General features: G+C 68.2%; 93 protein-coding genes, 3 tRNA genes and 11 pseudogenes (2 of these 107 running past the window's edge). 71 read left to right on the top strand and 36 right to left on the bottom strand.

The window, feature by feature from the left end; translation table 11 throughout:
* Window positions 1-2482, bottom strand: the 5' portion of a protein-coding gene (gene mfd / locus KHF85_RS13375) for a transcription-repair coupling factor (protein WP_284567031.1). 1196 nt of this gene lie to the left of the window's left edge; 2482 of the gene's 3678 nt are visible here — the first part of the coding sequence; its start codon is at window positions 2480-2482; its stop codon lies beyond the left edge, outside the window.
* Window positions 2483-2604: 122 nt separating this feature from the next.
* Entirely contained in the window at window positions 2605-3147 is a 543-nt protein-coding gene (locus tag KHF85_RS13370; RefSeq protein WP_237651947.1) for a GNAT family N-acetyltransferase, read from the bottom strand.
* Between the two features lie 115 nt (window positions 3148-3262).
* Here KHF85_RS13370 and KHF85_RS13365 point away from each other — a divergent pair, with 115 nt between their 5' ends.
* Together KHF85_RS13365 and KHF85_RS13360 are read left to right on the top strand one after the other, a co-directional pair.
* The gene (locus KHF85_RS13365; protein ID WP_284567030.1) at window positions 3263-4192 is read left to right on the top strand and encodes a cation diffusion facilitator family transporter; all 930 of its coding nucleotides are present in this window, start codon (window positions 3263-3265) and stop codon (window positions 4190-4192) included.
* Window positions 4193-4238: 46 nt separating this feature from the next.
* Complete coding sequence (locus KHF85_RS13360) at window positions 4239-5207, top strand: YwqG family protein (RefSeq protein WP_284567029.1); 969 nt, start codon at window positions 4239-4241, stop codon at window positions 5205-5207.
* Between the two features lie 51 nt (window positions 5208-5258).
* Here KHF85_RS13360 and KHF85_RS13355 read toward each other — a convergent pair whose 3' ends face one another.
* Window positions 5259-6167: a 23S rRNA (adenine(2030)-N(6))-methyltransferase RlmJ gene (locus KHF85_RS13355; protein ID WP_284567028.1), complete on the bottom strand. Its 909-nt coding sequence runs from the start codon at window positions 6165-6167 to the stop codon at window positions 5259-5261.
* Between the two features lie 34 nt (window positions 6168-6201).
* Between KHF85_RS13355 and creB the strand changes: the two genes are divergently transcribed.
* Window positions 6202-6915 (top strand): two-component system response regulator CreB, encoded by a 714-nt coding sequence (gene creB, locus KHF85_RS13350; RefSeq protein ID WP_284567027.1) that lies wholly within the window; start codon window positions 6202-6204, stop codon window positions 6913-6915.
* Between the two features lies 1 nt (window position 6916).
* Window positions 6917-8358: pseudogene (creC, locus tag KHF85_RS13345) on the top strand (two-component system sensor histidine kinase CreC).
* An 84-nt stretch (window positions 8359-8442) separates the two neighbouring features.
* Here the strand turns inward: creC and KHF85_RS13340 are convergent.
* Complete coding sequence (locus tag KHF85_RS13340) at window positions 8443-9264, bottom strand: C1 family peptidase (protein WP_284567026.1); 822 nt, start codon at window positions 9262-9264, stop codon at window positions 8443-8445.
* A gap of 368 nt (window positions 9265-9632) precedes the next feature.
* Between KHF85_RS13340 and creD the strand changes: the two genes are divergently transcribed.
* The 7 genes from creD to KHF85_RS13305 all read left to right on the top strand — a co-directional run bounded on the left by creD (window position 9633) and on the right by KHF85_RS13305 (window position 16379).
* Window positions 9633-10952 carry a cell envelope integrity protein CreD gene (gene creD / locus KHF85_RS13335; RefSeq protein WP_284567025.1) on the top strand — a complete coding sequence of 440 codons (1320 nt, stop codon included), beginning with the start codon at window positions 9633-9635 and terminating at the stop codon, window positions 10950-10952.
* Window positions 10953-10977: 25 nt separating this feature from the next.
* Entirely contained in the window at window positions 10978-11409 is a 432-nt protein-coding gene (locus KHF85_RS13330; RefSeq protein ID WP_284567024.1) for a hypothetical protein, read from the top strand.
* A gap of 171 nt (window positions 11410-11580) precedes the next feature.
* Window positions 11581-12186: a GNAT family N-acetyltransferase gene (locus KHF85_RS13325; protein ID WP_284567023.1), complete on the top strand. Its 606-nt coding sequence runs from the start codon at window positions 11581-11583 to the stop codon at window positions 12184-12186.
* The gene (locus KHF85_RS13320; RefSeq protein ID WP_284567022.1) at window positions 12183-13070 is read left to right on the top strand and encodes a carbon-nitrogen hydrolase family protein; all 888 of its coding nucleotides are present in this window, start codon (window positions 12183-12185) and stop codon (window positions 13068-13070) included. Before KHF85_RS13325 ends, KHF85_RS13320 begins: the two co-directional genes overlap by 4 nt.
* A gap of 79 nt (window positions 13071-13149) precedes the next feature.
* Window positions 13150-14277 carry a DUF3616 domain-containing protein gene (locus tag KHF85_RS13315; protein WP_284567021.1) on the top strand — a complete coding sequence of 376 codons (1128 nt, stop codon included), beginning with the start codon at window positions 13150-13152 and terminating at the stop codon, window positions 14275-14277.
* A gap of 190 nt (window positions 14278-14467) precedes the next feature.
* Complete coding sequence (gene gltX, locus KHF85_RS13310; RefSeq protein ID WP_284567020.1) at window positions 14468-15874, top strand: glutamate--tRNA ligase; 1407 nt, start codon at window positions 14468-14470, stop codon at window positions 15872-15874.
* Window positions 15875-15890: 16 nt separating this feature from the next.
* Window positions 15891-16379 (top strand): transcriptional repressor, encoded by a 489-nt coding sequence (locus tag KHF85_RS13305; RefSeq protein ID WP_003472952.1) that lies wholly within the window; start codon window positions 15891-15893, stop codon window positions 16377-16379.
* A gap of 212 nt (window positions 16380-16591) precedes the next feature.
* Here the strand turns inward: KHF85_RS13305 and KHF85_RS13300 are convergent.
* Window positions 16592-17683, bottom strand: a pseudogene (locus KHF85_RS13300) (sugar MFS transporter); the annotation flags it as partial.
* A gap of 432 nt (window positions 17684-18115) precedes the next feature.
* On the opposite strand from KHF85_RS13300, the gene KHF85_RS13295 reads away from it, so the two are divergent.
* Window positions 18116-18322 carry a hypothetical protein gene (locus KHF85_RS13295; protein ID WP_345782162.1) on the top strand — a complete coding sequence of 69 codons (207 nt, stop codon included), beginning with the start codon at window positions 18116-18118 and terminating at the stop codon, window positions 18320-18322.
* Between the two features lie 181 nt (window positions 18323-18503).
* Here KHF85_RS13295 and KHF85_RS13290 read toward each other — a convergent pair.
* The 3 genes and pseudogenes from KHF85_RS13290 to KHF85_RS13280 form a co-directional block, all read right to left on the bottom strand.
* Window positions 18504-19439 (bottom strand): annotated as a pseudogene (locus KHF85_RS13290) (LysR family transcriptional regulator).
* A 359-nt stretch (window positions 19440-19798) separates the two neighbouring features.
* Window positions 19799-20386 carry a hypothetical protein gene (locus KHF85_RS13285; protein ID WP_284567019.1) on the bottom strand — a complete coding sequence of 196 codons (588 nt, stop codon included), beginning with the start codon at window positions 20384-20386 and terminating at the stop codon, window positions 19799-19801.
* A 1-nt stretch (window position 20387) separates the two neighbouring features.
* Window positions 20388-22166 carry a S8 family serine peptidase gene (locus tag KHF85_RS13280; protein WP_284569554.1) on the bottom strand — a complete coding sequence of 593 codons (1779 nt, stop codon included), beginning with the start codon at window positions 22164-22166 and terminating at the stop codon, window positions 20388-20390.
* A 440-nt stretch (window positions 22167-22606) separates the two neighbouring features.
* Between KHF85_RS13280 and KHF85_RS13275 the strand changes: the two are divergent.
* Window positions 22607-23078 (top strand): annotated as a pseudogene (locus KHF85_RS13275) ((R)-mandelonitrile lyase).
* Between the two features lie 16 nt (window positions 23079-23094).
* Window positions 23095-23202 (top strand): annotated as a pseudogene (locus KHF85_RS13270) (porphobilinogen synthase); the annotation flags it as partial.
* Window positions 23203-23879: 677 nt separating this feature from the next.
* Here KHF85_RS13270 and KHF85_RS13265 read toward each other — a convergent pair.
* Both KHF85_RS13265 and KHF85_RS13260 read right to left on the bottom strand, forming a co-directional pair.
* The gene (locus tag KHF85_RS13265) at window positions 23880-24836 is read right to left on the bottom strand and encodes an IS1595 family transposase (RefSeq protein ID WP_284566649.1); all 957 of its coding nucleotides are present in this window, start codon (window positions 24834-24836) and stop codon (window positions 23880-23882) included.
* Window positions 24837-24932: 96 nt separating this feature from the next.
* A complete protein-coding gene (locus KHF85_RS13260; RefSeq protein ID WP_284567018.1) occupies window positions 24933-27011 on the bottom strand; it encodes a TonB-dependent receptor in 2079 nt (692 codons plus the stop codon).
* Between the two features lie 165 nt (window positions 27012-27176).
* On the opposite strand from KHF85_RS13260, the gene KHF85_RS13255 reads away from it, so the two are divergent.
* Window positions 27177-27590 (top strand): MerC domain-containing protein, encoded by a 414-nt coding sequence (locus KHF85_RS13255; RefSeq protein WP_284567017.1) that lies wholly within the window; start codon window positions 27177-27179, stop codon window positions 27588-27590.
* A 110-nt stretch (window positions 27591-27700) separates the two neighbouring features.
* A complete protein-coding gene (locus KHF85_RS13250; protein WP_053114474.1) occupies window positions 27701-27886 on the top strand; it encodes a 30S ribosomal protein THX in 186 nt (61 codons plus the stop codon).
* 114 nt (window positions 27887-28000) lie between these two features.
* Here the strand turns inward: KHF85_RS13250 and KHF85_RS13245 are convergent, their stop codons facing one another.
* From KHF85_RS13245 to KHF85_RS13225, 5 genes are all read right to left on the bottom strand, one after another.
* The gene (locus KHF85_RS13245) at window positions 28001-29041 is read right to left on the bottom strand and encodes a zinc-dependent alcohol dehydrogenase family protein (protein WP_284567016.1); all 1041 of its coding nucleotides are present in this window, start codon (window positions 29039-29041) and stop codon (window positions 28001-28003) included.
* Between the two features lie 72 nt (window positions 29042-29113).
* Entirely contained in the window at window positions 29114-30514 is a 1401-nt protein-coding gene (locus KHF85_RS13240; RefSeq protein ID WP_284567015.1) for a chloride channel protein, read from the bottom strand.
* A gap of 332 nt (window positions 30515-30846) precedes the next feature.
* Window positions 30847-32115 carry an alkaline phosphatase family protein gene (locus KHF85_RS13235; RefSeq protein ID WP_284567014.1) on the bottom strand — a complete coding sequence of 423 codons (1269 nt, stop codon included), beginning with the start codon at window positions 32113-32115 and terminating at the stop codon, window positions 30847-30849.
* Window positions 32116-32199: 84 nt separating this feature from the next.
* Window positions 32200-32724: a methylated-DNA--[protein]-cysteine S-methyltransferase gene (locus KHF85_RS13230; RefSeq protein ID WP_284567013.1), complete on the bottom strand. Its 525-nt coding sequence runs from the start codon at window positions 32722-32724 to the stop codon at window positions 32200-32202.
* Complete coding sequence (locus tag KHF85_RS13225; protein WP_284567012.1) at window positions 32717-34192, bottom strand: AlkA N-terminal domain-containing protein; 1476 nt, start codon at window positions 34190-34192, stop codon at window positions 32717-32719. Before KHF85_RS13225 ends, KHF85_RS13230 begins: the two co-directional genes overlap by 8 nt.
* 155 nt (window positions 34193-34347) lie before the next feature.
* Here KHF85_RS13225 and KHF85_RS13220 point away from each other — a divergent pair, with 155 nt between their 5' ends.
* The 3 genes from KHF85_RS13220 to KHF85_RS13210 all read left to right on the top strand — a co-directional run bounded on the left by KHF85_RS13220 (window position 34348) and on the right by KHF85_RS13210 (window position 36449).
* Window positions 34348-35463: a COG3904 family protein gene (locus KHF85_RS13220; RefSeq protein WP_345782161.1), complete on the top strand. Its 1116-nt coding sequence runs from the start codon at window positions 34348-34350 to the stop codon at window positions 35461-35463.
* An 87-nt stretch (window positions 35464-35550) separates the two neighbouring features.
* Window positions 35551-35811: a hypothetical protein gene (locus KHF85_RS13215; protein ID WP_039005385.1), complete on the top strand. Its 261-nt coding sequence runs from the start codon at window positions 35551-35553 to the stop codon at window positions 35809-35811.
* A gap of 104 nt (window positions 35812-35915) precedes the next feature.
* The gene (locus KHF85_RS13210; protein WP_409976705.1) at window positions 35916-36449 is read left to right on the top strand and encodes a DUF4019 domain-containing protein; all 534 of its coding nucleotides are present in this window, start codon (window positions 35916-35918) and stop codon (window positions 36447-36449) included.
* A 568-nt stretch (window positions 36450-37017) separates the two neighbouring features.
* Here KHF85_RS13210 and KHF85_RS13205 read toward each other — a convergent pair.
* Window positions 37018-37920, bottom strand: coding sequence for an SEL1-like repeat protein (locus KHF85_RS13205; RefSeq protein WP_284567009.1), 903 nt, complete (start codon window positions 37918-37920; stop codon window positions 37018-37020).
* 170 nt (window positions 37921-38090) lie between these two features.
* On the opposite strand from KHF85_RS13205, the gene KHF85_RS13200 reads away from it, so the two are divergent.
* The 3 genes and pseudogenes from KHF85_RS13200 (at window position 38091) to KHF85_RS13190 (ending at window position 41133) form a co-directional block, all read left to right on the top strand.
* Complete coding sequence (locus tag KHF85_RS13200; RefSeq protein ID WP_053837273.1) at window positions 38091-38486, top strand: MAPEG family protein; 396 nt, start codon at window positions 38091-38093, stop codon at window positions 38484-38486.
* 154 nt (window positions 38487-38640) lie between these two features.
* A pseudogene (ubiM, locus tag KHF85_RS13195) lies at window positions 38641-39824 on the top strand (5-demethoxyubiquinol-8 5-hydroxylase UbiM).
* Window positions 39825-40206: 382 nt separating this feature from the next.
* Window positions 40207-41133: an IS110 family RNA-guided transposase gene (locus KHF85_RS13190; protein WP_284566813.1), complete on the top strand. Its 927-nt coding sequence runs from the start codon at window positions 40207-40209 to the stop codon at window positions 41131-41133.
* A 418-nt stretch (window positions 41134-41551) separates the two neighbouring features.
* On the opposite strand, the gene KHF85_RS13185 is transcribed toward KHF85_RS13190, so the two are convergent.
* The 3 genes from KHF85_RS13185 to KHF85_RS13175 all read right to left on the bottom strand — a co-directional run bounded on the left by KHF85_RS13185 (window position 41552) and on the right by KHF85_RS13175 (window position 43081).
* Complete coding sequence (locus KHF85_RS13185; RefSeq protein ID WP_003478383.1) at window positions 41552-41773, bottom strand: RNA-binding S4 domain-containing protein; 222 nt, start codon at window positions 41771-41773, stop codon at window positions 41552-41554.
* Between the two features lie 125 nt (window positions 41774-41898).
* A complete protein-coding gene (locus tag KHF85_RS13180) occupies window positions 41899-42549 on the bottom strand; it encodes a serine/threonine protein kinase (protein ID WP_284567008.1) in 651 nt (216 codons plus the stop codon).
* 25 nt (window positions 42550-42574) lie between these two features.
* A complete protein-coding gene (locus KHF85_RS13175; RefSeq protein WP_284567007.1) occupies window positions 42575-43081 on the bottom strand; it encodes an RNA polymerase sigma factor in 507 nt (168 codons plus the stop codon).
* Window positions 43082-43240: 159 nt separating this feature from the next.
* Between KHF85_RS13175 and KHF85_RS13170 the strand changes: the two genes are divergently transcribed.
* The 3 genes from KHF85_RS13170 (at window position 43241) to KHF85_RS13160 (ending at window position 47263) form a co-directional block, all read left to right on the top strand.
* Window positions 43241-45238 (top strand): DEAD/DEAH box helicase, encoded by a 1998-nt coding sequence (locus KHF85_RS13170; RefSeq protein WP_284567006.1) that lies wholly within the window; start codon window positions 43241-43243, stop codon window positions 45236-45238.
* 155 nt (window positions 45239-45393) lie between these two features.
* Window positions 45394-46113: a pseudouridine synthase gene (locus KHF85_RS13165; RefSeq protein WP_284567005.1), complete on the top strand. Its 720-nt coding sequence runs from the start codon at window positions 45394-45396 to the stop codon at window positions 46111-46113.
* 82 nt (window positions 46114-46195) lie between these two features.
* On the top strand, window positions 46196-47263 hold the full coding sequence (locus tag KHF85_RS13160; protein WP_284567004.1) for a GGDEF domain-containing protein: 1068 nt from the start codon (window positions 46196-46198) through the stop codon (window positions 47261-47263).
* A gap of 18 nt (window positions 47264-47281) precedes the next feature.
* Here KHF85_RS13160 and KHF85_RS13155 read toward each other — a convergent pair whose 3' ends face one another.
* From KHF85_RS13155 to KHF85_RS13145, 3 genes and pseudogenes are all read right to left on the bottom strand, one after another.
* The gene (locus KHF85_RS13155; RefSeq protein WP_047325083.1) at window positions 47282-48229 is read right to left on the bottom strand and encodes a DMT family transporter; all 948 of its coding nucleotides are present in this window, start codon (window positions 48227-48229) and stop codon (window positions 47282-47284) included.
* 81 nt (window positions 48230-48310) lie between these two features.
* Entirely contained in the window at window positions 48311-49276 is a 966-nt protein-coding gene (gene kdgT / locus KHF85_RS13150) for a 2-keto-3-deoxygluconate transporter (RefSeq protein WP_053113795.1), read from the bottom strand.
* Window positions 49277-49530: 254 nt separating this feature from the next.
* Window positions 49531-49731 (bottom strand): annotated as a pseudogene (locus KHF85_RS13145) (DUF72 domain-containing protein); the annotation flags it as partial.
* 124 nt (window positions 49732-49855) lie between these two features.
* Between KHF85_RS13145 and rraA the strand changes: the two are divergent.
* The 3 genes and pseudogenes from rraA to KHF85_RS20665 all read left to right on the top strand — a co-directional run bounded on the left by rraA (window position 49856) and on the right by KHF85_RS20665 (window position 52395).
* Window positions 49856-50338 carry a ribonuclease E activity regulator RraA gene (gene rraA / locus KHF85_RS13140; RefSeq protein ID WP_284567003.1) on the top strand — a complete coding sequence of 161 codons (483 nt, stop codon included), beginning with the start codon at window positions 49856-49858 and terminating at the stop codon, window positions 50336-50338.
* Between the two features lie 125 nt (window positions 50339-50463).
* Window positions 50464-51988: pseudogene (locus tag KHF85_RS13135) on the top strand (serine hydrolase).
* Between the two features lie 221 nt (window positions 51989-52209).
* Entirely contained in the window at window positions 52210-52395 is a 186-nt protein-coding gene (locus tag KHF85_RS20665; RefSeq protein WP_409976617.1) for a VOC family protein, read from the top strand.
* A 203-nt stretch (window positions 52396-52598) separates the two neighbouring features.
* On the opposite strand, the gene KHF85_RS13125 is transcribed toward KHF85_RS20665, so the two are convergent.
* Window positions 52599-53501 (bottom strand): LysR family transcriptional regulator, encoded by a 903-nt coding sequence (locus KHF85_RS13125; RefSeq protein WP_284567002.1) that lies wholly within the window; start codon window positions 53499-53501, stop codon window positions 52599-52601.
* Between the two features lie 95 nt (window positions 53502-53596).
* Here KHF85_RS13125 and trpB point away from each other — a divergent pair, with 95 nt between their 5' ends.
* The 31 genes from trpB to pnp all read left to right on the top strand — a co-directional run bounded on the left by trpB (window position 53597) and on the right by pnp (window position 86375).
* Window positions 53597-54814 carry a tryptophan synthase subunit beta gene (gene trpB, locus KHF85_RS13120; RefSeq protein WP_284567001.1) on the top strand — a complete coding sequence of 406 codons (1218 nt, stop codon included), beginning with the start codon at window positions 53597-53599 and terminating at the stop codon, window positions 54812-54814.
* On the top strand, window positions 54811-54966 hold the full coding sequence (locus KHF85_RS13115; protein WP_284567000.1) for a hypothetical protein: 156 nt from the start codon (window positions 54811-54813) through the stop codon (window positions 54964-54966). Before trpB ends, KHF85_RS13115 begins: the two co-directional genes overlap by 4 nt.
* Complete coding sequence (gene trpA / locus KHF85_RS13110) at window positions 54963-55778, top strand: tryptophan synthase subunit alpha (protein WP_284566999.1); 816 nt, start codon at window positions 54963-54965, stop codon at window positions 55776-55778. Before KHF85_RS13115 ends, trpA begins: the two co-directional genes overlap by 4 nt.
* Before the next feature lie 343 nt (window positions 55779-56121).
* Entirely contained in the window at window positions 56122-57012 is an 891-nt protein-coding gene (gene accD / locus KHF85_RS13105; RefSeq protein WP_003467454.1) for an acetyl-CoA carboxylase, carboxyltransferase subunit beta, read from the top strand.
* A 181-nt stretch (window positions 57013-57193) separates the two neighbouring features.
* Window positions 57194-58543 carry a phosphoglucosamine mutase gene (glmM, locus tag KHF85_RS13100; protein WP_284566998.1) on the top strand — a complete coding sequence of 450 codons (1350 nt, stop codon included), beginning with the start codon at window positions 57194-57196 and terminating at the stop codon, window positions 58541-58543.
* A gap of 114 nt (window positions 58544-58657) precedes the next feature.
* Window positions 58658-59611 carry an isopenicillin N synthase family dioxygenase gene (locus KHF85_RS13095; RefSeq protein WP_284566997.1) on the top strand — a complete coding sequence of 318 codons (954 nt, stop codon included), beginning with the start codon at window positions 58658-58660 and terminating at the stop codon, window positions 59609-59611.
* Between the two features lie 216 nt (window positions 59612-59827).
* On the top strand, window positions 59828-60583 hold the full coding sequence (gene tpiA / locus KHF85_RS13090) for a triose-phosphate isomerase (RefSeq protein WP_284566996.1): 756 nt from the start codon (window positions 59828-59830) through the stop codon (window positions 60581-60583).
* A 64-nt stretch (window positions 60584-60647) separates the two neighbouring features.
* Window positions 60648-61085: a preprotein translocase subunit SecG gene (secG, locus tag KHF85_RS13085; RefSeq protein WP_284566995.1), complete on the top strand. Its 438-nt coding sequence runs from the start codon at window positions 60648-60650 to the stop codon at window positions 61083-61085.
* Between the two features lie 48 nt (window positions 61086-61133).
* A tRNA-Leu gene (locus KHF85_RS13080) sits at window positions 61134-61218 on the top strand.
* A 107-nt stretch (window positions 61219-61325) separates the two neighbouring features.
* Window positions 61326-61682 carry an NADH-quinone oxidoreductase subunit A gene (locus KHF85_RS13075; RefSeq protein WP_003467430.1) on the top strand — a complete coding sequence of 119 codons (357 nt, stop codon included), beginning with the start codon at window positions 61326-61328 and terminating at the stop codon, window positions 61680-61682.
* Window positions 61673-62227 carry a NuoB/complex I 20 kDa subunit family protein gene (locus KHF85_RS13070; protein ID WP_064539336.1) on the top strand — a complete coding sequence of 185 codons (555 nt, stop codon included), beginning with the start codon at window positions 61673-61675 and terminating at the stop codon, window positions 62225-62227. The genes KHF85_RS13075 and KHF85_RS13070 overlap by 10 nt, the downstream gene beginning before the upstream one ends.
* A gap of 34 nt (window positions 62228-62261) precedes the next feature.
* A complete protein-coding gene (locus tag KHF85_RS13065) occupies window positions 62262-63011 on the top strand; it encodes an NADH-quinone oxidoreductase subunit C (protein ID WP_284566994.1) in 750 nt (249 codons plus the stop codon).
* Window positions 63008-64315, top strand: a complete 1308-nt coding sequence (locus KHF85_RS13060; protein ID WP_009590625.1) for an NADH-quinone oxidoreductase subunit D — start codon at window positions 63008-63010, stop codon at window positions 64313-64315. The genes KHF85_RS13065 and KHF85_RS13060 overlap by 4 nt, the downstream gene beginning before the upstream one ends.
* A gap of 157 nt (window positions 64316-64472) precedes the next feature.
* On the top strand, window positions 64473-65000 hold the full coding sequence (gene nuoE, locus KHF85_RS13055) for an NADH-quinone oxidoreductase subunit NuoE (protein WP_003467422.1): 528 nt from the start codon (window positions 64473-64475) through the stop codon (window positions 64998-65000).
* Between the two features lie 5 nt (window positions 65001-65005).
* Complete coding sequence (nuoF, locus tag KHF85_RS13050; RefSeq protein WP_284566993.1) at window positions 65006-66343, top strand: NADH-quinone oxidoreductase subunit NuoF; 1338 nt, start codon at window positions 65006-65008, stop codon at window positions 66341-66343.
* Between the two features lie 166 nt (window positions 66344-66509).
* Window positions 66510-68747 (top strand): NADH-quinone oxidoreductase subunit NuoG, encoded by a 2238-nt coding sequence (nuoG, locus tag KHF85_RS13045; RefSeq protein ID WP_284566992.1) that lies wholly within the window; start codon window positions 66510-66512, stop codon window positions 68745-68747.
* Window positions 68744-69835 carry an NADH-quinone oxidoreductase subunit NuoH gene (nuoH, locus tag KHF85_RS13040; protein WP_284566991.1) on the top strand — a complete coding sequence of 364 codons (1092 nt, stop codon included), beginning with the start codon at window positions 68744-68746 and terminating at the stop codon, window positions 69833-69835. Before nuoG ends, nuoH begins: the two co-directional genes overlap by 4 nt.
* Before the next feature lie 3 nt (window positions 69836-69838).
* Complete coding sequence (gene nuoI / locus KHF85_RS13035; protein ID WP_003467418.1) at window positions 69839-70327, top strand: NADH-quinone oxidoreductase subunit NuoI; 489 nt, start codon at window positions 69839-69841, stop codon at window positions 70325-70327.
* A gap of 9 nt (window positions 70328-70336) precedes the next feature.
* Window positions 70337-70987, top strand: coding sequence for an NADH-quinone oxidoreductase subunit J (locus KHF85_RS13030; RefSeq protein WP_003467417.1), 651 nt, complete (start codon window positions 70337-70339; stop codon window positions 70985-70987).
* On the top strand, window positions 70984-71289 hold the full coding sequence (nuoK, locus tag KHF85_RS13025) for an NADH-quinone oxidoreductase subunit NuoK (RefSeq protein ID WP_003467416.1): 306 nt from the start codon (window positions 70984-70986) through the stop codon (window positions 71287-71289). Before KHF85_RS13030 ends, nuoK begins: the two co-directional genes overlap by 4 nt.
* Before the next feature lie 7 nt (window positions 71290-71296).
* Entirely contained in the window at window positions 71297-73456 is a 2160-nt protein-coding gene (gene nuoL / locus KHF85_RS13020) for an NADH-quinone oxidoreductase subunit L (RefSeq protein WP_284566990.1), read from the top strand.
* Between the two features lie 20 nt (window positions 73457-73476).
* Complete coding sequence (locus KHF85_RS13015) at window positions 73477-74979, top strand: NADH-quinone oxidoreductase subunit M (protein ID WP_284566989.1); 1503 nt, start codon at window positions 73477-73479, stop codon at window positions 74977-74979.
* Window positions 74980-75016: 37 nt separating this feature from the next.
* A complete protein-coding gene (nuoN, locus tag KHF85_RS13010) occupies window positions 75017-76492 on the top strand; it encodes an NADH-quinone oxidoreductase subunit NuoN (RefSeq protein ID WP_284566988.1) in 1476 nt (491 codons plus the stop codon).
* A gap of 210 nt (window positions 76493-76702) precedes the next feature.
* Window positions 76703-76779, top strand: a tRNA-Met gene (locus KHF85_RS13005).
* A 206-nt stretch (window positions 76780-76985) separates the two neighbouring features.
* Complete coding sequence (gene rimP / locus KHF85_RS13000; protein WP_284566987.1) at window positions 76986-77633, top strand: ribosome maturation factor RimP; 648 nt, start codon at window positions 76986-76988, stop codon at window positions 77631-77633.
* Window positions 77630-79141, top strand: coding sequence for a transcription termination factor NusA (nusA, locus tag KHF85_RS12995; RefSeq protein WP_284566986.1), 1512 nt, complete (start codon window positions 77630-77632; stop codon window positions 79139-79141). The genes rimP and nusA overlap by 4 nt, the downstream gene beginning before the upstream one ends.
* A 92-nt stretch (window positions 79142-79233) precedes the next feature.
* Window positions 79234-81948, top strand: a complete 2715-nt coding sequence (gene infB / locus KHF85_RS12990) for a translation initiation factor IF-2 (RefSeq protein WP_284566985.1) — start codon at window positions 79234-79236, stop codon at window positions 81946-81948.
* Window positions 81949-82063: 115 nt separating this feature from the next.
* The gene (gene rbfA / locus KHF85_RS12985; RefSeq protein ID WP_009590752.1) at window positions 82064-82465 is read left to right on the top strand and encodes a 30S ribosome-binding factor RbfA; all 402 of its coding nucleotides are present in this window, start codon (window positions 82064-82066) and stop codon (window positions 82463-82465) included.
* Between the two features lie 233 nt (window positions 82466-82698).
* Window positions 82699-83625: a tRNA pseudouridine(55) synthase TruB gene (truB, locus tag KHF85_RS12980; RefSeq protein ID WP_284566984.1), complete on the top strand. Its 927-nt coding sequence runs from the start codon at window positions 82699-82701 to the stop codon at window positions 83623-83625.
* A 216-nt stretch (window positions 83626-83841) separates the two neighbouring features.
* The gene (rpsO, locus tag KHF85_RS12975; protein WP_003467392.1) at window positions 83842-84102 is read left to right on the top strand and encodes a 30S ribosomal protein S15; all 261 of its coding nucleotides are present in this window, start codon (window positions 83842-83844) and stop codon (window positions 84100-84102) included.
* 164 nt (window positions 84103-84266) lie between these two features.
* Window positions 84267-86375 carry a polyribonucleotide nucleotidyltransferase gene (gene pnp / locus KHF85_RS12970; RefSeq protein WP_284566983.1) on the top strand — a complete coding sequence of 703 codons (2109 nt, stop codon included), beginning with the start codon at window positions 84267-84269 and terminating at the stop codon, window positions 86373-86375.
* Between the two features lie 224 nt (window positions 86376-86599).
* Here pnp and KHF85_RS12965 read toward each other — a convergent pair whose 3' ends face one another.
* Together KHF85_RS12965 and KHF85_RS12960 are read right to left on the bottom strand one after the other, a co-directional pair.
* The gene (locus tag KHF85_RS12965) at window positions 86600-87973 is read right to left on the bottom strand and encodes a sensor domain-containing phosphodiesterase (protein WP_284566982.1); all 1374 of its coding nucleotides are present in this window, start codon (window positions 87971-87973) and stop codon (window positions 86600-86602) included.
* 119 nt (window positions 87974-88092) lie between these two features.
* Entirely contained in the window at window positions 88093-88410 is a 318-nt protein-coding gene (locus tag KHF85_RS12960) for a DUF3175 domain-containing protein (RefSeq protein WP_284566981.1), read from the bottom strand.
* Between the two features lie 565 nt (window positions 88411-88975).
* Here KHF85_RS12960 and KHF85_RS12955 point away from each other — a divergent pair.
* The 6 genes and pseudogenes from KHF85_RS12955 to KHF85_RS12935 all read left to right on the top strand — a co-directional run bounded on the left by KHF85_RS12955 (window position 88976) and on the right by KHF85_RS12935 (window position 98033).
* Window positions 88976-93343, top strand: a pseudogene (locus tag KHF85_RS12955) (DEAD/DEAH box helicase).
* Between the two features lie 479 nt (window positions 93344-93822).
* A complete protein-coding gene (locus KHF85_RS12950) occupies window positions 93823-95490 on the top strand; it encodes a methyl-accepting chemotaxis protein (protein WP_284566980.1) in 1668 nt (555 codons plus the stop codon).
* A gap of 79 nt (window positions 95491-95569) precedes the next feature.
* Window positions 95570-96049, top strand: a pseudogene (locus KHF85_RS20500) (CHASE3 domain-containing protein); the annotation flags it as partial.
* A gap of 297 nt (window positions 96050-96346) precedes the next feature.
* Window positions 96347-97246, top strand: a pseudogene (locus KHF85_RS20495) (methyl-accepting chemotaxis protein); the annotation flags it as partial.
* 11 nt (window positions 97247-97257) lie between these two features.
* Window positions 97258-97779 (top strand): chemotaxis protein CheW, encoded by a 522-nt coding sequence (locus KHF85_RS12940; RefSeq protein ID WP_284566978.1) that lies wholly within the window; start codon window positions 97258-97260, stop codon window positions 97777-97779.
* Between the two features lie 92 nt (window positions 97780-97871).
* Entirely contained in the window at window positions 97872-98033 is a 162-nt protein-coding gene (locus tag KHF85_RS12935) for a hypothetical protein (RefSeq protein ID WP_284566977.1), read from the top strand.
* A 293-nt stretch (window positions 98034-98326) separates the two neighbouring features.
* Here KHF85_RS12935 and KHF85_RS12930 read toward each other — a convergent pair whose 3' ends face one another.
* The 3 genes from KHF85_RS12930 to KHF85_RS12920 all read right to left on the bottom strand — a co-directional run bounded on the left by KHF85_RS12930 (window position 98327) and on the right by KHF85_RS12920 (window position 100109).
* Window positions 98327-98560, bottom strand: a complete 234-nt coding sequence (locus tag KHF85_RS12930; RefSeq protein ID WP_284566976.1) for a helix-turn-helix transcriptional regulator — start codon at window positions 98558-98560, stop codon at window positions 98327-98329.
* Between the two features lie 206 nt (window positions 98561-98766).
* Window positions 98767-99678, bottom strand: coding sequence for a ParB/RepB/Spo0J family partition protein (locus KHF85_RS12925; protein WP_284566975.1), 912 nt, complete (start codon window positions 99676-99678; stop codon window positions 98767-98769).
* 197 nt (window positions 99679-99875) lie between these two features.
* Window positions 99876-100109, bottom strand: coding sequence for a helix-turn-helix domain-containing protein (locus tag KHF85_RS12920; protein ID WP_284566974.1), 234 nt, complete (start codon window positions 100107-100109; stop codon window positions 99876-99878).
* A 177-nt stretch (window positions 100110-100286) separates the two neighbouring features.
* Between KHF85_RS12920 and yecR the strand changes: the two genes are divergently transcribed.
* Together yecR and KHF85_RS12910 are read left to right on the top strand one after the other, a co-directional pair.
* Window positions 100287-100610, top strand: a complete 324-nt coding sequence (gene yecR, locus KHF85_RS12915) for a YecR family lipoprotein (protein ID WP_284566973.1) — start codon at window positions 100287-100289, stop codon at window positions 100608-100610.
* A gap of 95 nt (window positions 100611-100705) precedes the next feature.
* A complete protein-coding gene (locus tag KHF85_RS12910) occupies window positions 100706-101497 on the top strand; it encodes a hypothetical protein (RefSeq protein WP_284566972.1) in 792 nt (263 codons plus the stop codon).
* A 12-nt stretch (window positions 101498-101509) separates the two neighbouring features.
* On the opposite strand, the gene KHF85_RS12905 is transcribed toward KHF85_RS12910, so the two are convergent.
* From KHF85_RS12905 to KHF85_RS12895, 3 genes are all read right to left on the bottom strand, one after another.
* The gene (locus KHF85_RS12905) at window positions 101510-102724 is read right to left on the bottom strand and encodes a tyrosine-type recombinase/integrase (RefSeq protein WP_284566971.1); all 1215 of its coding nucleotides are present in this window, start codon (window positions 102722-102724) and stop codon (window positions 101510-101512) included.
* 73 nt (window positions 102725-102797) lie between these two features.
* Window positions 102798-103942 (bottom strand): IS3 family transposase gene (locus KHF85_RS12900; protein ID WP_284566970.1). Its coding sequence is split into 2 segments (ribosomal slippage): window positions 102798-103690 and window positions 103690-103942, totalling 1146 coding nucleotides; the frame shifts between segments, so codons are not numbered across the junction.
* 213 nt (window positions 103943-104155) lie between these two features.
* Window positions 104156-104231: transfer RNA gene (locus KHF85_RS12895), tRNA-Ala, on the bottom strand.
* A gap of 295 nt (window positions 104232-104526) precedes the next feature.
* Between KHF85_RS12895 and KHF85_RS12890 the strand changes: the two genes are divergently transcribed.
* Window positions 104527-104931 (top strand): H-NS histone family protein, encoded by a 405-nt coding sequence (locus KHF85_RS12890; RefSeq protein WP_053834409.1) that lies wholly within the window; start codon window positions 104527-104529, stop codon window positions 104929-104931.
* Window positions 104932-105808: 877 nt separating this feature from the next.
* Here KHF85_RS12890 and rnd read toward each other — a convergent pair.
* On the bottom strand, window positions 105809-106894 hold the full coding sequence (gene rnd / locus KHF85_RS12885) for a ribonuclease D (protein ID WP_284566969.1): 1086 nt from the start codon (window positions 106892-106894) through the stop codon (window positions 105809-105811).
* A gap of 103 nt (window positions 106895-106997) precedes the next feature.
* On the opposite strand from rnd, the gene KHF85_RS12880 reads away from it, so the two are divergent.
* The 3 genes from KHF85_RS12880 to KHF85_RS12870 all read left to right on the top strand — a co-directional run bounded on the left by KHF85_RS12880 (window position 106998) and on the right by KHF85_RS12870 (window position 110479).
* Window positions 106998-108905 carry a formylglycine-generating enzyme family protein gene (locus KHF85_RS12880; RefSeq protein ID WP_284566968.1) on the top strand — a complete coding sequence of 636 codons (1908 nt, stop codon included), beginning with the start codon at window positions 106998-107000 and terminating at the stop codon, window positions 108903-108905.
* 82 nt (window positions 108906-108987) lie between these two features.
* Window positions 108988-109899 carry a M48 family metallopeptidase gene (locus KHF85_RS12875; protein WP_284566967.1) on the top strand — a complete coding sequence of 304 codons (912 nt, stop codon included), beginning with the start codon at window positions 108988-108990 and terminating at the stop codon, window positions 109897-109899.
* Window positions 109900-110017: 118 nt separating this feature from the next.
* Window positions 110018-110479, top strand: coding sequence for a DUF6491 family protein (locus KHF85_RS12870; protein WP_284566966.1), 462 nt, complete (start codon window positions 110018-110020; stop codon window positions 110477-110479).
* Between the two features lie 133 nt (window positions 110480-110612).
* Here the strand turns inward: KHF85_RS12870 and KHF85_RS12865 are convergent, their stop codons facing one another.
* From KHF85_RS12865 to KHF85_RS12850, 4 genes are all read right to left on the bottom strand, one after another.
* Window positions 110613-110891 (bottom strand): oxidative damage protection protein, encoded by a 279-nt coding sequence (locus tag KHF85_RS12865; RefSeq protein ID WP_053834411.1) that lies wholly within the window; start codon window positions 110889-110891, stop codon window positions 110613-110615.
* A 32-nt stretch (window positions 110892-110923) separates the two neighbouring features.
* Window positions 110924-111985, bottom strand: a complete 1062-nt coding sequence (mutY, locus tag KHF85_RS12860) for an A/G-specific adenine glycosylase (protein ID WP_284566965.1) — start codon at window positions 111983-111985, stop codon at window positions 110924-110926.
* Between the two features lie 222 nt (window positions 111986-112207).
* Window positions 112208-113524: a signal recognition particle-docking protein FtsY gene (ftsY, locus tag KHF85_RS12855; protein WP_284566964.1), complete on the bottom strand. Its 1317-nt coding sequence runs from the start codon at window positions 113522-113524 to the stop codon at window positions 112208-112210.
* Between the two features lie 208 nt (window positions 113525-113732).
* A protein-coding gene (locus KHF85_RS12850; RefSeq protein WP_284566963.1) for an AraC family transcriptional regulator crosses the window boundary here: on the bottom strand, window positions 113733-114346 show its 3' portion. It continues 94 nt past the right edge of the window; 614 of the gene's 708 nt are visible here — the last part of the coding sequence; the start codon falls outside the window, past its right edge; its stop codon occupies window positions 113733-113735.

The following is a 114346-nucleotide window of genomic DNA, read 5'->3' as shown; positions in this document are numbered from 1 at the left end:
CGTTGGCGCGCAGCGCCTTCAGCGCTTCCTTCTGGCGCACGCCGAAGCGCTGTTCCTCGTCGACCACCACCAGGCCCAGGTCCTTGAACTTCACGTCCGGCTGCAGCAGGCGGTGGGTGCCGATGATCACGTCGATGCCGCCGTCGGCGACCTTCTCCAGCTCGGCCTTGATCTCCTTGGCGCTCTTGAAGCGCGACAGTACCTCCACCCGCAGCGGCCAGTCGGCGAAGCGGTCGCGGAAGTTGCGGTAGTGCTGTTCGGCCAGCAGCGTGGTCGGCACCAGCACCGCCACCTGCTTGCCGGCGCTGGCCGCGGCGAACGCGGCGCGCACCGCGACCTCGGTCTTGCCGAAGCCCACGTCGCCGCAGACCACGCGGTCCATCGGCTGGCTGCTGGCCAGGTCGCGCAGGGTGGACTCGATCGCGGCCAGCTGGTCGGTGGTTTCCTCGAACGGGAAGCCGGCCGCGAACGGCTCGTACATCGCCCGGTCCACCTGCAGCGCCAGGCCGGCGCGGGCGCGGCGCCGCGCCTGGATCTCCAGCAGTTCGGCGGCCACGTCGCGCACCTTCTCGGCGGCGCGGCGCTTGGCCTTGCTCCATTGCTCGCCGCCCAGCGAATGCAGCGGCGCGGTGTCGGCCGAGGCGCCGGAGTAGCGGCTGATCAGGTGCAGCTGCGCGACCGGCACGTACAGGCGGTCGCCCTTGGCGTATTCGATCTCCAGGAACTCGCCGGGCATGCCGCCGGCATCGAGCACGATCAGCCCGCGGTAGCGGCCGACGCCGTGGTCCTCGTGCACGATCGGCGCGCCTTCGGTCAGCTCGCCGAGGTCGCGGATGATCGCTTCCGGCTCGCGCCCGGCGCGGCGCGTGCGCCGTGGCTGGCCGGCGCGTTCGGGGAACAGCTGGCGCTCGGTGAGCACCGCGATGTGCGGGTCGTCCAGGGCGAAGCCGTCGTCCAGGGGCGCGACGGCGATGGCGAAGCGCGCAGGCGCCACGTCGGAGGCTAGCCCCTCTCCCTGCGGCAGAGGGGGTGGGGTGAAGCTACGGCCGCCAGTGACCTGTGCCTGCGCGGCGTTGGCAGACGCGGACGACGCAGCCGCCTTCTTCGCTGAGGATGGCGCGCGCGGCGTACCCGCATCCGGCGCTTCGCGCCACCTTGTCCCGGGGGGAGCAGCGAGGAATGTCGCGAAGTTCGGGATGACCTCCGGCTTCAGCCCCGCCGCGGCCAGCACTTCCAGCAGCGCTTCGCGGCGGCCCGGCGAATCGGCGGCGATCAGCACGCGGCCCGCATAGCTGCCGAGGAAGCGCTTCAGCGCCTCGGCCGGGGCGGCGTCCTTGGCCGCTACCGGCAGCGGCGGCAGCGGCTGGTCGCCCAGCGCCTGCGCGTCGTCGATGCGCGCGTGGTCGGCGGCCCACACCTCGATGCGCGGCAGGCCGTTGAGCTTCTCGCGCAGCGTGTCCGGCGCCTGGTACAGCTCCTCGGGCGCCAGCAGCGGGCGCTCCACGTCGTGGCGGCGCTGCTCGTAGCGGTTCTGGGTCTGCGCCCAGAACGCATCGGCGGCGGCGCCCACGCCCGGCGCGAGCAGCGGCAGCACCGTCGCGCCCAGATAGTCGAACAAGGTGGCGGTGGCATCGCGCGCCGGCGTGCCGGCGCTGCGGGCTTCCTGGAAGAACAGCGGCAGGTAGTATTCGATGCCCGACGGCGCCAGCCGCGCCTTCAGGTCCTGGTACAGCGCGCTGCGCCGGGTGTCCACGTCGAAGCGTTCGCGCAGCGTGGCCAGCACCCGCTCCACGCTGACATCGTCCATCGGCACTTCGCGGCCGGGCAGCATCTTCACTTCCTGCACGTGGTCCAGCGAGCGCTGCGATTCCGGGTCGAAGGCGCGGATCGAGTCGATGTCCTCGTCCAGCAGTTCGATCCGCAACGGCGTGTCCGCGCCCATCGGGTACACATCGAGCAGGCCGCCGCGCACCGCGAAATCGCCCGGGTCCATCACCTGCGGCACGTTGCGGTAGCCGGCGCTTTCCAGACGGCGCTTTTCCGCCTCCAGGTCCAGGCGCTGGCCCACGCGCAGGTCGAAGCTGCCGCCGACGATGTAGCGCAGCGGCGCCACCCGCTGCATCAGCGTCTGCACCGGCACCACCACGATGCCTTGCCGCAGCGTCGGCAGCCGGTGCAGCGCCGACAGGCGCTGGCTGATGATGTCCGGGTGCGGACTGAACTGGTCGTAGGGCAGGGTTTCCCAATCCGGGAACGGCACCACCGGCAGGCTGCCGTCGCCGGCCAGCAGCGTGTGCAGGTCGGCCTCGATCTGGTGCGCGCTCTGGTTGTCGCGCGCGACCACCAGCAACGGCCCGCGATGCGCCGCGGCGGCGCAGGCGATGTGCCAGGCCAGCGCGGTCGAGGACGCAGGGGCGCGCCAGAAGGCGCGGAGCTGGCCGGGTTTGGGCAGCGGCGGAACGGGGAAGGAAAGAGGCGCCATGGACCGACCAGTCTAGCAAGCTCGGGACCGGGGACTCGGGACTCGGAAAAGCAAGAGCGCCATATGCGGCTTTGGCTCCTGCTCTTCCGTGTCCCGGGTCCCGAGTCCCCGGTCCCGAGCTTTCAGTTGCCCAGTTCCAGCACTACCCGCACCAGGCCCGGGGTGTCCGGGTGCGGCATCGGCCGGAAACCCAGCGATTCGGCCAGTTGCAGCATCGGCAGATTGCTTTCGAGCACGTCGCCGTAGAGCCGGTCCAGGTATTTGCGCCGCGCCCACTTGACCAGCTTGCGCATCAGCTGCCGGCCCAGGCCCTGGCCGGCGACGAAGCTGCTGACCAGGATCGCGTATTCGGCCTCGCGGGTGCCGGGGGTGATCGCCGCGCGTGCCACCGCGCCGACCACCGCTTCGCCCGGCGGCAGCGGTTCGGCCGCGACCAGGGTCAGTTCCGTCTTCGGATTGGGATGGGTCAGGCGCTGCGCCATGTCTGTGGTCAGTTCCGGCACCGAATGCAGGAAGCGTTCGCGGATCTCTGTCGGCCCGAGCAGGCTGAAGGCGCCTTGCAGCGGTGCGCTGTCTTCCGGCCGGATCGGCCGGATCAGCAGCTCGCGGCCGCTGGGCAGGGTGAAGTTTTCATGCCACGGCGGCATGCGGTTGCGGGTAGCCATTGCCGGAGGATCCTCGACGAAGCCTGGATTCTCGCATTACCAAGGGCGGATCCCGTGAACGCAGCACTCACCGCGTTTGCCTACCCTATGCACGGATTTTCGATGAGGATAGGCCATGTCCGGTAGCGGCGATTCGCGGCGCGCCATTTTCTTCGCGCTCGGTGCCAATCTGGCCATTGCCCTGGCCAAGGGCGCGGCGGCGCTGGCCACCGGCTCCGGCGCGCTGCTGGCCGAGACCGTGCATTCGCTGGCCGATTGCGGCAACCAGCTGCTGTTGCTGCTGGGCATGCGCCAGGCCAAACGCCCGGCCAGCGCCGAATATCCGCTGGGCTACGGCCGCGCCATCTACTTCTGGTCGTTCCTGGTGGCGGTGATGCTGTTCTGCATTGGCGGCATGTTTTCGGTGTACGAGGGCGTGCACAAGCTGCTGCAGCCCGAGCCCTTGCGCAGTTGGGGCTGGGCGGTGGGCGTGCTGGGCTTTGCGCTCGTCGCCGAGGGCGTGTCGCTGCGCACCTGCTTGCAGGAGATCGCCAAGGTGCGCGGCGCGCGTTCGCTGTGGACCTGGTTCCGCGAAAGCCGCCAGGCCGAGCTGATCGTGATCTTCGGCGAGGATCTGGCGGCCTTGCTCGGCCTGGCGCTGGCGCTGGCCGCGGTGCTGCTGAGCGTGCTGACCGGCAATCCGCTGTGGGACGCGCTGGGCACCATCGCCATCGGCGCGCTGCTGATCGTGGTCGCGGTGCTGGTGGCGATCCAGATCAAGGCGATGCTGATCGGGCAGAGCGTGGACCCGGCGCTGCAGCGGCAATTGCATGCGTTCTTCCAGGCGCAGCCGCAGATCGAGCGGGTGATCCACCTGATCGCGGTGCAGCTCGGCGAGGACGTGCTGGTGTCGGTGCAGGCCACGCTGCGGCAGAAGCACGACGCGGCGGCGCTGCTGGCCGACATCACCTGCATCGAGCGCGGCTTGAAGCAGCAGTTCCCGATGGTGCGCTGGAGCTTCTTCGAACCGGAGTCCGGCGCCGCCGCGGTCGCTTCCGGCAGCTGAGCGGCATTGCTACAGTGGCCCCCGGTCCAGCGTGGGCGACAACGCAATGAAGACCTCGAATGCTGTGCTGCTGTCCACCGCGATCACCTTGGCGCTGGTCGCGGTGCTGGGTGGGCTGATGCTGGGCGGCTTCTGGTGGCTCAAGCGCACGATGCAGGGGACGCCGCCGCCGGTCGCGCCATCGTCCAGCACCGCGTCCGCGGCGAAGGTGCCGGTGCCGGCCGATGCGGTGCTGGCGCCGTACCGGCAACGCCTGGATGCCACGCGCAAGCCGGTGGCGCAGGTGCGCCTGCAGCCGATGGCGCAGGACGATCGCCTGGTCAGCAAGGTCGGCGGCCGCCCGTACTGGACCGCGGACAAGGCATACCCGCACGACGCCCATGCCCAGCCGCTGGCGCTGCTGGCACAGGTCGATCTGGCGGCACTGCCGCCGCTGCCGGGCTATCCCACCCACGGCATGCTGCAGTTCTTCATCGGCAGCGACGATTTCTATGGCGCCAACCTCGACGGCGCCACCGACCTTGCCGCATTGAGCGCGCAACGTAATTTCCGCGTGGTGTATTGGCCGCGGCCCGACGCGTCTGCGCGGCAGGCCGAGGTGCCGTTGCCGGCCGCCGACACGCTGCCGTTCGATCCGGCGCATCCGCGGGCGATGCATTTCGCTGTCGGCGCGGAAACCATCGGCCGCAGCGACGTGCACTTCGCGCAGGCGCTGGGCCGGCCGCTGGACGCGGTCGCCGCCGCCTACGCCGGCCGCCATGCGCTGCCGCAGGACGACGTGGACGAGGCGCTGTACGCCGCATTGAATCGCAGCGGGCACAAGCTCGGCGGCTACCCGGAGTTCACCCAGGAGGATCCGCGCAAGCCGCGCGATGCGCAGGTGCTGCTGCTGCAACTGGACAGCGACGACGCCATGATGTGGGGCGACAGCGGCATCGCCAACTTCTTCATCGATCCGGCCGACCTGCAGCGCGGCGATTTCAGCCGGGTCGCCTACAACTGGGATTGCGATTGACCCAGTGCCGTGCGCGCGCTTGCGACGTGCCGGGATGCCGCGCGCGCCGCCTCACTTCTCGCGCTTGAGCCACTCCAGGCGGGTCGATGCGCCCGCTTCGCCCAGTTGCGTCTTCAGCGCCGGCAACGCGCTCGTCAGCGCCTGCTCGAACTGCCACGGCGGATTGAGCAGCAGCATGCCGCTGCCGTTGAGCCGCAGCGGCGAATCGTCCGGGCGCACCTGCAGCTCGGCCAGCAGCACCGACTTGGCCGGCATCGCCGCGGCCTTGCGGAAAAACGGCTGCAGGCTGCGGCGCTGCTTGATCGGATACCACACCGCGCACATCGCCTGCGGCCAGCGGGTGAGGGTCTCGCGCAGCGCCGTGGCGATCAGCGGGTATTCGGCGTCCTGCGATTCGTAGGGCGGATCGATCAGCACCAGGCCGCGGCCGATCTTGGCCGCGCCGGCCTTCGGCGGCACGAACGCCTTGATCGCCGCATAGCCGTCGCCGGCATGCACCTGCACGCGACGGTCGTTGCCGAACAGGGCCTTCAGTTCGGCCGCTTCCTCGGGCTGCAGCTCGCAGGCGGTGAGCCGGTCCTGTTCGCGCATGGCCTGGGCGACCAGCAGCGGCGAGCCGGGGTAGTGCTTCAATTGAATCCCCGCACAGGGACGTGCGGGCTTTTGCGAGGGACTCGCATCCTTCACGCCCACCGGGTTGTCGGCCTGCACCGCGCGCAGGTAACGCTCCAGCACCTCGGGCAAGGTCGGCTGGCCCATCAGCTTCAGCACCCCGGCCGCGGCCTCGCCGGTCTTGCGCGCCTCGCTGCCGGCGAACAGGTAGCGGCCGCGCCCGGCGTGGGTGTCGAGCACGAAGAACGGGCTGTCCTTGCGCTTGAGCGCGTCGATCAGCGCGAGCAGCACGGTGTGCTTGAGCGCGTCGGCATGGTTGCCGGCGTGGTAGGCGTGGCGATAGTTCATCGCGGCAGTGTACGGGCGGGCGGGGGTTGCGGCTATGCTGCGCGCCATGTCCGCGCCCGCCGCCCCGTGCGTCCTCGTCGTCGAGGACGAATCCGCCATCGCCGATACGGTGCTGTACGCGTTGCGCAGCGAGGGCTACCAGGTGCGGCACTGCCTGCTCGGGCGCGAGGCGCTGGCGCAGGCGCGCGCCGGCGGCATCGACGTGGTGGTGCTGGATGTCGGCCTGCCGGACCTGGGCGGCTTCGAGGTGTGCCGCGAACTGCGCCGCTTCAGCCATGTGCCGGTGATCTTCCTGACCGCGCGCAACGACGAGATCGACCGCGTGCTCGGCCTGGAACTGGGCGCCGACGACTACATGGCCAAACCGTTCTCGCCGCGCGAACTGGTGGCGCGGGTGCGGGCGCGGTTGCGGCGGCCGGCGCCTGTGCCGAGCGCGGACGCGGAGCAGGGCTGGCAGCGGCACGGCGCGTTCGCGATCGACCGCGACGGCCGCCGCATCCACTACGGCGACGCCGCCCTGGACCTGACCCGCTACGAATACGCGTTGCTCGCCGCGCTGCTGCAGCGGCCGGGCGCCATCCTCAGCCGCGCGCAACTGATGGACCGCGGCTGGGACAGCAGCGCCGACAGCGCCGACCGCACCGTGGACACCCACATCAAGACGCTGCGCGCCAAACTGCGCGCGGCCGGCGCCGCGCACGACCCGATCCGCACCCATCGCGGCCTCGGCTACGCGCTGGAGCAGTGAGATGCGGCTGGGGCTGAAGCTGTTCCTGGGCTTCTTCCTGATCGTCGGCGTCGCCGCGTTCTTCGTGATGCGGGTGTTCGTCAACGAGGTCAAGCCGGGCGTGCGCCAGGCGATGGAATCGACCCTTGTGGACGCGGCCAACGTGCTGGCGCAGATGGCCGCCACTGACCTCAAGGCCGGGCGCATCGACAGCGGCGCCTTCGCCCGCGACCTCGGCGCGGCGCAGCGGCGCAATCCGCGCGCGATGGTGTGGCGGTTCCCCAAGCGCAGCGTCGATGACCGGGTCACCATCACCGACGCGGCCGGCGTGGTGGTGTTCGATTCGCGCGGCCAGGACCTGGGCCGCGACAATTCTCGCTGGAACGACGTCTACCGCACCTTGCGCGGCGACTACGGCGCGCGCTCCAGCGCCGAGGGCGACGGCGACCCCGAGCACACGGTGATGCACGTGGCCGCGCCGATCTACGACCCGGCCGATGCGCGGCGCCTGATCGGCGTGCTGACCCTGGCGCAGCCCAATCGCAGCATCGAGCCGTTCATCGTCGCCAGCCAGCGCAGCATCCTGTTGCGCGGCGCGTGGCTGATCGGCATTTCCGCGCTGATCGGGCTGTTGATGACCTGGGGCCTGTTGCGCGGCATCGGCCGCCTCAACCGCTACGCGCAGGCGGTCAGCGCCGGCGAGCCGGTGCCGCCGCCGCCGCCGCGCCGCGCCGCGACGAGATCGGCGACCTCGGCCGCGCGCTGGAGACGATGCGGCGCAAGCTCGAGGGCAAGGCCTATGTCGAGCAGTACGTGCAGTCGCTGACCCACGAGATGAAGAGCCCGCTGGCGGCGATCCGCGGCGCCGCCGAACTGCTGCAGGAACCGCTGCCGGAGGCGGAGCGGCAACGCTTCGTGCGCAACATCGCCGAGCAGCAGCAACGCCTCACCGAGACCATCGACAAGCTGCTGGCGCTGGCCGAGGTCGAGCAGCACGGCTGGCTGCAGCGCCGCGAGCGCATCGCACTGGCACCGCTGTTCGCGCAATTGGCCGAGGCGCTGGCGCCGCAGTTGCGCGCCAGCGGCGTGCAACTGCAGGTGCATACGCCGGACGCCGAGCTGGCGCTGGCCGGCGATCCGTATCTGCTGCGGCAGGCGCTGCACAATCTGCTCGACAACGCGATCGCGTTCTCGCCCGCCGGCGGCATGGTGGTGCTGCGCGCAGAGCGCGCCGCGGACGCGCGCATCGCCTTGCTGGTGGAGGATGCGGGTCCAGGCGTACCCGCTTACGCGCTGCAGCGGCTGTTCGAGCGCTTCTATTCGTTGCCGCGGCCGGCGACCGGGCAGCGCAGTTCCGGCCTGGGGCTGTCGTTCGTGCGCGAAGTGGCGCGGCTGCACGGCGGCGAGGCCAGTCTGCGCAACTGCGCCTGCGGCGGCGCGCTGGCGCGCCTGGTGCTTGGTTGAAGACAGCGCAGTGCCGGCGTGCCGGCACTGCGCTGTGCCTGTCCGAGGTCGCTGCGGCGAGGCGGGATCGCCGCAGACCAGCGGCTAGTAGGCGACCGCCGCCTCCTTCACGTCCTTGGCCACCACCGACCAGGAGAGCTTGGCGAAGCCCTTGTCGCCCCAGCCCTTGCCCCAGCTGTTCTCGATCAGCAGGCCTTCTTCGTCGTAACCGAGGGCGATGACCTCGTGACCTCCGACGATCGGGCTGCTGTCGTCGTAATCCACGTTGTTGGTGGCGGTAAGGGATTCGAAGCCCTGGCGCGGGAGGAAGCCGATGGCGACCGGCGTGGAATTGGCGAGCGCCGCCTTGATCTGCTGGATCAGCGGTCGGCCACCGCCCTCTTCGCTCCAGTCCGAGAAGATCACCTTATATTGGTAAGGTTGCCTGTACTTGGCGGCGTTTTCATGCTCCTCTTTGGTCGGCGGGGTCAGGTAATCGTAGCCGCCCTGGAAGTAATGGCGTTCCGTATCGATGCCCTGGGCCAGGGCGACGTCCAGCGGCGCTGCCAGGGTGGAACCGTTGTCGCCTCCGCCGTTGACCTGCGTGTACAGGTACATCGGCGCGAACTTGGTGACCTTCTGTCCCGTGAATTTCGCATACCAGCCAGCCAGCGTATGCGCGGTCGCCCACGATGCGCAGGAGCCAACCTCTTTCTGGTCGCCTGGTTCGATCGCCCACTGTTTCAGGGAGACGCGTTGCGGCAGCGGCTCGGCACGTTGCTCATCGGTGGCGAACAGCGGCAGCACCTGCTGTACCGTGGCGGAAGGCTTCAGACCCATGCCATGCGATTGCGCATGCGCGAGCGCAAATGCCGACAGCGCGAGCAGGCCGAAAAGGCCGGAAGTGATTGGGCGATGCAGAGCCATGGAGGTTTCCTGTGGGTGGATGGAAAGGAAGATCACGCGTTTCGTGGGCCGTGCCGCAGCAACCAGGCGGGCGGCGATCGGGTGCGCGAGGCAAACGATCGCGACCAGTCTGGAGAGGCCGGTGCAATCGCGGCCCGACCATCACCTGAATCGGAACGAAGCGCGACACTATGATTCGTCGGTGGACGCGTGCAGGCGAGGGCGGCGCGCGAAGTCATGAAAGCGCAACCGAAGTCGGGTACGGGCATTCATCCCAGATTCCCACTTTGTCGCGCCCACGCTCCGACTTCACACTCGCTTCAACTTCGCCTCAAACCCCGCACACGCAGCGGCGGCACCCTGGCGTCCTCCACCACCGAGGAACGCCGATGACATCCCTGAAGCTGGTCCTGCGATTCGCCACCATCGGCGGATTGATCCTGTTGCTGCTGATCCTGCTGCTGATGATCCGCGGCACCGTGCATGACCACCAGCGCTACCGCGACGAAGCGGTGCAGCGGGTGTCGCAGAGCAAGGCCGGCGAGCAGCGCCTGCTCGGTCCGTTGCGGGTGGTGCCATGGACCCAGGTGCGCGATGTCGCGGTGGTCGATGCCGAGGGCAAGCGCAGCGTCAAGCGCGAAACCGAATCCGGCTACGACCTGCAAACGCCGCGGCACCTGGCGATCAGCGGCGAGCTGAAGCCGTCGCAGCGCAGCATCGGTCTGTTCAAAGTGCAGGTGTATCGCTGGCATGCGCGGCTCAAGGCGCAGTTCGACGACCTCGCCTACGCCGCGGTCGAGGGCCGCCGCTATGGCCAGCCGTATCTGCTGGTGGGCATCCAGGACGTGCGCGGGCTGGTCGGTACGCCCACTCTGCGCACCGACGGCAAGGCGCTGGCGCTGCAGCCGGGGTCGCTGGCGCTGGCCGGCCACAGCCAGGGCGTGCATGCGCTGCTGCCGGCGCTGGCCGATGCGCGCCAGGGCAAGCTCACCGATCTGCACAGTGTGGAAATGGAGTTCGTGCTCGATGGCACGCAGGGCCTGTCGATCGTGCCGGTCGGCGACGACAACCAGATCGCGCTGAGCTTGCCGTGGCCGCATCCGCTGTTCGGCGGGCGCTTCCTGCCCAGCGAGCGGCGCATCACCGAACAGGGCTTCCAGGCCAACTGGGCGCTGTCGTCGCTGGCCAGCGGCGCGCAGGGACAACTGGCCTCCGGCAGCGAGGACCTCGATGCGCTGCGCGTGGACCTGGTCGATCCGGTCGATGTCTATACCCAGGCCGATCGCGCCAGCAAGTACGGCATCCTGTTCGTGGTGCTGACCTTCGTCTCCTTCGCCCTGTTCGAGTTGATCAAGCGCCTGCCGATCCATCCTCTGCACTACCTGCTGGTCGGCCTGGCGCTGGCGATCTTCTTCCTGCTGCTGCTCAGCCTGTCCGAGCACATCGCGTTCTGGCAGGCCTACCTGGTCTCGGCATTGGCCTGCATCGGCCTGCAGTTCTTCTACCTGCGCGGGGTATTGCGCAGCCGCGCCCGCGCCGCCGGCTTCGCCAGCATGCTCAGCGTGCTGTACGGCGCGCTGTACGCATTGCTGGCCTCGGAAGACAACGCCTTGCTGATGGGCTCGCTGCCGCTGTTCGGCATCCTCGCCGCGATCATGTGGATCACCCGCAAGATCGACTGGTACGAACTCGGCGCGGGGTTGCGCTGACCCGGCACGCGACCAGGACCGCGCCATGTCGGCACACACCCATCTGCATCGTCGCCTCCAGGCGCTGGTGCCGGCCGTGCTGGACACCCGCGGCCTGCATCGCGGCAATGCCGGCGCCGCGCTGGCGCGCAGCGCACAGGCGGCGCTGGTCACCACCGCCGACCGCGGCGGCGCGCTGTGGCTGTGCTTGAGCGAACGCAGCCGCGATGCGCTCGGCGCGCACGGCCTGACGTTCCTGGCGGCGGCGCTGCAGGCGCGCGCCGCCTTGCCCGGCGAGGCCGAACCGTGGCGCTACTGCGCATGGCGCGCCTTGCGCGGCGATTCGGCCTGGGCGCAGCCCGCGCAGGACCGCGCTACCGCGCACGGTCCGGGCTTCGTGACCTGGGAAGCGCAGGGACGCGCACAGCTGCTGCTGTTGCCGGCGCAGGCGGCGCTGCTGTGCCGCTGGTGGCGGTGACGAACCTGGCGACCCGGGCGCTACTGCACCGGTGTCGCAGCCGCGACAGCAGGGGAGACGGGCAGGACGCCTGCCAGGGATGGCGTGGCGAGGCCGGCGGCAAGACACCACGCGGAGCAGGGCAGCGCCAAGCCGGCAGCGCCACGCAAATGCCTGCGGTAGAGTTCACCGATGGACGCTCCGCCCCCCATCCAGCGCCTGCGCGGCGCGCAGATCGCCCCGTTCCTGGACGATGTCGCGCGGCTGCGCATCGCCGTGTTCCGCGACTGGCCGTATCTGTACGCCGGCGACCTGGACTACGAGCGCGACTACCTGTCCGCCTACGCCGCCTCGCCCGACAGCGTGTTCGTGCTGGCGCGCGACGGCGAGCGCGTGGTCGGCGCCTCCACCGGGCTGCCGCTGGGCGACGACACCGAGGCCTTCGGCGCGGCCTTCGCCGGCAGCGCCATCGCGGTAACGGACGTGTTCTATTTCGGCGAATCGGTGCTGTTGCCCGCGTATCGCGGCCGCGGCGTCGGCCATGCCTTCTTCGATCATCGCGAAGCGCATGCGCGCGCGCTCGGCCGCTTCGCGCTGACCGCGTTCTGCGCGGTGGAGCGCGATCCCGACGATCCGCGCCGCCCGCCGGGCTACCGCGGCAACGACGCGTTCTGGCACAAGCGCGGCTACGTGCGCCAGCCGTCGCTGCGCATGCAGCTGGCGTGGGACGAAATCGACCGCGGCGAGATCCTGCATACCTTGCGTTTCTGGACCCGCCCACTGGAGCCCGCCGCATGAAGATCGCCGTGGCCAAATATCCGATCGGCGCGCCGGTCGATTTCGCCGCCTTCGCCGACAAGCAGGCGGCCTTGATCGGCCAGGCCGCGCAGGCCGGCGCGCAGCTGGCGGTGCTGCCCGAATACCTGTCGCTGGAACTGGCCGCGACCTTCGCCGCGGCCGTGGCCGAGGACCTGCCGGCGTCGCTGGTGGCGATCCAGGCGCTGCATCCGCAGTACCTGGCGCTGTTCGCGCAGCTGGCGCAGCGGCATCGCCTGCATCTGCTCGCCGGCAGCTTCCTGCTGGCCAGCGGTGAGGGGCGTTACCGCAACCGCGCCTACTGGTTCGCGCCCGACGGCCGCCACGGCTGGCAGGACAAGCTGCAACTGACCGGCTTCGAGAAGGCCACCGGCCTGATCGACGGCGGCGACGCGCTGAAGGTGTTCGCGGCGGACGACGGTGTGCGCGCCGGGGTGGCGGTCTGCTACGACAGCGAGTTCCCGCTGCCGGTGCGCGCCCAGTACGAGGCCGGCGCGCGGCTGCTGGTGGTGCCCAGTTGCACCGACACCGAGGCCGGCGCCACCCGCGTGCGCATCGGCTGCCTGGCGCGTGCGCTGGAGAACCGCATCTTCGTCGCGCAGTCGGTGACCGCCGGGCTGGCCGAATGGAGCCCGGCGCTGGACGTGAACACCGGCGAGGCGGCGATCTATGCGCCGATGGACGCCGGCTTCCCGGCCGACGGCATCGTCGCGCAGACCCGGGGCGAGCAGGTCTGGGCGCTCGCCGAGCTGGACTTCGCCGCGTTCGAAGCCAGCCGCGCCCGCGCCCAGGTCGCCAACGACCGCGACTGGCGCGGTCAGCTGGCCCCGGCCATCGTGCGCGCGGAGCTGGCCGGCTTCGATTAGGGCTGCGGCGCGCCTGGTGCCGCCGCGAACACGCTGCGCACCGCCACCGCGGCCGCAGCACACGCGATCCGAACGCGCGATGCGCTTTGCTGCGTCTTCCATCCGCTCCCGGTGTAGCGCTTTGATCCCCAAGACCCTGCTGCCGCACGCCGTGCGCCTGGAATTCGCGCCCGGCGCGCTGGTCCACGCCAACCTGTCCGGCGCCGCCTTCACCGACGACTGGCTGTGGGTGGCCGGCGACGAAGCCTGCGCGGTCGATCGCCTGCATGCGCTGGCGCCGCTCGGCGAGGAGGCGCTGCGCTTCGGCGAGGGCCGCAGTTTCGCCCTCGGCGAATTGCTCGACCTGCCCGGCGACCACGACGAAGAGGCCGACCTGGAAGGCATGGCGCTGTCGCCCGGCTACCTGTGGGTGGTCGGCTCGCACGGCATGAAGCGCAAGAATGCCAAGCCGGATCGCGACGACGCCGCCAACGGCAAGCGCCTGGCCAGGCTCAAGCTCGACGCCAACCGCCGCCTGCTCGCCTGCCTGCCGATCGAACGCGCGGCCGACGGCGCGCCGCAGCTGGTGCGCGCAGCCGCCGACGGCCGCCGCGCGCTGCGGCTGAAGGGCGACGCCAGGCACAACCAGCTCACCGCACTGCTCGAAGACGATCCGCACTTCGGCGCCTACCTGAAGATTCCCGGCAAGGACAACGGCTTCGATATCGAAGGCATGGCAGTGGTCGGCCAGCGCCTGCTGCTGGGCCTGCGCGGCCCGGTGCTGCGCGGCTGGGCCGGGCTGCTGGAGATCGCGGTCCAAGCGCACCACGACCATTTGCGGCTGGTGCCGCTGGATGCAGAGGGGACCTTGCTGCGCAAGCATTTCCTGCAACTGGGCGGGCTGGGCGTGCGCGACCTGCATTTCCACGGCGAGGACCTGTACCTGCTGGCCGGCCCGACCATGGTGCTGAACGGCGAGATCCGCCTGTTCCGCTGGCCCGGCGCGCGCGCGGCGCTGGCCGCCAATCGCGAGCCGGTGCGGTTCCAGCGCGAGCTGGTCAAGTCGCTGGCGCTGCCGCACGGCGAGGACAGCGACCGCGCCGAAGCGCTGTGCAACCTGCCGCCGGCGCTGTCCGGCGGCGTGCCGAGCTGGCTGGTGCTGTACGACGCGCCGGGGCCGGCGCGCAGCGACGGCGAGTGCGTCGTGCACGGCGATCTGCTGCGTTAGCGCCTGTCCCAATCGTGGTGGCGGGCCCTGCCAGGGTCTTTTGTAGGAGCGGCTTCAGCCGCGACAGGTACTCTCCGGTAAGGTCATGTCGCGGCTGAAGCCGCTCCTACAATGGAAAAGCCCAGGCACGGCACCGCCGTCGGGCACGGCGGGGTAAAATCGCCCGATCCCCGTTTGCTCCGAGCGTTCCATGGCCTGCCGCACCCGTTTCGCCCCCAGTCCTACCGGTTATCTGCACATCGGCGGCGCACGCACCGCGCTGTACTGCTGGCTGGAGGCGCGCCACCGCGGCGGCGAGTTCGTGCTGCGCATCGAGGACACCGACCGCGAGCGCAGCACCCAGGCGGCGATCGACGCCATTCTCGAAGCGATGGACTGGCTCGGCCTGGACTACGACGAAGGCCCGGTCTATCAGACCCAGCGCATCGCCCGCTACCAGGAGGTGGCCGAACAGCTGCTCGCCGCCGGCAAGGCCTACTACGCCTACGAGACCCGCGAGGAACTCGACGCGATGCGCGAGGCGGCCATGGCCAAGCAGGAAAAGCCGCGCTACAACGGCGCCGCACGCGAGCAGAACCTGGCGTACCGCGACGACCCGAACCGGGTGATCCGCTTCAAGAACCCGGTCGGCGGCAGCGTGGTGTTCGACGACCTGATCAAGGGCCGCATCGAGATCGCCAACAGCGAACTCGACGACATGGTGATCTTCCGCCCCGACGGCTATCCCACCTACAACTTCGCGGTGGTGGTGGACGACTGGGACATGGGCATCACCGAAGTCATCCGCGGCGACGACCACATCAACAACACCCCGCGCCAGATCAACATCTACGAGGCGCTGGGCGCCCCGTTGCCGAAGTTCGCGCACATGCCGATGATCCTGGACGAGCAGGGCGCCAAGCTGTCCAAGCGCACCGGCGCGGCCGACGTGATGCAGTACAAGGACGCCGGCTACCTGCCGCACGCGCTGATCAACTACCTGGCACGGCTGGGCTGGTCGCACGGCGACCAGGAACTGTTCGGCCGCCAGGAGCTGATCGACCTGTTCGACGTCAAGGACGTCAACTCCAAGGCCGCGCGGCTGGACATGGCCAAGCTCGGCTGGGTCAACCAGCATTATCTCAAGACCGACGACCCGGCCACGATCGCGCCGCAGCTGGAGGACCAGCTGGCCAAGCTCGGCATCGACCCCGCCGCCGGCCCGGCCGCCACCGACGTGGTGGTGGCGCTGCGCGAGCGCGTGCAGACGCTGAAGGAAATGGCCGAGAAGGCGGTGGTCTGGTACCGGCCGCTGGAAGCCTACGATGAGGCCGCAGTGGCCAAGCACCTGAAGCCGGGCGCGGAACTGGCGCTGGGCAAGGCGCGCGAGCTGCTGGCCGCGCTGGGGCAGTGGAGCGTGGACGGCGTGTCCGCCGCGCTGCACGACGCCGCCGCGGCGCTGGAGATCGGCATGGGCAAGGTGGCGCAGCCGCTGCGCGTGGCCATCACCGGCACCCAGGTCAGCCCGGACATTTCGTACACGGTGTACCTGGCCGGGCGCGAGCAGGCCTTGAAACGCATCGATGCCGCGCTCATCAAGATCCCAGCGGGAAGCTGATTCCCGGGAGAAGCCCATGTCCAGCAAGAAGACCGCCTGCACCGAGCCGCACCACCACGTCCACGACGCCGACGACTTCGTCAAGGTGGTGGAGCGGGTGAGCCGCGAACGCGGGCTGCGGCTGACCCCGATCCGCGCCAACGTGCTGCGCCTGATCGCCGAGGCGGGACGCCCGGTGAAGGCCTACGACCTGCTGGAATGGGTGCGCGAGGGCAAGAGCGTGGGCGCCGATGCGCCGCCCACCGTGTACCGCGCGCTGGACTTCTTGATGGCCAACGGCTTCGTGCACAAGCTCGAGTCGGTCAACGCCTTCGTCGCCTGCCACCACCCCAGCAGCGCCCAGCATTCCGTCCCGTTCCTGATCTGCGACCGCTGCCACAGCGCGGTCGAGCTCGAAGACCGCGACGTGGTCGCGCAACTGGAACAGCGCGCCAAGGCGCTGGGCTTCCAGCCGCAGGCGCAGACCCTGGAAGTGCACGGGCTGTGCGCGCGCTGCGCGGGGTAGGGCGGCGCTTGCGCAAGGCCGCATGCGCCGGCTGCCAAGCCTGCCGGCGCCGAATGGTACAGCGCCACAACAGCGCCACACGATCGCCTGCGTGCGGCTGGCCTGCGTGCGGCTAGGCGGTGGGCAGGCGGCGTCTTCGCGCCCCATAGCGCATAGAACAGCACGTACAGCTCGCACGCGGCGGTGAGCAGGAAGGCGCGCTGCAGGCCGACATGGTCGGCCAGCCAGCCCTGCACCACCACCAGCGCGCCGCCGGCGATGGCCATGATCAGCAGGCCGGAGCCTTCCTCGGTGAGCGGACCCAGGCCCTTGATGCCGAGGGTGAAGATGGTCGGGAACATGATCGAGTGGAACAGGCCCACCGCGATCAGCGACCACATCGCGACGTGGCCGGTGGTGAGCACCGTCAGCAGCACCACCACGAACGCGCCGACCGAGAACAGCGCCAGCACGGTCTCCGGCGCGATGCGGCGCATCAGCACGCTGCCGGCGAAGCGCCCCACCATCATTCCGCCCCACAGCAGGAACAGGTAGTGCGAGGCCTGCTCATGGGTGAGGTTGCCGATCTGCGGCTGCGACACGAAATTGATGAACAGGTTGGACACGCCGATCTCGGCGATCAGGTAGATGAAGATGGCCGGGATGCCGAGCACCAGGTTGCGATGCCGCCACAGCGAATGGCTGGCGCGTTCCTGGCCGGTGGCGCGCCGGGTGGCCTGGCCCAGCGCCGGCAGCTTGAAGCGGGCGATGACGATGGCCAGCACCACCAGCACCCCGGCGACGATCAGGTAGGGCAGCTGCACCGACTGCGCGTCGGCCAGGCGTTCGGCCTGGCTCAGCACGGCGTCGCCCTTGGCGGTGCCGGAGGCCGAGCGGCCGAGGATCAGATAACCGCCGAACAGCGGCGCCAGAGTGGTGCCGACCGAGTTGAACGCCTGCACCAGGTTGAGCCGCGCCGAGGCGGTGTCCGCGCTGCCGATCACGGCGACGTAGGGATTGGCCGCGACCTGCAGCAAGGTGATGCCGCTGGCGATCACGAACAGCGAGCCGAGGGTGATGCCGTACGAGACCAGGCGCGCGGCCGCGATCATGCCCAGCGCGCCCAGCGCCATGATGCCCAGGCCGATCACCAGCGCGCGCTGGTAGCCGATCCGTTCGATCAGCTTGGCCGACGGCAGCGAGGCGAAGAAGTAGGCGATGAACCAGACCGACTCGATCAGCGTGGCCTGGGTGTAGCTCAGCTCGAACACGCTGCGCAGGTGCGGCAGCAAGGTGTTGTTGATGACGGTGATGAAGCCCCACATGAAGAACAGCGAGGCCAGCAGCGACAGCGCGGCGCGGTAGGAGGGCGCGTTGTCGGCGAGCGGAGCGGAGGGGGAGAGCGGAGCCGTCGGCCCCATTGGTCCTGCCATCGTGCGGGTGTCCTCTACGCTGTTGCGGGGGGTGTCGTTGCGCATGCAACGGGGGCGTCCGCGCGCGCCACGGCGGCGCGAATGCAGGGCCGAGGATAGGCGGCACCGGCGGCACGCGACCAATGATTTAAATCGCAGCGGCCATACGATTATGGCAATGCTGCACTGCAGCGATGGGTCGCATTGGCCGCGCTGTGCGAGCGCGTATCCGCTCGCCTACAAGCCGCCGTCGCTGGCGCCGATGCGCGTCGCCATGCGCAGCGCCACCGGCATCGCGTCGTCGTTGCGCGCGCCTCCCGTTTCATGATCGCGGTTCATAGGCGCATGCGCCGCAGGGGCTCCGATCCCGGCGCCGCCGCGCACTATCGTGTCCCGGGCACGACCAACTTGCATCGGCTGGAGGAGAACCTGGGCGCGGTCGAACTGCAGCTCGATGCGTCCGACCTGGCGCGGATCCAGGACACGCTGGATGCGGCGGCCATCGTCGGCGATCGCTACAGCCCGGAACGGCAGCAGCTGGTCGGCCGCTGAGGCTGGGGTGTGTCGCGCAGCGCTGCCTTGCGCTGGTGGCACAGGTGGCGACGCGCGCGGTGCTTTATGCGCTGTGCGTCGCCAGCAACGGCGAACGTCAGGCCGCGTGCCGGGACCTGTCGTCCGACGCACTGCGGCATGCACGCGCGGCGCGCAGCATGCGGCGCCTGCGCTCGCGCGCTCAGCCGCGCGTGGCGACCCCCGCGCGATCGTCCTGCGGATGCCGCAACGCGTCGATCACCAGCTTCAACGCGCTCGACGACTGGCGTCGGCTCGGGTAGTAGGCGTAGTAGCCTTCGAAGGTATCGCGCCAGGCGTCGAGCACGCGGCGCAACCGGCCTGCTGCGATGGGCTCCGGCACCATCGTCTCCGGCAGGAACGCCATGCCCGCGCCGGCCAGTGCCGCGCGCAGGATCGGCGTGCTGGCGTTGAAGGTCCATTGCCCGTCCACGCACACTTTCACCTCGCGGCCGTCCTTGGCGAAATCCCAGGGTAGCAATCCGCCATGGGTGGGCAGGCGCAGGCCGATGCAGTCGTGCTGCGCCAGCTCGGCCGGCGCCAGCGGCGCGGCACGGTGCGCGAAGTAGTCCGGCACCGCCACCACCACCGCCACCACCGCCATGCGCTGCGGCGGGCTGATCGGCACCGCGATCATGTCCTTGGCGATCTGGTCGCCGAAGCGGATGCCGATGTTGTAACGCTACGCGACGATGTCGGCCAGGCCGTCGTCCACGGTCAGCTCCACCTTCAGCTCCGGGTAGCGCGGCAGCACCTGCGCCAGCTTCGGCCACACGTAGGCGTCGGCGGCGTGGCCGGCGGTGGTGATGCGGATGGTGCCGGCGGGGCGGTTGCGGAAGTCGGCGATTGCCGCCAGTTCGGCGTCGATCTCTTCCAGCCGCGGCGCCAGCGTGTCGAACAGGCGTTCGCCGGCCTCGTTCATCGCCACACTGCGCGTGGTGCGGGTCAGCAGGCGCACGCCCAGCCGCGTTTCCAGCCCGCGCATGCTGTGGCTGAGCGCCGACTGCGACAGGCCCAGCTGCGCGGCGGCGCGGGTGAAGCTGGCTTCGCGCGCGACGGTGACGAAGGCCAGCAGGTCGTTGAGGGTTTCGCGGGCCATGGTCGCGGACGCCGGAGCAGGGCATGCCATTCATGCGCGGCCATCATCGGTCCCTCCCACAAGAGGCCTCGTAGCTCTATGGTGCCGCTGGAATCCTTGTGGGAGCGACGTCAGTCGCGACGAGCGCAGCGGTGGGCGTTCCGGCTTCGGGAGTTGTCGCGGCTGAAGTTGCTCCTACAGTGGCACTCGGCCCCGAAGACCAACTGCCGCGCGTGCCGTGGCATCTCGCGCAGGTCCGCCTGCAATCGGTTCTTCAGCACTGCGAACAGTCACGCTGCGAACAGGCACGGCAGCAGCGTTTCCGCTGCGAGCAGCGCGGCCAGCCAGTGCCGCGCTGGCACCCGCTGGCACGCGTCGCGTCACAGTGTCTGGTTGACGCCCTGGATCATGTCCATCGCGACCTCGCGCGTGCCGGGCGCGCCCCGCAGTTGCTGCCATGCGCGCAGCGCGGCATCGGCCGAGCCGTAGTCGAGCATGGCGCTGCCGTCGATGTCGGAGGCGTAGACGACGCTGCCTGCGCTGCGGCGGGCCAGTGCCTGCGCGACGTCCGGCGTGGTGCCCAACAGTTTGAGCCTGCCGGTGAGCAGTACCGGCTGGCCGCTGCGTTCGTTGATCGCCACCCGCATGCCGCTGGTACCGGCCGCGCCTGCGTCGGTCGCGCTCGCGATGCGCCCGCTGCCGTTGAGCACCACGGCATACGGCCCGATGCGCGCGGCAACGACGCCATCGCCCGCGGTGGGCTCGGTGTGCTGCCAGGTGGTTTGCGCCATGGCCGAGGTCGATCGCACTACGGCGTCCGGCAGCACGCGGAAGCTGGCGCGGCCGGCCTGGAAGCGCGCGCCGGTCGCCGCCTGGTGCAGGGCCTTGGCGTCGGCGTATTGCGCCGATGCCGGCGCCGCGGCGGTGATGGCGAGGAGGGCGAAAAGTGCGAGAGCGGTCGTGTTCATGTCAGTGTCCCACCATGCGGATTTCGAATTTCTGGAGCTTTTCCTGGCCATTGTCGGCGAGCATGTCGGTCACCTCCAGCGTCCATGGCCCGGCCGAGTCTTCGTCCAGGAATGCGTTGCTGGCGGTGAGCGAGATCTCGGTGCCTCCGGCGAACGCCGCCTTGTTCAGTGTGGAGAACGGCGTCAGCACATGGCTGCGGGTGCCGTGCGGGGAAATCAGGACCACGCGCAGTGCGCTCGGATCCTTGTGCGTGGTGTCGAAGTACAGCTGCACCGCTTCGATCTTGAATGTCTGTTTGATGTCGATGCTGAGCGTGGCCGGCGCGGCGACGCCGCCGATCTTGCTCGCCGGCCCGTGGTAAGCCTTGTAGCCGGTGTCCTGCATCGGCGGCAGCGAAACGAAATGGGCCGAGGTATGGACCGCGGCGGCGGCGTCCACCAGGCCGAAGCCATACCAGTTGCTGAAGGCATGGCCGGCGGCATTGCTGATCCAGCCCGGATCGATCACGCTACCGTTGTAGACCGCCTTGGGCTGTCCGGGATCGATCTGCTGCGCCGTCGTGGCCAGGATGTACTTCACATCGCGCCAGGTCAGCTGCGGGTTGACGCTCAGCATCAGCGCCGCCACGCCGGCGACGGTGGGTGTGGCGGCAGAGGTGCCGTTCATGCTTGCGGTGTAGTTGCACGAGGCGTCGATCGGCGATTTGCTGGTGTCCAGCGCGTTGTGCATGGTGCCGCTGCCATCGCGGTTCATGCCGTCCGCACAGCCGCTCAGGTCGGTGCTCACGAGCGCGGGATCGAACCTGGGATTCGTGTCGAAGTCGGCACGTGCCAGCTTCGATTTTTGCGGATTCGAATCGTAGCGCTTCTGGTAGCCGTACTCGCCGCCAAGACCGGCGACCCATACCGCCGAGCCGGGCGAGGAATACGAACTGCGTACGCCTCGCGCGTTGACGCCGCTGACCACGATGGTAGTGATCAGGTCGTTCCGCGGATCCACATTGGCCAGCCCGCAGCCGACGTTGTAACGCCGCGCGTTGTCGGAGCACTGGTCCACCGGTTGGCCCTGCGCATCGAGGACCAGGAAATCGGAGAACTGGTTGCCGGCCGCCTTGACGTAGATGCCGCCTTTGCCGTTGCGCATGCTGCGCATCAGCTTCTCCCACGAATACTGGTCCTCGACGGAATAGCCGGGGTAGAAGTTCGACAACATGCCCCAACTGTTGTTGAACACGTCGGCGCGTTTGGCCTCGGCGCCGTTGCCCCATGCGTAACGTATGGCGCTCAGTCCGTCAAAGGCAGCATTCCTTTCAGCAGCGATGAAGTTGAAGCCGGCCAGTGCCGCTTCCGGCGCCACGCCGCGGCCGCCTTTGCCGTTCCAGCCGACGGCGGCGATGATGCCGGCCACAGCGGTCCCGTGAGAGTCGTCGGCATCGATCGGCTTGGGATCGTGCGAGCCGTCGATGAAGTTGTGCGATCCGTTCGGCACCACGTTGGCGGCCAGATCCTCATGGCCGATCTCCAGGCCGCCATCGACCACGGCGACCTCGACCCCGGCACCGCGGATGCCTAGCTGATGCAGGATGTCCACGTCCAGGTCGATGCCGGGCGTCGGCAATGTGTCGCCGATGACGGCCTGGCCCTGGTTGGAGAGGTACCACTGGTAACGGAACAGCGGGTCGCCGGCATCGGCCGGATTCGCCGGGGCGGCGGCGCTGCAAACACCGAGCGCGAGTGTCGAGAGCAGCGCTGCTGCGTGCCTGGTGCGGGAAAGCGTCATCTGCAGGATCCATGGGGGGAGGGAGGTCGATCGCGCAGCTGCGACCGCGTGTAGATTTTCCGGCGCGGATGCCGCCGATACGCTGCGCCAAGCGCCTTCCGCGCCGCGCGTGCTGCATGCATGGTTGCAGCAACGCCGTACTTTATGGGGAGAGCTGTTTTTGCTGCAATCGCAGCCGCAGCGACAAAGCATGACGTGGGTTGCAGCAGTGCCGGGAGTGTGCCGATTGCCGCGCCATTGCATGGGATTTTCACCGGTGTGCGGACCGGCTGCACACGGATCGTCTACGAATTAATCCCGGAAAATGCAGTGATCATTCGCTTCAGCGCGCACGCTGGGTTTTTGGCGGCGTTTGTAGCGGCATGCGCCTGGCGTGCGCTAGTGTCGCTGGCGCGGCGCGACTACAGTTGCGACCGCTCCCCCATGCAAAGGACATCCCGATGAACCTGTTTGCCAACGCCATGCCGCTGTCGACGCTGACCGCTGCGGTGACCGACGAAGACGCCAAGATGATCCGGCTCACCCGTGCCGGCACGGCCGCTTCGGCGGTTGCCGCTGAGGCGTATTTCACTGGCGCGGTACGCATCGATTCGCCGTTCCAGGGCGCTGCGCCGGCGCGTTTCGGCGGCGCCACGGTCAGTTTCGAACCTGGCGCACGCACCGTCTGGCACACCCATCCGTTGAGCCAGACCCTGATCGTCACCGCCGGTGTCGGCCGCGTGCAGGAATGGGGCAAGCCACTGCAGGAGATCCACCCCGGCGACGTCGTGTGGATTCCACCGGGGGTCAAGCACTGGCACGGCGCCAGCGGCGCAGGTGGCGATGACCCATATCGCCATTACCGAAGCGCTGGACGGTACGCTGGTGACCTGGCTGGAGCCGGTGTCGGATAGCCAGTACCGGGGAGAGTGAGCGGCGCAGCTGGGGGCTGGATGCCGACGACCAGCTGCACGTGCGCATCATGGCCTGCGCGGCCAGGTACGCCACGGCGTTCCATGGCCGGTTCCGCGCTGCGGTCGGCAGCGGCGGCAACCTCCTGTTGTAGGAGCAACTTCAGCGGCGACGAGCGTAGCGGTGGCCTTCCGGCTTCGGCAGTTGTCGCGGCCGAAGCCGCTCCTGCAGTGCACCCCCCAGCCGGCGATCCGCACGCCATTGTAGGAGCGGCTTCAGCCGCGACATAGTGTTGCCGGTAGAGCCGCTGTCGCGGCTGATGGGCCGAGGCCACCCGGAGCCGCCTACAACAGCGTGCCGATCGCACATGTCGGCGCTGGCAACGCGCAGGCGCTACCAGCGATACGCCAGCGACACCTGTTACTGGCGGCCGGCGATCGGGCGGCCCATGAACGTGCAATGCACGTCGCTGCAGGATCGGCCGGCACCGCGCGACGCCCTTTGTTAACGCCGTTGCGCGGTCAGCGCGTTGTGCAGCGCGGTAGAGGCGCCGTTTGCGTGATGGGGGGGCAGGCCACTGGCCAGCGCCGCGTGGCGTGCGGCGTGCCATGGGCAGCGCGACGCCGCGTTGTGGGAGCGACGCTGGGTGGCCTTTGGACCATCGGGCGCGACCTGTCTCGCCGGTGCCGCATCGCGCCACCGGTCGCGTCACTGCGCATCGGTGGCATGCCTTCGATGCGTGGCGGCGATCGCGATGGCGTGTTCCGGCGCCGGCAAAAAAAGGCCGCCCGAAGGCGGCCTTCCCCTGACGCGTGGGCCTGATTAGCGCTGTGTCTCAGCTGTCGTACGCAGTTGCTGCTCTGTGAGCCTTCCCGCGCCGGCCAGGGCACTGGCCAGGCGCGGCACCATGGCGGCCAGGTTGAAGCGGCGATTGAAGCGGTAGGCATGCGCATGCAGGTAGCGCGCGCCGTATTTGGGGAAGTCCACCGCATGGTGGGTGCCGCTAAGCGCCGTTTTGAGATTGCCCAGGATCGTATTGACCCAACGCAGACGAGGCTGCTGGACGCCTTTGCGGCCGCTTCCGGTCACGATGGCATCGTGGGTCAGGCCTGCCCAGCCCACACCGGTGAACGCTGTCAGCCCATCACTGACGACATGGGTGCCCGGTGCCAGTGCCTGCTGAGCCCACGTGTGCACGACGCTTCTTCGGAAGCTGGAGACCACATCCAGGCGGAGATAGCGCGGGCGCCCTTGATGCAGGGAAACCGCTGCAATAAACGGCACTTTATTGCGCCACTGCGGTTGGCCTGGACCACCGGCGCGTTCGCCGCCCAGATAGGCATCATCGATCTGGACCTCTCCGTCGAGCCGGCGTGACTGCTCACGATCGGCCATCGCCGACATCACTTTGTGCTTGATCCGCCATGCAGTGCGATAGCACACGCCCAGTTGCCGAGCCAGTTCCAGCGCAGCAATTCCGTTCTTGGCTTGGCTCACCAGATAGATGGCCAGCCACCACACCCGCAAGGGAAGCTTGGTGTCTGCCATGGGCGTGCCGGCGGTCAAGCTGGTCTGTACCCGGCAGCGCGCGCACTGCCACAGGTGCTGGCGTCCCCGCTCAAAGCCACTGGCATGCGTGTGTCCGCACTGCGGACACACGAAGCCATTGGGCCACCTGGCCTGAACCAAGGCCTCGACACATTGCGCCTCGGAGCCGTAGCGGCTCAGAAAAGCCGGAATCGAAAGCCCCTTTTGGAACTGGATCCGATTGAGCGTCATCGCCGTATCTCACTGAAGAACCTGCATTTCTAAACCAAGGCAGCATCACCAGCTGAGACACAGCGCTAATCAGGACGCGTGGGGAGGGGAGCCGCGTCAGAAGAACAGGCGCACGCCGAAGGACGCGTTGCGACCGGGCAGCATCACGTCGTCCTTCAGGAACGAGGTGTGCACGCGCGCGTCCTGGTCGGTCAGGTTGTTGCCGTCCAGGAACACTTCCCAGGCGGTGGCGCCGGCATCGACGTGGTAGGCCAGGTGCGCATCGACCAGGGTGTAGCCGGCGGTCGGGGTCTCGTTGACCGCCACCTTGTCCTGCTGCTGGTAGCGGGTGGCGCCGAGCGAGGCGCGCCAGTGGCTGGCGTCCCAGCGCAGCTGCGCGCCGTAGCGTGCCGGAGCGATGCGCGGCAGGTTGCCGCCGTCCTTCAGCCGCGCGCGCACGGTGTCGCCGAACACGCGCAGGTCCCAGGCGCCGCTGTCGTTGTCGGCCAGGTGCAAGGTGGCCTCGCCCTCGAAACCGTGGAAGATCGCGTCGGCCTGGGTCCACTGGCGGATCGGCAGGACGTCGTTGTCTTCCTCGTGGAACCACTGCGCGCCGGTATCGACGATGGAGATGAAATCGTCGTAGCGGTTGTAGTACGCCGCCACCTTGGCATCCACCCAGGTGTTCTTGAAATTCAGTCCCAGCTCGGCCTGGTTGGCCTTCTCCGGCTTGAGCTCGGCGTCGCCGATCTCGTAGGCGAGGGTGGCGATGTGCGGGCCGTCGGCGAACAGTTCTTCCTCGGCCGGCGCGCGCTCGGCATGGTCGAGGTTGGCGGTCAGGCGCCACTGCTCGTTGAAGCGGAAGCCGCCGCTGAGCGAGACGCTCTTCGGGGTGAAGTCGCGGTCCAGGCCGCTGTCGGTCTCGTACTTGACCTTGTCCACGCGCGCGCCGACCTCGGCGGTGACGCGTTCCCAGGTGTTGCGGGCCACGGCGAACACGCCGATGGTGCGGGTGTCGGTCTTGGGCACGAACGCCTCTTCGCCGATCGCCTGGAAGGTGGAGTCGCTGCCCTGCACGCCGAACGCGGTCTGCCAGCCGCCGCCGACGCTGAAGGAGGCTTCGACGCGGCCTTCGTTGGAGCGCTTGTCGAACACCGTGCCCACTTCCTCGCCCTCGAACTCGGTGTGGGTGTAGGCGGTGTGGCCGACGCTGTAGCGCAGCGCGCTGCCGTCGCCCCACGGATCGGTCAGCCCGCCCTTGAGCTCGTAGCGGTCCTGGTGCATGCGCAGCGATACGCCGCGCTCGCCGGCGACCAGGTCGCCGGGCTCGCCCGGGTTGCCGTAGGTATCGCGCAAGCGCGAGGCCGACACGCCGACGAAGCCCCAGTCGCCGGCCAGCGAGGCGCCGACCGAGCCGGTCTTGGTGTCGAGGAAGGAATTGGCCTGGCGGCCCTGCGGGGTGTCGTAGTCCTTCTGGTTGCGGTACACGCCGTCGGCATGGATCGACAGGCCGCCGCCGTTGCCGGCATCGACCCGGAACATGTCGGTGTTGCCGTCCTTGTCGCCGCCGTCGAAGCGCACTTCGGCGCGGCCGTGCACGCCGTCCACCGGTGTCTCGGCGATGCGCCCGTCGACCACGTTGACCACGCCGCCGATCGCGCCGGAACCGTACAGCAGCGTGGACGGCCCCTTCAGCACTTCGATCTGGTCGGCCAGGAACGCTTCCACCGCCGGCGAATGGTCCTGGCTGACGGTGGACACGTCCTGGGTGGACAGGCCGTCGCTGAGCACCGCCACGCGCAGGCCGTCCAGGCCGCGGATGATCGGCCGGCCCACGCCGGGGCCGAAGTTGGAACTCTGCACGCCGGGCAGGCTGGCCACGGTCTCGCCGACGCTGGCGCCGCGGTTCTCGTCCAGGCGCTCGCCGGCCAACACCTCCACCGGCTGGCTCAGGTCGCCGGCGGCATCGCGCAGCGGGCTGGCCGTGACCACCACCGCGTCCATGTCCTTCACGTGGCGGTCCTGCTTGCGACCGTCGGCATGGCGGCTGTCGCTGGCCGGCGGCGTGGCGTCGCTGCCGGCGTCGTCGGCGCCGGCGGGCGCAGCGGCGGCCAGCGCCAGGGCGGGACTCAGCAGGGTGGCCACGGCCAGGGCCAGGACGGTGCGGCAGAGCGAGCGGGAGCGGGATGAAGTCATCGGCATACCGAGTAGGAGGAAAAAGGCGCCGCCAGGCGAGCGCGGGCGCTCGCGTGCGCCGCGCGCAGGCGGCGGCAGGCATGGCATGGGGCGTGGCGACCCCCTGGTCGCCGCCCGAGTAATGTTATATTATTCTATAACGCAATCACCACTGTGCTGGACGTCATGTCGCCTACCTCCGATCTGCGCGCGTTGCTCGACCGCCTTGGCGCCACCGGTTCGCTGCTGTGCGCGGCGCATTGCGCGCTGCTGCCGCTGGCGCTGGCGATACTGCCCTCGCTGGGCCTGTCGGTGTGGCTGGGCGATGGCGTGGAACGCACGCTGGTGCTGTTCGTGACCTGCCTGGGGCTGTTCAGCCTGGTCCTGGGCTACCGCCGGCACCGCGCCTGGCAGGCGTTGGGCCTGTTGCTGCTGGGCCTGCTGTCGCTGTGGGCCGGCATGCTGGTGCCGGCGCTGCACCAGGCGGTGGCGGCGCACGCGGCGATCATGACCTTCGGCGGCACCCTGGTCGGGCTGGCGCACCTGCTCAACCTGCGGCTGAACCATGGCCACGTGCACGACGCCAGCTGCGCCCACTGAGCGCACGTGGTAGGCTTGCCGCCCTTGCGCGAGGGCGCTGATCCGCGTTGGCCTCGCCAAACCCGTGCACCGCGCGGGGATTTCGCACACACATTCAGGAGTCGATGAGCATGGGTAAGGGTGACCGCAAGACCGCCAAGGGCAAGCGCTACAACGCCAGCTACGGTAATTCGCGTTTGCATAGCGAGAGCAAGGTAGCCGTGGACGCCGCTTCGCCGGTCGCCAAGAAGTCGGTGCTCAAGGCCCCGGCGGTGAAGAAGGCCGTGGCCAAGAAGACGGTCGCCAAGGCCGGCTGAAGCCAGTCCGCTTCGCTGCAGACGACGCGGCGCTTGCGCCGCGTTTTTTTTTTGCAGCCCGCAGGACGGCAAGTCCGCGCCATCGGCGAGCATCGACGCCGGCCGTGACGCGCTCTAGAAGCGATCGATGACGCTGATGCCGATGTCGCGCGTCGCGTCCATGGAGGTCAGGACCGCAATGGCCTCATCGAGCGTCACCCTTTTGCCGATCAGCTTTTGCGGTGCGATCTTCCCGGCTTCCATCATCGACAGCATGGCGTCGTACCGCCAAGCCTGCATCCCATGGCTGCCGTAGATTTCCAGCTCGTGGCCGATCACCTGCGCCATCGGGATGCTGGGCGTGGCGTGTTCGCCCAACATCAGTCCAACCTGGACATGACGACCGCGCCGCCGCAAGTTCCTGATGGAGTTGAAACAGGTCGCAGGACTGCCGAGCGCATCGATGGAAACGTGCGCGCCGCCCTTGGTGATCTCGCGAATCGCCTCGACAGTGTCGGCCACTTTCGACGCATTGACCGTTGCGACCGCGCCGCATTCAACGGCGAACGCCAGTTTGTCGTCGAAGATGTCCACGGCGACCACGTGCGCACCCAGGGCGGCTGCGATCATCACCGCTGAAAGTCCAACGCCGCCGCAGCCATGCACCACCACCCATTCGCCGGGGCCGGTTCTGGCCTGGTCGACGATGGCCCGAAAGGACGTGGCGAACCGGCACCCCAGGCTTGCCGCCGTGGCATCGTCGACGCTTTCCGGCAGTCTGACCAGATTCGTCTCGGCAAAGTCGATTGCGACATACTCGGCGAACGCGCCCCAATGGGTGAAGCCCGGCTGGAACTGGTTCGGGCAGACCTGCTGATTGCCGCCATGGCACTCGGCGCAGCGCCCGCACCCCGACACAAACGGCACGGTGACCCGAGTGCCGATCTGCAAGCGCGAAATGCGCTTTCCCGCGGCGACCACTTCGCCGGCGAATTCGTGCCCGGGCACGTGCGGCAATGCGATGTCCGGATCATGCCCCATCCATCCGTGCCAATCGCTCCGGCATACGCCGCTCGCCGCCACTTTGATCACGACGCCGTCCGCGGTCGGAGTCGGGTCGGCGACATGCACTATCTCAGGAGACTTTCCAAAGCGCTCGAAGTGCATTGCTCGCATACATAACCTCATGAAGACCGGACGATGATGCGCCTCTGCCGACGCTACGCCGCTCGCGGGCGGCTGCACGGCTTATGTGCGCGGGGGTGCATCGTCTTCGCCGCTGTCGCCTGCCAACTCAACGACCAGCGGCGTCGGCGCTTCCTCGGGAACGGGCGGCGGCGCCACCAGCAACTGCTCGGCCAGGCCGCGATAGATCGGCGTGCGGCAGACCAGCGCCGAGGCGCCGCGCGCGATCAGCACCGTGGCCAGGATCGGCAGCAGCATGTCGCTGCTGTCGGTGAGTTCCAGCGAGATCACCGCCGAGGTCAGCGGCGCCTGGGTGACGCCGGTCAGATAGGCGCACATGCCGAGCAGCACGAAGGTGCGCGGATCCACGTCCGGCATCAGCACCGCCAGGTTGTGGCCGACCCCGGCGCCGACCGCCAGCGCCGGCGAGAACAGCCCGCCGGGGATGCCGGCCACGTACGACACCAGGTTCGCCAGCAGCTTCATCAACCCGAATTCGTGGCCGACGCTGGCATGGCCCTGCACCAGGCTGCGTGCCTGCTCGTAGCCGGTGCCGAACGCACCGTTGCCGAACACCAACCCCAGCGCGACCAGTGCCAGGCCGCAGGCCGCGGCCAGCAACACCGGATGGCGGCGGCGCAGCGCGCCCAGCCAGCGCGGCTTGCCGGCCACGGTAGCCAGCACCATGCGGCTGAACGCGCCGCCGAGCAGGCCGGCGACCACCCCGCACAGCACGATCGCCAGCCACGCCCGGCCCAGCGGCAGCGCCGCGGACACCTTGCCGAAGTAGGTGTAGTTGCCGAGCAGGCCCAGCGAGATCACGCCGCCGACGATCACCGCGGTCAGCAGCGTGCCGGAGAAGCGGTGTTCGAAACGCCCGCTCAGTTCCTCGATCGCGAACACCACCCCGGCCAGCGGCGTATTGAATGCCGCGGCGATGCCGGCGGCGCCGCCGGCGAGCAGGAAATGCGAGGCCTGGCGCGGATCGCGGAAGCCGAACCAGCGCCCGAGCACGTACATCAGGCTGGCGCCGACATGCACGGTCGGCCCTTCGCGCCCGACCGAGGCGCCGCCGAGCAAGGCCAGCGTGGTCAGCAGCAGCTTGCCGGCGGACACGCGCAGCGACAGGTTGGTCTGGCGGAAGGCGTCGTCGGGCTGCTCCAGCGCGGCGATCACCTGCGGGATACCGCTGCCGCGGGTGGGCCGCAACACGCCGTTGGTCAGCCAGGCGAGCAGCGCGAACACGCTCGGCGTGAGCAGCAATGACCACCATGGCGAGTGCGCGATGATGCGCTGGAACAGGTGGAAGGCGGCGTCGCTGGCCTTGGCGAACACGATCGCGACCAGCGCCACCGCGACCGCGCCGCCCCACAGCACCGCGCGCTGTTTCCAGCTCTCGTGCGAGAGCAAGGGACGCAAGCGATGGCGCATGCGCGGCGGCGGCACGGGATCGGGCGACTGCATGCGCGGATTGTCGCATGCGCGCCATCGCCTGGGCCTGTCGCCTCGTCCACACATTCATGTCCGGCGCGGTGTGTGGCGCTGCATCGCTGGGCAGATCGCCGCGCCGAACGCGGGCGGCCGCGCCGGGTCTCTGCAGTCTGCACTGTGGTCCAGGAGCGACGCGGGCATCGGGCGCGACACGCTTCACCGGCAGGCGGCGGCAGGGCGGCAGCGCGATCGCGCCGCCATGGTATGCGGCGATGCGGCAACCGATGACCAGGTGCCGCAGGCGGGGCAATGCCGCGCCCGGCTAGCGGCGCTTCAATGCGCAGCGCGGCTTGGCGCCGTGGCGCTCAGCGCAGCGCCGGCAGCAGCGCCTGCGGATCGCCGTCGTTGGGCGCGGCGGGAATGCCGAGCAACCGCGCCAGCAGCGGATACACATCGACATTGTCGAACGGCGCCAGCGTGGCGCCCTGGCGGAACGCCGGGCCGCGCGCGATGAACACCGCGCGCATCGACGGCAGCGCCGGATCGTAGCCGTGCGAACCGCGCAGGCCGGTATGCGGCTTCTCCGCGGCGCGCTCGGCCGGCAACGCGTCCCAGCCCTCGTGCATCTGGCACACGATCGGCGGGATGCGCGGGTTGCTGCCGTAGTGCCAGCGCGCCGGCAGTGCGGCCTTGCGCCAGCAGTCGTACTGTGGATGCGCGCCGAGCAGTCTGGCTTCGACCCTGGCCTCCTGGCCAGGCCGCGGCGCGATGCCGAGCGACTGGCCGTAGCTGACCACCTCGGCCTCCTGCATCGACACCATGTCCTCGACGATGAGCACCTGCTGCGTCGGCACCGTGGCCATGCCGTGGTCGGAGACCACGATCAGATTGGTGCGATCCAGCTGCCCGCGCCGGGCCAGCCCGTCGAGCAGATGGCCGATCGCCGCATCGACCTGTTCGACCGCGCGCGCGTACTGCGCCGATTGCGGGCCGAAGTCGTGGCCGGCCTCGTCGACCTGCTCGAAATACAGGGTCAGCAGCTGCGGGTGCGGCGCGGCGCGGTCGTCGAGCCAGCCCAGCGCCTGGTCGACCCGCGCGTTCGGCGCGATATGTTCGTCGAAGGCCTGGTGGCGGCTCGGGCGCAGGCCCTGGATCGCCGCCTCGCTGCCCGGCCAGGCCCAGGTCGCCGCGTGCAGGCCGGCCTTCTCGGCGCCGACCCAGATCGGCTCGCCGCCCCACCAGCGGCCGTCGCCGACCGCGTCGCGGTCGCTGAGCCGGAACGTGTCCAGCGCCGGATCGGTCATGCTGTTGTGGACGATGCCATGGTGGTCCGGACGCAGCCCGGTGACCAGGGTGTAGTGGTTGGGAAAGGTCAGCGACGGATACGACGGCGACATCCATTGCGCACGCACGCCTTCGCGCGCCAGCCGGCTCAGGTTCGGCGCGATGCCGCGATCGAGCATGTCCGCACGCAGGCCGTCGATGGAGATCAGCAGCAGCAACGGCCGTTGCGCCGCGCTGGACGCGGCCTGCGGCGCGATGGTCGCGGTGCTCAAAGAAGCGGGCGTGGAGGCGCAGGCGCCGAGCAGCAGCGCCGCGCAGGCGCCTGCCAATCGTAAGGCGATGGACGTCATCGGCGCATGATAAGACGCGTCCGGTGACCTGGCGAAGACATGGTGAGGCGCGCCGGGCGTCTGGCGCAGTTGGGACACCGCCGCTCAGTCGAACAACGTTGCCGGCGTGCCGTGCGCGGGGTCGGCGCCGCGCCGCTCCAGCGCCAGCAGCGCGGCCTTGGTCGGCAGGCCGCCGCCGAAGCCGGTCAGCGCGCCGTTGGCGCCGATCACCCGGTGGCAGGGCAGCACGATCGGCAGCGGGTTGCGGCCGTTGGCGGCGCCGACCGCGCGCACCGCACGCGGCTGGCCGATGTGCTGCGCCAGCTGCGCGTAGCTCCAGGTCGCGCCGAACGGGATGTCGGCCAGCGCCTGCCAGACCCGGCACTGGAACGCGGTGCCGCGCGGCGACAGCGGCAGCTCGAAGCGGGTGCGTTCGCCTGCGAAATACGCCAGCAACTGCTCGCGTGCCGCGCGCACCGGCGCCGCGTCGCGGATCCAGTCGGCACGGCCACGCGCGTCGTAGCGGTTCTCCGCAAACAGGATGTGGCGCACGCCGTCGTCGCCGACGGCCACGGTCAGTTCGCCGATCGGGGTGGCGAAGGCGTCGTAGTACAGGCGTTGCTCAGTCATGGGGACTCTCCTCGGGTGGATCGCCGGCCATGTGCCACAGGTGCAGCACGGCATAGGCGCGCCATGGCCGCCAGGCCTGCGCGCGGGCGTCGCTGGCGCGTTCGCTCAGGCGCGCGCCGTCGGCGCCGAGCATGCGTTGCAGGACCAGGTCGCCGGCCGGGAACGCATCGGGTTGGCCGAGTGCGCGCAGCGCGATGTAGTGCGCGGTCCAGGCGCCGATGCCGGGCAGGGCGGTGGCGCGCTCGACGAACTCGGACAGGCGCTGGCCGGCGCGAAACTGCAGGCGTCCATCGGCCACCGCCGCGGCCAGCGCGCGGAGCGTGGCGGCGCGCGAGCGCGGCAGGCCGATCGCTTCCAGCGGCGCGTCCAGCAGGTCCTGCGGCGCCGGGAACGCGCGGTCCAGGCCGGGCGGCTGGCCGGGCCGCTGCGCGCCGTGGCGCTCGACCAGACGTGCGGCCAGGGTCGCCGCGCCGGCCACGCTGACCTGCTGGCCGAGCACCGCACGCACCGCCACTTCGAAGCCGTCCCAGCCGCCGGGCACGCGCAGTCCCGGGCGCCGCGCGATCGCGCGCGCCAGCAGCGGCTCGGCGGCTAGCGTGGCGTGCACCGCGCGCAGGTCGGCGTCCAGGTCGAAGATGCGGCGCACCCGGCGCACGATGTCGGGGATCGCGCGCGGATCGGCCGCGGCGATGCGCAGGCGCAGTTCGTGGCGCTGCGGATCGGCTTCGACGCGGATCCTGGTGGAGGCGTCGAGCGGGCCGAGCACGCGCGCGTAGCTGGCCTCGCCGATGCGCTCGATGCCGGGGATCGCGCGCTTGCGCAGGAACGCCAGCATCGCCGCGAAGTCCAGCGGCGGGCGATAGCCCAGGCGCAGCAGCAGATCGCCGCCGGGCACCTCGGCGCGTTGCTTGCGGATCGCCGACGGCGGCATGCCGCAGCCTTCCAGGAATGCGGCGTTGAAGCGGCGCAGGCTGTTGAAGCCGGCCGCCAGCGCGACCTGGGTGATCGGCAGCGCGGTCTCGGTCAGCAATTGCTTGGCCAGCAGCAGGCGCCGCGTCGCATGCACCGCCGCCGGGGTGGCGCCGAGCTGGCCGACGAACACGCGCTGCAGCTGCCGCGCGCTGAGTCCGACCTCGGCGGCGAGCCGTTCGACGCTGGCGTCCTGCAGCGCGCCGTCGGCGATCAGCGCCAGTGCGCGCCGCACCGATTCCTCGCCCAGATGCTGCTGCGCGTCCGGCGACAGCTCCGGCCGGCAGCGCAGGCACGGGCGGTAGCCGGCCGCCGCCGCGGCCGCGGCGCTGGGGTAGTAACGCACGTTGCTGCGCTTGGGCACCGGCGCCGGGCACACCGGCCGGCAATAGATGCCGGTGCTGCGCACGGCGGTGAAGAACACCCCGTCGAAGCGCGCATCGCGGGCCAGGCGGGCGCGGTCGTAGCGGGCGTGGTCGTCGAGGGTGGGCTGGGACATGGCGCCAGTCTAGTCCGCGCCGGCGCGGCGGACTCGCCGTTTTCGGACATGGTTGCGGCAGCCCCGGCGCGGCCGCTGGCGGCGCGCTGCCGGCGGTTTAGGCGCAGTTGGGAAGTACATGCGGATCGGCACTAGACTAGCGCTGCGCATCGCCCATGCGCCGCCTCTCCGCTGCGGATTTCCCTGTCTTGTCTTTCCCCTGCAAAACCTGGTGGCTGGCGTTGTGCTGTGCGGGCCTGGTGTCGTGCCAGCCGGGCGAGCCGTCCGCCGGCAGGACCATGGCCGATAGCCCGCCCGGCGATGGCGAGCACATGGTCTCGGTGGGGACGCCGCCGCCGCCAGCGCCGCCGCCTGCGGCCAAGCCGAAACCGGCCAATGACGCCGACACCGACCTGTGGGACGCGGCCGCGCTGGAGAACGGCGAGGCGTTCGTCAGCTGCGCCACCGACTACGCGGCCGCGGCCGGCGACGGCGAGGCGCTGGCCGGGCTGGACCGGCCGACCATCGAGGCGGCGCTGGCGCCATGCCGCGAGCGCGGCCTGCTGCGGGTGCGCTACGAAGGCAAGATCAACGCCGGTTTCGCCGCGATGGTGCGGCGCCTGGCCGAGGTCGCCGCGCACGCCGGCATCGGCAAGCGCGTGCTGGACCTGGATTCCAGCGGCGGCCAGGTCGAGGCGGCGATCCGCGCCGGCGATGCGATCGGCGAGTCCGGCTGGACCATCTGGGTGCGCGAGGGTTCGATCTGCCACAGCGCCTGCGTGTTCGTGCTCGCCGCCGGCGACAACCGGCTGATCTCCGGCAAGGTCGGCATCCACCGCATGATGCGGATCAGCTCCACGGCGACCTCGCGCGGCGAACTCAACCGCGAGCTGCAGGAGGTCTACGGCAACGTCAAGGACTACCTGGAGCGCAACGGCGTGGCGGTGGCGGTGGCCGACCTGATGATGACCGTACCCAATCGCAGCCTGCGCCTGCTCAGCAACGACGAACTCAAGCAGTACGGGCTGGACGGCACCAACGCGGTGCAGGACGACCTGGAGCGGATCAAGCAGCTGCGCAAGTGCGGCGACGATTTCGTGCGGCGCAAGGACGCATTCCTGATCGCCTTCGACCAAGAGTGCAAGGCCAAGGGCGTGGACCTGGAGACGCTCACCGCCTGCGGCCAGGCGCTGAAGCAGCGCTTCGGTTTCCCCGACCAGGCCTGCCCGGCGGAAAGCCCGCTGTCGGAAATCGACGTGGCCACGCTGCCGCTGGCCTCGCCCGGAGCCTGAACGCCGGCTGCGCGCTGCGCCCGGCGTTCACGTGCCAGGCACCGGGGCGGCGCTAGCGTCCGCGCCATCCACTTCGGGAGCAGGCGCATGGCGATCGGAACCAGGCTGATGGTGCGGCTGTACCTGCCGCCGGCGTTGCTGGTGCTGGGCGGCTTCCTGGTCGCCGAACTGCTGCTGCACTTCGCCAGCGGCACGCATGCGCAGATCATCGCGCGGATGGCCTCGCTGCTGAGCCTGGCCGGGCTGCTGGGCGGCACCGCCTGGGCCTTGGGGGTCAGCTGGCATGCCTGGCACCGGCAGCGCTACGCGGTGCCGGTGGCCGCGGCCGCGCCGGGCGAGGAGCCGTGAGCGGCGCTGCGCAGGCGCGCATGGCCGGCGTAGACTGCGGCCCCCGCCGTCACCGCGCTGCCTGAGCGATGCCCATGCCGTTGTTTCTTCGCCTGTTGCCCGCGTTGCTGGCCGCTGCCGCGTTCGCGGCAGCGGCGCAGACCGCACCGACTGCACCGACGCAGAGCGTCCCTGCGGCGTCCGCGCCGGCCCAGCCTGCGGCGCCCAAGCCCGCCGCCGCCAAGCCCGCCGCGGCCAGGCATGCCGATCCTGCCGCGCCGGGGCCGCTGTCCAAGCAGGACGCGCAGATGGCGCAGGCCGGCTTGCGCGCCGCGCAGCTGGTCGATGCCGGACACAGCGGCGAGCTGTGGGATGGCGCATCGGCGGTGGCGAAGAAGGCGGTCGCGCGCGAGGCGTTCGTGCGCCAGGTCGATGCCGACCGTGCACGCCTGGGCGCGCTGCTCGGCCGCGGCGTCGCCAGCGTGGCGCGGGTGCAGTACACGGCGGGGTCGCAGGTGCCGCCGGGGGTCTACGTCAACGTCAGTTTCCCCAGCCGGTTCGCCAACGCGCCGCAGCCGGTCCGCGAGCTGGTCTCGCTGCGCCTGGATGAGGACAAGACCTGGCGCCTGGTCGGTTACCACGTCGGTCCGCCGACCTGACGCGCGCACGCGTCGCGCCCTAGACCCATCACGAGGGCCGCCCTCAGGCGGCCCATCCAATGGGAGCGCGCAGCGCCCCCGCCAGCCGCTTTGAGCGGCTCATACATCTAAAGCCCCCGGCTTTGCCGTGGGATACTTACCTCCCGCCTACGGTGACAGTGCCATTGCAATGTCCTATACAGCCGCCCGGTAAGTTCACACCGCCGCTACTGCCCCCGCCACCACCACCACCGCCGTTACTGCTAGTGGTACTTGGTACCGCTGTGTTGCCGAGCCAGCGGTTGCTGTCGGTTTTCGTATAGGTGACACATGCATTTGCATTACATACTACGATCTTATCGCCTACATCAACATCTGTTGGAAAAATTTTTCTCGATTTCCGAAAATTTTTTATTAATGTAATTCTTGGTATTGGAATCAGCCATCGGGGTGTCGGCCGTACATGTTGAGCAGGCATGTGACCCATACATCTTGGACTCATCGGCGTAAGCATAAATTCCTGCTAGCCCCAATGCGATAAACCCTGCCGATAAAAAAATTACTTTTAAACGTTCCGTTCGACATAATTTCATTCCTGGTTTGCGCAGCAGGATTGGTATATCGCGTTTGCTCTATTGATTGCTGCCTGCTGCTGATCGGCTCTCACTGAATTTTGATAACGTTTCATGTTTTCGCTTGAAACGGAATTCGGGTATGCTCTCTGAGCGGCTAGATAATATGCGTAGGCGGTCGCTTTATCTTCTTTTGCGAGTATTCCGTCCTCATAAGCGCCAGCCAGTCTTATGATTGCATCAATGCTACCCTTGGATGCAGCATTTTCGAGAAAGCCCATGGCGTTGGCTTTCCATTTAATCACTTTATCGGGATTCTTGATGAAAGTGTCCGAAGGCCCAATGGCTGAGTTGGTATCTATGGAATACAGAATCATTGCCTCAATAGAGCCCTGTTGCGCAGCTGTGATGAGCCATTCCCCCTGCATGATCTCGTCATTTCCAACTAAGCTTGAGCATTCGCTAAGTCTCCGCTCGGCATCTTTTAGGAAATTTTTACCGGCACCAGCTTCGTTCATGGCATTGAAGCTGTTTAGATCATCCGTAGAATACGCGCCTTTACAGTCGAGAACTGCCAGGTAGATATTGAACGTGGCGAGAGCGTTTCCTTTTTTGGACGAATCCAATAGGGAGTTGACGTAATCCAGAGCATTTCCATGGGGTCGAAAGGCGCCATTTCGATTTATGACAAACGCCTTTGGTCCTACCATCTGAGTGAACTTCGCTGGCACCTTATCCGTGGTTATAAGTGCATTTAAAGTGTTTTGACTTTTGAATGCTGGTGACTCAGGTCGATCACTAGCTGCAGTGCTGTCAATTACATTGCTATTATTCTTGGATTTAAAATAATAGAAAAATAGCGCGGTTATAAAGGCGGCGCCAAGCAAAATGACAACGATGGTGAGCTGCTTTTTCTTCATAATCATGACTTCCGTGTTGATTTTGCGAAGCGTATCGAAATGTGTTTTACATGGCAATGGCTTGATAAGCCATGCCCGAGACCTCTGCCGAGGCTTCTCGCTCTAGACCAATCGCGAGAGTCCGCCCCCGGCTTTGCCGTGGGATACTTGCCTTTCCGCAACTGTCCGAGGTGTCCATGACGATCGAAATCCGCATGCTGGCCTGGGCGATCCTGCTCGGAATCGTGCAACTGCTGCTGGCCGCCGCGTTCGTCACCGCGCAGCGCGGGCTGAAATGGAATGCCGGCGCGCGCGACGCGCCGCAGGCGCCGCCCGCCGGCGTGGCCGGGCGCCTGGAGCGCGCGCTGCGCAATTTCCTGGAGACCTTCCCGATGTTCGCCGCCGCGGCGCTGGCGGTGGTGGCGATGGGCAAGGGCAGTGCGCATACCGCACTGGCCGCGCAGCTGTATTTCTGGGCACGGCTGGCCTACGTGCCGTTGTACGCGGCCGGCGTGCCGTATCTGCGCAGCCTGGTGTGGGCGGTGTCGCTGTGGTCGATCCTGCAGTTGGTGTGGGCATTGTTCTGAAGCCGCGCCCGCGGCCTTGCGCGCTGTGCGGGGCGCGGCCGCAGCGGGGGCCTGACCCACTGCGCTGCGACCGTTTGCCGCAGCGCTGATCCAGATCAATGCCGCGTCGCGCCGCGGGTTTATGCTGGCCGCGTCTATCACCGGAAGCGCCGCCATGCAGGTGGATATCGCCATCGTCGGTGCCGGCCCGGCGGGCCTGTGCCTGGCGCGTTCGCTGGCCGGCAGCGGGCTGTCGCTGTCGCTGATCGAACCGCAGCCGCGCGCGGCCCTGGCCGCCGCCGCCTTCGACGGCCGCGAGATCGCGTTGACGCACGCCTCGCGCACGCTGCTGGAACAGCTCGACCTGTGGTCGCGGATCGATCCGGATGCGATCGCGCCGCTGCGCGATGCGCAGGTGATGAACGGCTCCTCGCCGTTCGCGCTGACCTTCGCCGCCAGTCAGGACCGCCACGGCGACCTGGGCTGGCTGGTGCCCAACCACCTGATCCGTCGCGCCGCGTTCGCGGCGGTGCAGGCGCAACCGGGACTGCGCCTGCTCGACGGCGTGTCGGTGCAGGCGCTGCGTTGCGACGACACGCAGGCGCAGCTGACCCTGTCCAATGGCCAGGCGCTGAGCGCGTGCCTGGTGGTGGCGGCCGACAGCCGCTTCTCCAGCACCCGGCGCATGTGCGGCGTCGGCGCGCAGATGCGCGATTTCGGCCGCAGCATGCTGGTGTGCCGGGTGCGTCACGAGCGCCGGCACCACCACACCGCCTGGGAGTGGTTCGGTTGCGGCCAGACCCTGGCGCTGCTGCCGCTGCACGGCAACCAGGCTTCGGCGGTGTTGACCCTGCCGCCGCAGCGCGCGCAGGCGCTGCTGGAGATGGACGCCGCCGCACTGGGCGCGGAGATCGGCGCCCGCTTCGAACACCGGCTGGGCGCGATGACGCCGAGCGTGCGGCCGCAGGTGTATCCGCTGGTCGCGGTGTACGCGCAGCGCTTCGTCGGCAGGCGCTACGCGCTGATCGGCGACGCGGTGGGCATGCATCCGGTGACCGCGCACGGGTTCAACTTCGGCCTGCAGAGCCAGGCGCGGCTGGCGCGTGCGCTGCATGCGGCAGCGGCGCAGGCCGCGACATCGCCGCGCCGGCCTTGCTGGCCGGCTACGAACGCGGCCACCGCCTGGCCACGCGCCCGCTGTACGAGGCGACCAATGCGATCGCCGCGTTGTACACCGGCGACCGCCTGCCGGCGCGCGCGCTGCGCAACGCGGCGCTGCGCGTGGCCGACCGGGTGGCGCCGTTCAAGCGCGCGATCGCCGCGCACCTAACCCAGCGCGGTACGGCGCGTGCGCGCTGAGGCGCACGCGCGCGGGATGCTGGGGAGGCCTGTGCCGTTGCTCGGCCAGTCACAGCGAAAGCCGAGCCGCCAGGCTACCGCGCACCGGTTCTGTTGCGCAGTTGCACCCTGTAGGAGCGGCTTCAGCCGCGACCGGGCGTTACCAGGAAAGTTCCGGTCGCGTCTGAAGCCGCTTGTGTCTGGAGATTGCTCTACAGTTTGAGTGGAGAGCGATGTGCGGCACGCCGACAGGCCGTAGTGTTCAAGCACGTGTAGGAGCCAGGGCGGCCGCACATCGACCTCGTTGCCTAGCCCGAACAGTTGAACGAGCGTTCGCTCGAACTTCACAAGCGTGGGCAGCGACGAGGTGGCTCTCTCCTGTCCCCCAGTCTACCTAACGCTTATGCCTCTTTGGATCGGTATCGATGTGGCCAAGGACACCTTGGCCGTCCACGTGCTTCCCCTGGACCAGTTGCTGTCCTTTCCCAATACCGCCCAGGGCCACCAGCGCCTGTGCGACCACCTTGCCGGGCACTGCGTCGGCAACGCGCTGCTGGAGGCCACCGGCGGCTACGAACGGGCGGTGATGACGGCACTGGCCACGGCAGGGATCCCGGTGACCCGGATCAATCCGCGCCGGGCACGCGCTTTCGCCACGGCCTTGGGCACAACCGCCAAGACCGATCCGCTGGATGCGGCCTTGCTGGCGCGCATGGCTCACCTGGTGCAAGCGCCCGCGCCGGCTCCCGATCCCTTGCGTGAGCAACTGCGCATGCTGGTCCAGCGCCGCGAGCAACTGGTCCAGCAACGTGACGACGAGCGCCGTCGCTTGCATCAGGCGACCCTGGCCATGGTGCGCGCGTGCCTGATCGAGCAGATCGGCGACGTGCGCCGCCGTATCCAGCGGATGAACCAGGCGATCAAGCAGGTGCGGTGCCAGCTCGACGATGCGCTGGCGCACGCCCTGGGCACGGTCCCGGGCATCGGCGAGGTCACCACCGCCAGCCTGATGGCCTATCTGCCCGAACTGGGGACGCTGGATCGTCGCCAGATCGCGGCCCTGGTCGGCCTGGCTCCCTACAACGTGGACAGCGGGCAGCACTGCGGCAAACGCCGCATCCGCGGCGGGCGTGCCACGATCCGACGAGTGCTGTACATGGCCTGTTGGAGCGTTGTGCGCACTCAAGCCTCCTTCAAGGAGCGTTATCAACAGTTACGGGCACGCGGCAAGCCCGCCAAGGTCGCCATCACCGCATGCATGCGCGTGCTGCTTATCCGACTCAACGCCATGGCACGAGATCGCACACCATGGCGTGAGGTTATCGGATGAGAAGACAGTTGCTCCTACAAAAGCCAGCGCCACCTGGTATTGGCTGCATGGCCTGAAGATCGGCACGCGGATGCCGGCTGTCCTATTCGCTTGGCGAAGCAATTGTGGGAGCGACTGCGGTCGCTCCCACAAAAAAATCGTTGCCCGGCACCGATGCCAGAAAGCGCCTGGCGTTGTGGCGCGCCGCCGAGGCGGCGTTCATCCGCCCCGGCAATGAACTGGGCGAGGCCGCGTTGCACATCGCCCGCGCGTTGCGCCGCTTCGATCGGGGCGATGGCCCAGGCGCAGCCGGTGTGGCGCAGATGCAGTCGCCGCGCCGGCTATCCAGTGCGTGCAGGCGCAGGAAGACGGCGCCGCTGCCTTCGGCATGTCCGCCGCGGATGGAGCGCGACAGGCACAACGGCCGCGCCGCCTGCGCTCATGCCTTGCCGATCACCCGGATCTGCACGTCGTGCAGTGCGACCACCTGGCCCGCGTGGATCTTGCAGGCCTTGCGCAGCTCTACTTCGCCGTCCACGCGCACCTGGCCTTCGCTGATGACGGTCTTGGCCGCGCCGCCGCTGTCGCATACGCCGGTCAGTTTCAACAGGTGCTTGAGTTCGACGTAGTCGCTTTCTAACTGAAGATCGATGGTCTGCATGGGGGACGCTGTTCGGAAATCGGCGCTCATTGTCGGTCATTCGCGGGCGAAACGCTCGGACTTCGCGCCGTCATGCGCGGCGATGGACAAACGCGGCCCACATCGCGGCGCCGCGGCCGCCGCACTCAGTCGCGGCCGAAGCGCTCGGCCTCCTCGAGCAGGCGGCTGGCCTGGCGCAAGCTGGAACCACCGAGCAGGTCGTCGACGATCCGCGTCAGCCGCGGCCGGCCGGGGCGGCGCGACCAGCGGTACAGCCAGACGCTGGCGGCGATGCCGGCCACCCCCACGCCGAGTCCGGTCCACACCAGGCCGGCCGCCCGCGCCTGCAGATCGATGCCGGCCAGCGCGCCAAGCAGCATCAGCAGCGGCACCCACAGCAGCCACCACGACAGCCCGCACAGCACAGCGCTGCGCACGTAGCAGCGGCGGGTATGCGCGATCTGGCGCTGGATCTGCAGCACCGGCGCGCTGTAGTCCAGATGCAGCAGCCGGCCCAGGACGATGCCGGCCAGCGCCACGGCGATCACGCCATAGGCATGCACCGCCACCCCGGCGGCGATCAGGTGCGCCGGCAGCGGGCCGCCCCGGCTCCACAGCAGGCCGGCCAGGGCGATGCAGCCCAGGCCGAACGGCAGTTGAAGGAGTTGGCCCCACAACAGCGGGCGCAGGCTGCCGCGCATGCGCCGATCGAGCAGGTGCTGCAGGTGCAGGTCGTCGTGGGGCTGCAGGCGCCGCTCCAGCGCCTGCCAGGCGTGTTTCAGTTCGTCGGGATGCATGGTGGGTTCCTGTGTGTAGGGGGTTTTAGAGTTCGTCGCGGAGGCGTTGCTTGAGGCGGCCGATCCTGGTGGAAACGTTGCTTTCGCCGATGCCCAGGATCTCGGCGATCTCGCGCTGCGGGCGCTCGTCCAGGTACAGCAGCGCCAGCGCCCGTTCCAGCGCCGGCAGTTGCGCGATGAAGCGGTACAGCGCCTGTACCTGCCGCTCGCGCTCCGGGTCGGCGGCGTGCGGGTCGGCGATGTCCAGGTCCTGCAGCGGCAGGGTCTGGCGGTGCGCGCGGGTGCGCCCGCGCAACGCGCCGATCGCCACGTTCAGCGCGATCCGGTACAGCCAGGTGGAGAACGGCCGCTGCCGGTCGTAGCGCGGGAACGCCCGCCAGGCCTGGGCGGCGATCTCCTGGATCAGGTCGGCGCGGTCGTCCGGGTGCCGGCAATAGCTGCCTGCCACTTTCGCGGCGATGCCGCGGTGCGCCTGGAACAGCGTGGCGAAGTCGGCCGGGGGCGGTGCGGCGGGGGTGGGAGCGTCGGGCATGGGGCGGGTCGCGGAAAGGTCTGCAAGGTGGTTCGCGGCAGGCCGAGGTTTCTCACGCCTGAACGGCATCGTTCACCTGGTTTAGACATGCGGCCCGCCAAGGCGCACAATGTGCTTCTTTGCGCCTGCCGGTTCGCTGCGGCGCCTCCGGAGTCTCCCATGTCCCAAGATACCCCCGCGCCGCTGCTGTTTGCAGATCTCGGCCTCTCGCCTGCTGTGATGAAGGCCGTCGCCGATGTCGGCTACGAGTCGCCGTCGCCGATCCAGGCCGCCACCATTCCCGCGCTGCTGACCGGCCGCGACCTGCTCGGCCAGGCCCAGACCGGCACCGGCAAGACCGCCGCGTTCGCGCTGCCGATCCTGTCGCGGCTGGACTTCAACCAGCGCAAGCCGCAGGCGCTGGTGCTGGCGCCGACCCGCGAGCTGGCGATCCAGGTCGCCGAGGCGTTCCATCGCTACGCCGGCGCGATCCCCGGCTTCCAGGTGCTGCCCGTGTACGGCGGCCAGCCCTACGTGCAGCAGCTGTCGGCGCTCAAGCGCGGCGTGCACGTGGTGGTGGGCACCCCGGGGCGGGTCATCGACCACCTGGAGCGCGGCACCCTGGACCTGTCGGAGCTGAAGACGCTGGTGCTCGACGAGGCCGACGAGATGCTGCGCATGGGCTTCATCGACGACGTCGAGGCGGTGCTGAAGAAGCTGCCGGCCTCGCGCCAGGTGGCGCTGTTCTCGGCGACCATGCCGACCGCGATCAAGCGCATCGCGCAGACCTATCTGAACGATCCGGCCGAAGTCATCATCGCCTCCAAGACCACCACGTCGGCGAATGTCCGCCAGCGTTACTGGGCGGTCAGCGGCCTGCACAAGCTCGATGCGCTGACCCGCATCCTGGAAGTGGAGCCGTTCGACGCGATGATCGTGTTCGCGCGCACCAAGGCCGCCACCGACGAGCTGGCGCAGAAGCTGCAGGCGCGCGGCCTGGCCGCGGCGGCGATCAACGGCGACATCCAGCAGTCGCAGCGCGAGCGGGTGATCCAGCAGCTCAAGGATGGCAAGCTCGACATCCTGGTCGCCACCGACGTGGCCGCGCGCGGCCTGGACGTGGAGCGGATCAGCCACGTGCTGAACTACGACATCCCGTACGACACCGAAAGCTACGTGCACCGCATCGGCCGCACCGGCCGCGCCGGCCGCAGCGGCGAGGCGATCCTGTTCGTCAGCCCGCGCGAGAAGGGCATGCTGCGCGCGATCGAGCGCGCCACCCGGCAGCCGATCGAAGAGATGCAGCTGCCGAGCGTGGATGCGGTCAACGACCAGCGCGTGACCCGTTTCATGGAGAAGATCAGCGAGACCATCGCCAGCGGCGGCATCGACACCTACCGCGATCTGCTGCAGCGTTTCGAGACCGAGAAGAACGTGCCGATGGTCGAGGTGGCCGCGGCGCTGGCACGCCTGCTGCAGGGCGACACGCCGCTGCTGCTGGCGCCGGAGCGCGCGCGTGCGCCGCAGGGCGAGCGCTTCGAGCGGCCAACTGCCGAGCGCCGCGAGCGCGCCGACCGCGGCGAGCGCAGCGAACGTCCCAAGTTCGAGCCCAAGTTCGACCGCGAAGCGCGCCCGCCGCGCCGCGACGAAGGCGAGCGTGCGCCGCGTCCCGCGCCGGCCGGACACGGCCCCGACTACGATTACCAGCGCGACGTCGGCAGTTTCGAGGCCCCGCGCCGCGACAAGGCGCCCAAGGCGCCGCGCGGCGAGCCGGAAGTGGGTATGGAGACCTACCGCATCGAGGTCGGCCACCAGCACGGGGTCAAGCCGGCCAACATCGTCGGCGCGATCGCCAACGAGGCCGGCCTGGAGAGCAAGTACATCGGCCGCATCGACATCCACGACGACCATTCGGTGCTGGACCTGCCGGCGGACATGCCGAACGAGCTGCTGACCCACCTGAAGAAGGTCTGGGTGTCCGGCCAGCAACTGCAGATGCGCAAGCTCGACGACGCCGCGGCCGGCGCCAGCGCGCCGTTCAAGCCGAAGTTCGCGCGTGCCGCCGGCAAGCCCGGCGGCCGCCCGAACGCGGCCGGTCCGCGTCCGGCCGGCGCCGCCACGCGCATGGCCGACAAGGCCGGCGATCGCCCCCCGCGTAAGGGTCCGCCCAAGCGCTGAGCGGCTGCAGCGGGGAGCGTTGCTCTCCCCGCGGACCTGGCCGCGCGCAGCGGCGGCGGCACGCAGCTGCCGCCGTCGTCTCGCCCATCGCGGCCGCCGCCAGCGAATCGCCGGCTTTGCCGAGTCCCGAGTCCCCAGTCCCGAGTCCCGGCCCCATGACCACCCGCCTCAACAAGCACATCGCCGAAACCGGCTACTGTTCGCGCCGCGAGGCCGACCGGCTGATCGCTGCGCGCCGCGTGACCGTCAATGGCCGGCCCGGCGGGGTCGGCGCGGTGGTGGGCGATGGCGACGAGGTGCAGGTCGATGGCCAGCCGCTGCGCGCGCGCGCCAAGCAGAAATCCGGCCGCCGCCACGTCTATATCGCGCTGAACAAGCCGGTCGGGGTGACCTGCACGACGGAGAGCGAGGTCAAGGGCAACATCGTCGATTTCGTCGGCCACGAGCAGCGCATCTTTCCGATCGGGCGCCTGGACAAGGAGTCCGAGGGCCTGATCCTGATGACCAGCAACGGCGACATCGTCAACGAGATCCTGCGCGCCGAGAACCGCCACCAGAAGGAATATCTGGTGGCGGTGAACAAGCCGGTCAGCGACGAGTTCCTGCGCGGCATGGCGCGCGGGGTGCGCGTGCACAACGAGACCACGCTGCCGTGCCGCACCGCGCGCATCGCCAAGTTCGGTTTCCGCATCGTGCTCGAGCAGGGCCTGAACCGGCAGATCCGGCTGATGGCTGCCGCGTTCGACTACCGCGTCACCCAGTTGCGCCGCGTGCGCATCGACAACATCAAGCTTGGCGCGCTGAAGCCGGGGCAGTGGCGCAACCTCACCGAGCAGGAGTTGCGCGGCCTGCTGCCGCAACGCCAGGACTGGTAATCCGGACCGCGCGGCCTTCACTGGCAGCGGCGGCGATGTTGGCGATACTCGCCACGCAATCCGCCACCGGCCGCCCGCTCCCGTGATCAAGCCACGCAAGCCCGACAACGAAGCCGAACGCCTGCGCGCCTTGCATGCGCTGCAGATCCTGGACACCGCGCCGGAGGCCGCCTACGACGACCTGGTCGGCATCGCCGCCAGCCTGTGCGATACGCCATCGGCGCTGATCTCGCTGGTCGACGAGGAGCGGCAGTGGCTGAAGTCGCAGCGCAACGTCACCCTGCTCAGCACCGCGCGCGACGACTCGTTCTGCGGCCACACCATCCTTGCGCCGCAGGAGGTCATGGTGGTCGCCGACGCGGCCGCGGATCCGCGTTTCGCGTTCAACCCGCTGGTCACCGAGGCCGGCGTGCGCTTCTATGCGGGTGCGCCGCTGTTGAACAGCGAGGGGCTGGCGGTGGGCGCGTTGTGCGTGCTCGACCGCCGCCCGCGCACGCTGGAGCCGGAGCAGGTGGTGGCGCTGCAGGCGCTGTCGCGGCAGGTGATGCAGTTGATCGAGTTGCGCCGCACCAGCCACGCGCTGGCGCAGCAACTGCGCGAACGCGAGCGCTACGAGCAGCAACTGGCCGGATACCAGGCGTCGCTGGAGTCGCTCAACGCCGATCTGCTCGAGCAATTGCGCACCGATCCGTTGACCGGGCTGCTCAACCGCCGCGCCTTCGTCACCGCGCTGATGGTCAATGCGCAGGCCGCGCAGTTCAGCCCCGCGCCGCTCAGCGTGGCCTTGCTGGACCTGGACTATTTCAAGCACATCAACGACCTGCATGGGCACGACAAGGGCGACGCGGTCCTGCTGGCGCTGGCCGAGATGCTGCGCGCGCAGGCGCCGCCGGGCAGCCTGGTGGCGCGCTACGGCGGCGAGGAATTCGCGATCCTGCTGCCGGGGCTGGACGCGCGCCAGGCCATGCACGAATGCGAGACGCTGCGCCAGGAAACCGCCCTGCTGCAGCTGGGCGTGGCGCTGACCGCCAGCGTCGGCGTGGCCACCTTGCAGCCGGGCGAGAGCGCCGAGCAGGTACTCAAGCGCGCCGATCTGGCGCTGTACCGGGCCAAGCGCGCCGGCCGCGATTGCGTCTCGCTGGCGGAATGAACCGCGCCGCCGGCGCGCTCACTCCAGCGCGTTCTTCGCTTCGCAGGTCGCCAGCAGTTCCGGGTGCCGCACGCGCCTGGCGCGGGTCAGCAGCGGATGCAGGAACACCGCGCCCAGGATCACCGCCACGCCCAGGTAGAACAGCGCGGTGAGTTGTTTCTGCTCGTCCAGCAGCACGATCGCGAACACGATCGCGTAGACCGGCTCCAGGTTGGTCACCAGTTGCACCGCATAGGCGCTGAGCCGGCGCAGCGCGACCAGCGCCAGGGCGAACGGCAGCAGCGTGCATAGCAGCGCCAGGGCCAGCAACAGCAGGGTGTCGTGCAGGCTCGGCAGCACCAGCAGCGGGCCGCTCAGCGCCGGCAGCACGAACGGCAGCAGCGGCGCCAGCACGGTCAGGGTCAGGGTGCCGGCGCCCAGTTCCACGGCGGTCACGGTCAGCGGGTCGGCGTGATCGACCAGGCGCTTGTTGAGCGAACCGAACGCGGCGACGAACAGCGCCGACACCGCGCCGACCACAACCCCGGCGCGCATTCCGTCGGGTACCCCGCCGACCACCAGCGCCACGCCCGGCAGCACCGCCAGGCCGAACACCAGTTCGCTGGGACGGAACGGGCGCTTGGCCACCCACGGTTCGATCACCGCGGTGAACACCGGCGCCAGCGCGATGCAGGTCGCCGCCACCGAGGCGTTGGCCAGCTTGATCGCGCCATAGAAGGTCAGCCAGTGCAGGCCGACCAGGGCGCCGACCACGGTGTAGCCGAGCAGCAGTTTCGGGGTCAGCGCGGCCAGTCCGCGCCACACCCGCGGCAGCAGCGCCAGCGCCGCCACCACCATCAGCATCCGCCACCACACCAGCGGCAGCGCCGGCAGCGTGATCAGCTTGCCCAGGATCGCGGTGATGCCCCACAGCAGCACGCAGAAGTGGATTTGCAGCTGGGCTTTGCTGGTGGGGTGCAGGGGCATGGCGCCTATTGTCGCGTAAACCGGCGACGCGGCGGACGGCGTGTCCGCCGCGGATTCCGCAATCGCCTCGCCAGCCGCGCGTCAGCTGCCGGGCGGGGCGCGCCTGGCGCATGCACGCGCGTGCAGTGCGGTCAGCACCGGCACCAGCAGCGAAGTCACGATCACCGAGGTCGCCACCAGTGCGGTGGCGGCCGGGGCCGCCGCACGGAACTGCGGCGCCATCGCCGCGATCAGCGCCGGCGTCGCCACCGCGGCGCCGGCAGTGCTGGAAGCGGCGATGCCGGCGCTGCCGCTGCCGCCGCCGAGCAGCCGATCGGCGAACAGCAACGGGATCCCGGTGACCACGACGACCAGCAGACCGAGCAGCACGCCGGGCACCCCGGCGCTGGCGATCACATGCAGATCCAGCGTATTGCCCAGCGCGAAGGCGAAGAACGGGATCAGCGCCGGCACCGCCGCGGCGAACAGCGCGCGCAGCTGCGGATCCAGATTGCCGAGCGCAAAGCCTACCAGCAGCGGCAGCACTGCGCCGAGGAACAGGCGTGGCTCGAACACCGCGACGCCGGCGCTGCCGAGGATGAGCATCGTCATCAACGGCCCCGATTCCACCGACATCAGCACCACCGCACCGGCTTCGCCGGGCTTGCCGTACTGCTGCATGAGCGAGGCGAACAGCCCGCCGTTGGTCATGTCCATCGCCGCGACCAGGGCCAGCACCGAGATGCCTTTCCAGCAGCCTTCCGCGATCCCCGCCGGCGGCAGCACCCGCGCCGCGAGCACCGCCACCAGCCACGCCACGCCGAGTTTGGTCAGCAGCAGCACGCCCGACTGGCGCAGGATCCGGCCGCTGGCGCGCAGCTGGATCGAGGCGCCCATGCACAGGAACCACACCGCCAGGATCGGCACCACGCCGCCGATCAGGCCCTGGCTGAACGAGCCGAGGAAGGCGCCGGCCTGCGGCCATGCGCTATGGCAGGCGGCGCCAAGGAACAACGGCACCAACATCATGCCGCCTGGAACGCGTTCGAGTGTTTGCTTGATCTGCATCGGGGTTGGACGTCCTCTTGAAAAAAGTCGCATCCGGCGCCGGCATGCGCCGGTGTCGTTCTGCGCTCCCGCTTTTACTGCAATTGCATGACGCGAAGGGGCGCGCGGCGGCGCGCTGTGTGTGCTGGGTTCAGTCGCGCGTCGCAGCGGCACTGTGCCGCCGGTCGCTGTTGCGCCGCTGCTCGCCCGCGCCGCTGCCGTGCGCTCAGCGCGTACCGAGTTTGGCCAGCAGCGCCATTGCCGCGGCCGGATTGCGTGTCCGGTTTCTGCGTGCCGTAGTAGGTGCCGTTGATCTCGATGCTGCTGACGTGGCGGCTGGCGTATTCCAGCTCGCGGCGCTGCACCAGCCCTTGCGGGTAGAACAGGCCGCCGCGCCACGGCGCATAGGTCCAGCCGCCGATGCCGACGCGGATGCCGTCCGGCGCGGCCGGGGCGGAGTCGAAGAGATCGTTCATGGCATGCGCGCCGACGCGGACAGGGGAGGCGCAGTGTGCCGCAGTCCGCGCCGTTGCCGTATGCATGGCCGCTGCCGCATGCGTCGCGCTACCATCCAGGCAACGCCGACTGCCCCGACCGACCATGACCTGGACCACGCCCGATCTGTGCGACGCCCATCCCGAGGTGCAGGTCGCCGAACCGCTGTTCCGCAGTTACGGCGGCCACGCCGCGTTCTGCGGGCAGATCGTCACCGTCAGCTGCTTCGAGGACAACGCGCGGGTGCGCGAACTGGCGGCCACGCCCGGTGCCGGCCGCGTCATCGTCGTCGACGGGCAGGGCTCGCTGCGCCGCTCCCTGCTCGGCGACCAGATCGCCGAGAACGCGGTGCGCAACGGTTGGGCCGGGCTGTTGCTGCACGGCTGCGTGCGCGACGTGGAGGCCTTGGCGGCGTTGCCGCTGGGCGTGCAGGCGCTGGCCGCGTGCCCGCGCAAGACCGAAAGACGCGGCCTCGGCGAGGTCGACGTGCCGCTGCAGTTCGCCGGTGTGGCGTTCGTACCCGGGCACTGGTTGTACGCCGATCGCAACGGCGTGCTGCTCGCCGCGCAGGCGCTGCTGCCGGCGTGAGCGTGCCGGCGCCTGTTCCTTTCCCTGCTGGAGATACCGATTTGAAGACGCTGTCGATGGGCTGCCTGTTGCTGGCGATGACCGCCACCGCGCAGGCGCAAGCGCCCGCCCCGGTGGACGCCGCAATGCCGCCTGCGCTGCAGGATCTGGATGCGCGGGTGGAGCGGGTGCGCAAGCAGTTCGACGTGCCCGGCATCGCCATCGCCATCGTCAAGGACGGGCAGGTGGTGCTGGAGCGCGGCTACGGCGTGCGCGAGCTGGGCAAGCCGGAGCCGGTGGACGCCCAGACGCTGTTCGCGATCGCCTCCAACACCAAGGCGTTTACCGCCGCCTCGCTGTCGATCCTGGCCGACGAAGGCAAGCTCAAGCTCGACGACCGGGTGATCGAACACCTGCCCTGGTTCCAGATGGCCGATCCCTACGTGACCCGCGAGATGCGCGTGCGCGACCTGCTCAGCCACCGCAGCGGACTGAGCCTGGGTGCCGGCGACCTGCTGTTCTGGCCGGCCACCAGCTACAGCAACGAGGACGTGGTGCGGCGCCTGGCGCAGGTGCCTCTGAAGGGCGGTTTCCGCGACCGCTATGCCTACGACAACATCCTCTACGCGGTGGCGCAGAAGCTGATCGAGCGGGTCTCCGGGCAGTCCTACGCCGCGTTCGTGCGCCAGCGCATTTTCGTACCGGTGGGCATGAGCGGCGCGCGCATCAACAGCGACTACCTGCAGCCCGGCGACCGCGCGGCGGTCGGCCATGCCAAGTTCGACTTCCGCGAGCTGCGCCCGGTGCCGCCGCTGACCTGGTCGAACAATGCCGGCGCCGGCGGCATCTACGCCAGCGTGCACGACATGGCCAAATGGATGCAGGTGCAGCTCGACGGCGGTCGCCTGCTGTCGGCCGATGGTCAGGAGCGGCGTCTGTTCAGCGCGCAGCGCCAGCAGGAGATGTGGCAGATGATCACCCCGATCGCCATCGCCGAGCCGAGCGTGCCGCAACTGCTGCCGGCCAGGCCGAACTTCGCCGGCTATGGCGAGGGCTGGAGCCTGAGCGACTACCGCAGGCACAAGCTGGTCTGGCATACCGGCGGCTGGCCGGGCATGGTGTCGCGGCTGACCCTGCTGCCGGAACAGAAATTGGGCGTGATCGTGCTGACCAACCAGGAAGTGGGCGCGGCGTTCAACGCGCTGACCCTGCAGGTGCTCGACGCCTACCTGGGCGCGCCGCCGACCGACTGGACCGCCGCCTATGCCGCCGCGGTGGCCAAGGCCGACGCGAAGGCCGACGAGGACTGGCATAAGCACCAGGCCGCGCGCGATGCCAGCTCCAAACCGTCGCTGCCGCTGGCCGCTTACGCAGGCACGTATCGCGATCCGTGGTACGGCGAGGTGGCGATCGTGCAGCGCGGCAAGCAACTGGAACTGCGCTTCAGCAAGACCGCGCAGCTGGTCGGCACGCTGCAGCACTGGCAGCACGACACCTTCATCGTGCGCTGGCGCGACCGTTCGCTCAATCAATGCCGATGCCTTCGTCAACTTCGCGCTGACCCCGGACGGCAAGGTGCGCGAGGTGCGCATGGAGGCGATCTCGCCGCTGACCGATTTCAGCTTCGATTTCCAGGACCTGCTGCTGACCCCGGTGGCTGCCGCCTTGTGAGTGAGGCCCTGCCGATGCTCTCGCACGTGCATCTGGGGGTGAACGATTTCCCGGCCGCGTTCGCGTTCCACGCGCCGTTGCTGCAAGCACTGGGATTGCAGTTGAAGTGACGCGACGACGCACGCGGCTGGGCCGGCTGGACCGCGCCGCATGCGCCGCGGCCGCTGCTGCTGATCGGCCGTGCCTTTGACGGCCAGCCGGCGACGCCGGGCAACGGCCAGATGCTCGCGCTGCAGGCGGCGAGCCGTGCGCAGGTGGACCGCTGCCACGCGCTGGCACTGTCCCGGGGCGGGCGCTGCGAAGGTGCGCCTGGGCTGCGCGCGCACTATCATCCGGACTACTACGGCGCGTATTTCCGCGACCTTGACGGCAATAAGTTGTGCGTGTGCTTCCATGGCGCGGAATGAGCGCGGTGGTTGTTGCGATGCTGTTGGCCGCTGTCGCGGTTCGCGATGCACCGCATCGGAAACAAGCGTCGATCGCCAGGCCAGTTGGGTGTAGGAGCGGCTTCAGCCGCGACAGGCGTCCGACAACGCATCGCACGCGAGAGCCGCCTGCTCGATGGCGTTGCCGTAGCGCTGGTCGCCAGCAAACAAGCGAAACAAGACGCTCAACCGCCGCCTTGCCGCAACTCGCCAGCCAGCCAACGCGCCAGCGCCTGCACCCGCGGGTCCTGCTGTTCCCGGCGCGCGCACAGCGCCCACTGCCCGCCGGTCTCGGCGAAGCCCCACGGCGCCAGCAGGCGGCCGTTGCCCAGGTCGTCGGCGACCAGCGGCTGCGGCGCGATCGCCACGCCGATGCCGGCCAGCGCGGCTTCGAGCAGGTAGTACAGGTGTTCGAAGCCGGTGCCGTAGCGCAGCGCCGCCGGATCCAGGCCATGCGCCTGCGCCCAGGACGGCCACGCCTGCGGGCGCGAGGCGGTATGCAGCAGCGGTTGTTGCAGCAGCGCCGAGGGCGGGCCGGCCGCCAGCGCCTGCGCCTGCGGCAGCGCCTGGCTGAGCACCGGGCCGATCCGCTCCGGCGCCAGCACGTGCACCTGCCAGCCATCCGGCCATGGCGCCTGGCCGAGCAGCAGCGCGGCATCCAGCCCGTCCAGGTCGGCGCCGAACTCGCCTTCGTGCGCGGACAGGTGCAGGGTCAGCGCGGGCAGGTCGCGCTGCAGCGCCTGCAGCCGCGGAATCATCCAGCGCGCCAGGATGCTGCCCGGGCAACCCAGCACCAGGGCGCTGGCGCGTGCCGGGCGGCGCAGTGCCGCCACCGCGTCCTGCAACTGCGCCAAGGCGCCGCCGGCCGCGTCGCGCAGCCGCTCGCCGGCCGCGGTGGGACGGATGCCGCGGCCCTCGCGCTGCAGCAGCGCCAGCCCCAGGTCCTCTTCCAGCAGCCGGATCTGGCGGCTGACCGCGCCGTGGGTGACGTGCAGCTCGGCCGCCGCGCCGCCGACGCTGCGCAGCCGCGCAGCGGCCTCGAACGCGCGCAGGGCATTCAGCGAGGGCAGGCGGCGCAGATTGGACACGTGAGATTTCCTGACGGATATGCGCAGACTTTATCGGTTTTTGCCGGGCGACGCGTGCGCTAAAGTGCAGGCCTGTCCTGCTGACCGTGAGCGCCATGTTCTCCGTGCCTATTCGCGATTTCCACGCCTATCCCGACGCCAACGGCCACTTCGGCCGCTACGGCGGCCGCTTCGTCGCCGAGACCCTGATCGGGCCGCTGCAGGAGCTGGCCGCGGCCTACGACCAGGCGCGCCAGGATCCGGCCTTCATCGCCGAGTACGATAAGGACCTCAAGCACTACGTCGGCCGGCCCAGCCCGATCTACCACGCCGAGCGGCTCAGCCGCGAGGTCGGCGGCGCGCAGATCCTGCTCAAGCGCGAGGACCTGAACCATACCGGCGCGCACAAGATCAACAACACCATCGGCCAGGCGCTGCTGGCCAGCCGCATGGGCAAGACCCGCATCATCGCCGAGACCGGCGCCGGCCAGCACGGCGTGGCCAGCGCCACGGTGGCCGCGCGGCTGGGCCTGGAATGCGTGGTGTACATGGGCGCCACCGACATCGAGCGGCAGAAGATCAACGTCTACCGGATGCAGCTGCTCGGCGCCCGGGTGGTGCCGGTGACCTCCGGCTCGGCCACGCTCAAGGACGCGCTGAACGAGGCGATGCGCGACTGGGTGACCAATGTGCAGGACACCTTCTACATCATAGGCACCGTCGCCGGCCCGGATCCGTATCCACGCATGGTGCGCGACTTCAACGCCATCGTCGGCCGCGAGGCGCGCGCGCAGATGCTGGAGGACTACGGCCGCCTGCCGGACGCGATCAGCGCCTGCGTCGGCGGCGGCAGCAACGCCATCGGCCTGTTCCATGCCTTCCTCAACGATCCCGGGGTGAAGATCTACGGCGCCGAAGCCGCCGGCGAGGGCGTTGCCACCGGCCGCCACGCCGCCTCGATCGCCGCCGGCCGCCCCGGCGTGCTGCACGGCAACCGCACCTACGTGATCTGCGACGACGACGGCCAGATCATCGAGACCCATTCGGTGTCCGCCGGCCTGGATTACCCCGGCGTCGGCCCCGAGCACGCGTTCCTGTCCGACAGCGGCCGCGCGGTCTACCAGGGCATCACCGACGACGAGGCGCTGGCCGCGTTCCACCTGCTGGCGCATACCGAGGGCATCCTCGCCGCGCTGGAATCCAGCCACGCGGTGGCGCAGTCGATCAAGCTGGCGCGCGAGCTGCCCAAGGACGCGCTGGTGCTGTGCAACCTGTCCGGCCGCGGCGACAAGGACGTGCACACCATCGCCGCGCGTGAAGGCATGGTGCTGTGAGCGAACGTGGCGACGACGGCAACGATCTTTATCTGACTTGGCGCGACCCGCAACACGGGTTCGCGGTCCGCTACGACACCGGAGAAGGCAACGTGACATCGATGTACTGGGGAAGCTGGGACGCCGTGCAACGGCTGGAGGGCTGCGCATGAGCCGCGCCGCGAACCGTATCGCCGCACGTTTCGACGCGCTGCGCCAGGCCGGGCGCAAGGCGCTGATCCCGTTCGTCACCGCCGGCGATCCGTCGCTGCAGGCCACCGTGCCGGCGATGCACGCGCTGGTCGAGGCCGGCGCCGACGTGATCGAGCTGGGCGTGGCGTTCTCCGATCCCATGGCCGACGGCCCCACCATCCAGCGCAGCTCCGAGCGTGCGCTGGCGCGCGGCGCCGGCCTGGCCTATGTGCTGGAAACGGTCAGCGCGTTCCGCCGCGACGACGCAACCACGCCGGTGGTGCTGATGGGCTACCTCAACCCGGTCGAGATCCACGGCACCGCGCGCTTCGCCGAAGAGGCGGTGGCCGCCGGCGTGGACGGCGTGCTGCTGGTCGATCTGCCGCCGGAAGAATCGGCCGACACCCTGGCGATCTTCACTGCCGCCGGCCTGGACCTGATCGTGCTGGCCTCGCCGACCACCAGCGACGCCCGCATCGGCCTGTTGTGCGATACCGCGCGCGGTTACCTGTATTACGTCAGCTTCGCCGGCGTCACCGGCGCCGACCACCTCGATACCCGCGCCGCCGGCGACCGCCTGCGCCAGCTGCGCGCGCGCTCCGCGGTGCCGGTGGTGGCCGGGTTCGGGATCAAGGACGCCGCCAGCGCCAAGGCCATGGCGGTGGACGCCGACGGCGTGGTGGTCGGCAGCGCGCTGGTCGCGGCGCTGGCCGAGGCGACCACCCCGGATGCGGTGCGCGAACGCGCGCTGGCCTTCCTGGCGCCGCTGCGGCAGGCGCTGGACCAGGGGTGAGGGCGGTGCCCGCCGGCGCCTGGCGCTGTGCGGCGGCAATGCGCCGCACGCGCGCGCCGCAGCGGCGTGACCGCAGGACCCTGGTTTGACCTGAGGGCGCCGGCGCGCGCGGTCCCGCCCGGGCCTGCGCATCCGCCGCTGTGCCGCCGGCACAGGGCAAGCATCGGCTGCGCTTGCTGCGCGATGCGGTTGCGCGTCGGCAACGGGAGCGCGATTGCTGCGCTGCGGCGAGACGCGTTGCGCGATCGCCGGTTGGGCTGCGTTGCGGCGCGATTTCCAGCATCACGCTAGACTGTCGCCCCTTGGCGGCCCGGTGGGCCGCGCAACTGGATCGTCATTCCGCATGAGTTGGCTCAGCAAATTGATGCCCTCCGGCATCCGCACAGATAGCACGCCCAGCAAGAAGCGCAGCGTTCCCGAAGGCCTGTGGGAGAAATGCCCCAACTGCAGCGCCGTGCTGTACCGGCCGGAACTGGAGGAGAACCTGGAGGTGTGCCCGAAGTGCGGCCACCACATGGCGATCCGCGCGCGCGCGCGCCTGGCCTCGCTGTTCGACCCGGACACCACGCCGACCGAGATCGGCGCGCGCCTGGGGCCGACCGACGCGCTGAAGTTCAAGGACCAGAAGAAGTACAGCGAACGCATCAAGATCTCGCAGAAGAGCACTGGCGAGTACGACGCGCTGATCGCGATGCAGGGCCTGCTCAAGGCGCAGCCGCTGGTCGCCGCCTCGTTCGATTTCGCCTTCATGGGCGGCTCGATGGGCTCGGTGGTCGGCGAGCGTTTTGCGCTGGCCGCGGAGACCGCGCTGCAGATCGGCGCGCCATTCGTGTGCTTCTCCGCCAGCGGCGGGGCGCGCATGCAGGAAGGCCTGTTGTCGCTGATGCAGATGGCCAAGACCTCGGCCGCGCTCGGGCGCCTGCGCGAGGCCGGCCTGCCGTACGTGTCGGTGCTGACCCATCCCACCACCGGCGGCGTCTCGGCCAGCTTCGCCATGCTCGGCGACATCAACATCGCCGAGCCGCACGCGCTGATCGGCTTCGCCGGCCCGCGGGTGATCGAGCAGACCGTGCGCGAGACCCTGCCGGAAGGCTTCCAGCGCTCGGAATTCCTGCTCGAGCACGGCGCCATCGACCAGATCTGCGACCGCCGCGAACTGCGCGACCGCCTGTCCGAACTGCTGGCGATGATGATGCGTCAGCCGGCCCCTGCGAAGACTGAGGTGGTGGCGTGATTTCTGTCGGGACCCGGGACCCGGGACCCGGGACTCGTGGTCCCGTGCGGCGGATACTTTGCGCGACGAGAGGGCGTTTCTCGGGGGTGCTGGATTTCCCAGCTTTTGACCGAGTCCCGAGTCCCGAGTCCCCAGTCCCGGCACTTCGAGTCCCGAGTCCCGAGTCCCGAGTCCCGGCTCCATGAACTCGCGCAAATACTTCGGCACCGACGGCATCCGCGGCCGGGTCGGGCAGGGTGCGATTTCCGCCGATTTCGTGATGCGCCTGGGCAATGCGCTGGGCCGCGTGCTCGGCGCCGGCAGCGCGGGCAATGCGCGGCCGACGGTGGTGATCGGCAAGGACACGCGCATTTCCGGCTACATGTTCGAGTCGGCGCTGGAGGCCGGGCTGGTCGCCGCCGGGGCCGATGTGCAACTGCTCGGGCCGATGCCGACCCCGGCGGTGGCGTTTCTGACCCGCACGCTCGGCGCCGACGCCGGCATCGTCATCAGCGCCTCGCACAATCCGCACTACGACAACGGCATCAAGTTCTTCTCCGCCGAGGGCGAGAAGCTCGACGACGCCACCGAGAGCGCGATCGAAGCCGCGCTCGACGCGCCGTTCGCCACGGTGGAATCCGAGCGCCTGGGCAAGGCGATGCGCGCGCGCGATGCGATCGGCCGCTACATCGAATTCTGCAAGGCCAGCGTGCCGCGCGGTTTCGACCTGCGCGGGCTGAAGGTGGTGCTGGACTGCGCGCACGGCGCGACCTACCACATCGCGCCGCTGCTGTTCCGCGAGCTGGGCGCCGAGGTGATCGCGATCGGCGCCGCGCCGGACGGGCTCAACATCAATGCCGGGGTCGGTTCGATGCACATCGACAACCTCGCCAGCAACGTGCGCCAGCATGGCGCGCAGCTGGGCATCGCCTTCGACGGCGACGGCGACCGCGTGCTGATGGCCGACGACCAGGGCAACCCGGTCGATGGCGACGACCTGCTGTACGTGCTGGCGTGCGGCTGGCAGGCCAGCGGCCGCCTGCGCGGGCCGGTGGTCGGCACGCTGATGACCAACTATGGGCTGGAACAGGCCCTGGCTGCGCTGCAGTTGCCGTTCCTGCGGGTCAAGGTCGGCGACCGCTACGTGCACCAGGCGCTGGTCGAGCACGGCGGCGTGCTCGGCGGCGAGACTTCCGGGCACATGCTGTGCCTGGACCGCGCCACCACCGGCGATGCCATCGTCAGCGCGCTGCAGGTGCTGGAGGTGCTCAAGCGCTCGCGGCAGAGCCTGCGCCAGGCGTTGCAGGGCCTGCGCAAGGTGCCGCAGCAGACCGTCAACGTGCGCCTGCAGCAGGGCGCACGCCCGGCCGAGGCGGCCAGCGTGCAGGCGGCGCTGGCCGCGGCGCAGGCGGCGGTGCAGGGGCGCGGGCGGGCCTTCCTGCGTCCGTCCGGGACCGAGCCGGTGCTGCGGGTCACGGTCGAAGCCGACGACGCCGCGCTGATGCGCGATACCCTGGAAAAACTCGCCGAGGCGGTCCGTGACGCGGCGTGAGTCGATCGCCATCGGCATCGTGGTGGTCATCGCCAAGGCGGCCACCTTCTACCTGCTGTATCGCCTGCTGATCTGATCGCAGCGTTTCTTTCTTTTGCCATTACGGTTCCCGCCATGACCGCGCGCATTCCGACCCTGGACATCACCCGCTTCAGCAATCCCGTCAGTGCGGGCGATCGCGACGCCTTCATCGCCGAACTGGGTGCGGCCTACCGCGAGTGGGGCTTCGCCGGCATCCGCAACCACGGCATCGCGCAGGCGCAGATCGATGCGGCCTATGGCGTGTTCAAGGCGTTCTTCGCCTTGCCGGAGGAGGTGAAGCGCAAGTACCACGTGCCCGGCAGCGGCGGCGCGCGCGGCTATACCGCGTTCGGCGTGGAAACCGCCAAGGACTCCAGACATTTCGACCTGAAGGAGTTCTGGCATATCGGCCGCGAGATCGCCGGCGATTCCAGATACCGCGACGTGATGCCGCCGAATCTGTGGCCGAGCGAAGTGCCGGGCTTCCGCGAGCACGGCTACGGCCTGTATCAGGCGCTGGACCAGCTCGGCGCGCGCGTGCTGGCGGCGCTGGCACTGCATATCGGCCTGCCCGAGCACTATTTCGCCGACAAGACCGAGTCGGGCAACGCGATCCTGCGCCCGATCCACTACCCGCCGATCACCGCCGACGACATCCCCAACGTGCGCGCCGGCGCGCACGAGGACATCAACCTGATCACCCTGCTGGTCGGCGCCAGCGCCGCCGGCCTGGAAGTGAAGTCCAAGCAGGGCGAGTGGGTGCCGTTCACCTCCGACGCCGACACCATCGTGGTCAACATCGGCGACATGCTGCAGCGCCTGACCAATCACGTGTATCCCTCGACCACCCACCGCGTGGTCAACCCGCCGGGCGAACAGGCGCGGCAGCCGCGCTACTCGGTGCCGTTCTTCCTGCACCCGAACCCGGATTTCGTCATCGACGTGCTGCCCTCGTGCATCAGCGCCGACAACCCCAGCCGCTACCCCGAGCCGATCACCGCGCAGGGGTATCTGGAGGAGCGGTTGCGGGAGATCAAGTTGAAGTAGTCGGGACTGGGATCGGGACCAGGGACCGGGGACCGGGGACCCGGAAAAGCCAAGGTCTTCGCAGTCGGTTTGTTTCAGGTCGATTGACCCCGGGTCCCCGGTCCCCGGTCCCGAAGCGGGCAGGGCGGTGCAGGCGCGGCCGCATGGGATGGCGGTAGCGGTTCCTCACCGCGCATCGGCTATCCTTTTGGCACTTTTTCGCCGGAGAACGCGCCGATGCGACGCAAGATCGTAGCCGGAAACTGGAAGCTGTACGGCAACCGCCAGTTCGCTACCGCCCTGGTGCGGGAGGTGGCCGCAGGCCTGCCCGCCGACGGGGTGGAGGTGGTGATCCTGCCGCCGCTGCCGTACCTGGGCGACCTGATCGACGATTTCGAGGGCCATGCGCTGCGCTTCGGCGCGCAGGACGTGAGTAGTAACGAGAAGGGCGCCTACACCGGCGAGGTGTCGGCGGCGATGCTGGTCGATGTCGGCGCCGAGTACGGCCTGGTCGGGCATTCGGAGCGGCGCCAGTACCACGCCGAGAGCAGTGAGCTGGTCGCGCGCAAGTTCGCCGCGGCGCTGCATGCCGGGCTGATCCCGATCCTGTGCGTGGGCGAGACCCTGGAGCAGCGCGAGGCCGGCCAGACTGAGTCGGTCATCGCTGCGCAGCTGGCGCCGGTGCTGGCGCTGGCCGGTGCGCCGGGCTTCGCCAAGGCCGTGGTCGCCTACGAGCCGGTATGGGCGATCGGCACCGGGCGCACCGCCAGCCCGGCCCAGGTGCAGGCGGTGCACGCCTTCATCCGTGGCGAAGTCGCCGCCCACGATGCTAGAATCGCCGATTCGCTGCCGCTCCTGTATGGGGGCAGCGTCAAGCCCGACAACGCCGCCGAGCTGTTCGCACAGCCGGATGTCGATGGCGGGCTGGTCGGCGGCGCTTCGCTGGTCGCCGAGGACTTCCTGGCCATCGCGCGAGCGGCGGCCGCCCGTTAACCGAACGGTCGCCGCGCTGGCGGCCGCTCGCTACTTCAGTCGTACTGTCCGGACGGATTTCGAAATGCTGATGGTCATCCTCAATGTGGTCTATGTGCTGGTGGCGATCTCGATGATCGCGCTGATCCTGATGCAGCGCGGTTCCGGCGCGGCGGCGGGTTCGGGGTTCGGCGCGGGCGCGTCCGGCACCGTGTTCGGATCGCGCGGCGCGTCCAACTTCCTGTCCAAGTCGACCAAATGGCTGGCGGTGGTGTTCTTCGGCATCAGCCTGTTCATGGCCTGGTATGCCGGCCACAGCGCGCGCCCGGCCGCCGACGCCAACCTCGGCGTGATGTCGCAGGCCGCGTCCCCGGCGACCCCGGCGCCGGCTGGCGAGCTGCAGATCCCGCAGGCGCCGGCCTCGACCGCGCCGCCGGCCGCCGCGCCTGCCGCTGCGGTGCCCGCACAGCAGGCGCCGGAAAATGCACAACAAAAGTCGCCTGCCCCGTCGCAGAAACACTGAAGACGGTTACAATATGTTGCGCGGCGGGATGCCGCGCACGATACGCAAGCCCAGGTGGCGGAATTGGTAGACGCACTACCTTGAGGTGGTAGCGACTTAGGTCGTAGGGGTTCGAGTCCCCTCTTGGGCACCATTGTTTGGCTACGGTTTCTAGGCAGGAGCATCACGTCCCTCGCCTGAAGATCGTCTACCCCATGCCTGCGCCGCGCGCGCGCGGGCACAGGCAAGAGAGAATTGCGAGTGCTGGCCGAATATTTGCCGACCCTGCTGTTTCTGATCGTGGCCACCGCAATCGGCGTTGCGCTGATGCTGGTGGGGCGGTTCCTCGGTCCCCGGCGTCCCGATGCCAAGAAGCTCTCGCCCTACGAGTGCGGCTTCGAGGCCTTCGAGGACGCGCGCATGAAGTTCGATGTGCGCTACTACCTGATCGCGATCCAGTTCATCGTCTTCGATCTGGAAATCATCTTCATCGTGCCGTGGACGCAGGTGTTCATGGACCTGGGCGCTCGCTCCCTGGTCACCATGGGCCTGTTCGTCGGCATGCTGTTCCTCGGTTTTATCTACGTGTGGAAGAAGGGAGCGCTGGAATGGGAGTGATTCAGACCCTGGATCGCCTGATGACCAACCCGATCCCGGAAGGGCGGGTCGACGACATCCTGCGTCCCGAAGGCGAGAACCCGTTGCTCGACAAGGGCTACGTGACCACCAGCGTCGATGCGTTGCTGAACTGGGCGCGCACCGGCTCGATGTGGCCGATGACCTTCGGCCTGGCCTGCTGCGCGGTGGAGATGATGCATGCCGGCGCCGCGCGCCTGGACCTGGACCGCTATGGCGTGGTGTTCCGCCCGTCGCCGCGCCAGTCCGACGTGATGATCGTCGCCGGCACCCTGGTCAACAAGATGGCCCCGGCGCTGCGCAAGGTCTACGACCAGATGCCCGACCCGAAGTGGGTGATCTCGATGGGCAGCTGCGCCAACGGCGGCGGCTACTACCATTACTCGTACTCGGTGGTGCGCGGTTGCGACCGCATCGTGCCGGTGGACATCTACGTCCCGGGCTGCCCGCCGACCGCCGAAGCGCTGGTCTACGGCATCTTGCAGCTGCAGAAGAAGATCTGGCGAACCCAGACCATCGCGCGCTGATCCCTCGTACTTCCTAAGAGCACGCCAAGCCCCCATGGCAGAGCAAGCATCTTCCTTTAGCGACCGACTCGGCGCCCGTTTTCCCGGCAGCCAGGTGTTCGTGGTCCTCCCGCGTGGCGAAGTCACGCTGGAAGTGCCGGCCGACGCGTGGCACGCCACCTGTCTGGCGCTGCGCGACGAATTCGGTTTCGAGCAATTGTCCGACCTGTGCGGCGTGGACTACCTGGGCTACGGCAGCGACGAGTGGGATACCGCCGACGTGTCGTCGCAGGGCTTCAGTCGCGGCGTCGAAGGCAAGGGCATGGGCCGTTTCGGCTGGGGCGAATTCCCCAGCGGCGAGACCGCCGGCGACATCCAGCCGTTGCCGGTGCCGCTGCAACGCTACGCGGTGCTCGCACAGCTGATCTCCTATCGCCACAACCAGCGCCTGCGCGTGCGCTGCTATGCGCCGAACGAAGACCTGCCGGTGGTGGCCTCGGTCACCGACATCTGGCCGGGCGCGAACTGGTTCGAGCGCGAGGCGTTCGACCTGTTCGGCGTGGTCTTCGCCGGCCACCCGGACCTGCGCCGCATCCTCACCGACTACGGCTTCGTCGGCCATCCGTTCCGCAAGGACTTCCCGCTGATCGGCAACGTCGAAGTGCGTTACGACGAAGAGAAGCAGCGCGTGGTCTACGAGCCGGTGACCTCGGTCGAGCCGCGCGTCGGCGTGCCGCGCGTGATCCGCGACGATGCGCGCTACCAGATCGCCGCGGGCGAAGCATTCAAGGAGCCCGCCAAGTGAGCGAGTACCAGCAGGCGCACGACGCCTTCGCCAGCAATCCTGCCGAGAGCAAGCAGGAGATCCGCAACTACACCATGAACTTCGGCCCGCAGCATCCGGCCGCGCATGGCGTGCTGCGCCTGATCCTGGAAATGGACGGCGAGACCGTGGTCCGCGCCGATCCGCATATCGGCCTGCTGCACCGTGGCACCGAGAAGCTGGCCGAGTCCAAGCCGTTCAACCAGTCGATCGGCTACATGGACCGCCTCGACTACGTGTCGATGATGTGCAACGAGCACGCCTACGTGCGCGCGATCGAGACCCTGATGGGGATCGAGGCGCCGGAGCGCGCGCAGTACATCCGCACCATGTTCGACGAGATCACCCGCATCCTCAACCACCTGATGTGGGTCGGCTCCAACGGCCTGGATCTGGGCGCGATGGCGGTCATGCTGTACGCGTTCCGCGAGCGCGAGGAGCTGATGGACTGCTACGAAGCGGTCTCCGGCGCGCGCATGCATGCGACCTACTACCGGCCCGGCGGCGTCTACCGCGACCTGCCGGACCGCATGCCAAAATACAAGGAATCGCGCTGGCACAAGGGCAACGCGCTGAAGCGGCTCAACGCCGCGCGCGAAGGCTCGATGCTCGACTTCCTGGAAGACTTCACCAACAGCTTCCCGGGCCGGGTCGACGAGTACGAGACCCTGCTCACCGACAACCGCATCTGGAAGCAGCGCACCGTGGGCATCGGCGTAGTCACGCCGGAACAGGCCTATGGCTGGAGCATGACCGGGGTGATGCTGCGCGGCTCGGGCATCGAGTGGGACCTGCGCAAGAAGCAGCCCTACGCCAAGTACGACGCGGTGGATTTCGACATCCCGGTCGGCACCAACGGCGATTGCTACGACCGCTATCTGGTGCGCGTGGCCGAGATGCGCGAATCCAACCGCATCATCCAGCAATGCGTGAAGTGGCTGCGGGCCAATCCCGGCCCGGTGATGGTCGAGAACTTCAAGGTCGCCCCGCCCAAGCGCGCGGAGATGAAGGACGACATGGAAGCCTTGATCCATCACTTCAAGCTGTTCAGCGAAGGCTATTGCGTGCCGGCCGGCGAGACCTATTGCGCGGTCGAGGCGCCGAAGGGCGAGTTCGGCTGCTACCTGGCGTCCGACGGCGCCAACAAGCCGTTCCGCGTGCACCTGCGCGCGCCGGGCTTCGCCCATCTGTCGTCGATGGACGCGATCGTGCGCGGCCACATGCTGGCCGACGTGGTGGCGATGATCGGTACTTATGATCTGGTGTTTGGCGAGGTGGATCGATGAAGCCGGGACTCGGGACTCGGGACTCGGGACTCGGTAAAAGCCGGCCTGCAGGTTTCCTTTTTGTAAAAGCGGTTGTTCTTTCTCATGGTTCGGATACTGGCGGATACGGGCTCTTGCGAGTCCCGAGTCCCCAGTCCCGAGTCCCGGAGCTCCACGCATGAAAGCAACAGGTAATTTCGAAACGGCGCGCGACGTCGATCCGATGGTGGTGCTGAGCGACAAGACGCGCGCGCACATCGATCACTGGCTGGCCAAGTTCCCGCCGGACCGCAAGCGTTCGGCGGTGCTGCAGGGCCTGCACGCCGCGCAGGAGCAGAACCAGGGCTGGCTGACCGACGAGCTGATCGTCGGCGTGGCCAAGTATCTGGAACTGCCGCCGGTGTGGGCCTACGAGGTCGCCAGCTTCTACTCGATGTTCGAGACCGAGAAGGTCGGCCGCAACAACGTCGCATTCTGCACCAACATCAGTTGCTGGCTCAACGGCGCCGAGGACCTGGTCGCGCATGCGGAGAAGAAGCTCGGCTGCAAGCTGGGCCAGTCCACCGCCGATGGCCGGGTCTATCTCAAGCGCGAAGAAGAATGCCTGGCCGGCTGCGCCGGCGCGCCGATGATGGTGATCAACGGCCACTATCACGAGCACTTGACCAAGGACAAGGTCGACGCGCTGCTGGACGGGTTGGAGTAACGGCAATGGCACAGCATCCCCACGCTCCCACCGGCCCGGTCGGCCCGGCCCCACTGCCGCACCAGGTCGTGCTGACCACGCTGCACTACGACACCCCGTGGTCGTACGAGAGCTACCTGAAGACCGGTGGCTACGCCGCGCTGCGCAAGATCCTCGAAGAGAAGATCGCGCCGGAGCAGGTGATCGAGATGGTCAAGCAATCGTACCTGCGCGGCCGCGGCGGCGCAGGCTTCCCGACCGGCCTGAAGTGGTCGTTCATGCCCAAGGGCGCGCCGCAGAAGTACATCCTGTGCAACTCGGACGAATCCGAGCCTGGCACCTGCAAGGACCGCGACATCCTGCGCTACAACCCGCATTCGGTGGTGGAGGGCATGGCCATCGCCTGCTACGCCACCGGCAGCACGGTCGGCTACAACTACCTGCGCGGCGAGTTCCACCACGAGCCGTTCGAGCACTTCGAGCAGGCCCTGGCCGATGCCTACAGCAACGGCTGGCTGGGCAAGAACGTGCTCGGCAGCGGTGTGGACATCGACATCTACGGCGCGCTGGGCGCCGGCGCCTACATCTGCGGCGAAGAGACCGCGCTGATGGAGTCGCTGGAAGGCAAGAAGGGCCAGCCGCGCTACAAGCCGCCGTTCCCGGCCAACTTCGGCCTGTACGGCAAGCCGTCGACGATCAACAACACCGAGACCTACGCCTCGGTGCCGGCGATCATCCGCAACGGGCCGGAATGGTTCCTGGGCCTGAGCAAGACCAAGAACGGCGGGCCGAAGGTCTTCTCGGTGTCCGGCTGCGTGCAGAAGGGCGGCAACTTCGAGGTGCCGCTGGGCACCACCTTCGACGAACTGCTGGAGATGGCCGGCGGCCTCAAGCCGGGCCGCACGCTGAAGGGCGCAGTCCCCGGCGGCGTGTCGATGCCGGTGCTCAAGGCCGAGCAGCTCAAGGGCCTGCAGATGGACTACGACACCCTGCGCGCGCTGGGCACCGGCCTGGGCTCGGGCGCGATCGTGGTGCTCGACGACAGCGTGTGCTGCGTCAAGTTCGCCTGCCGCATCTCGCAGTTCTTCCACAAGGAATCCTGCGGCCAGTGCACTCCGTGCCGCGAGGGTACCGGCTGGATGCACCGCGTGCTGGAGCGCATCGTCGCCGGCAAGGCCACGATGGAAGACCTGCACCAGTTGAGGACGGTGGCCGGCCAGATCGAAGGCCACACCATCTGCGCGTTCGGCGAAGCGGCGGCATGGCCCATCCAGGGCTTCCTGCGCCAGTTCTGGGACGAATTCGAGTACTACATCGTGAATGGGCGATCCATGGTCGATGCCCGGTTGGGAGTGGCGGCATGAAGGTGTTTAGTGCGGGACTCGGGACTCGGGACTCGGGACTCGGAAAGCCGGTTTTGCCGCGGACGGCGATCTTCGCTGTTTATTCCATCATCAACACGGGATGTGTGCGTTCCTTTGTCGCACGAGTCCCGCGTCCCGCGTCCCGCGTCCCAACGGGAGCAGCCGCATGAGCGCCCAACCCGCCAATCCCAACGTCCCGCCGGACCATGTGACCGTCGAGATCGACGGCCAGTCCCTGGTCGTGCCCAAGGGCTCGATGATCATCCAGGCCGCCGACAACGCCGGCATTGCGATCCCGCGCTTCTGCTACCACGAGAAGCTGCCGATCGCGGCCAACTGCCGCATGTGCCTGGTCGATGTGGAGAAGTCGCCGAAGCCGTCGCCTGCGTGCGCGACGCCGGTGATGGACGGCATGAAGGTCGCCACGCGCAGCGAGAAGGCGCTGAAGTACCAGCGCAGCGTGATGGAATTCCTGCTGATCAACCACCCGCTGGATTGCCCGATCTGCGATCAGGGCGGCGAGTGCGAACTGCAGGACGTGTCGCTGGGCTACGGCCGTTCGGTCAGCCGCTTCAACGAGCGCAAGCGCGTGGTCGCGGACGAGGACATCGGCCCGCTGGTCGCCACCGAGATGACCCGCTGCATCCAGTGCACGCGCTGCGTGCGCTTCACCGCGGACATCGCCGGCACCTACGAGCTGGGCGGCATGTACCGCGGCGAGAACCTGCAGATCGGCACCTACGACGGCAAGCCGCTGACCACCGAGCTGTCGGGCAATGTCATCGACGTATGCCCGGTCGGCGCGCTGACCAACAAGGTGTTCCAGTTCCGTGCGCGTCCGTGGGAATTGACCGCGCGCGAATCGCTCGGTTACCACGACGCGATGGGCTCCAACCTGTTCCTGCACGTGCGCCGCGGCGAAGTGCTGCGCACCGTGCCGCGCGACAACGAGGCGGTCAACGAGTGCTGGCTGTCCGATCGCGACCGCTATTCGCACCAGGGCCTGTATGCCGCCGACCGCGCCACGCGGCCGCTGCGCAAGATCGATGGCCAGTGGCAGGAAGTGTCCTGGGCCGATGGCCTGGCCGCCGCCGCCGACATCCTCAACAGCAACCGCGGCGATGCGCTGGGCGTGCTCGCGCACCCGGCCACCTCCAACGAGGAAGGCGCCTTGCTGGCGCGCCTGGCCGATGGCCTGGGCAGCGGCAACCTGGACCACCGCATCGGCAACCGCGATTTCTCCGACGCCGCCGTGGCCGAGCCGTTCGCGGTGCCGCTGGCGCAGATCGAGCAGGCCGACGTGATCGTGGTGCTGGGCAGCAACCTGCGCCACGAACTGCCGCTGCTGCATGCCCGCATCCGCAAGGCGCGGATGCAGCGCCAGGCGCGCGTTTACTCGATCAATCCGGTCGATTTCGATTTCGCCTTCGACCAGGCCGGCAAGCAGATCGTGGCGCCGTCCGGCTTCGCCGCCGCGCTCGCCGATGCGGCGTTGCGCGAGGCGGTGCAGGGCGCCGCCGGGCGTGCGGTGCTGATCGTCGGCGCGCTGGTCGAGAACCATCCGCAGGCCGCCGCGCTGCGCGCCGCCGCGCGCGACTTCGCTGCCGCCACCGGCGCGGCGCTGTGCCGCGTGCCGCAGGGCGCCAATGCGGTCGGCCTGGCCAGGCTGGGCGTGCTGCCGAGCGCGCGCGACGTGGCCGGCATGTTCGCCGAGCCGCGCAGCGCCTATGTGCTGTACGGCATCGAGCCGGGCCTGGACTTCGCCGATGCCGGCGCCGCGCGCGCCGCGCTGGGCGCGGCCAAGGTGGTGGCATTCAGCCAATTCGCCTGCGCCTCCACCCGCGATGTGGCCGACGTGATCCTGCCGATCGGCGCGCTGCCGGAAATCGACGCGACGCTGACCAACCTGGACGGCGTCGAGCAGTTGGCGCGTGCCGCCGGCAAGCTGCCGGACCAGGCGCGCGAAGGCTGGCGGGTGCTGCGTGCGCTCGGCGGCGAGCTGCAGCTGGCCGGCTTCGACTTCACCGACCTGGCCGGCCTGCGTGCCGGCGTGCAGCCGCGCAGCGTGAGCCTGCGCGGTTCGGCGCAGAGCGCGGCGGCGGGCGAGGGCATCGAAGTGGCGGCGACGCCGGCGATCTACCGCACCGATGCGGTGGTGCGCCGTGCGCCCGCACTGCAGGCGCATCCGCTCAACGACGCGCCGGCGATCCGCCTGCATCCCGAGCATGCCGCGCAACTGGGCGTGGCCGCCGGGCAGGTGGTCAAGGTCGGCAATGCCGTCGGCAACGCGACGCTGCCGGTGGTGCTGGATCCGCGCGTCGCGGCAGGGGTGGCCTGGATCGAATCCGGCCATGGGGCGACGGCGCCGATCGGTGCCGGCCGGGTAACGGTGGTGGCTGCATGAACGAGATGCTGTTGAACGTGGTCGATCCGCTGCACCAGTGGTTCGTCGGGCTGGGCGCGATCGGCGTGGTCCTGTGGATCGTGCTGAAGATCCTGCTGATCACCATGCCGGTGATCATCTCGGTGGCGTTCTACGTGGTCTGGGAGCGCAAGCTGATCGGCTGGATGCACGTGCGCCACGGGCCGATGTACGTGGGCATGGGCATCTTCCAGGCCTTCGCCGACGTGTTCAAGCTGCTGTTCAAGGAAATCATCCAGCCCAGCAGTTCGCACAAGGCGATGTTCGTGATCGCGCCGCTGATCACCCTGGCGCCGGCGTTCGCGGCCTGGGCGGTGGTGCCGTTCGACGCCAAGCTGGTGCTGTCCAACGCCAACGCCGGCCTGCTGTACCTGCTGGCGATGACCTCGCTGGGCGTGTACGGCATCATCCTGGCCGGCTGGGCGTCCAACTCCAAGTACGCGTTCCTGGGCGCGATGCGCTCGGCCGCGCAGGTGGTCAGCTACGAGATCGCGATGGGCTTCACCCTGGTCGGGGTGATGATCGCCGCCGGTAGCCTCAACCTGAGCACGATCGTGGCCGCGCAGGCCGGCAACTCCGGCTTCTTCGACTGGTTCCTGGTGCCGCTGTTCCCGCTGTTCATCGTGTACTGGGTGTCCGGCGTGGCCGAGACCAACCGCGCGCCGTTCGACGTGGTCGAGGGCGAGTCGGAAATCGTCGCCGGGCACATGGTCGAGTATTCGGGCGGCGCGTTCGCGCTGTTCTTCCTGGCCGAATACGCCAACATGATCCTGGTCAGCTTCCTGGTCTCGATCTTCTTTCTGGGCGGCTGGCTGAGCCCGCTCCAGGGCTGGGTCACGGCGGACATCTCGCCGTGGATCAACTGGATCTGGACCGGCGGCTGGCCGTGGCTGCTGATGAAGGTGTTGTTCTTCGCCAGCGCGTACATCTGGTTCCGCGCCAGCTTCCCGCGCTACCGCTACGACCAGATCATGCGTCTGGGCTGGAAGGTGTTCATCCCGCTGACGATCGTGTGGATCGCGGTGACGGCATTGATGGTGTTCTACGGCGTGATCCACAAAGGCGTGTAAGCGATGAATAAAGTCACCCATTACTTCAAGAGCCTGCTGCTGCTCGAGCTGCTCGGCGGCCTGTGGCTGACCCTGAAGTACACGTTCCGTCCCAAGTACACCGTGCTGTACCCGATGGAGAAGTTCCCGCAGTCGGTGCGCTTCCGCGGCCTGCACGCGCTGCGCCGCTATCCCAACGGCGAGGAACGCTGCATCGCCTGCAAGCTGTGCGAGGCGGTGTGCCCGGCGTTGGCGATCACCATCGATTCGGCCAAGCGCGAGGACGGCACCCGCCGCACCACGCGCTACGACATCGACCTGTTCAAGTGCATCTACTGCGGTTTCTGCGAGGAAAGCTGTCCGGTGGACTCGATCGTGGAAACCCACGTGCTCGAGTACCACTTCGAGAACCGCGGCGAGAACATCGTCACCAAGCCGCAGCTGCTGGCGATCGGAGACCGGCTCGAAGCCGAGATCGCCGAGCGCCGCGCCGCCGACGCCGCCTTCCGCTGAGGTCCTGAAATGGATTGGGTAAATATCGCGTTCTGGATCTTCGCCACCATCGCCGCGGTCTCCGCCGGCGCGGTGATCAGCGTGCGCAACTCCGTGTATGCGGTGCTGTGCCTGATCCTGACCTTCTTCTCCATCGCCTGCGTGTGGCTGCTGGTGGGCGCCGAGTTCCTCGGCGTGACCCTGGTGCTGGTCTACGTTGGCGCGGTGATGGTGCTGTTCCTGTTCGTGGTGATGATGCTCGACATCGATACCGCGCGGCTGCGCCAGGGCTGGGTGCGCTACCTGCCGGTCGGCTTGCTGGTGGCGGTGGCGATGCTGGTGCAGATGGTCACCCTGATCGGGGTCAAGGCGCGCACCGCCGCGCCGTTCCCGGCCGACAACGCCGCCGCGCAGGCGGCCGACAGCTCCAACATCACCTGGCTGGCCAAGGCGCTGTTCACCCAGTTCCTGCTGCCGTTCGAATTCGCCGCGATCATCCTGACCGTGGCGGTGGTGGCGGCGGTGATGCTGACCCTGCGCAAGCGCACCGGCATCAAGACCCAGAATCCCGGCGAGCAGGCGCGGGTCAAGGCCGGCGACCGGCTGCGCATGGTCAAGATGGAGGCCGAAACGCCCACGCTGCACACCCCGGCGCCGGCACCGCAGGAGGGCCAGCCATGATCTCCCTAGGCCATATGCTGGCGCTCGGCGCGGTGCTGTTCTGCATCAGCCTGGCCGGCATCTTCCTCAACCGCAAGAACGTCATCGTGCTGCTGATGTCGATCGAGTTGATGCTGCTGTCGGTCAACATCAACTTCGTGGCGTTCTCGCGCCAGCTCGGCGACCCCGCCGGTCAGCTGTTCGTGTTCTTCATCCTCACCGTGGCCGCGGCCGAGGCCGCCATCGGTCTCGCGATCCTGGTGACGCTGTTCCGTACCCGCCACACGATCAACGTGGCCGAAGTCGATTCGCTGAAGGGCTGACCCGTAGATGGAAATCACTCTCTCCAAGAGTCTGCTGATCGCCGTGGTGCTCGCACCGCTGCTCGGCAGCATCATCGCCGGCCTGTTCGGCCGCCAGGTCGGCCGCAAGGGCGCCCAGCTGGTCACCATCCTCGGTGTGGCGGTCAGCTGCGCGCTGTCGTGCTGGACCCTGTACCAGCTGGTCGGGCAGGGCGCGGCGCCGTTCAACCAGAACCTGTACACCTTCTTCGAGGTCGGCCATTACGCGGCGCACGCCGGCTTCATGGTCGATCGGCTGACTGCGATGATGATGGTGGTGGTGACCTTCGTGTCGCTGCTGGTGCACATCTACACCATCGGCTACATGGCCGACGATCCGGGCTACCAGCGCTTCTTCAGCTACATCTCGCTGTTCACCTTCTCGATGCTGAGCCTGGTGATGAGCAACAACTTCCTGCAGCTGTTCTTCGGCTGGGAAGCGGTGGGCCTGGTGTCGTACCTGCTGATCGGCTTCTGGTTCAAGCGCCCGAGCGCGGTGTTCGCCAACATGAAGGCGTTCCTGGTCAACCGCGTCGGCGACTTCGGCTTCATCCTCGGCATCGCCGGGGTGCTGCTGTGGTTCGGCACGCTCGACTATGCCACCGTGTTCGCCAACGCCACCGCCGTGCTCGGCAGCGAGGCGGCCGGCGGCCTGGCCCAGGTGCAGCTGTTCCAGGGCCACCCGTGGAACGTGGCGACGATCATCTGCATCTGCCTGTTCATCGGCGCGATGGGCAAGTCGGCGCAGGTGCCGCTGCACGTGTGGCTGCCCGACTCGATGGAAGGCCCGACCCCGATCTCGGCGCTGATCCACGCCGCGACCATGGTCACCGCCGGTATCTTCATGGTGGCGCGCATGTCGCCGCTGTTCGAACTGTCGCAGACCGCGCTGAACTTCGTGCTGTTCATCGGCGCCACCACCGCGTTCTTCACCGGCCTGATCGGCATCGTGCAGAACGACATCAAGCGCGTGGTCGCCTATTCGACGCTGTCGCAGCTGGGCTACATGACCGTGGCGCTGGGCGTGTCGGCCTACTCGGCGGCGGTGTTCCATCTGATGACCCACGCCTTCTTCAAGGCGCTGTTGTTCCTGGCCGCCGGCTCGGTGATCATCGGCATGCACCATGAGCAGGACATGCGCAAGATGGGCGGCCTGCGCAAGTACATGCCGGTCACCTACTGGACCAGCGTGATCGGCACCCTGGCCCTGGTCGGCACCCCGTTCTTCGCCGGCTTCTATTCCAAGGACACGATCATCGAGGCGGCCGCGCACCATGCGCACGAATCGCACAACTGGATCGCGACCTACGGCTACTGGGCGGTGCTCGGCGGCGTGCTGATCACCAGCTTCTACAGCTTCCGTCTGCTGTTCCTGACCTTCCACGGCAAGGAACGCTTTCGCGACGCGCATATGCACGACGCGCACGCGCACCACGACAGCGCGCATGCCGACGCGCACGCCACGCCTGCGCATGACGACCACGCGCACGACGACCATGGTCACGGCCACGGCGCGCACGAGCCGCACGAGTCGCCGTGGGTGGTGACGGTGCCGCTGGTGCTGCTGGCGATCCCGTCGATCGCGATCGGCTTCTTCACCATCGGCCCGATGCTGTTCGGCACCGATTGGGCGGGGCACCACGCCGCGGTGGCGATCAAGGGCCAGGCGGTCGGTTTCTTCAGCGGCATCATCGACTTCTACAACCCGGCGCGCGACAGCGTCGGCGCGTTGGCCGAAGAATTCCACGGGCCGGTCGCGTTCGCGCTGCACGGCCTGACCCAGCCGCCGTTCTTCCTGACCCTGGCCGGCTTCGCCCTGGCCTGGATCCTGTACCTGTGGAAGCCCGAGCTGGCGGCGAAGGCGCGCAAGACGTTCTCGCTGCCGGTATGGATCCTCGAGAACAAGTACGGTTTCGACAAGCTCTGGATCAACGGCTTCGCCGGCGCCGGTCTCGGTCTCGGCAAGGTGTCGCGTGCGGTGGATACGCATGTCGTGGACGGCGTCATGGTCAACGGCACCGCGCGCGTGATCGACCTGGCGGCCAATCTGCTGCGTCGCACGCAATCCGGTTTCCTCTATCACTACGCCTTCGCGATGATCATCGGTCTCATTGCCCTGTTGGGCGTGCTGATGCATTTCTGGCGTTGACCTGTACGGACTAAGAACACGTGTCGAACTGGCCCCTGCTTACTCTCCTGATCTGGCTGCCGATCCTCGGTGGCGTGCTGATCCTCGCGCTGCGCGACGCCAAGGCGGCGCGCTGGGCGTCGCTGCTGGTCGCGTTGCTGACCTTCGCGTTGAGCATTCCGCTGCTCACCGGCTTCGACTACGCCAGCGACGCGCTGCAGTTCGTCGAGACCCATGCGTGGATCCCGGCCTACGACATCGGCTACAACCTCGGCGCCGACGGCATCGCGGTGGCGCTGATCGTGCTGACCACGCTGGTCACGGTGCTGGCGCTGATCGGCGCCTGGACCTCGATCGAGAAGCGGGTCAACCAGTACGTGGCCGCGTTCCTGATCCTGGAAGGCGTCACCGTCGGCATCTTCGCCGCCACCGACGCGATGCTGTTCTACGTGTTCTTCGAGGCGATGCTGATCCCGATGTTCCTGATCATCGGCATCTGGGGCGGCCCGCGCCGCATCTACGCCGCGGTCAAGTTCTTCCTGTACACCTTCCTCGGCTCGGTGCTGATGCTGGTCGGGTTGATCTACCTGTACCTGAAGGGCGGCAGCTTCCAGCTCGCCGACCTGTACCAGCTGTCGCTGACCTCCAAGGAACAGACCTGGCTGTTCTTCGCGTTCCTGATCGCGTTCGCGGTCAAGGTGCCGATGTTCCCGGTGCACACCTGGCTGCCGGACGCGCACGTCGAGGCGCCGACCGCCGGTTCGGTGATCCTGGCCGCGATCGCGCTGAAGATCGGCGGCTACGGCTTCCTGCGCTTCAACCTGCCGATCCTGCCCGACGCCAGCAACGAGTGGGCCTGGCTGGTGATCGCGCTGTCGCTGATCGCGGTGATCTACGTCGGCCTGGTCGCCCTGGTGCAGGACGACATGAAGAAGCTGATCGCGTATTCGTCGATCGCGCACATGGGCTTCGTCACCCTGGGGATGTTCGTCGCCTTCGCCCTGGTCGGCTTCGGCAGCACCGATGCGGCGCGCCTGGGCCTGCAGGGCGCGATGGTGCAGATGATCTCGCACGGCTTCGTGTCCGGTGCGATGTTCTCCTGCGTCGGCGTGCTCTACGACCGCATGCATACCCGCCGCATCGCCGACTACGGCGGCGTGGCCAACGTGATGCCGTGGTTCGCCGCGTTCGCGATGCTGTTCTTCATGGCCAATGCCGGGCTGCCGGGCACCAGCGGTTTCGTCGGCGAGTTCATGGTGATCATGGCCAGCTTCCAGGCACACCCGCTGCTCGCGGTCGGCGCCTGCACCACCCTGGTGATCACCGCCGCCTATACCCTGTGGCTCTACCGGCGCGTGTTCTTCGGCGAAGTGGCCAACGCGCACGTGGCCGCGCTGAAGGACATCAACGGCCGCGAGGCGCTGGTGCTGGGCGTGTTCGCGGTGGGCGTACTGGTCCTGGGCCTGTATCCGAAGCCGCTGACCGACCTGATGGAACCCTCGATCGCAAAGCTGGCGGCGCAGATCGCCACCAGCAAGCTGTAATCGGGCCGTCGAGCGAAATGATTCCAGAGAGTTGATGATGACCACCCCTGCGCTACTGCCCCTGACCGCCGTCGACCTGCCGCCCCTGCTCCCCGAGCTGGTGCTGACCGCCGGCGCCTTCGCCCTGCTGATGCTCGATCTGTTCGTCGGCGAGCGCAACAAGGTCTGGACCCACATCGTCTCGGTGGCGATCCTGATCGCGGTGTTCGCGATGCTGCTGGCCGGCGTGGGCGGGCAGGGCGACGTGTTCAACGGCATGTTCGTGCGCGACGCCGCCGCCGACGTGATGAAGACCGTGATCGTCGGGCTCAGCGCGCTGACCCTGATCTACGGCTGGAGCTACCTGCGCGAGCGCAAGCTGTATCAGGGCGAGATCCCGGTGCTGGTGCTGTTCGCCACGGTCGGCATGATGATCCTGGTTTCGGCCGGCAGCCTGCTGATGGTGTACCTGGGCCTGGAACTGCTGGCGCTGTGCTCGTACGCGCTGGTCGCGTCGAACCGCGACAACGGCATGGCCACCGAAGCGGCGATGAAGTACATCGTGCTCGGCTCGCTGGCCTCCGGCCTGCTGCTGTACGGCATGTCGCTGATCTACGGCGCCACCGGCACGCTGAGCCTGGCCGGCATCCACGAGGCGATCGGGTCCACCCAGGAGCGCACGCTGCTGCTGACCGGCACCATCTTCATGATCGCCGGCGTGGCCTTCAAGCTCGGCGCCGCGCCGTTCCACATGTGGCTGCCCGACGTCTACCAGGGCGCGCCGGCGCCGGTCGCGCTGTTCATCAGCTCGGCCTCCAAGCTGGCCGCGTTCGGTATGGCCTATCGGCTGCTGGAAGTGGGCGTCGGCCCGCTGGCCGAGCAGTGGCATTGGGTGATCGGCGGGCTGGCGGCGCTGTCGCTGCTGGTCGGCAACCTGATGGCGCTGGCGCAGAGCAACCTCAAGCGCATGCTGGCGTACTCGACCGTCTCGCACATCGGCTTCCTGCTGCTGGGCGTGGCCGGCGGCGGCGAGCGCGGCTATGCGGCGGCGCTGTTCTATGCGATCTGCTATGCGGTCATGTCCACCGCCTCGTTCGGCGCGATCATCGCGATGTCGCGCAAGGGCTTCGAGGCCGAGCACATCGACGACTTCAAGGGCCTGAACGCGCGCAACCCGTGGATGGCGCTGCTGGTGCTGTGCATCATGGCGTCGCTGGCCGGCGTGCCGCCGTTCCTGGGCTTCTGGGCCAAGCTGGCAGTGCTCGGCGCGGTGCTCGCGGTGCCGACCGACAATCTGTGGTGGACCGGCCTGGCGATCCTGTCGGTGCTGTGCGCGGTGATCGGCGCGTTCTACTACCTGCGCGTGATCAAGGTGATGTATTTCGACGAGCCGGTCGGCGAGCCGTTGCCGGCCAACGACGACCGCGTGCTCGGCGTGGTGCTCGGGGTCAATGCGATCGGTCTGTTGGCGCTGGGCGTGGCCTGGAGTCCGCTGATGGCGTGGTGCCAGCGCGCCTTCGCGCATCTGGCCTGAGCGCGCGCGAAAGCGCGGTTTTCATGCTGTTTGCAACAACGCCGCCAGCTTGGCGGCGTTGTCGTTTGTGCATCGATGGATGCTATCGGTCTTCCGCTTTCGGTCGCTTGCGGTTATCATGTCGCTCGAAGACCGGCGGCATCGCCACCGGGTCGGATGAAAATCAGGGCTTGCAATCATCGCGCTGATTCTTCATAATTCCGCTTCTGCTGCGGGGTGGAGCAGTCTGGCAGCTCGTCGGGCTCATAACCCGAAGGTCGCAGGTTCAAATCCTGCCCCCGCTACCATATTTTTCTACGGCGGCAACCAGTTCACCGGTTGCCTGCGGTAGGAGAAGCTGGGCTTCGCGAAGATGCATGTTCCCGTCTTTGCAACCGGAATCCAGCGTGACCGGAGTCGTACCGGACAAGGGGCCCAACGGGCCCTTCGTCGTTTCCGGGGTCCGGAAAAACCGCCAGGACCGAATTTTCTTCATTCAAATGCAAGGCAGGCTGTGAGCGACAAGGCAAACGAAATCGCGAATCTGCTGGGCCCGACCGTGGACGCGTTGGGCCTGGAACTGCTGGGGGCGGAATACCTGCCGGCCCCGGGCGGCGCCACGCTGCGCCTGTATATCGACGTGCCGCTGGCCGAACAGCCAGAGCGCATCGTCAACGTCGACGATTGCGAGCGGGTCAGCCGCGAAGTGTCGGCACAGCTGGACGTGGAAGATCCGATCAGCGGCAACTACACGCTGGAAGTGTCCTCGCCCGGCGTGGACCGTCCACTGTTCACCGCCGCGCAGTTCGCGCGCCACCAGGGCGAGTCGGCCAAGGTGGTATTGAAGCTGCCGCAGCAGGGTCGTCGGCGCCTGCAGGGGCGCATCGCCCAGGTCGACGTGGACGCCGGCCTCATCGTGTTCGAGGTCGACGGCGCCGAACTGGCGGTGGACTTCGACAATATCGACAAGGCGCGGATCCTGCCCGACTGGGCGGCGCTGGGCCTGGCCCCGACCAAGCCGGGCAAGACGCCCAAGCAGCCGGGTAGCACTCCCAAGCTGCCGGCCAAGCGCCCCAAGCCGGCCGGCAAGACCGCAAAACCCAATAAGAAACCATCCAACGAACCGGCAGCCGACAAGGCTGCGCGCGGAGCGAAAGAATGAGCAAGGAACTGTTGCTGGTAGTCGACGCGGTGGCCAACGAAAAAGGCGTGCCGCGCGAAGTGATCTTCGACGCGATCGAGGCCGCCCTGGCCTCGGCGGCGAAGAAGCGCTACCCCGATCAGGACGTGCTGACGCGCGTCACCATCGATCACAAGGACGGCAATTACGAAACCTACCGCCGCTGGGAAGTGGTGGCCGACGACGTGGTGATGGAATCGCCGGACCGGCAGATCCGCCTGATGGACGCGATCGACGAAGCCGAAGGCGTGGACGTCGGCGACTACATCGAAGAACAGATCGAGAACCCGGATTTCGGGCGCATCGCCGCGCAGGCCGCCAAGCAGGTGATCGTGCAGCGCGTGCGCGAGGCCGAGCGCCAGCAGGTGGTGGACGCGTGGAAGGACCGCATCGGCGAGCTGGTCACCGGCGTGGTCAAGCGCGCCGAGCGCGGCAACATCTATGTCGATCTGGGCGGCAACGCCGAGGCCTTCATTCCCAAGGACAAGGGCATCCCGCGCGACGTGCTGCGCGCCGGCGACCGCGTGCGCGGCTACCTGGCCGAAGTGCGCTCGGAGCCGCGCGGCCCGCAGCTGTTCATCAGCCGCGCCGCGCCGGAATTCATGATCGAGTTGTTCAAGCTGGAAGTGCCGGAAGTGGGCCAGGGCCTGGTCGAGATCAAGGCCTGCGCGCGCGATCCGGGCGACCGCGCCAAGATCGCGGTGCTGGCGCACGACACCCGCACCGATCCGATCGGCGCCTGCATCGGCATGCGCGGTTCGCGCGTGCAGGCGGTGTCCAACGAGCTCAACGGCGAGCGCGTGGACATCGTGTTGTGGAACGACAACCCGGCCAATTTCGTCATCAACGCGATGGCGCCGGCCGAGGTGCAGTCGATCATCGTCGATGAGGAAAAGCACTCGATGGACCTGGCGGTGGCCGAAGACCGGCTGGCGCAGGCGATCGGCAAGGGCGGGCAGAACGTACGCCTGGCGAGCCGCCTGACCGGGTGGCAGCTCAACGTGATGACCGCCGAGCAGGTCGCGGCCAAGTCCGAGGCCGAGCAGACCGTCGCCCGCCAGCTGTTCATGGAAAAGCTGGAAGTGGACGAGGAAATTGCCGCGATCCTGGTCGCCGAGGGTTTCAACTCGGTCGAGGAAATCGCCTACGTGCCGGTCGGCGAGTTGCTGGCGGTGGAAGGCTTCGACGAAGACATCGTCGAAGAGCTGCGGGCTCGCGCGCGCGATGCGTTGCTCAACGAGGCGCTGGCCGCCGAGGAAAGCGACGACAGCGGCGTGCCGGCGGCGGATTTGCTGTCGCTGGAAGGCATGGACGAGGCCACCGCCTACGCGCTGGCCAGCCATGGCGTGCGGACCAGCGAGGACCTGTCGGATCTGGCTGCGGACGAAATCCTCGAATTCGGCATCGAGGATGTGGACCAGGAGCGCGCCGCTGCGCTCATCCTGGCAGCCCGTGCCGAGGAGATCGCCCGATTGGAACGCGGCGAATGAGTCAGCGATGAATGCCGCCCTGAACCGATCAGGGCTTAGAATCCGCGCTACCTTCGCACGCGAGGGGGCGCCAACCAGATCATAGGATCCGAATGTCGCAGCAAACCACCATCCGCAAGCTGGCCGAACTGGTGAATACGCCGGTCGATAAACTGCTGGTTCAACTGGCCGAGGCCGGAATGAAGTTCAGCGGTCCCGACCAGGTCGTGACCAGTACCGAAAAGATGAAGCTGCTCGGCTTCCTGCGCCGTACCCACGGCAAGACCGACAAGCCGGTCGAGGAAGAAGCCCAGGCCGCGCCGAAGAAGATCACCCTGAACCGGCGCAAGCTGCAGGAAGTGACGGTCAGCGCCGGTCGCAGCAAGACCACGGTCAACGTCGAAGTCCGGCAGAAGCGTACCTACGTGAAGACCGCCGAGGATCTGGCTGCCGAGCGCGCGGGTATGTCCTCGGGCGGACGGGTGGATGACGAGCGCGCCGAGATCCTGCGCAAGCTGGAGGCCTCCAAGCAGCGCAATCTGGCCGAACAGCAGAAGCTCGCCGAGCAGGACCGTGCGCGCGCCGAGGAAATCGAGCGCAAGCGCCAGGCCGAGCAGGATGCGCGCGACCGCGTGGAAGCCGAGCGCAAGGCCGCGTTGGAAGCCGAGTCGGCGCCGCCGGCCGCGGCGGCCACGGCTGCGCCCGCTGCGACACCGAATGCCAGTGCCGGTGCCAGTGCCGGCACCAGTGCCGCCGCCGCGCCGCGCGCACCGCGTCCGGCCAGCGCACCGCACCATCCGCCGAAGCCGGCCGCGCCGCGTAGCGACGACCGCAACAACACCGGCAACAAGCACAAGACCCGCGGCTCGCACGTGATGGTCGCCGGCGTCGAGGACGACGACAGCACCAGCCGTTTCGCCGGCCAGCTGCATCTGTCCGCCGCCGACCGCGCGCGCCGTTCCAACGTGCGCGGCAAGCCGCGCGGCGGCAACAGCGGCGGCCGTCGCCAGCCCGAGCCCTCGCGCAGCGGCGGCGGTGCGCACGGCTTCGAGCGTCCGACCGCACCAGTGGTGCGCGAAGTGGCGATCGGCGAGACCATCACCGTGGCCGACCTGGCGCAGAAGCTCGCGCTGAAGGGCGGCGACGTGGTCAAGGCGCTGTTCAAGATGGGCGTGATGGCCACCATCACCCAGTCCATCGACCACGACACTGCGGCGCTGATCACCGAAGAGCTCGGCCACAAGCCGGTGCGCGCGGGCAGTGCCGACGCCGAGGACGCGCTGCTGGCGCATACCGAGGACGAGCAGGGCGAGAAGCGCTCGCGCCCGCCGGTGGTCACCATCATGGGTCACGTCGATCACGGCAAGACCTCGCTGCTGGACTACATCCGCCGCACCAAAGTCGCCTCGGGCGAAGCCGGCGGCATCACCCAGCACATCGGCGCGTACCACGTCGAAACCGACCGCGGCGTCATCAGCTTCCTGGATACCCCGGGCCATGCGGCCTTCACTTCGATGCGCGCGCGCGGCGCCAAGCTGACCGACATCGTGGTGCTGGTGGTGGCGGCCGACGACGGCGTGATGCCGCAGACGATCGAGGCGGTCAAGCACGCCAAGGCGGCCGGCGTGCCGCTGATCGTGGCGGTCAACAAGATCGACAAGTCCGGCGCTGATCCGCTGCGGGTCAAGAACGAACTGCTCTCGCAGGACGTGGTCGCCGAGGAATTCGGTGGCGACACCCAGTTCGTCGAAGTCTCGGCCAAGACCGGCGCGGGCATCGACACGCTGCTCGACGCGATCTCGCTGCAGGCCGAAGTGCTGGAACTGAAGGCGGTGTTCGATGGCCGCGCCAGCGGCGTGGTGATCGAATCCTCGCTGGACAAGGGCCGTGGCCCGATGGCGACGGTGCTGGTGCAGCAGGGCAGCCTGAAGCGCGGCGACTACCTGGTGTGCGGCGTGCAGTACGGCCGCGTGCGGGCGCTGTTCGACGAGACCGGCGGCCAGCCGGCCGAGGCGGGTCCGTCGATCCCGGTGCAGGTGCTGGGTCTGTCCGGCGTGCCGGATGCCGGCGACGACTTCGTCGTGGTCGACGACGAGCGCCTGGCCAAGGACGTGGCGCAGCAGCGCGAGACCAAGCGCCGCGAGTCGCGCCTGGTGTCCTCGGCGGGCAGCCGCATGGAAGACATCATGTCGCAGCTCGGCAAGGGCGAAGGCCAGCTGTCGCTGAACCTGGTGATCAAGGCCGACGTGCAGGGGTCGGTGGAAGCGCTCAAGCAGTCGCTGGTGGCGTTGTCCAACGAGCAGATCCGCATCAACGTGATTCACTCCGGCGTCGGCGGCATCACCGAGTCCGATGCCAACTCGGCGCTGGCCTCCAAGGCTACGGTGATCGGCTTCAATGTGCGTGCGGACGCTTCGGCGCGGCGCATCATCGAAACCAACGGCGTGGACCTGCGCTACTTCTCGATCATCTATGACGTGATCGACCAGGTGAAGCAGGTGGCCTCCGGTCTGCTCGGCGTGGAAATCCGCGAAGAGATCATCGGTACCGCGCAGGTGCGCGACGTGTTCCGCAGCTCCAAGTTCGGCGCGGTCGCCGGCTGCATGGTCATCGAGGGCGTGGTCAAGCGCAACAAGCCGATCCGCGTGCTGCGCGACAACACCGTGGTGTTCGAAGGCGAGCTGGAATCGCTGCGTCGCTTCAAGGAGAACGTCGACGAGGTGCGCAACGGCACCGAGTGCGGTATCGGCGTGAAGGCCTACAACGACGTCAAGCCGGGCGACCAGATCGAGTGCTTCGAGCGCATCGAAGTGCAGCGCACACTGTGATGTAGCCGGGACTCGGGTTCCGGGACTCGGGACTCGGAAAGGCAAGAGCTGTCGCTTTCGCTTTTCCGAGTCCCGAGTCCCGAGTCCCGAGTCCCGCATAAAGAGATTCCGGACCATGGCAACAAAATCCTTCCACCGTACCGATCGCGTTTCCGCGCAGATCCGCCGCGACCTTGGCACGATCGTGCATTCGGCCGTGCGCGATCACGGCCTGCCGTCGGTCAGCGTCTCCGATGTCGAGGTCACCCGCGACCTGGCCCATGCCAAGGTGTTCGTCACCGCGTTGCTGCCCGAGCGCTCGGTCGAGGCGGTCAAGGGCCTGAAAGAGCTGGCGCCGCAACTGCGTAGCGAGCTGGCGCGGGCGATGAAGCTGCGCCACGTGCCCGAACTGCATTTCCACTACGACGATTCGGTCGATCGCGGCGAGCGCATCGACAACCTGCTGCGCGACATGCCGGAACTGCAGAACACCGAAGACGATAACGGCGACAGCGAACCGGCTCCGTCCAAGGACTGAGCGGTTTCCTGCCGATGCACAGCATCGGTGCCGCAAGTCGCGTTGGCAAACGACAAGCAGACGACGGTGCGCACCGACCAGCGCGTCCAGCGGCGTCTTTTTGCTTGCATCTGCTCCCCGCTGCCGTGCGCTATTTCCCCAGTCCGGCCTGCGGCCATCGCAGGCTTCACCGTCAGACTCCAACTCCCGCTTTTCCGAGTCCCGAGTCCCGAGTCCCCGGTCCCGATCCCCCAATGCCCGTCTTCGGCCCCCGACTGCCCCGCATCTCCTTCCGCCGCCTCGACGGCATCGTGCTGCTCGACAAGCCGGCCGGCATGAGTTCCAACGCGGCGCTGCAGGCGGCGCGGCGCCTGTTCCGTGCCGAGAAGGGCGGCCATACCGGCAGCCTGGATCCGCTGGCCACCGGCCTGCTGCCGCTGTGCTTCGGCGAGGCGACCAAGCTGGCCGGGCTGCTGCTGGGCTCGGCCAAGGCCTATGAAGCCGAGATCGTGCTCGGGGTGAGCACCGACAGCGACGACGCCGACGGCGCGGTGCTGCGTACCCGGCCGGTGCCGCCGATCGATGCGGCGACCCTGCAGGCGGCGCTGGCGCCGCTGCGCGGACGTATCCGCCAGCGCGCGCCGATCTATTCGGCGCTGAAGCAGGGCGGCGAGCCGCTGTATGCGAAGGCGCGCCGTGGCGAGGCGATCGAGGCGCCGGAGCGCGAAGTCGAGGTCCACGCCATCGACGTGCTCGCCCACGACCGCGAGCGCCTGCACCTGCACGTGGCCTGCGGTTCCGGCACCTATATCCGCAGCTTGGCCCGCGACCTGGGCGAGGCGCTGGGCTGCGGCGCGCATATCGCCGGCTTGCGGCGCCTGTGGGTGGAGCCGTTCCGGCAGCCGCAGATGGTGACCCTGGAGCGGCTGCAGCAGCTGGCCGCGCAGGAGCCGCAGGCCTTGGAGGCGCTGCTGCTGCCGCTGGCCGCCGGCCTGGTCGACTTCCCGCCGTTGCGCCTGGACCCTGCTGCGGCGCAACGTTTCCGCATGGGCCAGCGCCTGCGCGACGCCGCCTGGGCGCCGGGCGCGGTCGCGGTGTTCGGCGACGATGGCCTGCCGCTGGGGCTGGGCCAGGTCGATGGCGACGGGCTGCTGGCGCCGCAGCGCATGTTCAACCTCTGATCCGAGTCCTGCCGAGCAGCCTTGCGCGGGCCGCCAGGCAACCCGTCTGGCCGTGACGCGGCGTTAACACCTTGTTCGTCCGGGCTGGGGCCGGTACAATTCGGCGGCCTTTACGGCAACCCTGCGCTCCGGCGCAATCCTTCGCAATCGGCGAGCCAGGCGGTGCGTCTCATCAGCACGTTCCTGCCGGCCCCGCATCTTTAGAGAAAACACAGCATGTCCATCGACACCCAGAAAGTCATCGAAGAAAACAAGCGCGGCGCCGCCGACACCGGCTCCCCGGAAGTGCAGGTCGCCCTGCTGACCGCGCGCATCGAGCTGCTGACCGGCCACTTCAAGACCCACAAGAAGGACCACCACAGCCGCCGCGGCCTGCTGCAGATGGTCAACCGCCGCCGCAGCCTGCTCGACTACCTGAAGAAGAAGGATGGCGAGCGCTACAAGGCGCTGATCGAGAAGCTCGGCCTGCGTCGCTGAGGCAACGAACCCTACCGCGGCGCAGTGATGCGCCGCGGTTTTGTTTTGGGTAGTACCGTGGCCCGGGGAATGCTCCGCGCCGCCGGCCGGATTCTCCCGGCCACCCGCCAGCGGCATGGGCCGTCAGCGGTCCATTCGAAGACAGCATCATCCAAGGAAACCCCGTGGCAAAAATCACCAAAACCTTCCAGTACGGCAAGCACACCGTCACCCTCGAAACCGGCGAGATCGCCCGCCAGGCCGGCGGTGCCGTCATCGTCAAGATGGACGACACCGTACTGCTGGTCACCGCCGTCGCCGCCAAGAGCGCGCGCGAAGGTCAGGACTTCTTCCCGCTGACGGTCGACTATCAGGAGAAGTTCTACGCCGGCGGCCGCATTCCCGGCGGCTTCTTCAAGCGCGAGGGTCGTGCGACCGAGAAGGAGACGCTGATTTCGCGTCTGATCGACCGTCCGATCCGTCCGCTGTTCCCGGAGGACTACAAGAACGAAGTGCAGATCATCGCCACGGTGATGTCGATGAACCCGGACATCGACGGCGACATCGCCGCGCTGATCGGCGCCTCGGCTGCGCTGTCGCTGGCCGGCACCCCGTTCAACGGCCCGATCGGCGCCGCCAAGGTCGGCTACAAGAACGGCGAGTACATCCTCAACCCGACCATCACCGAGCTGAAGGAGTCGCAGCTGGAGCTGGTCGTGGCCGGTACCGCCAACGCGGTGCTGATGGTCGAGTCCGAAGCGGCGCTGCTGTCGGAAGAGGTGATGCTGGGCGCGGTCACCTTCGGCCATCGCGAGATGCAGAAGGTCATCAACATCATCAACGAGCTGACCGTCGAAGCCGGCACCAAGCCGTCGGACTGGGTCGCCCCGGCGAAGAACGAAGGCATGATCGCGGCGCTGAAGGAAGCGGTCGGCGATCAGCTGGCCTCGGCCTTCCAGGTGCGCGACAAGCTGCAGCGTCGCGACGCGATCTCGGCGATCAAGAAGGACGTGCTGGCGCAGCTGACGCCGCGCGCGGCGGTCGAAGGCTGGGTCGTCGCCGACCTGTCCAAGGAATTCGGCGAGCTGGAATACCAGACCATGCGCGGTTCGGTGCTGAGCACCAAGGTGCGTATCGACGGCCGTGCGCTGGACACGGTGCGTCCGATCAGCGTCAAGGCCGGCGTGCTGCCGCGCACCCACGGCTCGGCGCTGTTCACCCGCGGCGAGACCCAGGCGATCGTCATCACCACGCTGGGCACCGCCCGCGATGGCCAGGTGATCGATGCGGTCAGCGGCGAGTACAAGGAAAACTTCCTGTTCCATTACAACTTCCCCCCCTACTCGGTGGGCGAGTGCGGCCGCTTCGGCGCGCCGAAGCGTCGCGAGATCGGCCACGGCCGCCTCGCCAAGCGCGGCGTGCTGGCGGTGATGCCGAGCATGGAAGAGTTCCCGTACACGATCCGCGTGGTCTCGGAAATCACCGAGTCCAACGGTTCCTCGTCGATGGCGTCGGTGTGCGGCAGCTCGCTGGCGCTGATGGACGCCGGCGTGCCGATCAAGGCGCCGGTCGCGGGCATCGCGATGGGCCTGGTCAAGGAAGGCGAGGACTTCGTGGTGCTGTCGGACATCCTGGGCGATGAAGATCACCTGGGCGACATGGACTTCAAGGTCGCCGGTACCGCCGAAGGCGTGTCCGCGCTGCAGATGGACATCAAGATCGAAGGCATCACCGAAGAGATCATGAAGCAGGCCCTGGCGCAGGCCAAGGCCGGCCGCCTGCACATCCTCGGCGAGATGGCCAGCGCGCTGACCACCCCGCGTTCGGAGCTGAGCGACTACGCGCCGCGCCTGCTGACGATCAAGATCCACCCGGACAAGATCCGCGAAGTGATCGGCAAGGGCGGCTCGACCATCCAGGCGATCACCAAGGAAACCGGCACCCAGATCGACATCCAGGACGATGGCACCATCATCATCGCCTCGGTCAACGCGATCGCTGCGCAGGCCGCCAAGGCGCGCATCGAGCAGATCACCTCGGACGTGGAGCCGGGCCGCATCTACGAAGGCAAGGTCGCCAAGATCATGGACTTCGGTGCGTTCGTCACCATCCTGCCGGGCAAGGACGGCCTGGTGCACGTGTCGCAGATCTCCAGCGACCGTGTGGAGAAGGTCAGCGACGTGCTGAAGGAAGGCGATCTGGTCAAGGTCAAGGTGCTGGAAGTCGACAAGCAGGGCCGTATCCGCCTGTCGATGAAGGCCGTGGAAGAAGGCGAGGGCGTGACGGCCGAATAAGCCGTCGGCGTCCAGCGCTACAAAGAAAGCGGGCTTCGGCCCGCTTTTTTTTATGCGCGGCGTGCTCCCCTCGTGCGGTCTGACACGCCCGCCATGCTCCCCCGTAGGAGCGGCTTCAGCCGCGACAAAATGTTTCCGCAACCGGAATTTCCCAGGCGCCGGTGTCGCGGCTGAAGCCGCTCCTACAACATCGATCCGGATGCTCTGACGAGCTTGTCGCGCGCTCAGTCCGCCTCGTCGCCGATCGCCGGATAGCGCGCCAGGTGCGCCGACAGCGGCCCCGGATGCGCCAGCTGGTAGCCTTGGCCGTAGCGCGCGCCCAGCGCCTGCAGGGTGGCCAGTTCGCTCTCGGTCTCGATGCCTTCGACGATCACGCTGGCGTCGGTTTCTGCGGCGAAGGACAGGATCGCCAGCGCCAGCCGCTGGCGCCGCGGTTCGGCATCGATGCCGCGGGTCAGGGTCAGGTCCAGCTTGATGATGTCCGGCGACAGATGCAGCAGGTGGCGCAGGCTGGCGAAGCCGGTGCCGGCGTCGTCCAGCGCGATGCGCAGGCCCCGCCGCTGCAGCGCGCCGATATGCTCGGACAGGCGTGAATAGTCCGGCGCCTGCAACTGCTCGGTGATCTCCAGCACCACCCGCGACAAGTCGTGGCCATGCAGCAACTCCTCAAGCTGCGGGTGCAGCAGGGTCTGCGCGGAGACGTTGATCGCCAGGTACAGCGGCGCCGGCAGCTGCGCCAGCAACGGCAGCGCCTTGCGCGCCGCGGCCAGCTCCAGTTCCAGCGCCAGCCCGACCTTGTTCGCGTCGTCGAACCAGCGCAACGGCGCCAGGCCGGGATTGGACGGGAACCGCGACAACGCCTCCACGCCGACGATGCGTTGCGTGGACAGCGCCAGCACCGGCTGGGTCACGATCTGCAGGCGTTCGTTGGCGATGACTTCGCGGATCCGCGTGGCGATCGCCGCCTTCTCGCGGAACGCGTGTTTCTCCGCGTTCTGGTGGCGCGCGATGTCGGTCTGCAGCGCGGCGCGGTCCATCGCCAGCGCCAGGGTCGCGCCGACCAGGGTCGCCAGCATCTCCAGCGTGCGCACGTCCTGCGCGGTATAGCTGCAGGGGTAGGGCGACATCACCTTGAGCACGCCGATGCCGCGCTCGCCATAGCGGAGCGGCACCACCAGCATCGAGCGCAGGCCGACCTTGCGGCAGGCCTCCAGATTGACCCGCGGGTCCTGCTCCGAATCGTCGCACTGCAGCACCTGGCCGCTGCGCATGGACAGCCCGGACAGGCTGCAGTCGCTGGGCAGGCGCAGGCCCAGGTGCTGTTCGGCGCTGCCGCTGGCCGACCAGTACAGCATGTCGTTGCCGTCGCGCATCTCCACCACCGCGCCGTTGGAGCGGGTCAGCTCCTGCGCGCGGCGGGTCACCACATCGACCACCTGCAGCGGATCGCTGCCGGCGGCGGCGATCTCGCCCTGGGCCAGGATGATCCGCGACAGCAGCAGCGCATCCTCGCTCATCGTCGAGACAACCGGGCCGGGCTCGGCAGTGGCATCGGCAGGGCGCTGGACCCAGTCCGAAACGTCGGATTCCTTGGTCATGCCCGGATCATGCGCCGATGGTTCGGCGCAGGGCAATCGGAATTCGCCGGAGTTGCGCTAGCGGAGCATGGAATTGCAGCGCGCATCACGCTGCGCCACTGCATGCCGGAGCGCGGCGTTCAACCGGCCGCGCCGCCCTTGCGCGGTTTGCCGTACAGGATGCGCAGCTCGTCCTTGGCCTGCTCCAGCACTTCGCGACGCTGCGCCGGCAACTGCTTGCCGGCGCGATTGATGTAGAACGTCAGCATCGACATCGCCGAGCGGTAGGGGCCGGTGCGGCGCCGCGCGCTCTTGTCCGCGGAGTGCTTGAGCGAACGGGCGATGGAGACCGGGTCGTCGCGTTCGAACACGCTGGGCGTGAGTTCTTGCGCATCGCTGCTTTCGTTCGCGCACTCGGCCCATTGGGTGGTGGAAACGTTCGACCTGCTTTGTGCCATCGGTGATGCTCCTTGGCTACTGAAAAAAGGTGGAGATGAAGTCACTGCGAAATCGCCGCCGCGCCGATGGCGGGCGGATGGATTGGGAAACGTGGAGGCGATGCGCCCAGCGTCCGCACCGTGCCGGTGCGAGCCGCTGCAGCGTGCGAAGGACGCGGCAATGCGCTGCAGTGCGCAATGCCGCCGCACGCACGCAGGCATGCGCCGCGAATGCGTTGCTGCGTCGGCATCGATGCCGTTGTTCGATCATGCTGCCATGCTGCATGCAAGGCTCCCCAAAGCGAATTCCACTTCCATGGCGCTAACGCTAAATGCGCGGGCGTGACGGCCTCGACAACATAACCGTGCATCTTGGTGTGCGTGGTAGACAGTGCGCATTCACTGAATCATTAACCAAAAAACCCTTGAAAACAGCTGCGCCACGCGTGCTCGCTTGATCTGCGTTGGTAACGTCACCATGTTTTCGGAGCGCGATTGACTCGGTTGTCGTGCCAAGGACAATCGGGACATTCCCTCTTTTCGCCGTCAGTGCATTCGATCGCGACGCTGCGTCGCAGGAGACCGCATGTCGTTCGTGCAAGCACGCTTCCATCCTGCCGTCGCCCGCTGGTTCGAGCGCCGTTTTGCCGCGCCGACGCCGGCGCAACTGGCTGCATGGCCGGCGATCCAGGACGGGCGGCATACGTTGGTGGCGGCGCCCACTGGCTCCGGCAAGACCCTCACCGCGTTCCTCGCCGCACTCGATGCGCTGCTGCGTGAAGGCCTGCGCGATGGCGGACTCGCCGACCGCACCCAGGTGCTGTACGTGTCGCCGCTGAAAGCGCTTTCGAACGATATCCGGCTCAATCTCGAAGCGCCGCTGGCCGGCATCCGCGCCGAGCTGGCCGCGCTCGGCCTGCCCGATGTGGAGATCCGCAGCGCGGTGCGCACCGGCGATACGCCGCAACGCGAGCGCGCGCAGGCGCGGCGGCGCCCGCCGCACGTGCTGGTGACCACGCCCGAGTCGCTGTACGTGCTGCTCGGGTCGGTGTCCGGGCGCGACGCGCTGCGCCACGTGCGCACGGTGATCGTCGACGAGATCCACGCACTGGCCGCGAACAAGCGCGGCAGCCACCTGGCGCTGTCGCTGCAGCGGCTGCAGCAGCTGTGCGCAACGCCGCCGTTGCGCATCGGCCTGTCGGCGACGCAGAAGCCGATCGACGCGGTCGCGCGCTTCCTGGTCGGCAGCGCGGCGGTGCCGGCGGGGCAGCCCGACTGCGCGATCGTCGACATCGGCTACGCGCGTGCCCGCGACCTGGCGCTGGAGCTGCCGCCAACGCCGCTCGGCGTGACCATGTCCAACGACCAGTGGCAGCAGGTGTATGCGCGCCTGGCCGAGCTGGTGCGCGCGCATCGCACCACGCTGGTGTTCGTCAACACCCGGCGCATGGCCGAACGCACCGCGCGGCATCTCGGCGAGCTGCTCGGCAACGAGGCGGTGGCGGCGCACCACGGCAGCCTGGCGCGCGAGGCGCGGCTGCTCGCCGAACAGCGGCTCAAGGCCGGCCAGTTGCAGGTGCTGGTCGCCACCGCCTCGCTGGAACTGGGCCTGGACATCGGCGATGTGGACCTGGTGTGCCAGCTCGGCTCGCCGCGTTCGATCGCCAGTTTGCTGCAGCGCGCCGGGCGTTCCGGGCATGCCGTCGGCGGCACGCCGTGTTTCCGCAGTCGCGCGACGACCTGGTCGAATGCGCGGCGTTGCTCGACTGCGTGCGCCGCGGCGAACTGGATGCGCTGCGCATCCTCGACGCGCCGCTGGACGTGCTGGCGCAGCAACTGGTGGCCGAGGTGGCGTGCCAGGAATGGGACGAGGACGCGCTGTGCGCGCTGGTGCGCGGCGCCTGGCCGTACGCGGCGCTGCCGCGCGAACGCTTCGATACCGTGTTGCGGATGCTGTGCGACGGCTTCAGCACGCGGCTCGGCCCGCGCGCCGGCTATCTGCATCGCGACGCGGTGCATCGCCGCGTGCGCCAGCGCCGCGGCGCGCGCATGGCGGCGCTGACCTCCGGCGGCACCATTCCCGAGACCGGCGACTACAGCGTGTTGCTGGAGCCGCAGGCCGAGACCATCGGCACGGTCAACGAAGACTTCGCGGTCGAGAGCCTCAGCGGCGATGTGTTCCAGCTCGGCAATGCCAGCTATCGCATCCTGCGCGTGGAGCCGGGGAAGGTGCGGGTGGAGGACGCGCGCGGCGCGCCGCCGAACATCCCGTTCTGGCTCGGCGAGGCGCCCGGGCGCAGCGACGAACTGTCGGCCGGCGTGTCGCGGCTGCGCGCGCAGCTGGAGCGCTGCCTGGAGCAGGGCGGTGCGGCGCAGGCGCTGGCCTGGCTGCATCAGGAACTGGCGCTGGACGCCGCCGCCGCGCAGCAACTGGTGGACTATCTGGGCCGCGCGCGCGCCGCGCTGGGCGCGCTGCCCACGCAAGCCTGCATCGTGCTGGAGCGCTTCTTCGACGCCAGCGGCGGCACCCAGCTGGTGATCCACAGCGTGTACGGCAGCCGCATCAATCGCGCCTGGGGCCTGGCCCTGCGCAAGCGCTTCTGCCGCACCTTCAATTTCGAACTGCAGGCGGCGGCCACCGAGGACGCGATCGTGCTGTCGCTGTCGACCCGACACAGCTTCGCGCTGGAAGAGGTCGCGCGCTACCTGCATGCGTCGTCGGCGCTGGAGGTGCTGGTGCAGGCCTTGCTGGACGCGCCGCTGTTCGGCGTACGCTGGCGCTGGAACGCCACCAACGCGCTGGCCTTGCCGCGCTTCAGCGGCGGGCGCAAGGTCGCCCCGCAGCTGCAGCGGATGAAGTCCGAGGATCTGCTGGCCACCGTGTTCCCGGACCAGGTCGCCTGCGCCGAGAACCTGGTCGGCGAGCGCGAGATCCCCGAACACCCGCTGGTCGCGCAGACCATGCACGACTGCCTGCACGAGGCGATGGACAGCGACGGCTGGCTGCAACTGCTGCGCGGCATCGAGGACGGCAGCGTGCGCGTGCTGGCGCGCGATCTGGCGGCGCCGTCGCCGCTGGCGGCCGAGGCGCTGGACGCGCGGCCGTATGCGTTCCTCGACGATGCGCCGCTGGAAGAGCGCCGCACCCAGGCCGTGCACAGCCGCCGGTACCAGGATCCGGACAGCGCCGAGGACCTCGGCCGGCTCGATCCGGAGGCGATCGCCGCGGTGCGCGAGGAAGCCTGGCCACAGCCGCGCAGCCGCGACGAGATGCACGAGGCGCTGGTCGCGCTCGGCGTGCTGACCGACAGCGAGGCCGCCGCACACCCGGCGTGGCCGAACTGGCTGGCCGAGCTGGCCGCCGATGCGCGTGCCACCCGCTTGCAGCAGGGCAGCGGCGGCGACGGCAGCGCGCTGTGGATCGCGGCCGAGTCGCTGGCGCTGATCGCGCCGCTGTATCCGCGGGCCGCCGCGCAGCCGCGCATCGCCGTGCCGGAGGGCTACGCGATCGACGACTGGCTACGCGACCGCGCGTTGCGCGAACTGCTGCGCTCGCGCCTGGCGGCCCTGGGGCCGGTGACCGCGGCGGCGCTGGCGGCGCCGCTGCAGATGCCGCTGGGCGAGGTGCAGGCGGCTCTGCTGGCGTTGCAGCAGGACGGCTACATCCTGCCGGGTCGCTTCAACCCCGGTGCCAGCGCCGACGAGTGGTGCGAGCGCCATCTGCTGGCGCGCATCCACCGCTACACGCTGGGCCGGCTGCGCCGCGAGATCGAACCGGTGGCGCCGCGCGACTACGCGCGCTTCCTGTTCCGCTGGCAGCACCTGGATGGCGAAGGCCGCGTCGCCGGCGCGGAAGCGCTGGCCAGCGTGCTGGCGCAGCTGGAGGGCTTCGAGGCGCCGGCGGCGCTGTGGGAGGCCGACCTGCTGCCGGCGCGGGTGCGCGACTATGCGCCGGCCTGGCTGGACACTGTGCAGCGCCGGACGCACGCTGTGGACGCGCCTGCGCCCGACAGCGGCCAGCGCGGGCGGTGCGGGCGGTGCGGGCGGCACAGGGTCGCTGCGCAGCACGCCGATCCTGCTGCTGCCGCGGCGCAGCGTCGCGCAGTGGTCGCGCCTGGCGCCTGCGGCGGCCGAACCGGGCACGCCCGGTTCACGCGCGCAGAAGGTCGCCGATTACCTGGGCACGCATGGCGCCTCGTTCTTCGACGAGATCGCCGATGCGACGCGGCTGCTGTCCACCGAACTGGAAGAGGCGCTGGCCGAGCTGGTGGCCGCGGGCCGCATCCACTGCGACAGCTATGCCGGCCTGCGCGCGTTGCTGGTGCCGGCCTCGAAGCGGCCGTCGGCGCTGTCGCGGCGCCGGCGCCGGGTGCCGCTGTACGGCATCCAGGATGCGGGACGCTGGGCGCTGCTGCGCGGCGCCGTGGATGCCGGCGACGCCGCGGCGCGCGGCGAGGCGCTCGAACACCTGGCGCGGACCCTGCTGCGCCGCTACGGCGTGATCTGCTGGCGCCTGCTCGACCGCGAGGCGGCGTGGCTGCCGCCATGGCGCGAACTGCTGCGCGTCTATCAGCGGCTGGAGGCGCGCGGCGAGATCCGCGGCGGGCGCTTCATCAGTGGGCTGTCCGGCGAGCAGTTCGCGCTGCCCGAGGCGATCGGCCTGCTGCGCCAGGTGCGGCGCCAGCCGCACGATGGCGCCTGGCTGTGCGTGGCCGCGGCCGATCCGGCCAACCTGCTCGGCAGCGTGCTGCCGGGCAGCCGCGTGCCGCGCGTGCCCGGCGCGCGGGTGCTGTATCGCGACGGCCTGCCGGTGGCGAGCTGGGTTGCCGAGCGTTTCGAACCGTTGCAGGAATTGAGCGCTGCCGACAGCGCGCTGGCACGGCAGCGACTGACTGAAGCGCCTGCATCCGGCGCGCGCGATGTGATCGCGGCCATGCTCGCCGGCCTGCGCTGAGCCGCGATTTTCGCCGAACCCCTGTTCAGTAACGCATTTCATTCAGGGATCGCGCAGTCAGGCCGGCGGCGGCAGAAATTTTCACGCTTTGTCTACGACCAGCCGAGGTTTCCATCTCACTTTCGCATCTGCCCGGCCCGGCCCGAATGCGTCTTACAGCACAAGTGCAGCATCTGCGCAAAATGCGGCAAAGCACTTTCCTGCAGCTTCCAAAGCGCCTCACCAAGGGCGGTCGTGCGTATTCATCGAATATGCGCAAGCGTGCGCATGTGTGCTGAATTCTGCAATTGAGGCATCGATTAAAGGCGGCTTCGGCGAACGCCGATAGCGTTCAGGCAACGGGCGATACCGCAGCAAGGACATCGCGGCCGTACGCACGTTGATGCTCATTCCCGACGACGTCAGGCGGATTGCCACGGGAAGGAGCATCGAGACCGGTCGTGGTGACACGGTCGTTACCAAACAATCGGGGAAACATCATGTTGGGCAATATGAAAATCGGTATCAGGCTGACCTGCGCGTTCCTGATCGTGGCGGCCATCGGCGCGTGCATCGGCGCGATCGGCATCCGCAATTCCGGGCGCATCAACGACTACGCCACGCAGTTGTACGAGCGCGAGTTGCTCGGCCTGTCCAACATCAAGGAAGCCAACATCAACCTGATCAACGCCGGCCGTGCGCGCGCCAACCTGCAGCTGTCCTCCACCCAGGAGGAGCGCGCCAAGCATCTGGCCAGCCTCGACAAGTACACCGCCAACGTCGTCGATTACGTCGCCAAGGCGCGGGGGTCATTCAGCGCCCCGGAGTCCAAGGCCAAACTGGCGCGTTTCGACACCGTGTGGAAGGACTACCTGCTGCATCGCGGCCGGTTCGTCGAAAAGGTCGCGCGCGCGCCGCTGCAGCATACCAGCCCGGAACTCGTCGACCTGTCCAGCAAGGTGCGCGGCGCTTCCGACGAACTTGATCTGCTGATGAGCGAACTGGCGGCCATCAAGGAAACCCGCGCCGCCGAAGCAAGCGCCGAAACCCATGCAATCCATGTCAGCAGCGCCAGGATGCTGACCGCGATCATCGTCGGCGGCGTGCTGCTCGGGGTCGGTATGGGCTTCTTCATCAGCCGCAGCGTGACCAAGCCGATCGGCAAGGCGGTGGATGTGGCCAATGCGCTGGCCGAGGGCGACCTGAGCGTGCTGATCGAGGTCAAGTCGAAGGACGAGGCGGGACAGTTGCTGCTGGCGATGCAGCGCATGGTCGGCAAGTTGCAGCAGGTGGTCGGCGAGGTCAACGCCAGCGCGCAGACCCTGGCCGGCGCTTCGGAGGAAGTCAATGCGACCGCGCAGTCGCTGAGCCAGGCCTCGACCGAACAGGCGGCCGGGGTCGAGGAGACCAGCGCCTCGCTGGAGCAGATGACCGCCTCGATCGGGCAGAACACCGAGAACGCCAAGGTCACCGACGGCATGGCCAGCAAGGCCTCCAGCCAGGCCATGGATGGCGGCGAGTCGGTCCGCGCCACGGTCGTGGCGATGAAGCAGATCGCGCAGAAGATCGGCATCATCGACGACATCGCCTACCAGACCAACCTGCTGGCGCTGAATGCGGCGATCGAGGCAGCGCGCGCCGGCGAGCATGGCAAGGGCTTCGCGGTGGTCGCCGCGGAAGTGCGCAAGCTGGCCGAGCGCAGCCAGATCGCCGCGCAGGAAATCGGCGAGGTCGCCGGCTCCAGCGTCGAGCTGGCGGAGAAGGCCGGGCGCCTGCTGGAAACCATCGTGCCCAGCATCAAGAAGACCTCCGATCTGGTGCAGGAAATCGCCGCCGCGTCGCAGGAGCAGGCGTCCGGTGTAGCGCAGATCAATGCCGCAGTGGTGCAGTTGAGCCAGACCACACAGCACAACGCCACCGCCTCCGAGGAGTTGGCGGCGACCGCCGAAGCAATGAGTGCGCAGGCCCTGCAATTGCAGGACAGCATGGCGTTCTTCCAGTTGCCCGGGCTTGCGCGCACGGGCAGCGCACAGATGCGCGAAGGCGATGCGGAAAGCTCGGCGCGCCACGCCCGATCGCGCGCGGCAGTGCGCGATCGGATGAGTGCTGCGCGCCGCCCGGGCAGCGCAAGGCCGGACCGCGGCGACGTGCGGCTGGGTCATGCCTGATGCGCCGCGCGGCGACACCGCGCGGCGATCGAACGCGTCCCTGCACCCATAACGTGCATCCCCTTTCGGAGAGAATTCCGTGATCAAAAACACCAAGATATCGACCAAACTCTACGGCGGATTTTCGGTCATTCTGTTGATTCTTTTGGCGCTGGCGGCGGTGGCCTACTACAACGTCAGCGCGTTGTCGCAGGCCAACTACTGGAATACGCACACCTACAAAGTGATCTCCGAAGTGGACGGCGCGCTCACCAGCCTGATCAACATCGAGACCGGCACCCGCGGGTTCTCCCTGACCGGCGAAGACGAGTTCCTGCAGCCCTACCGGACCGGCCTGGCCGATTTCGAGCAGCACCTGACGAAAGCCCGCAAGTTGACCGCGGACAATGCCGAACAACAGTCGCGGCTGAATGCGTTGAAGGAGACGCAGAAGCAGTGGCTGAGCCAGGCGGTGCACCCGCAGATCGCCTTGCGCCACAACGTCAACGGCGGCGACGCCACGATAGAGGCGCTCGCGGCCGCGGTGCGCTCTTCCAAGGGCAAGGCCTACATGGATGCCATGCGCGAGAAGATGGCCGAAGTGCGCCAGGCCGAGAGCGCCCTGCTGGCGGCGCGCGCGGTCGAGGCCGAGCAACTGCAGCGGCGCACCAGCATCACCTTGATCATCGGCAGCCTGGCCGCGGCGTTGTGCGCGGTGGTGATCGGGTTTCTGATCACGCGCTCGCTGATGACCGAACTGGGCGGCGAGCCGGGCGTGGTGATGGAAGTGGCCAGGCGTATCGCGCAGGGCGATCTCACCGTGCAGGTGCCGACCCGCGGCAACGACACCAGCAGTGCGATGGTGGCCTTGCAGCTGATGGTCGACCGGTTGGCGGAGGTGGTCGGCGACGTCAACAACAGCGCGCAGTCGCTGGCCGGTTCGTCGGAGGAGGTCAGCGCCACCGCGCAGACCTTGAGCCAGGCGGCCAGCGAACAGGCGGCCGGGGTCGAGGAGACCAGCGCCTCGCTGGAGCAGATGACCGCTTCGATCGCGCAGAACACCGACAACGCCCGGATCACCGAGGGCATGTCCGCGCAGGCGGCCAAGGAAGCCGTCCAGGGCGGTGAAGCGGTGCTGTCCTCGACGCATGCGATGAGGCAGATCGCGCAGAAGATCGGCATCATCGACGACATCGCCTACCAGACCAACCTGCTGGCGCTGAACGCGGCGATCGAAGCCGCGCGCGCCGGCGAGCATGGCAAGGGCTTCGCGGTGGTCGCTGCGGAAGTGCGCAAGCTGGCCGAGCGCAGCCAGGTGGCGGCACAGGAAATCGGCGAGGTGGCGGCCAACAGCGTTGCCCTGGCGGACCGTGCAGGCAACCTGCTGGAGACCATCGTGCCCAGCATCAAGAAGACCTCCGACCTGGTGCAGGAGATCGCCGCCGCGTCGCAGGAGCAGTCCTCCGGCGTGACCCAGATCAATCTGGCGGTGTCGCAGCTGAGCCAGACCACGCAGCAGAACGCCACCGCCTCCGAGCAGCTGGCGGCGACCGCCGAGCAGATGAGTTCGCAGGCCGAGTCGCTGCAGCATGCGATGGCGTTCTTCCGCTTGAACCGCGGCCAGGAGACGTCGCCGTCGCGCGGCGTCGAGCGGCCACGCACGGGCGTGGTGCGGCCGGCGCGCGCGGCGCCAGGCAAGGGCGCCCGCGCGCGGCCCTTGCCGGTCGCCTACGCGATGGTCGAATCCCCGGACGAAGCGCAATTCGTCAATTTCTAGAGGATGAGCGGATGCACAACGCGACGTCTGGCGCTTCGGCGCACGAGCCCGATCATGGCCCATTGCAGTTCCTGACCTTCCAGCTGGGCCAGGAGTTGTTCGGCCTGAGCATCGTGGGCATCAAGGAAATCATCGAGTACCGTGCGCCCACGCCGGTCCCGTCCATGCCGGCGTGCGTGCGCGGGGTGATCAACCTGCGTGGCGCGGTGGTGCCGATCGTGGATCTGCAACGGCGGCTCGGGCGCGCGTCCAACGAGGTCACCCGGCGCAGTTGCGTGGTGATCGTGACGCTGGAACGCGAAGGCGCCGATCAGGCGTTCGGATTGCTGGTCGACGCGGTCAGCGAGGTGCTGGATATTTCGCCGCAGCAGATCGAGGCGGCACCGTCGTTCGGTTGCGGTATTCGCGACGAACTGATGCAGGGCGTGGGCAAGCTGGACGGCCGGCTGGTGATCCTGCTGGAGCGCACTCGTGTGCTGGCGATGGACGGCGACGTGCATGCGCACGCGCCTGCGGCCGCGCTGGCCGCCTGAGCGATCTGCGCTGTCGCCGTGATACCCGCATCACGGTGGACCGGCTAGTGTCGTGGCGGTAGGGCATCCGCCCGCCACAGCGAGGTCCGTACATGCCGAACCAGGACAAACAGCACAGCGACGAGCAAGGCATCCGTGAAGGTCAGCAGGACCGCGCCCAGGACGACACCGCCAAGCAGCGGCAGGGGCTGGAGGACGAGAAACTGCGCCAGGCGCACGAGCGCGGCCCCAGCTCCTGCGAACACAGCGGCTGAAGCGGCCGGCGGCCGCCGTTCGCCGCGATGGCGAGCGCGGCGCCGCTGCCGCGTGCGGGCAGATCAGCAACTGCACCGCGCAGCGCCGATTGCCGCGCCATGCCATCGCGGCAGTAGCGTGGCCGCTCTGCGCCGGCGCCGCAAGGTAGCCACAAAAAAGCCCCGGAGTCGCCTCCGGGGCCTTTGTCTGAACGAGTGGGCGGAAGGCTCCCGAATAATACCTGCAAGTGACTGTAATGCAATAGGTATTTTCGGCGTGAGGAGTGCTGTTACCGCCATAGTTACCGCCAAGCTCATGCCGCTAGGCCGTGGGTACCATTACGTGCTTCTACCGCTGCACTCATCCATGCCGCCACTTCGGTGGAAACCCAAGCGGCAATGTTGCCACCGGGGAATTGTACTGGCTTCGGGAATTTGCCCGCAGCGGCCCAGGCATAGAGCGTGGACTTGCTGACGCCGACCGTCGCAATGACCTCGGGCAAGCGCATGAAGTGATACGGCAGTGTCGTCTGTGGTTGAGTCGTCATGGCTTCCTTGAAATGAGAAAGGCCCGCTGCATGAGATTGCAGCGAGCCTTTGGGTTGGTGTGGTGCCTGCCGTGGGCAGCTTTCCCCGGAGGGGGCGGCATGGGGGCGGCTGGGCCCTGGATGGTTGAAGTGACTGCCGCGTAATTTCGTAGCGAAAATCTTGTTTCTTCTCCCGCCGGCAGTGCGGTCAAATCAGGCTGGGGCTGTCAGTTGTCCAGATGTGCCGGTTGCGCTGGGACAGCGGGTGTCCCAATTGGGACAGGGCGGCGTGCTGGGCTGAAGGGAGCAAGAAGCTCCACCGATGCGAGTTGATCTGTGGCACTCACCTCGTCGTTCGCCAGCATCTCAAGCGCTCTGGCGCGCACGGCTGGGGATGAGCCATCCACGAGCTTGACTATGTGGCGCGCAACCCTTTCTGCATCCCGGTCTAGCTGCTGCTGGTCCGAGCTAGGCAGGCTTGTTTGCCAAGGGTTCTTTGCTTCGCGTACATGTCGCCACCTCGGCCAACCCGTGCCGGGATCTATCGCCAGCGTGTGGAACTCTGTAGCGATGACGTGCGGCATATTGGTGAGCATGCTGCTTACCGTACTCTTGCTGATGCCAAATCGAGCGGCGACAGAGCGTAAAGACTCCCCCGCACTAGGAAGCTCGATAGCTCCTCGATGCGTTAGATCTGCAAGGTACTGCCAAGCCGCGTCCCGGCGCTGCTCGTTGTGAAGGGCGAGCGATCTGCCGGTGCAGTTCACCAGCTTGGAAAGAACCAAGGCCGTCTGCCAACTTAGGGCCAAAACACGTGCCGGAACTTGCTGTCTCTTTGCTTGTTGGTATGCCTTCAGGCGGTGGTGACCATCCACTAGATACAAGCCAGCTTCCACTGGCTCGGCGCTACCAATTTCGGCAAGCCAAACAGGATCAAGCGGCCTGTCCTCAGTCGCGTCCAGTACCAAGCGAAGCGTTGTGATGTGTTGCTCGCTGCTCTCCTCGGCTCGCCCTTTGTCCTTGATCGGAACCAAGCGGGCAACACGCGGCTGCAAACCATCGTGAGTTCGTATGTCGCCAAGCGGGATCAGGCAAGTAGGGGCATCTTTGAAGTGCTCCATTACCGCGTCATATTTCATGGTTGTCTCCTTATGGGTGTTTACAGGAGACGCGCACAGCTCCCCGAGCTTGCTGCTACTGATAGGAGGCAGCTAATACTGTGTGCCAAAGGTACGCGCCAGCGGAAGATGCGTTCCCCCGCTGTAGGAGTACCAAAATTATGTTGCCTTAAAAATCAATGGCTTATAGTTATTGCCTGATTGGCCAATATCTGAAGTTACTGAGCTTTGGTGGGGGATGTTGGCTCTAGCAAGCAGCTCGGATGCACGCCCAGCGCCTCGGCAAGGCGGTAGATGTTCAGTAGCGCGATGTTGCGCTGTCCACGCTCGACGCCGCCTAGGTAGCTACGGGCCAATCCGCTCTCCAAAGCGAGACGTTCCTGGGAGAGTCCCTTGGCCTTACGGACCTCGGCAAGCCGCAGTCCAAACAGGACACGGGGATCGGTGGGCATCGCTTTCTCTGGCATGGGAGAACGATGCAGTGACAACCTCTATCGGGCCACGCCCTATGAGGACACCCTCTATGAGTGACATTGGCGCCTGGCTCTTCTATCATTCCTTGGTGGAGCGCTCGGACAGCTCTGCGACTGCCCTGTACAACCAAGGTCCGAATGCCAAGGGGATTCATCATGAAATTGAAGTTTTGCGGTGTGGCGGTCGTCGTGCTGCTTGTCGGGGCATGTGCCACTCACGCCGACTGGCTGGTAACCAAAGCGAGCCGCGCAGATGGTGTGATTGCGCTTTCATACGAGAGCAATGAATTCCAGCGCCCTGACCTAAGCGAGCAGCAGGTAATCCATCTCGCCGAGCAGAAGTGCCGGAACTGGGGTTATAAAGGGGCGGAGCCTTTCGGTTCGCAGAGTACCGAATGCCTGTCGCGCCGGGGATTCGGAAACTGCGGATCAAGGCAAGTAACTGTCGAGTTCCAGTGCATTGGTTCGCTCGGCCATTAGATAAGAAAAATCGATACAGATGCGCCTGGTAAGCAAGTGCATTAAGGAGCGTAGCTAAAGTTCACTCACGCTTATTGAAATCAATAATAAGTGCCTTGATCAGTATGGAAATGCCAGAATATGGATCGCGTAAAGTGAAAATTGCACTTGTCGGCTTGTCGCTCGCAACATTGCTAGCTCCTCTGTCCGGGCTTGGTTTGCTGGCCACGCTGTCTGGTTGTAATGCAAGAGAGGCGGAGGAGCCGTTGAAATTGCCTATCAGCTTGGAGTCTGCAACGCCGATTCGGGATCCGGCGCCGCGTCCTCTTAGCTACCCGTATGAGTCCAATAAGTTGCTCCCAGAAGGCACCGGTAAAGAAGCACAAGCTGCTGGGCTAATTAATTGCTCAACTGAGCGCATAAGGTCGCACCTTTTGATGCGCTGCGCTTCTGGATCAGGAGTGTTTGAGGGTTTGAATTACGAGTCAGCTTCCGTCTTGCTTGGGCCGAGGGGTCGCAGGATGGGCGACGGGGCATGGTACGTGCCTAAGCTATCTGAGGTGGAGTTCGTGGACTTGGCCTATACGGGCGTCGACTATTTGCTGGGTCCACTGTCTTATCCTCCAAGTCCAGACCCCGGATTCCGTAATCGCTACGACTATGTTCTTGCAACACGTGGATGGGTGCCTGACGCTCAGTCTTGGGGCAGCGATACATTTCCCCGTCGTTACTTCAAACGTGATTCCGATCATATGTTGGTAATAATGCCGAACAATGGAAATATGTTGCTCTCGGTTTATCGCTCAGAGGCTGCATCCGTTGCTGTGCAGTTTAGCCTGCTCGCCGAATATTATCCGGATGCCATGAATAAGATTGAGGCTCTGGCGAGGCGGTCTACGCCTCGCTGAGCTTCGGTCTATTTACGCGGCTTCGTGGATAAAGGGCTGCTGTTTCATTGCTTTCAATGCATGTAGATAGTTGCCCCAAGCCTGCATCATCTTGCGGCGTTCGTCCAAATACTGTGCTTGATTGTAGATGCCTCGTACTCCAGGCATCTTATGGGTTAAGGCGGATTCGATTGCATCCGGGTTCCAGTGGCCCATTTCGTTCAGTAGCGTGCTTGCCATGTGTCGGAAGCCGTGGATGGTGCTTTCGTCTTTCTCGATGCCGCAGCGTCGCGCTGCTACTAAAATGGCATTGCCAGACATGTGCTTGCGAGGGTCGCGCCCACCAGGGAAAACGAACTCGCCGCGTCCGGTAAGGGGGTGTAGGTCGCGCAGAATTTCCACTGCCTGAGTCGAAAGGGCGGCGATATGGGTGCGCTTGGTCTTGGTCACGAAGTAACGCCACTGTCCGGCGTCAAGGTCCAGCTCCGCCCACCTCATGCGGACAAGCTCGCCGGGTCTGGCGAACAGCAACGGTGCCAGTCGGAGGGCACTCCTGACCACTGGCCGACTGGTGCTGCTGTCAATCTTCCGCAGCACGCTCGAAGCTTCCTCCGAGGTGGTGGCAGCAGCGAACGGCATGGATCGCCAGGGAGTCAGCGCTCCTTTCAATGCACCTGTCGGATCGGCTTCGGCCCGGCCAGTACGCACTGCGTACCGAAAGACTGCGCCGCAGGTCTGCAAGGCTCGATGAGCGGTCTCGATGGCGCCTCGCTGTTCGATCCGCTCCAAGTGCTTCAGCAGTTCCGGGGCGGTAACGGCTGCGATGGGGCTGCTGCCGATCCAGGGGAAGATGTCGCTCTGCAAGCGGCGGATGATCTTGTCCGAGTACTGGGTACTCCAATCCTTCTGCTGCTTGGCGAACCACTCTCGGGCGACGACCTCGAAGCTGTTCGCGGCGGCGGCCTCGCCAGCGGCCTTGACGGCCTTCCGCTGTTCGCCGGGGTCGATCTTGGCCGCTAGTAGGCGGCGCGCTTCCGCTAGTCTCTCCCGCGCGTCCGACAGGCTTACTTCCGGGTAAGTGCCGAACGACAGGGTGTTGCGCTTGCCGGTGACCGGGCGGCGATAGTCGTAGCGCCACCAGCGTGCGCCGTCGGGTCGTAGCAGGAGATACAGGCCGTTGCCGTCGCGCAGCTTCTGGGGCGTGGCGGCGGGTTTCGCTTTACGGATGGCGGTATCGGTGAGAGGCATTGGGCGGCTCCTTGACGGTAACAGGGTAGGGGATGTTGTGGTCAAGTTTTGGTGGACACGTGGATAGGGGGTTTCAGGTAGTGGCTTTCTCGTAGTCGGCTGGAGATCGATAGCCGAGGGTGGAGTGCAGGCGGTGGGTGTTGTAGAAGCCGACGATGTAGTGGGTGATATCGGCGATGGCCTCGTTGGGGTTGGTGTAGCGACGCTGCCAGACGCGCTCCATTTTCAGGCTCAGGAAGAACCGCTCCATTACCGCGTTGTCCCAGCAGTTGCCCTTGCGGCTCATGCTGGCCACCAGCTTGTGCTTGGTCAGCAGGTCGCGGTGGGCCTGGCTGGCGTACTGGCTGCCGCGGTCGCTATGCACGATCAGCCCCGGCTTGGGCTGGCGCAGGGCAATGGCCATCTGCAAGGCGGTACAGACCAGCTCGGCCGGCATGGTCGGTGCCATTGCCCAGCCCACCACCTTGCGCGAGTACAGGTCCAGCACCGCGGCCAGGTACAGCCAGCCGCGCTCGGTGCGGATGTAGGTGATATCGGCCACCCAGGCCTGGTCGAGGGCGTCCGGGTTGAAGCGCCGATCCAGATGGTTGTCCGCCACCGGCATCTCGTGTCGGCTGTCGGTGGTATGGACGAACTTGCGCCTCCAGCGCGCCTTCAGTCCCTGCTGCTTCATCAGGCGGCGGACTCGATGGCGACTGGCGGGCAGACCCTGGGCCTTCAGGCTCGCGCTCAGCCGGCGGCTGCCATAGTTGCCGCCGCTGGCCTGGAACGCCGTCTGCAATGGCGCAGCGAGCGTGCACGCCCTCGGTGCTGAGCGCCGCCGACGGGCCGCATACAGCCCCGAGCGGCTCACGCCCAGCAGCTGGCACAGCCGGGCGGTTGCGGCCTTCTCCTGCCACTGATCGATCATCTGCTGGATCATTTCGGTTCCCGGGCGAAGAAGGCCGATGCTTTTTTTAACAAGCTGTTGTCCTCACGCAGTCGCTGGTTCTCCCGTTCCAACTCACGGATGCGTTGCTGCTCGGGGGTCAGGGGCCGACCTTGCCCAGGCTGGCCGGCATGCTCGGCCTCGTATTGGGCCAGCCAGCGACGCACGGCGCTATCGACCAAGTCCAGGTCGCGGCACACCTGACCCACGCTCAGGCCTTGGTCGCGGATCATTTGCACCACCTGCAGCTTGAAGGCGGTATCGAAATTTCTACGGATACGGGGCGTCATGTCGTTCAAAGTCCTCGCTGGGGATGATCATCCCCTATCGAGGTGTCCACGAGAATTAGACCAGGACAGGATGCCCTTGCTACCGCCAAAATTACCGTCAGCTACCGCCGGATTTGCGCGGTCTCGGCTAGACTGCCTCGGAAACAAAAAAGGCCGGAAAGCCTTGTGTCGCAGGGCTTTCTGGCCTCGTTTGCACCGTCTAGGACGGAAAGATGGTGGAGCGGAAGGGGATCGAACCCTCGACCTTCGCATTGCGAACGCGACGCTCTCCCAGCTGAGCTACCGCCCCACATCAGACGCGTAGTCTAACTGGCCCGGGGCATGCGTGCCAAGAGGGGCGGTGGGATCGGTGGCGGCGAGGCCGTCCTTGACGCGTCGCGTGCAGTGCGGCTTGCGCCGCGTATCCGCAGGCACGGTCGCCTGCCGCCCCTGGTCCATATGAAGACAGGAATGCGCCCGCGCATTCGGGCAACCGGCGGACAGAGTCGATATAATCGCAGGCCGAAATCCTCGCCAGACGATTTCGTCGTTCCGGATGAAATATTCCGTCCGTTCCAAATCTTTTATCCACGGGTCTTTGAAAAATGACGGAAGTTCGCAACTTGCAACAAATCGCCGAAGCCAAGGCCAAGCTGCACGAAGAGATTCGCAAGCTGGAAGAGCAGGAGAAGCAGGCGCGCGAAGGCGAGACCAGCGCCGCGCATGCCAACATCCTGTCGCTGCTGGAGCAGTTCGCCGAGTTCTTCAGCGCCAAGCAGCGCAACGAGATCGCCGCCTACGTGACCAGCGCCGCGCCGAAGCAGGCCAGCGCCAAGTCCGCCGGCGGCCGCAGTGAGGTCAAGCCGAAGTACCAGCTGCCGCACACCGGCGAGACCTGGTCCGGCCGCGGCCGCACCCCGAAGGCGTTCGCTGCCTGGGAAGGCACCGCCGCCTACAACGAATGGAAGGCCCGCCACCCGGACCTGAAGTTCCCGCTGGTCAAATACTGATCGGTCGAAAAAGGCCAGGTTTCCTGGCCTTTTTTATCCGCGATGGTTTTATGCGCGGCATTGGCGTTGCTTGCGCTTGGCCGCGGATAAACCGCGCTGGAGAAGGCCGGCGTTGCATGGATGCGCCTGAAGGCCCCGGGTTCGGTGGCGGCATTGCACCGCTGCGGCGGCAGGGTCGATGTGCGCAGGCAACAAACCCTTTAGGAGCAACTGTCTTCAGCTGCGACGAGCGCAGTGGTGAATGTCCCGAACCGGCATGCAGTCGGGACTGAAGTCCCTCCCACAAGAAGCCTCGCAGTTCCGCGGCGCCGATGGACTCCTTGTGGGAGCGACTTCAGTCGCGACGAGCGCAGCGGCGGGCCTTCCGGCTTCGGACGTTGTCGCGGCTGAAGCCGCTCCTACAGTGCACCCAGCCGGCTATTCGCAGGCTGTTGTAGGAGCGGCTTCAGCCGCGACGAGCGGAGTGGTGAATGTTCCGAACTGGCATGCAGTCGGTACTGAAGTCCCTCCCACACAAGGCCTCGCCGCTCCGCGGTGTGGGTGGAATCCTTGTGGGAGCGACTTCAGTCGCGACTAGCGCAGCGGCGGGCCTTCCGGCTTCGGACGTTGTCGCGGCTGAAGCCGCTCCTACAGTGCACCCAGCCGGCTATTCGCAGGCTGTTGTAGGAGCGGCTTCAGCCGCGACGAGCGGAGTGGTGAATGTTCCGAACTTGCATACGTCGGGACTGAAGTCCCTCCCACACAAGGCCTCGCCGCTCCGCGGTGTGGGTGGAATCCTTGTGGGAGCGACGTCAGTCGCGACGAGCGCGGCGGCGGGCCTTCCGGCTTTGGAAGTTGTCGCGGCTGAAGCCGCTCCTACAAATACCCTCGAATCCCTCTAGCCGGCGCTGCCGAGCAGCGGTTGTAGCGTCGCTTCCAGTTCGCGCCGGCGCCAGCCGGCCAGCGGCTGCGGCCATTGGCCGCTTTCCAGCAGCGCCTCCAGGTGCTTGCGCGAGGCGAGCAGGCCGTCGGCCAGGCCGAGTTCGGCGCTGCGTGCGGACACCGCGTCCTGCAGCCGCTTCAGGGCGGCCTTGTTGTCGTCGCTGGCGGCCAGCGCCAGCGGCGCGTCCGCTTCGTCGGCCAGCGCTGTGGTCAGCGCCTGCCACAGCGCGTCGCCGAGCTTGCGCGGCGCCTTGGGGTGCTTGTCCAGCATCGCCTGCAGCGCCTGGCGGTCGGAAGGCGGGAAGCGCGCCAGGGTGGCGGCCAGTTCGTTGTCCAGGATCCAGCTGCGCGGCTTGTCGCTGTGCCGCGCCTGCACGTCGCGCCAGCGCAGCAGGCGCAGCAGGCGCTGCTGCGCGGGCGCATCCATGAACTGCGCCGAACGCATGCCCAGGTGCGGCCAACGCTCGCCTTCGTCGTGCTCCACGGTGCCGAGCAGGCGTTCGCCGTCCTCGTGCAGCCAGGCGCTGCGGTCCAGCGTCTGCAGCCGTTCCTGCAAGGCGTCGTGGATCGCGAACAGGTGGCGCACGTCGTCGGCGGCGTAGTCCAGCTGCGCCGGCGACAGCGGGCGGCGCAGCCAGTCCGAGCGGGTCTCGCCCTTGGCCAGGTGCACGCCGGTGATTTCCTGGACCAGCTTTTGGTAGCCCATGCCGGCGCCGATGCCGGCCAGGCCGGCGCCGATCTGGGTGTCGAACAGCGGCCGCGGCAGCGCGCCGCAGGCGCACTTGAACGCGACCAGGTCTTCGCTGGCGCTGTGCATGACCTTGAGGATGGCCGGGTCCGACAGCCACGGCGCCAGCGCCTGCGGCATGCCGGGGATCAGCGGGTCGATCAGCAGGATCTCGTCGGCCACCGCCATCTGCACCAGGGCCAGTTGCGGCCAGTAGGTGCGTTCGCGGACGAATTCGGTATCCAGGCCGATCCTGGCCGGGCGCTGCGCCAGCCGTTCGGCCAGCTCGGCGGGTTGCTTGATCCAATAGGGCACGTGGTTTCCGTCGAATGCAGGGTTTGCTCAGGCAGGCGAGAATAGCCTAACGTCGGCCCGCCGGCCGTACGGACGCGGTGGCGCGGATGCCATCGGGAGGCCAATGTCGTTGGGAGGAAGCGTGCGTACGAGCGGCACCGTGATCGCCTGGACCCTGCTGGCCGCGCTGGCGTGCGGCTGCAGCGGGCCGGCGCCTGCGCCGCCGGCGCAACCCGCCAGGCAGGCGCCGGCCAAGCCTGCGCAGGCGGCGGCAACGGCGGTCAGCAAGCCGATGCAGGCACCCAGCGTCACCATCGGCGGCCAGGATGCCGCCGAGACGGTGGCGCGCTGGCAGCCGCCGCTGCCGGCGCTGGAGCGCACGCAACTGGCGCAGGCGCGCCGCGACGCCGCGCGCGCGCTGGCCGAGGATCGCCTGTTCGAGGACGCGCAAGCGGCGATCCCGCTGTATCTGGCGATCCGCGCGCTGGCGCCGCAGGACCCGGTCGCGCGCGACGGCCTGCGCACCGCGCGGCGCCGGCTGCTGCAACGCGGCGACGAGCTGTTGCGCGCATCGGAGCAGCAGGAGCAGGCGCTCGAGCGCGCCGACCGCATCGCGATGGTGGCGCTGTCGCTGGATGCCGACGATCCGGCGGTGCGGCGCCTGCAGCAGCGGGTGGAGACCGCGCAGCGGGTGCTGGCCTACGACCGCGCCGGCGAAGACGATCTGCGCGCCGGCCGGCTCGGCGAGGACGGCAACGGCGCGCTGGCCAACTTCCGCGAAGCGCTGCAACTGGACGCGGACGATGCGCGCGCGCGGCAGGGCGTGGCGGCGGTGGAGAGCGCGCTGATCCGGCGCGCCGAGGCGGCTGCGACGCTGTCCGATTTCGCCGCCGCCGGCAGCTGGCTGGCGCGCGCGGCACGCATCCGCGACGCCGCCGCCACCGTGCGCGACGCGCGTGCGCGGGTGGAAGGCGTGCGCAGCGCGCGCATCGCCGCGCTGCGCGATGCCGGCCTGCGCGACCTGGCCACGCCGGCCGGATTGAAGGCGGCGCGCGAGAAACTGGGCGAGGTGTTGCGCATCGCCGATCCGGGCGATCCGGTGGCGGCGATGCTGCGCGAGCGCATCGACCTGGTCACCCACTACGGCAGCTTCCGCCCCGGCCAGGTGTTCACCGACGCCATGAGCAACGGCGAGCGCGGGCCGCAGATGATCGTGGTGCCGCACGGCGGCTTCCGCATGGGCGCCAGCGACAGCGAGCCGGGCGCGATGCCGGCGGAGCAGCCGTTGCACTACGTGCGTTTCGACCGCGGCTTCGCGATGTCGATCACCGAGGTCACCGTGGCCGAGTTCCGCCGCTTCGTCGAGGTCAGCGGCGCGCGGCCGCGGGCCACGCGGCGCGGGCATTCGATCGTCTACGACGAGCGCAGCGGCAACTTCGTGCGGCGCAGCGGCACCGACTGGCAGTCCGGCTACAACGGCGCGCGCGCCGCGCCGAACAGCCCGGTGATGCACGTCAGCGTGCGCGATGCCGAGGCTTATGCGGCGTGGCTGTCGCAGCAGACCGGGCGCCACTACCGGCTGCCCAGCGAGGCCGAGTTTGAATATGCGCTGCGCGCCGGCGGCCGCGGCCGCTATCCGTGGGGCAACGCCGGCACCCCGCCGCGCGGCGCCGGCAACTTTACCGGCGGCGGCGACGTCTCGCCCGGCGGCCGGCACTGGAACAACGCCTTCGTCGGCTATGCCGACGGCTTCTGGGGGCCGGCGCCGGTCGCCAGCTTCAAGGCCAACGCCTGGGGCCTGCACGACATGGGCGGCAACCTCAGCGAGTGGGTCGCCGATTGCTGGCATTCCAGCTACCGCCGCGCGCCGGCCGACGGCGCCTCTTGGTACAACCCCGGCTGCCGCTCGCGGGTGGTGCGCGGCGGCAACTGGGCCAACGCGCCGGAGCAGACCCGTGCCGCCTGGCGGCTGATGCAGGACTCCGATACCACCAGCGCCCGGGTCGGGTTCCGCCTGGTGCGCGGAATTTGACGCGGCCGCGTAGCGCGCCCGGCTACAGTGCTGCGCACAGGCAGGCGCCATCGCCGCCGACCAGACAGCAAGGGGATTGGAGATGAGCAACGTGTTCGGCCGCCAGGGCGGTGAGCAGGGCGGGGGCCGCCGCGGGCCGCTGGGCGGCGTGCGCTGGCTGGTGCTGTTGGGCTTCGCGGTGTACGCCGGGTTCTACTGGTTCTCCAACCGCAGCGAGGATCCCTACACCGGCCAGAAGGTGCTGATCGACAATTCGCTCGGCGTCGAGGACGAGAAGGCGCTGGGCCTGCAGGCCTACCAGGAGATTCTGGCGCAGGAACACCCGGTCGATCCGCACTCGCAGGTGGCGCAGCAGGTGCGCGCGATCGCGCAGCGGCTGATCGCCAAGGTCGACGTGGTCGAGGACGCGCTGGCCGCCGAGCACGGCATGCAGGCCAAACACTACGCGCGCGGCTTCGACTGGGACGTCAACGTGATCGAGTCCGAGCAGGCCAATGCGTTCTGCCTGCCCGGCGGCAAGATGGCGGTCTATACCGGGCTGTTGCCGGTGACCAGGAACGCCGATGCGATGGCGGTGGTGATGGGCCATGAGATCGCGCATGCGCTGCTGCGCCACGGCGCGCAGCGCATGGCGCAGCAGAAGCTGACCCAGATCGGGCAGATGGCCGGCGCTGCCAGCGGCATGGACCCGCAACAGCAGCAGATGGCGATGGCGGCGATGGGCTACGGCTACCTGCTGCCGTACGCGCGCAGCCACGAGACCCAGGCCGACGAGGTCGGGCTGATGCTGGCCGCGGCGGCGTGTTTCGATCCGCGCGAGGCGGTGCCGCTGTGGCAGCGGATGAGCGCCAGCAGCGGCGGCCAGGCGCCGCCGGAGTTCTCGTCCACGCACCCGAACCCGGGCACGCGGATCCAGAACCTGCAGGCGCTGATGCCCAAGGCGCTGGAGTACCGGCAGCGCTTCTGCGAAACGGCGAAGACGGCGCAGCGGTAAGCGTGCCGTCGCCACGCGCCGCGGCAGCTGCCTGGTTGCTGAATGTGGCTGGGTGCGGCTGCGAGTGCGCGCATGGCGCGGGTGCATCATGCGCCTGTCGCCACCGCGAGACTCCTCCATGAAACGCTTGCTGCTGTCATCGCTGGGACTGGCCGCGCTGCTGGCCGGCTGCGCCAGCAACCGGATCAGCGACGACGAGCGCTTGGCGCTGTACCGCGCCCACGCCGCCGCGCCGGTGCGCGACTTCCAGTACTTCAACCGGCTCAGCGGCTGGACCGCGCTCGGCGATAGCGCGCTGGCGGTGTGGACCCGGCCGAACCAGGCCTATCTGCTGGAGCTGAGTGGCCGCTGCGCCGATCTGGACTTCGCGCCGACGATCGCCATCACCCATTTCAGCGACCGGGTGTCGGCGCGTTTCGACGACGTGCTGGTGATCGGCGGCAGCCCGGGCGCGATCCGCCTGCCGTGCCGCATCCAGAGCATCCGCCCGCTCGACATCAAGGCGCTGCGTATCTCGGAACAGGAATTGCGCGAGGCCAAGGTGCAGGAGCGGGTGCAGCGGCAGGCGCCGGCGCAGTAGCGGCGGCGTCAGGCGGGTTGCGGTCGGTGTCGAATAGGGGCGCAGCTTGTAGGAGCGGCTGCGGCCGACGAGCTTTGCGGATGGGTTCTGTCGCGGCTGAAGCCGCTCCTACAGGGGCTTGGCTTGCCTGGGCTCAGGATTCCTGCTCGGGTTCTACGTAGCCCTCGGGCTTGGGCGCGCCGCCCTGGAACAGGAATTTTTCCAGCTCCGCTTCCAGGAACGCGCGGTGCTTGGGATCGCGCGGCGATAGCCGGTTCTCGTTGATCAGCATGGTCTGGTGCGCCAGCCATGCCTGCCAGCCGGCCTTGCCGATCTGCGCGAACACGCGCTGGCCGAGTTCGCCGGGATACGGCACGTAGTCGAGGCCTTCGGCGTCGCGTTGCTGGTACTGGCAGAAGACGGTGCGGGGCATGGCGGTTCCTGGTGGCGCGGCGGGGGCGACGATCAGAGGCCGTCGAGCAGTTTGCGGATCGGGGCGGGCAGGCCGAGTGCGGACAGGTCGGCACGCGCCACCCAGCGCAGGTCGTCATTGTCGCGTACCGCGTCGCGCAAGGCGACCTTGCGCAGGCGCAGCGGCTGCAGGTGCAGGCGATAGTGGCTGAAGGTATGCACGATCGGCGGCATCGGCTCGGCCGCGTCGAAGTCGCGGCCGCGGGTCTGCCGTTCGAACCAGGCGCGCAGTTCGCTCTCGCTCTCGGCCTGCGGCAGCGTCCACAGCGAGGCCCAGATGCCGCTCGGCGGGCGCCGTTGCAGCAGCAACTCGCCGGCGGCGTTTTCCAGCAGCAGCGCCAGCGCCTCGCGTTCGGGCAGGGTCTTGCCCGGTTTCGGTGTGGGCAATGCCTCGACAAGGCCGTCGCGGCGTGCCACGCAGTCGTGCTGCAGCGGACACAGCACGCAGGCCGGGTTGGCGCGGGTGCACAGGGTGGCGCCGAAATCCATCTGCGCCTGGGTGTAGTCGGCCATGCGCCCGTCGGCGACCGCGGCCACGTGCGCTTCGGCGATCGCCCACAGCGGCTTCTCCACTGCCGGCAGGCCGGGATAGCCGGCGATGCCGTGGTAGCGGGTCAGCACGCGCTTGACGTTGCCGTCCAGGATCGGGAAGCGGTCGTTCCAGGCCTGGCTGAGGATCGCGCCGGCGGTGCTGCGGCCGATGCCGGGCAGCGCGTGCAGCGCATCGAAGTCGCGCGGCAGCTCGCCATCGTGCAGCTCCACGCAGCGTTTGGCCGCGGCATGCAGATTGCGCGCGCGGGCGTAGTAGCCCAGGCCGGCCCATTGCGCCATCACCGCATCGGTGTCGGCCGCGGCCAGGTCGGGCAGGGTCGGGAAGTGCTGCAGGAAGCGCAGGAAGTACGGGATCACCACCGCGACCTGGGTCTGCTGCAGCATGATTTCCGACAGCCACACGCGATACGGGCTGCGCGGATGCTGCCAGGGCAGGTCGTGGCGGCCGCTGCGGTCGAACCAGGCGAGCAGGCGGGAGGGAAAGCTGTCTGGGGGCTGGCGCATGCTGGCATCGAGTGGTTCCTTCTCCCACCGGGAGAAGGTGCCCCGAAGGGGCGGATGAGGCTACGGAGCGAAGCCTCGTGGATCCAAATCAGCGGGACGCTTTTCGCGCCGTACCCTCACCCCCAACCCCCGGCCCGCGCCCGCGGCGCGCACGCTCCAGAGCACGCGCGCCAGTGGCGCGCAAGCCGTACCCTGTCGCCCCGGTGGGAGAGGGGCTCAAGGTCAGGCGCCCAGCGCTTCCGGCAACAAGGCGTCGACGAAGGCTTCCGCGTCGAAGACGCGCAGGTCTTCCGGGCGCTCGCCGATGCCGGCGTAGCGGATCGGGATGCCGAACTCGCGTGCCAGTGCGAACACCACGCCGCCCTTGGCGGTGCCGTCGAGCTTGGTCACCACCAGCCCGGTGACGCCGACCGCGGCATGGAACTGGCGCAGTTGCGATAGCGCGTTCTGGCCGGTGGTGCCGTCGATGACCATCAGCACTTCGTGCGGCGCGGCCGGGTCGAGCTTGCCGAGCACGCGGCGGATCTTGCCCAGTTCGTTCATCAGCCCGGTCTGGGTGTGCAGGCGCCCGGCGGTGTCGGCGATCAGCACTTCGGTGCCGCGCGCCTTGCCGGCCTGCAGCGCGTCGAACGCGACCGAGGCGGCGTCGGCGTTCTGGCCCTGTGCGATCACGGTGACGCCATTGCGATCGCCCCAGGCCTGCAGCTGCGCCACCGCGGCGGCGCGGAAGGTGTCGCCGGCGGCCAGCATCAGGCTGTGGCCGTCGTCCTTGAAACGCTTGGCCAGCTTGCCGATGGTGGTGGTCTTGCCGACGCCGTTGACGCCGACCGTGAGCACCACGAAGGGCTTGGCGCTGCGGTCGATCTGCAGCGGTTTGGCGACCGGCTGCAGGATCGCGATCAGGTCGGCGCGCAGCGCCCGCAGCAGCGCCTGCGCATCGACGAATTCGCGCGCCTTCATGCGCTTGCGCAGGTTCTCGATCAGCGCGGTGGTCGCCGGCACGCCGACGTCGGCGCTGATCAGCGCGGTCTCGATCTCGTCGAGCAGGTCGTCGTCGAGCTTGGGATTGCGCGAGAACAGGCCGCCGAAGCTGCGTGCGATGGTGCTGTTGCGCAGGCGTTCGCGCCAACCGGACTTGCCGGCCGCGGCCGCGGGCAGCGCGTCGGCGCGCACGTCGAACGCGGCGGCGAAGGCCGCGGCCGGATCGGGAAGCGGCGCCGCCGCAGCCGGGGTCGCCGCGGGCGCCGGCACGTGCACCTCGGGCGGCGGCGTGGGTGCCTGTGGCGGGCCGGGGATGGGATCGGACGCGACCGTGGGCGCCTCGCGCAGGGCGACGGGCGCGGCTACCTCCGGCGGCGGCGATGCCGGCGCGGCTTCGGCCGCGGGCGCAGCAAGTGCGGCCGGCGTTGGTGCCGGCGTGGCGGCCTCGCCGGCCGGCTTGGGGAAGGCGGCGGCCAGTTCCTCGATGCTGTAGCGCTGGGCGCCGCGGCTATCGCCAGCGTGGTCCTGTGGCTTGTTGCGGCGGAATAGGCTGACCATGGATAACGCGTGTACCGGAAACGGGGAATGCTACCACTGGGCGGGACCGGGGACCGGAGACCCGGGACCGGGGGGGAGGACAGGCAGTTCATTTCCGCGTGATGGTCGTGCATACGAGGCGCCTCAGGCCATGCCGAGCGCGTGTCGCCTCACCTCGCGCAGCCTGCTTTTCCGGGTCCCGGGTCCCCGGTCCCCGGTCCCGCCTCCACTAGAGCTTCCCCTTCATCGACCGATAATCCCGCGGAGTCATGCCCACCGTGGCCTTGAACTGGCGCGCGAACGCGCTCTGGTCGGCGAAGCCGCAGGCCTGGCCGATGCTGGCGATGCTGTCCTCGCCATGCAGCAGGCGCATCGCCGCTTCGATGCGCATCTTGGTCAGCAACTGCTGCGGGGTCAGCTGGAACACGCGGCGGAAGTGCCGTTCCAGCTGCGCCACCGACAGTTCCGCCAGGTCGGCCAGGGTCTGCACGCGCAGGTTGTCGCCATAGTGGGTCTGCATGTGCTCCATCGCGCGGCTGATGCGTTCGTAGGCCGAATGGCGGTTGTCGGGCTGGCCCAGGTCGCGGGAGATGCCGACCACGCCGATCACCTCGTCGTGCTCGCACAGCGGGCGCTTGAAGGTCAGGCACCAGCCCGGGGTGCGGTTCGGGAACAGGTGCACTTCCAGCTGGTTCTCGATCATCTCGCCGCACAGCACGCGCCGGTCCTGCATCACGTAGCTGCCGCCCAGCGGCAGCGGGAACACTTCCAGCGCCGATTTGCCGATCAGGTCGGCACGGTATTTCTTGCCAAGACGCCGCACCAGGGTCAGGTTGACGTGGG

Origin of the sequence: Xanthomonas graminis pv. graminis (assembly GCF_030168915.1) — a bacterium.
In the GTDB taxonomy this organism is placed as follows: domain Bacteria; phylum Pseudomonadota; class Gammaproteobacteria; order Xanthomonadales; family Xanthomonadaceae; genus Xanthomonas_A; species Xanthomonas_A translucens.
The sequence above is the reverse complement of the archived record's forward strand: the minus strand, read 5'-3'. Positions and strand labels throughout refer to the sequence as shown.

Coding starts and splice junctions, on each gene's coding strand:
- KHF85_RS13260 (WP_284567018.1), bottom strand. CDS start 27,011: ATGACTTCATCCCGCTCCCGCTCGCTCTGCCGCACCGTCCTGGCCCTG.
- KHF85_RS12870 (WP_284566966.1), top strand. CDS start 110,018: ATGAAACGCTTGCTGCTGTCATCGCTGGGACTGGCCGCGCTGCTGGCC.
- KHF85_RS13225 (WP_284567012.1), bottom strand. CDS start 34,192: ATGTCCCAGCCCACCCTCGACGACCACGCCCGCTACGACCGCGCCCGC.
- KHF85_RS13360 (WP_284567029.1), top strand. CDS start 4,239: ATGAAGACCTCGAATGCTGTGCTGCTGTCCACCGCGATCACCTTGGCG.
- rpsO (WP_003467392.1), top strand. CDS start 83,842: ATGTCCATCGACACCCAGAAAGTCATCGAAGAAAACAAGCGCGGCGCC.
- KHF85_RS12930 (WP_284566976.1), bottom strand. CDS start 98,560: ATGACGACTCAACCACAGACGACACTGCCGTATCACTTCATGCGCTTG.
- trpA (WP_284566999.1), top strand. CDS start 54,963: ATGAGCCGCGCCGCGAACCGTATCGCCGCACGTTTCGACGCGCTGCGC.
- KHF85_RS12875 (WP_284566967.1), top strand. CDS start 108,988: ATGAGCAACGTGTTCGGCCGCCAGGGCGGTGAGCAGGGCGGGGGCCGC.
- KHF85_RS13265 (WP_284566649.1), bottom strand. CDS start 24,836: ATGACGCTCAATCGGATCCAGTTCCAAAAGGGGCTTTCGATTCCGGCT.
- nusA (WP_284566986.1), top strand. CDS start 77,630: ATGAGCAAGGAACTGTTGCTGGTAGTCGACGCGGTGGCCAACGAAAAA.
- nuoN (WP_284566988.1), top strand. CDS start 75,017: ATGACCACCCCTGCGCTACTGCCCCTGACCGCCGTCGACCTGCCGCCC.
- KHF85_RS13235 (WP_284567014.1), bottom strand. CDS start 32,115: ATGACGTCCATCGCCTTACGATTGGCAGGCGCCTGCGCGGCGCTGCTG.
- KHF85_RS13365 (WP_284567030.1), top strand. CDS start 3,263: ATGTCCGGTAGCGGCGATTCGCGGCGCGCCATTTTCTTCGCGCTCGGT.
- KHF85_RS13030 (WP_003467417.1), top strand. CDS start 70,337: ATGGATTGGGTAAATATCGCGTTCTGGATCTTCGCCACCATCGCCGCG.
- KHF85_RS12865 (WP_053834411.1), bottom strand. CDS start 110,891: ATGCCCCGCACCGTCTTCTGCCAGTACCAGCAACGCGACGCCGAAGGC.
- KHF85_RS12960 (WP_284566981.1), bottom strand. CDS start 88,410: ATGGCACAAAGCAGGTCGAACGTTTCCACCACCCAATGGGCCGAGTGC.
- nuoI (WP_003467418.1), top strand. CDS start 69,839: ATGAATAAAGTCACCCATTACTTCAAGAGCCTGCTGCTGCTCGAGCTG.
- KHF85_RS13325 (WP_284567023.1), top strand. CDS start 11,581: ATGGACGCTCCGCCCCCCATCCAGCGCCTGCGCGGCGCGCAGATCGCC.
- rraA (WP_284567003.1), top strand. CDS start 49,856: ATGACCTGGACCACGCCCGATCTGTGCGACGCCCATCCCGAGGTGCAG.
- KHF85_RS13190 (WP_284566813.1), top strand. CDS start 40,207: ATGCCTCTTTGGATCGGTATCGATGTGGCCAAGGACACCTTGGCCGTC.
- KHF85_RS13205 (WP_284567009.1), bottom strand. CDS start 37,920: ATGAAGAAAAAGCAGCTCACCATCGTTGTCATTTTGCTTGGCGCCGCC.
- secG (WP_284566995.1), top strand. CDS start 60,648: ATGCTGATGGTCATCCTCAATGTGGTCTATGTGCTGGTGGCGATCTCG.
- creD (WP_284567025.1), top strand. CDS start 9,633: ATGACATCCCTGAAGCTGGTCCTGCGATTCGCCACCATCGGCGGATTG.
- KHF85_RS13215 (WP_039005385.1), top strand. CDS start 35,551: ATGGCGATCGGAACCAGGCTGATGGTGCGGCTGTACCTGCCGCCGGCG.
- KHF85_RS13155 (WP_047325083.1), bottom strand. CDS start 48,229: ATGCCCCTGCACCCCACCAGCAAAGCCCAGCTGCAAATCCACTTCTGC.
- rbfA (WP_009590752.1), top strand. CDS start 82,064: ATGGCAACAAAATCCTTCCACCGTACCGATCGCGTTTCCGCGCAGATC.
- nuoE (WP_003467422.1), top strand. CDS start 64,473: ATGAAAGCAACAGGTAATTTCGAAACGGCGCGCGACGTCGATCCGATG.
- KHF85_RS13220 (WP_345782161.1), top strand. CDS start 34,348: ATGCGCCGCCTCTCCGCTGCGGATTTCCCTGTCTTGTCTTTCCCCTGC.
- KHF85_RS13285 (WP_284567019.1), bottom strand. CDS start 20,386: ATGAACACGACCGCTCTCGCACTTTTCGCCCTCCTCGCCATCACCGCC.
- nuoF (WP_284566993.1), top strand. CDS start 65,006: ATGGCACAGCATCCCCACGCTCCCACCGGCCCGGTCGGCCCGGCCCCA.
- KHF85_RS12950 (WP_284566980.1), top strand. CDS start 93,823: ATGTTGGGCAATATGAAAATCGGTATCAGGCTGACCTGCGCGTTCCTG.
- KHF85_RS13255 (WP_284567017.1), top strand. CDS start 27,177: ATGTCGCCTACCTCCGATCTGCGCGCGTTGCTCGACCGCCTTGGCGCC.
- KHF85_RS13330 (WP_284567024.1), top strand. CDS start 10,978: ATGTCGGCACACACCCATCTGCATCGTCGCCTCCAGGCGCTGGTGCCG.
- KHF85_RS13250 (WP_053114474.1), top strand. CDS start 27,701: ATGGGTAAGGGTGACCGCAAGACCGCCAAGGGCAAGCGCTACAACGCC.
- KHF85_RS13245 (WP_284567016.1), bottom strand. CDS start 29,041: ATGCGAGCAATGCACTTCGAGCGCTTTGGAAAGTCTCCTGAGATAGTG.
- KHF85_RS13165 (WP_284567005.1), top strand. CDS start 45,394: ATGACCACCCGCCTCAACAAGCACATCGCCGAAACCGGCTACTGTTCG.
- creB (WP_284567027.1), top strand. CDS start 6,202: ATGCTGCGCGCCATGTCCGCGCCCGCCGCCCCGTGCGTCCTCGTCGTC.
- KHF85_RS12925 (WP_284566975.1), bottom strand. CDS start 99,678: ATGAAATATGACGCGGTAATGGAGCACTTCAAAGATGCCCCTACTTGC.
- KHF85_RS13170 (WP_284567006.1), top strand. CDS start 43,241: ATGTCCCAAGATACCCCCGCGCCGCTGCTGTTTGCAGATCTCGGCCTC.
- KHF85_RS13175 (WP_284567007.1), bottom strand. CDS start 43,081: ATGCCCGACGCTCCCACCCCCGCCGCACCGCCCCCGGCCGACTTCGCC.
- nuoH (WP_284566991.1), top strand. CDS start 68,744: ATGAACGAGATGCTGTTGAACGTGGTCGATCCGCTGCACCAGTGGTTC.
- nuoL (WP_284566990.1), top strand. CDS start 71,297: ATGGAAATCACTCTCTCCAAGAGTCTGCTGATCGCCGTGGTGCTCGCA.
- KHF85_RS13230 (WP_284567013.1), bottom strand. CDS start 32,724: ATGACTGAGCAACGCCTGTACTACGACGCCTTCGCCACCCCGATCGGC.
- gltX (WP_284567020.1), top strand. CDS start 14,468: ATGGCCTGCCGCACCCGTTTCGCCCCCAGTCCTACCGGTTATCTGCAC.
- KHF85_RS12940 (WP_284566978.1), top strand. CDS start 97,258: ATGCACAACGCGACGTCTGGCGCTTCGGCGCACGAGCCCGATCATGGC.
- kdgT (WP_053113795.1), bottom strand. CDS start 49,276: ATGCAGATCAAGCAAACACTCGAACGCGTTCCAGGCGGCATGATGTTG.
- KHF85_RS20665 (WP_409976617.1), top strand. CDS start 52,210: ATGCTCGCGCTGCAGGCGGCGAGCCGTGCGCAGGTGGACCGCTGCCAC.
- tpiA (WP_284566996.1), top strand. CDS start 59,828: ATGCGACGCAAGATCGTAGCCGGAAACTGGAAGCTGTACGGCAACCGC.
- KHF85_RS13295 (WP_345782162.1), top strand. CDS start 18,116: ATGCGCCGCAGGGGCTCCGATCCCGGCGCCGCCGCGCACTATCGTGTC.
- truB (WP_284566984.1), top strand. CDS start 82,699: ATGCCCGTCTTCGGCCCCCGACTGCCCCGCATCTCCTTCCGCCGCCTC.
- nuoG (WP_284566992.1), top strand. CDS start 66,510: ATGAGCGCCCAACCCGCCAATCCCAACGTCCCGCCGGACCATGTGACC.
- KHF85_RS13070 (WP_064539336.1), top strand. CDS start 61,673: ATGGGAGTGATTCAGACCCTGGATCGCCTGATGACCAACCCGATCCCG.
- KHF85_RS13240 (WP_284567015.1), bottom strand. CDS start 30,514: ATGCAGTCGCCCGATCCCGTGCCGCCGCCGCGCATGCGCCATCGCTTG.
- KHF85_RS13340 (WP_284567026.1), bottom strand. CDS start 9,264: ATGGCTCTGCATCGCCCAATCACTTCCGGCCTTTTCGGCCTGCTCGCG.
- KHF85_RS12880 (WP_284566968.1), top strand. CDS start 106,998: ATGTCGTTGGGAGGAAGCGTGCGTACGAGCGGCACCGTGATCGCCTGG.
- KHF85_RS13370 (WP_237651947.1), bottom strand. CDS start 3,147: ATGGCTACCCGCAACCGCATGCCGCCGTGGCATGAAAACTTCACCCTG.
- KHF85_RS13280 (WP_284569554.1), bottom strand. CDS start 22,166: ATGACGCTTTCCCGCACCAGGCACGCAGCAGCGCTGCTCTCGACACTC.
- KHF85_RS12935 (WP_284566977.1), top strand. CDS start 97,872: ATGCCGAACCAGGACAAACAGCACAGCGACGAGCAAGGCATCCGTGAA.
- infB (WP_284566985.1), top strand. CDS start 79,234: ATGTCGCAGCAAACCACCATCCGCAAGCTGGCCGAACTGGTGAATACG.
- nuoK (WP_003467416.1), top strand. CDS start 70,984: ATGATCTCCCTAGGCCATATGCTGGCGCTCGGCGCGGTGCTGTTCTGC.
- KHF85_RS13095 (WP_284566997.1), top strand. CDS start 58,658: ATGACCGCGCGCATTCCGACCCTGGACATCACCCGCTTCAGCAATCCC.
- accD (WP_003467454.1), top strand. CDS start 56,122: ATGAGTTGGCTCAGCAAATTGATGCCCTCCGGCATCCGCACAGATAGC.
- ftsY (WP_284566964.1), bottom strand. CDS start 113,524: ATGGTCAGCCTATTCCGCCGCAACAAGCCACAGGACCACGCTGGCGAT.
- mutY (WP_284566965.1), bottom strand. CDS start 111,985: ATGCGCCAGCCCCCAGACAGCTTTCCCTCCCGCCTGCTCGCCTGGTTC.
- KHF85_RS13355 (WP_284567028.1), bottom strand. CDS start 6,167: ATGAACTATCGCCACGCCTACCACGCCGGCAACCATGCCGACGCGCTC.
- trpB (WP_284567001.1), top strand. CDS start 53,597: ATGTTCTCCGTGCCTATTCGCGATTTCCACGCCTATCCCGACGCCAAC.
- KHF85_RS13185 (WP_003478383.1), bottom strand. CDS start 41,773: ATGCAGACCATCGATCTTCAGTTAGAAAGCGACTACGTCGAACTCAAG.
- KHF85_RS12905 (WP_284566971.1), bottom strand. CDS start 102,724: ATGCCTCTCACCGATACCGCCATCCGTAAAGCGAAACCCGCCGCCACG.
- KHF85_RS13305 (WP_003472952.1), top strand. CDS start 15,891: ATGTCCAGCAAGAAGACCGCCTGCACCGAGCCGCACCACCACGTCCAC.
- yecR (WP_284566973.1), top strand. CDS start 100,287: ATGAAATTGAAGTTTTGCGGTGTGGCGGTCGTCGTGCTGCTTGTCGGG.
- KHF85_RS12890 (WP_053834409.1), top strand. CDS start 104,527: ATGACGGAAGTTCGCAACTTGCAACAAATCGCCGAAGCCAAGGCCAAG.
- KHF85_RS12965 (WP_284566982.1), bottom strand. CDS start 87,973: ATGACCAAGGAATCCGACGTTTCGGACTGGGTCCAGCGCCCTGCCGAT.
- KHF85_RS12920 (WP_284566974.1), bottom strand. CDS start 100,109: ATGCCCACCGATCCCCGTGTCCTGTTTGGACTGCGGCTTGCCGAGGTC.
- glmM (WP_284566998.1), top strand. CDS start 57,194: ATGAACTCGCGCAAATACTTCGGCACCGACGGCATCCGCGGCCGGGTC.
- KHF85_RS13315 (WP_284567021.1), top strand. CDS start 13,150: ATGCGCTTTGCTGCGTCTTCCATCCGCTCCCGGTGTAGCGCTTTGATC.
- KHF85_RS13180 (WP_284567008.1), bottom strand. CDS start 42,549: ATGCATCCCGACGAACTGAAACACGCCTGGCAGGCGCTGGAGCGGCGC.
- KHF85_RS13320 (WP_284567022.1), top strand. CDS start 12,183: ATGAAGATCGCCGTGGCCAAATATCCGATCGGCGCGCCGGTCGATTTC.
- KHF85_RS13065 (WP_284566994.1), top strand. CDS start 62,262: ATGGCAGAGCAAGCATCTTCCTTTAGCGACCGACTCGGCGCCCGTTTT.